Here is a 115,343-nt window from a genome sequence, read left to right on the forward strand (position 1 = left end):
CTGGTTCCCAGCACTGTGGTCACCACCTTATTGGTGTACACCCGGAACGGATGGGCTTTATCGGGCTGGATGTCGAAGAAGGCCTCCCCTTTCAAATACACCGTGCGGTGAGTAGCTGCAAATTGCCGTGGGTACTTCAGCTGGCCCTGTGGCGACACCCGGACGGTACTCCCATCGGTAAGGCGAATGGTTTGAGGCTGAGCCGTGGTGTTCACGAACAGCTGCCACTCAGCGGCTTGCCGGGTTACAGAGGCCGTGGGAGCTGGGGCTGGCTGAGTTAGCCAGTGCTGAGCCCCTATGCCTAGGCCTAGGGCCACCACGGCCGCGGCGGCCCACCGAACGCCACCGGCATACCAGGGCCGCGCGGCCGGCGGACTCAAATCCTCGGCGTCGAGAGTTTGGGATTCAATCTGCTCCCAGAGCTTGGTTCGTAGTTGTTCGCGCTCCGCTGGAGTTAGCGTGAGCGGAGGCTGCTGGTGGCCTAGCAGGCTATACCATTGTTCAACCACCCGCACTTCTTCGGGCGTACACTCGCCTTGCTGATAGCGCTGCAAGAGATAGAGTAAGTCAGTTTGCTTCATAGCTTTTCAGCAGAATACAGGCGGCGGGCTATTGATACAGACGACTAACTCGGCTGCATCCCTAGCCCACCATTAAAAATTTTATCAAAAAGATGCTGTACCGCATGGGTCTAGGGCCCATAATGCGCCGCAGGTCAGAAAAACGAACCTAGCAAACACTCACATTAAGGCAGTGGCTCAGCGGCATTAGGCGGGCAGCCCTACCACCAATACAGCAGCAGCAAGGCCAGAAAATCACGCAGGCTTACCCGCAGCACTTTCAGAGCCCGGGTAAGGTGATACTCCACGGTTTTGCGCGAGATATTGAGGCGCACGGCTATTTCAGGCACCGATTGGTGCTCTAGCCGGCTCAGGCGAAACACTTCACGCGTGTGCTCCGGCAGCTGCATTAGGCTGTCTAAAAGAGCCAAGGAAAGGTCATCGGCAGCTACGGTTTCCTCGGTGCTATGGTCTTCTGGGACTATTTGCAGGCGACTGCGCTCCAGGTAGGTTGCCTGCGTGAGCCGGGCCTTCAGCACATCAATCACGCGGTATTTCACCGCGGTTAGTAAATACGGATGCAAGGTTTGGATGCTGTGGGTGTGCCGCTTCAGCCACAACGCCGCAAACAGATCTTGCACCACTTCTTCGGCGGCTTCCCGCGAGTTCAGCTTGCGGTAGGCCACTCCCAACAGCTGCTCCCAGTACCGCTCGTAGATCTCCGCAAAAGCCAGTTTATCATCCGCTTGCAGTGCCCGCACTAGTGCCTCGTCGGTCCAGGCGGCGTACAGCTGGTGGTGCTTGGGTGAAGATGGGCGGAAGGCGGACATGGGCGTGCGGAAAGACTAACTTATCAATCTTCTCAGCAACCTCCAATTAGATCCTGCTTTAAGCCTGCTACCGCAGTCCTTTTAAATGGTGCAGATGCTACGTTGAGGTTGAGCAGGCACACGCACATAAAAGGGCTGTGCCGCCTGTTCGCGCTAACTTGCGGTCCTTTATCATTTATGCTGTACTCCTTGCCTGAATCTTCAGCCCCCGCTAAGCTATTATTCATCTGCAGCCAAAACCGCTGGCGCAGCCTTACCGCCGAGCGGCTCTTTGATAATCACCCTGCGTATGAGGCCCGCTCGGCGGGCACCGAGCCAGGTGCCCGCGTGCGAGTTACGGCCGGGCACCTGGGCTGGGCCGACGTAGTGCTGGTAATGGAGCGCAAACACACTGACCTTCTGCGCCAAAAGTTTGGTGATGCGTTGGAAGGCAAGCGCATCATTAATCTGCGCATTCCCGACAAATTTCAGTTCATGGATCACATCCTGCAGGACCTACTCCGGGAGCGAGTGCGCGAGCATTTAGGGGCCGATGTGCTGTAGCTGGCTTGGTGGCGCTACTTGCGTACAACCTCTAGGCCTGGGGCCCGTTTAGCGGCTCATGCAGTACCTATTTTTTGCTACTATCGTCGCGGTGGTAGCCTTTCTTTTCTATCGTTACGTCACCCGTGAATCGCGGGTGAAGCAGCAGGCGCTGGCCGAAGAATTTCCGGCCACTTGGCGACAAATTCTATCGGAGCGGGTAGCCTTTTATCTTTCCCTCACCGCTAACGACAAGCAACGCTTTGAGAAAAAGATCCAGGTATTCCTGGCTCAAACGCGCGTGACGGGCATCGAAACCGAAATAGATAACACTACGCGCGTGCTGGTAGCGGCTTCGGCCGTGATTCCCGTGTTTGGCTTTCCGGATTGGGAGTACAGCAACCTGAGCGAAGTGCTGGTGGTACCCGACGCCTGGACCCAGCAGCGCGACCCAAACAAGGAGTATGTAGGCCTAGAAGGCACCTTGCTCGGCAGTGTGCAGGGCTTTCAGACCTCCCACTATATGCGCCTTTCCAAAGCCTCCCTTGAGCAAGGCTTTAAGGATGCCCTTGATAAGCAGAACGTGGGCATTCATGAGTTTGCGCACCTGCTGGACGAAGCCGATGGCGTAATTGATGGGGTGCCTGGCGTGGCCCTCCCCGCCGAACTGCGGCCGGAATGGGAAGCCGTGATGCAGCGCGAAATAGCAGCAATTAGGGCCGGAAACTCCGAAATCAACGACTACGCGGGCACCAACGAGGCCGAGTTCTTTGCCGTGGTGACGGAGTACTTCTTTGAGAAACCGGAGAAGCTTCAGGAACACCACCCGGAACTGTACCAGCTGCTGAGCCGGGCCTTCCGCCAGAACCCTAAAAAACGCTTCCTACGCTTTGCCGTTGACCCACGCGAATGGATTCGGAGCCTTCGCTCCCGCCGTAAGTTCGGTCGCAACGACCCTTGCCCCTGCGGCAGCGGCAAGAAGTACAAAGACTGCCACTTGAAGCAACAGCAAGCCGCCTAGGCCACTCACTTTATCGGAGTTACACAACAGCCATGAAGCCCGCCCATATAGCAAGAGCGGGCTTCATGGCTGTTGTGTAACTACATGTTTGCGGTTTCCCGGCGGGCCCCAGCTACCTTCTCGAACCGCTCTTGATATTTTGAGTGGTTGGTGCCCATGAGCCGGTCCCACCAGTTGAAGTAGAGCCCGTAATTGCCCTTCACGAACTGGTGGTGCATGTTGTGGTGGGTGCTGGTGTTGTGCAGCCGGCCAAAGCGCGTGCGCAGAAACTTGGCTGGGTATGGCTCATAGCCAAGGTGGCCTAGCACGTTCATGCCCATCATATACGTCAGGAAGGCTACGATGGCAATGGGGTGCAATGGCACCAGAAATACCAGCAGCGGGAAAATACCTGCTTCTACCACGGCTTCCAGCGGATGAAAAGCGAAAGCCGCCCACGGCGAAGGATTGGTGGACAGGTGGTGTACCCGGTGCACGCGCTGGTACACGCCGGGCAGGTGCATGAACCGGTGGGTCCAGTAGAAATAGGTATCGTGGGCCAGAATGGCGAGTAAGGTGCTCCCAATCAGGTACACCCACCCGTACTGGCCTACGCTGGTGTAAATGCGGGTAAAGCCGGCTTGCCTGGCTGCGAAAATGCATACGCCCACTGCCGCAAAAATCAGGCAGGTAAGGATGGAATATCGTATTTCGGTGTGAATGTGCTTGGAATCGGGGAAGCGCGGCTGTATGCGGCGGTGCTGCCAGCGGGCCTTTTTCCAGCGCCAGAAAACCCAGTAGGCCACTCCCGCGAACAGTCCGTAGCGCAGGAGCATCATGAGTAAGTCGGCGGCATAGACTAGGCCAGCCTGCGTGGGAGTAATAAGTGCGGCTTGCATACCGGCGAAACTACAACGGCTGCCGGTTAGTTCGGCCCGTGAAACCCACCGGATATGTACCTTCGCAGTTGGTACTCTCCCAAGCCTTACCTAATCCGTTTCCATGAAGAAATACTTCCTTCCCACCCTCACAGCCGCCGTGCTGACGGCCTGTGCCCCCACCGCCAAAACGCCCACCACCACTCCTACAGCTACCACTACTGCACCAGCTGCCCAACCCGCTGCCCCTGACTGGCAGGAGCAAGCAGAGACTTTCCTGAAGGAGTACTCCACAGAATATCAGCGCCTCTATGCTCAGTCGAGCGAGGCAGAATGGCGCTCCAACACGCACATTGTGGCCGGTGACACGGCCAACTCGGGAGCTACAGCCCGGGCCAATGAGCGTATGGCAGCCTTCACGGGCTCTGCCGCAAATATTCAGCGCCTGCGTGAGCTGCTAGAGCACAAGCAAGACCTGACGGAGCTGCAGGTAAAACAGCTCCAAACGGCTCTTTACAACGCCGCCAACTCGCCTCAGACCATTGCGGAGGTGGTAAAGCGCCGCATCAAAGCCGAAACCCAGCAAACCGAAAAGCTCTACGGCTTCGACTACAAGTACCAAGGCAAATCCGTCACTACCAACGACCTTGATGAACTGCTGCGCAAGGAGAAGAACCCAGCCAAGCGCCAGCAGATTTGGGAGGCCAGCAAGGCCATCGGGCCCACGCTGAAGGAAGGCCTGCTGAACCTGCGCGACCTACGCAACCAGACCGTGCAGGCCCTCGGCTATCCTGATTACTTCTCCTACCAAGCCTCCGACTACGGCATGAGCCGGGAGGAGATGATGACGCTGGTGCGGAAGATCAACGAAGAGCTACGCCCGCTCTACCGCGAACTGCATACCTATGCCCGCTATGAGCTGGCCAAGAAATACAACGTGAAGCAGGTGCCTGACTACCTGCCTGCTTCCTGGCTACCCAACCGCTGGGGCCAAGACTGGAGCGCCATGGTAGATGTAAAAGGCCTTAACCTCGACCCGGTACTGGCTAAAAAAGGCGCTGAGTGGCAGGTGAAGCAGGCGGAGCGTTTCTACCAGAGCCTAGGCTTCCCGGCGCTGCCAGCCTCCTTCTATGAGAAAAGCAGCCTCTACCCCTTGCCCAAAGGCGCCACCTACAAGAAGAACAACCACGCCTCCGCTTGGCACATGGATCTGAACCAGGACGTGCGCAGCCTCATGAGCGTGGAAGGCAACACCGAGTGGTACGAAACCACCCACCACGAGCTAGGCCACATCTACTACTACCTCACCTATGCCAACTCCGAGGTGCCGGTGCTCCTGCGCCAGGGTGCCAACCGCGGCTACCATGAAGCCATGGGCTCCCTGATGGGACTAGCCGCTACGCAAAAGCCCTTCCTGGCAGGTCTAGGCCTAGTAGACCCCAAGTCGCAAACCGACCAGACGCAAACCCTGCTGAAGGAAGCGCTGAACTACGCCGTATTCATTCCGTTTGCCTCGGGCGTGATGAGCGAGTGGGAAAACAGCTTCTACGCTGATAAGCTGCCCGCCGACCAGCTCAACGCCCGCTGGTGGGCGCTGGCCAAGCAGTACCAAGGCATCGTGCCTCCTACCACACGCGGTGAGCAGTACCTCGACCCCGCTACCAAAACCCACATCAATGACGATCCGGCCCAGTATTATGACTATGCCCTCTCATACGTCATCCTGTTCCAGCTCCACGACCATATTGCCAAGAAAATCTTGAAGCAGGACCCGCACGCTACCAATTACTACGGCAGCAAAGAAGTAGGCCAGTTCCTGGCCGACATCATGCGCCCCGGTGCCAGCAAAGATTGGCGCACGGTTCTCAAGGAGAAAACCGGCGAAGATCTATCGGCTCGTGCCATGGTCGAGTACTTTGAGCCCCTGATGGCCTACCTGAAGCAGCAGAACAAAGGCCGCAAGTACACTATGTAAATCTGCTTGTTTGCTAGGCCAGAAAGTAAGTATCCAGGCTGTTTTCTTAAGTATAGAAAAAGCCCGTCCAATTTTGGACGGGCTTTTTCTATACTTGGTCTATGGCTAGAAATTGGCCTCGGAACTAGGCAGATCAATAAGAATAAATTGGGCATCCTTTGAAGCTCTAATCTCCAGCACGTTTTCGTCGGTGGAGCGTACTTGGTCATTGGGCCCAATATCTACTCCGTTGATATACAGAGTGCCTTCTTTCACATAAATAAAGGTACTCCGGATCGGGAAGGTTTTGAACGTGACGGTTTTGTCGGCGCTCAGGTTGCACCAGTAGATGGTGGAGTTGGAGTTCATGTATACCACGTCTTCCAGCACTTTCTGACCCGACACCAAAGGCACCAGCTCGTTTTTCTTATCGAGAAAGTCTACGTCCTTCTGCTCGTAGCTGGGCGACAGACCTTTCTGGTTCGGTAGAAACCAGAGCTGGTAGATGTGCGCAGCCTTGTCAGTGCCATTGGTTTCGGAGTGCGCTAGGCCAGTGCCGGCGGTCATGCGCTGCACCTCTCCTTTTTTGATAGTGGCCTTATTACCAGCAGTGTCGGTATGCACTAGCTCTCCATCCAGCACTAGGGTCACGATTTCCATCTCGGAGTGCGGGTGCTGCGGAAAGCCCGAGTTACCCTGAATGGTGTCATCGTTGAACACCCGCAGCGGGCCAAACTCCGAATTGTCAGGGTCGTAATAGTCAGCAAAACTGAACAAGAAGTAGCTGTTGAGCCATTGCACCGGAGCGGCGTGGTGGCGGTCGGTGGCGGGAATGAGCTTGAGCATCGTGAGTAGGGTTGAGTTGTTGCTGATGGCTTACGCGTAGCAGCATAGGTAAGTTAAGGCCTACTTAGACCGGACATACTCCGGCACTTCCTACTTACCTATCCCTTACTATAGAACTACCGGCTAAGTTGGGTAGTGCTGGTGATGCTTAGTAACTACATGAACTGCAAGTATCAGGACTGGCCTAGTATTGTCTTCAGTTAACCTTAGGGCTGTTGATAGAAGCGTTAAGTTGTCTTGCTGATGTTATCGAAACATCATCGCATCCGCCCTTGGCGACCTAAATGATTAGCAAAGCAATGAAACCATAGGGCTGCTTCGACTGCACGCTCATCAAGAAGGTTGATAAGTCGTTATTACTCCCGAACCGCTATCAAGCAAAAAGCCCCAGCACTATCTCTAGTACCGGGGCTTTTTGAGTTGTTATGCCTGCGCGAAGTGGCCTAGGCCACTTTTGCATTACACTTTCTTCATGGTGCTCACCTGCTGCTGCAGATCCAGCACAATGCTGGCGAGGCGGTTGAGCGAAAGGTCGGCGATGGGGAACGTGCTGCTGATGTAGGCTTTGGCTTCCCAAATCTCCACTACATCTTCCACATCAATCTGATAGGGTGAGTAGAGGGGGTTGTCGGAGTGCAGCGCCAGCATGGCATTGTCCTTCAGGCGGTTGAACACGCGCTTGAACACGATACCTTCTTTGCTGCTTACTACGATGCAGGGCGTACCGTCCTTGATGTTCATCCAATCATCCACGTAGCGGCCCACGATAACAGTGCCGCTGGCAATAGGAAGCATGGAGTCACCGGCAATCTCGAAGGCGCGGTACGTACCACCCGTGCCCAACATGGGTAGGCGGAATTTCGGCAGCTCCTCCAGGTACTCAGGGTCGGCGTAGCCATTGAGGTAACCAGCGGCAGCTTTCTGAGGCACGAGCTCAATATTTTCGTTCTGCTCTTTGTCTACCGTCAAGGCCAGAATGCGCAGGTTGCCGCCGGGGCGGTTTGCGGTGGTCTCGGTGGTAGCAGCAGTTTGAGCCTGCAGCTGAAGCGCAGCTTTGGCGTTCTTCTTTTTGCTAAAGTCGGTGGTAACCAGCGAGTCCAACGAGATATTGAACAGGCGAGCCATGTTTACCAACGTAGCTAGCTTGGGTTCAGCGCGGCCTTCTTCATACGCGCCCACCAAGGAGCGTTTGATACCGAGCTTTTCGGCCATCTGGGCCTGCGTAAGGGCCAGTTCGCGCCGCCAGAATTTGAGATTAGTATTGATCATAGCGCAGGGAGCCGGGAGAAGGGCTTCATCGGTAAAGATTTACCGGCTCACGAAGATACGAACGCTTCTACGCGAATACTAATTCAATTAGCTGAAATTTTTGCTAAAAATATTTGGGCGCGTTTGCTTAGTGCAAGTAGAGCAAAGCAACGCTTCTTTATTAGCAGTTAACAGCCTTGGAGAAGTAAGAAGCCTTTACCTCCATCATAGAAGTAAAGGCTTCTTACTAAGTCACAAATTGCAGAAGGATGAATTACGATTTCCCGCGCGTGCTCAACTCGCAATGACAGGCCTAGGCCACGTGTCCACCACTTCCCAGTTGCAGCTCTACTCCCCACGCAGCTTTTTGAAGTACATCAAGGCCAGGCGGAGCTTGAAGTAGTCGTACTTCTCGCGCAGGTGGTCGAACAGGTCGCGGAGCATAGGGCTGCTACCGAGCTGCGCTTGGGCGGTCTGAATTTCGGCTAGCTCTTCGGGCTTCAAAAATTCCTCAATCCGCAACTCTAGGCCCTTGGCGTAGCAGGTGGTCAGGTGGGTTTGCACGGTGGAAACAGCCAGGTCGCGGCGCTGGGCAATGGCTTCCATGCTCAGGCCCATGCGATGTAGCTGGTGCGTGGTTTCTGCAGTGCCATTCACTTCCGAGGTAGCGGCCTTGGGCTCTTTTGCTTCTTTTGCAGGCTTTTTACGCACCGTACGAGCGGCACTAAAATCATCCGGATCGAGGTGGTCGGGCAAGTCGTCCTCATCCAGTTCCGCCTGAGCGGCGGGATTACCGCCGTGCGCCAGCACCTCCCGAATGAAGGCCTCGCCGTACGTCTCGAATTTCTTCATACCTACGCCCGAAATGCCCAGCATAGCCACGCGGTTAACCGGCCGCTCCACTGCCATTTCCTGGAGGGTAGAGTCGGTGAAGATAACGTACGGGGGTACGCCTTGCTCATCGGCAATGCGCTTGCGCAACGTCCGCAGGGCCTCGAAGAGCTGCGCCTCGCGGGTGGCAGGCGTGGCTTTGGTTGCCGTGGCGGCTTTGCGGCCTCGCGGTGCTTTCTCCGCCTTCTCAGCTGGCTGGAATTTCTTCATGGGCACGGTGCGCTGTCCCTGCAGCACCTCCCGGCCTATATCGGTGATTTTTAGCGCGTACCCTTCTTCGTAAGCAATGTACACCAAGCCATCATTCAGCATCTGGTGAATGTAGCTGTACCAATCCAGGTAAGGCAGGTCGCGGCCGGCTCCATAGGTTTTAATCTGGTCTAGGCCACCGCTGAGTACGGCTTGGTTGCGCATGCCGCGCAGCACGTCAATGAGCAGGTTGATACTCACTCGCTCCCGGCTCCGCACTATGGCAGAGAGGGCCTTCTGGGCAATTTCAGTCCCATCGAACGTGGTAGGCGGGTTGCGGCAGATGTCGCAGTTACCACAGTCTTGGGCCAGCGTCTCGCCGAAATAGTTGAGCAGGATTTTCCGGCGGCAGCTGGCGGCTTCCGCAAACTGCTGCATGCGCTCCAGCTTGGTAAGGTTAAGCTGGGTCAGGTTGGGGTTTTCCTTGGTGAGCATGTCGCGCAGGCTCATCACATCACCAAAGGAGTAGAACAGCACGGCCGTGGCGGGGCTGCCATCGCGGCCAGCCCGGCCTATTTCCTGGTAGTAGCCCTCAATGTTCTTGGGCAGATTGTAGTGAATTACCCAGCGCACGTTGCTCTTATCGATGCCCATGCCGAAGGCGATGGTAGCCACAATCACCTGCAGATCATCCTTTAGGAAGCCTTCCTGCACGGCGGCACGCTGGTTGGGCGTCATGCCGGCATGGTAGAAACCGGCCTTGATGCCCTTGGCCTGAATCTTCTGAGCCAACGTTTCGCATTGCTTGCGCGAGAGGCAGTATACTATACCGGCCTCGCCTTGGTGGCGCTCCAGAAACTCCAGTATGCCCCCTACTCGGTCTTGGCCCGGCCGCACAATCAGGTTCAGGTTAGGCCTATCGAACGACGACAGGAACACCCGCGGCTCCGTCAGGCGCAACTGCTGCTGAATGTCGCGCTGGGTCAGGCGGTCGGCGGTGGCGGTGAGGGCAATAATGGGAATTTGCGGAAACTGCTCACGCAGCACCCGCAGCTGGGTGTACTCAGGCCGGAAATCATGCCCCCAGGAGCTGATGCAGTGCGCCTCGTCGATGGCGAACATGCTGATGCGCATGCGGCGGAGCAGATTCAGGAAGCCCTCGGAGAGCAGCTTCTCCGGCGATACATAGAGCAGTTTGAGGTAGCCGTTAAGGCAATCGGCGGCAATGTTGTTCTGCTCGCTCTGGCCTACGCTGCTGTTGATATAAGCGGCCGAGATACCGTTGGCTTTCAGGGCTTCCACCTGGTCCTTCATCAACGCAATCAGCGGCGACACCACCACGCACACGCCATCCTGCACTACGGCCGGTACCTGAAAGCAGACTGATTTACCGCCACCCGTGGGCATAAGCACCACCGTGTCCTGACCACCCAGAATATTCTGGATGATATCCTCCTGCATAGGACGGAACGAGTCATACCCGTAGTACTTTTTCAGTACTCGGCGGGCAGATTCGATGGTGGGAGCAAGTGGTTCGGCGGCAAATAACATAGCAGGTAACGAGCGCAAATGAGCGGCAATGGAACGGTGAAATTAACCATTTACAGGCGGAAATCGTGCACTTCTCTTCTAGAATACTGAACGTCTGTCAGCCTAGTAGCCCCGTATACAAGGACATATCATTTCATTTTCCTAACCCCATACCTGATGGCTACTTCATCTGCATCCACCACGCAAAATCAATCCGTTCTCGACGCCCTCAGCCGCTGCATCGCAGCCTGCGAAATGTGCGCCGATGCTTGCCTACACGAAGACGACATTAAGATGATGGTGCCCTGCATTCGCCTCGACCGCGACTGCGCCGACATCTGCCGCTTGACTGCCGCTTTTATAGCCCGTGGCTCCGACCACGCCAAGCATGTGCTCAGAGAATGCATTGAGATTTGCCAGAAGTGCGGAGATGAGTGTGGCAAACACCAGCACGACCATTGCCAACAGTGCGCTGCCGCTTGCCGCGCCTGCGTAGAAGCCTGCCAGCAGTACATTGGGCAGGCCTAACCGTAGGCAAGTTCACGCGTAACCATGGTACGTCGTAACTCGCACGCAGTACCTGCCAACACGTTAGCCTGAGCTCGCGAAAGCCCTACTTACGTCTGAATAACTGGCCTAGAATGGCTCGTACTGACGTAAGTTGATCTTTCGCAAGTTCAAGCTGACGTGTGATTTTTTATGCGGTGCTAGAAGAGGCACGCCGCTTAGGAGAAGCTCGTTCTAGGCCACTCCCCTACTTAGCTACTCCGGTTTGCTCACTTTGCGCGTGCCTTGGTAGAGCTCATATTTCAACAGACGACAGTCGATGGGACCATTGTAGAGCGGGATGCGGCGGCTGGTTTTCAGACCGATGCGCTTAGCCGCTTCTAGGTTGCCGGTAAACACGTACGCATCGTAACCCTGAAAGCCGGATTTGAGCGTGTCGCCGATGGTCTTGTAGAGGGCATCCATCTGGGCCTCTTCACCAATCCGCTCCCCGTACGGCGGGTTCATAATGACGATGCCGGGCTCTTCCTTGGCGGGGGCTTTGGCCTCTTTCACGTCGCGCACCCCCAGGCGAATAAAATCTTCCAAATCGGCTGCGGCTACGTTCTGGCGAGCCAGCTCAATGTACTCGCGCGATAAGTCAGAGCCGGCAATGTAGGCCTGGGGCTCCTCTATGCGCATTTGGCGGGCATCCAGCTGCACTGATTCCCAGAGTGCCGAATCAAAATCGGGCCAGTTCTCGAAGCCAAACTTACCCTGGTGATAGAGGCCGGGCGCAATGTGCTGGGCAATCATGGCTGCCTCCGTGAGCAGCGTACCCGAGCCGCACATAGGGTCAATAAGTGTCTTTTTGCCGTCCCAGCCGGTAAGCAGCAGCAAGCCGGCGGCTAGGGCTTCGTTGAGTGGGGCTACGTTGGTCTGCTGGCGGTAGCCGCGCTTGTGCAATGATTCGCCGGACGCATCGAGGCTAAGAATCACCTCGTTTTCAATCATGTGCAGGTGCAGCCGGATGTCGGGGTTTTTCACATCTACGCTGGGCCGCGAGCCGGTGCGGTTGCGGAACTGATCCACAATGGCATCCTTGGTAAGCTGCGCCACAAAGAGGGAGTGTTCAAACGTAGACTTGTTGACCACTGCCGTGATGGCAAAGGTCTGGTCTTGCCTGATGTACTTGCTCCAATCAATACGGCCAACCTCGCGGTACAAAGCCTTTTCATCGCGGGCATAAAAGCCAGCGAAGGGCTTGAGGATGCGCATGGCCGTGCGGCACCACAGGCAGGCTTCGTAGAGCAGTTGGGTATCGCCGCTGAATTCAATGGCCCGTTGACCCACCTTTTCGATAGTGGCCCCTAGCTGATACAGTTCCTCCGCCAGCACTTCTTCCAACCCAAATTGGGTGGTGGCAGTCATATAAAAGGGAGCGGAACGGCGGGTTGCGGCCATGAGAAGCAAAGTAAAATGAGAAAGTAAGGCCGCAAAGGTCGGGAAAGAAGCGGGTGAAACCGCAGAACAGCTGACGCTACTGTGGCTCAAGCGGCCTTCGGTATCGTCAGGCTTAACGTTATGCAGGCCTTTTGCGTCTTTAGGCCTATGCGCCCCTCCTTTCTCTTCGACCCGAGCAAAAGCTCCCTGTTCTACCTTATTTTATTTTTAACGCTGGTAGTGGTAGGAGTTACGGGCTACGATGCGCTGAACGGGCACTACTCGATGATTGGTAGTGTAGCTTCCTTTCTAGGCCTGTTTGTGGCCTTCCAGAGCTGGAAAGCGGCTGATGATGCCTCCCGCAAAACCGACGAAGCGCTGGCTCAGATGCAGGCGCTGGCCCACGAAACTCGGCAGTTGGTGGTGAGCAGCAACACGGTGGAAGAACAAATTAAGAGTGCCGTAGTAACCATTAGCGACGCCACCCGGGAGCTGTACAAAGGCTTTCAGCCGATTATGAACGAAATAGCGGCGTTCCTGACTGAGGCAGCCGAAAGCGAGTACTTGGCCATCATGACGGATTCTGCCGCCATAGGCACGTTCTACGCCCGCCACCATCACCCGGCTCTTAATCAGCGTGAGATGCGGGCCCTCACCGACCGCATCCACGACTTGCTGCTGGAGCGTGCCCGCGACGCTCGGGAGTTCTACCTAGCTACTCTTGCCGCCGATGAGGTTCCTGATTCAGTGCCGCCTACCCGTGACCAACACGGCCACCTGCACCATTTTGTGCAAGGCGTTTGGCAGCAGTTTCATCCTGAGTCGCCGGTTACGGAGGAGTACTGGAACGAGCACCGGGAGCAACACCTTTCTACCCTACGCCAAATTCAGGAAACATTCACTTCCCTCTCTGAGCACCGGGAGCAGCGGGCGGCAGGCCTAGAGCCGCATCAGCACCTGCCAGTATTGCCACTTCAGCTGTTTCTGCGCTACAACGCCGAGGCCAAGGAGCCGTTCCGGGCACTGGTGGTGTTTCTAGGCCAGTACAACCTCGATAGAGTAGCCGAAACGCGCGCCATGCAATCTGCCGACCCCGAGCTGGTGCGCACCTTCATCAGTATGTTCGAAAGCCTCACCAGCCTCGACGACCACCCTGGTTACCAGGAGCTTCGGCGGCAGCTCCCACTGTAAGCCGGAAAAGAGTTTATTTACGAAGCCTGCTGTTCAAATCCAGCCTGAGCGGAAGCACCGTACGCATTCTGCTGGGGCTCACCCCAGCCGCCACCTCCTATCGTATCCTCTAAATCCCCCTGGTATGCATAAATATATTGCCGAAGTGCTCGGTACGTTCGCAATTATCTTCTGCGGCACTGGTGCTATTATTATCAACCAGGAAAGCCATGGGGCCATAACGCACGTAGGCATTGCCATCACGTTTGGGCTAATAGTCACCTCCATGATCTATGCTCTAGGCACTATTTCGGGAGCTCATTTTAACCCGGCCGTTTCCATCGCTTTTACCGTGGCCCGAAAATTCCCCGCACGAGAGCTGCTGCCTTATATCGTTAGTCAGGCAATAGGGGCTATTTTGGCCAGCGCGGTGCTGCGGTATTTGTTTCCAGCTAATGAACTGCTGGGCGGCACTATGCCCGCCGGGACGGAGGCTCAATCCTTTATTTTGGAGTTCATTCTGACCTATTTCCTGATGCTGGTCATCATGAATGTGGCCTACGGCTCCAAGGAGCAGGGCTTATTCGCCGGCCTAGCCATTGGGGGAGTGGTGCTGCTGGAAGCCATGTTTGCGGGGCCTATTTGCGGCGCCTCCATGAACCCGGCCCGCTCCTTATCTCCAGCGCTGGTATCGGGGCACTTGGAGCATCTGTGGCTGTACTTGGTAGCGCCAACGCTTGGGGCAGTAGGTGCGGTGCTTACCTGGAAGTACCTTACTACTTCTGTGCAGACTGCTGCAGTTTCAGCAGCAGAGGTAGCTGAGCCGGTAAATATCACGGCATAATCTACCCTAGGCCACCTCTTCCCGCCCTATCACATCCGGATAGGTGCGGGCCGCGGGTTAAGGGGTAAAGTGCTATGCTCGAGCTGAACGCTGCCACTGCCTTGTATACACCTCAAGTATCTACGGCGGGAGGAATCGCAGATACAGCCTATATTTAAGGCCTTCTCATTTTTTTCACTCCGCCTGCATGGCCGCTCCCATCACCTCCTCTCCCACCACGGCATCTAGCACCACCCGCTCCTACGCCGGGCCTATGGTGCTGATGACCACCCTGTTCTTCCTATTCGGGGCCGTCACCAACTTCAACGACGTGCTGATGCCCTACCTCAAGGACGTCTGCCAGCTCACCGACTTGCAGTCGTCGGCGGTGCAATCGGCGTTTTTCGGGGCATACTTCCTCATGTCGCTGCCGGCGGGCCGGCTCCTGGAAAAGCTAGGCTTTAAGCGCGGCATTGTGCTAGGCCTGTTGGTGATGGGACTAGGCGCGCTGCTGTTTGTACCGGCTGCAAACTCCCGCACGTTTGGGCTGTTCCTGCTGGCGCTAAGCTTGCTGGGTGCTGGCATTACGTTGCTGCAGGTGGCGGCTAACCCCTACGTTTCAGTGCTGGGGCCAGCGCGCACCGCAGCTAGCCGGGTAAGTATTGTGGGCGTAGCCAATGGCTTGGGCGGCACCATCTCGCCGCTTATTGGTGGCCTGATTCTATTTGGGGGTTCAGCAGTGCTGAAAGCCCGCCTAGCGCAGCTGCCCCTAGAGGAACGCTTAACGCAGGAAGCTACCCTGGTAAAACCACTTTACCTCGGACTGGCAGTATTTCTCGCCGTGCTAGCTGCTCTGTTTTTCTTGGTACGTCTGCCTGAAATTGAAAGCATCCCAGCTGATGAAGAAGCTGCAGCCGCTCAAGCCGCCAGTGAAACTGGTCGTAGTTCAGCCCTCAGCTTCCGCCACCTCGCGTTGGGTGTAGTAGCCATTTTCATGTACGTAGGCGTAGAAGTAGGCATTGGCTCCTTCATTATCCGTTATGGCGAATCACAGAATATCAGCCAGCTGAGTGGCTTCACGCAAGAGTTGGTACGCGGCCTGAGCGTAGCTACCAACTGGGCGGCCGCTCTGTTCGGCAACAACCCTGATCCTATTGATACCACCACGGGGTTCACCAAAGCCGTAGGTGCCGTACTGGTATCCTCGTACTGGTTTGGGGTGATGGTGGGCCGCATTATCGGCATTCCGCTCCTCTCACGCTTTAATGCCCGCAAGCTACTGGTAGGTGTATGCGCCGCCGGCACACTATTCGTGCTGTTGTCTATCCTAAACCATGGCGAAACGGCTTTATGGCTGGTAGTGCTGTGTGGCCTTTGCAACTCCATTATCTGGCCGGTGGTGTTCCCTTTGGCAATTACTGGCCTAGGCAAATTCACGAAGCAAGGTTCTTCCTACTTGATTATGGCCATCGTAGGTGGCGCTATCATCCCGCCACTTATGGGCTTTATTGCCACCCATGGCGGTGGCCTACGGGTAGCATTTATGCTGCCGGCCCTCTGCTACGCTTACCTGCTGTTCTACTCCCTGCGCGGATACCAGGTACGGTAGCGCTTCTACTCTGACAGAGAAAGCCCGTCATCTCTTGCGCTGCGCAGGATGACGGGCTTTTTTAATGCCGACGTTTGTCAGTGCCAGCAATAGCGAAACGGCTACCTTTGCCGGTAAGTCACCTTTATTAATCCCCGTATGGCTTCGGCTCCCACCCTTGAACACAACGTCTCACTTCGCCCCTATAACACGTTTGGTCTAGACGTAAAGGCGCGGCTTTTCGCCCGCTTTGCCTCCCCGGACGAGCTACGGGCCTTGCTGGCTATGCCGGAGGTACAGCAGGCGGAGAAGCTGATTCTGGGAGGTGGCAGCAACCTGCTGTTCACTCAGGATTTCGATGGCGTAGTGCTCAAGAATGAGATTCGGGGACTTGAGATTATCAGTCAGGACGAGGACAGCGCCCTGGTACGCGCCGGGGCTGGCGAGTCGTGGCACGGCATGGTACAGTACACCCTTGATCAGGAGCTCAGCGGCATTGAAAATCTGTCTCTGATTCCCGGCACGGTGGGCGCTGCCCCTCTCCAGAACATCGGGGCCTATGGCGCAGAATTGCAGGACACGTTTGAGCAGCTCGAAGCGCTGGAAGTGCGCACCGGTCAGCTTCGCACTTTCTCCCGCGAAGAGTGCGGCTTCGGCTATCGTGAAAGTGTGTTTAAGGGCCCCCTGAAAAACCAGTACATCGTCACCAGCGTGGTATTGCGCCTGCATCGCCAGGCCCGAATCAACGTGAGCTACGGCGCCATTCAAACTACCTTAGAAGACTTAGGCATTGGGGGTGAGCCCACACCCCGCGACGTGAGCGAGGCCGTGATGCACATCCGCCGCAGCAAGCTCCCCGACCCCGCCCAGATTGGCAACGCCGGTTCCTTCTTCAAGAACCCCGAAATCTCTCAGCAGAAGTACGACGAGCTAAAAGCCCGCTACGCCGACCTGCCTGGTTACCCCGTGCCCGGCGGCGTGAAAGTGCCCGCGGGTTGGCTAATTGAGCAGTGCGGCTGGAAGGGCCAGCGCCGCGGCGCCCACGGCGTACATGATCGGCAGGCGCTGGTGCTGGTAAACCACGGCGGCGCCCAAGGCTCTGATATCCGCGACCTAGCCCAAGAAATCATTGCCTCAGTGCGCGAAAAGTTTGGCATCGAGCTGCACCCCGAAGTAAACATCCTGTAAGCAGCGGACCTAGAAGCACTTATTATGCACAGAGCCAGGAGGCGAGGAAGTGGCCTAGAGCCTGCCCCGCCTCCTGGCTCTGTGCATTATAAGCGTTATTCATGGGTGGGGTAAGCCACTGAAATTGAGTATCTAGTTGCGGGTGAATGGCGGACTACCAGAAGGTTCGCGAAATAAATTGGTTGGCTTGCGCAAGTTTTTCAACCAAATGGTACCTAAGTACTCGCAACCCTGGTGACGACCACGGATGCGTGTTGCTGCTCGGTCACTTCTCCGAACCTTACCCCGTACGTTCTTGTGGCTCATTCGCTTCCTCTGGTTCACTGCCCTCCCGCTGCCCGTGCCCGATTACCCACTGTCTCAGCCGATGCCGAGTTGGTGGCGCACCTCCAGCAGGGCAGTGAGGCGGCTTTTCGCACCTTGGTGGAGCGCTACCAAGACCGCATCTATCGAACGGTGCTGTCCCTGCTGAGGTCGCCGGAAGAAGCCGAAGACGTGGCGCAAGAGGTCTTTGTAGAGGTGTATCAAACGATTGGTCAATTTCGGGGCGAAGCCGCCCTCAGCACTTGGCTTTATCAAGTGGCCACATCGCGCGCCTTGCAACACTGCCGGAAGGCCCGCGCCAAAAAGCGCTTCGCTTACTTCAGTAGCCTGCTGGGTTTCGATAATGGCGTTCTGCACGAAGTGCGAGACCATGCACATCCCTTGGCGTTGCTAGAAGGGCAAGAGCAGCTGCAGGTTTTACAAGCGCACATTGCCCGGTTGCCCAGCCGCCAGCAAGTGGCCTTCACCCTGCGCCACGAGCAGGAGTTAACCTACGAGGAAATTGCTGCCGTGCTCCGCACCACGTTGCCCACCGTCGAATCCCTGCTTTTCCGGGCCCGGCAAACCCTCCGCAAACACCTTCAACCCCGCCCTGGCCATGTCTAATTCCCCTTTACTCCCCGATTCTGACCAGGACTGGAGCGACTTAATGCGCCAATTACAAGCCGGGCCGCCAGCTCGCCCTCGGTCCGGCTTTTATACCCGGGTACAGGCCCGCCTCGTCGCCGATACTGCTGTAGCGCCCTCCTGGTGGCCCATGTGGTTTCACCGACCGGCCTATGCCCTGCTGCTCGGGGCGTTGCTGATTACGCTCAGCGGGGATGGCTCTGCCCTGCGCCCAGCTCAGAAAGTTGGTTCCTGCGAGAGTTGCCCTGATGAACAGCCCCAGCGGGAGCTAAAGCGCTGATATATCATCCTTCAGGAAAAACAGTTCACCATAAGCCTTCCGGTTGGTGGCGCCAATGCCCTAACACCTCAACATTCTGCCCATTCAAGGTCTAAGGGCTTAGACCTTCGACTCCCTCTTTTATTTGTATCGTCTATGCTGCCTTTTCTTGCCGCCGTTCTTTGGGACGTTGACCCCGTCATTCACTCTTTCGGACCTTGGGCGGTAGCCGGCCACGAGGTAGGGCCCATTACGCTGCGCTGGTACGGGCTGCTGTTCATGCTGCCTTTTGTGCTGGGCACCTTCATCACCACGCACATATACCGTTCCGAGCGGGTATCGCCGCAGTGGATCGATGTGCTTACAGTGTACATGCTTATTGGCACCGTTGTGGGCGCACGGCTGGGCCACATGCTGTTCTATGACTTTGCGGCGCTGAAAGCCGACCCTATAGTGGTGTTCAAATTCTGGCAGGGTGGCCTAGCCAGCCACGGTGCCACCATCGTCATTCCGTTTGCTTGCTGGCTATTTGCCCGCAACAACAAGTTTGACTATCTGTGGGTGCTTGACCGGATTGTGATTGTAGTGGCACTGGCTGGCGCTTGCATTCGCACTGGCAACCTGATGAACTCAGAAATCGGGGGAAAGCCCACCAACCTGCCGTGGGCCTTCCTTTTCCCTCGCGACACTGACCATTTGATTCAGGGCGTGGCCGTACCACGCCATCCTACCCAAATTTACGAGGCCCTGTTTTGCGTGTTTCTGCTAGTGCTACTCTACTCGATGTGGAACCGAACCAGGGAGCGTACCCCGCGCGGGCAGCTGTTAGGCCTGTTTATGCTGCTATTATTTACCCAGCGTTTTCTAGGTGAATACCTGAAAGAAAACCAAGTGGCCTTTGAGAACGGCCACTTGCTCAACCAAGGCCAGCTGCTGAGCATTCCGTTTATCTTTATCGGTATCTGGGTGCTGTGGAGGGCAGGCAAAGACCCCGAAAACCCTTACGGCTACGCTCCGCGCGACTTAGGCAAGGAAGGCGACCCGAAGCCGTTACCCAAAGTCGTGAGCAAACAATTTGGTTTCAACCAACCTGCACACGAAGTCCCGCACGCGAGCTAGGGATGTGTACATGTAAGCGGGATGCCTCACTCGGTGCCAATAAACCACAATTTATCAGCACCGAGTGAACTGGTGGCACATTGATCCGCAAGGGCATTTAAGTTTTCCGTCTAGGCCACTGGCTTCCAGCGGCGCTGAGCCCAAGCCTGGCGCTGCTCATCATCTTGGAACGTCCAGGCTACTACGCGGCTGGTTTTCTGACCCTGCTTCATTTCGATGGTGCGGATAGAGCCCTCCTCAACCCCGGCTTTCTGCAGGAAGTAATAGGCGCTACGCAATGTTTCCTTCTTGGAAATGAGGATGGAAAACCACAGCACCCGCGCGGCCAGCGGCACGCTCTGCTCCACAAACCGGCGCAAGAAACCTTCTTCGCCCCCTTCGCACCACAGCTCCGTATTCTGTCCCCCGAAGTTCAGCACTGGCTCCGGCGACTTCGCATAGCCCAGGTTACGCCCTTTGCGGCGACTACCGGCGGCGGCATCAGCGGCCGAAGCGTGAAACGGCGGATTGCACATCACTAGGTCAAACTCCTCGCGCGGCTTCACAATCCCTTCAAACACAAAGGCGGCGTGACTTTGCTGGCGTATCTCCACCCGTGCGGCCAACTTGGGATTGACGGCCACCATTGTTCTAGCCGATTTCAAGGCCACCGGATCAATTTCTGAACCCACGAACCGCCAGCCGTAGGCCTGGGACCCAATGATGGGGTACACACAATTGGCTCCCACGCCTACATCCAGCACGTGCACGGCCTTGTCGCGCGGTACTAGGCCACTATGGTCAGCGGCCAGCAGGTCAGCAGCGTAGTGAATGTAGTCGGCACGGCCGGGAATGGGAGGGCACAGGTAGCCCGCGGGCACGTCCCAGGAAGCCACGCCGTAGAACTGCTTCAGCAACGCCCGGTTCAGCGCCTTCACGGCCGCCGGGTTGGCAAAGTCGATGCTGCTGTCGCCGGTTGGGTTGGGCACTACGAAGGCGGCCAACTCCGGGCTAGTGCTCAGGAGCTGCGGGAAGTCGTAGCGGGCATTGTGGGGGTTGCGGGGGTGCATATGGGCAGGGAGAACTAAAAGAGTTTAGATACGAACGTCATGCTGAGTTGGTCGAAGCATCTCTACCGCTTGATAGGCTGGTTAGCCAGAGGTAGAGATGCTTCGACCAGCTCAGCATGACGTCCCGATTTTCTTACAAACTAGTCTAGGTGATGCTAGGCCAGTCAAGGGCAAATTTACTTCAGCACGGCAATGGTTGCGCCATCGCCGCCGCGGTCGGCGTGCTCATCGGCTACGCTGGCCACGGCGCGGGTGCGGTGGAGGTAGTCGCGTACTACCTGGCGCAGTACGCCGTTGCCACGGCCGTGCAGGATTTTGATTTCCGGCACGCCCAGCATCACGGCATCATCCACGTAGGCCATGATCTTATTCAGGGCATCCTCGGCACGCTCGCCGCGCAGATCCAGCGTGGGGCTGAAGCTTGACATCTTGCCGGTGGTATCGAAGCCGGAATAGTGCGCCGGAGCCCGGCGAGCTGCCTCTTTCTCCCGCTCCCGGATTTCCGAGCGCGTGAGCTTCTCCAACTGGCCTACTTTCACCAGGGTCTTCATTCCGCCGAAGGAAACCTCTGCCGTCTTGCCCTTCACACTCATGATTTCGCCATGCCCTTCCTGCCCAATCAAGGCCACTTTGTCGCCGGGCTTGAGTGAAGTAGCATCGGCTAGCTCACGGGTAGCACGGGCCCTGGGCGGCTCAATCTGAAGCTTTTCACGCACAAACGTATCGAGCTTGCCGCGGGCTTCCTTGGTGCGCTCCTTCTCAGCCTGGCCTAGCCGAATTTCCTGAATGGTAGCTTCAATCTGCTGGTTGGTATCCTTAAGCAGCATCTTGGCCTTGGCCTTGGCATCGCGGAGCACCTCCAGCGTGGTATCGTCGAGGTACTTTTTAAGGTCTTGGTATTCCTGAGCAGCTTTTTTCATGCGCCGCATCTGCTTGGCGGCCTCGGCGGTGCGCTGTTCCAGCTCGGTTTTTTCCTTCTCCAAGCCTTCCAGCAGTCGGTCGTAGCGGATCTTGTCCTTGCCCACAAGTTGCGTCGCGCGCTCCACTAGTTGCTTAGGCAGGCCAATTTTGCGGGCAATTTCAATGGCGAACGAAGAACCAGGCTTCCCTATTTCCAGGCGGTAGAGCGGCTGTAGCTGATCAGGGTCGTAGCGCATGGCTCCGTTCACAATACCCTCGGTGCGCTCAGCGTAGTTCTTAAGGTTGGTGTAGTGGGTGGTAATAACCCCAAAAGCGCGGGCGCGGTTGAGCTGTTCCAGTACGGCTTCGGCAATGGCTCCGCCCAGGCTGGGCTCGGTACCCGTACCAAACTCGTCAATTAGAATCAGGCTGCGCTTATTGGCCAGAGTCACGAACTGCTTCATGTTCAGCAGGTGCGAGGAGTACGTACTCAGGTCGTTCTCTAGGCTCTGCTCATCACCAATGTCTAAGAACACATCCTCAAATACCCCTGCCTCCGAGCCGTCACCAGCCGGAATCAACAGGCCGCACTGCAGCATGTACTGCACTAAGCCTACGGTCTTCATGCTCACCGATTTACCCCCGGCGTTAGGCCCTGAAATCAGTAGAATACGCTGCTCCGGCGTCAGCTCAATATCCAAGGGTACCACTTCGCGGGGGTCGTCCTTGGCATGCTCCTGAAACGTGAGGTAGAGCAACGGGTGGCGCACCTGCTTCCAGCGAATCATGGGGCGCGGGTGCAGTTCCGGCAACGAGGCCTCCAGACGCTGCGCCAAGCGGCCTTTTGCCCGAATAAAGTCGAGCAGGCCTAGGTACTGGTAGGCCTTGCGCAGGTCCGGAATGTGAGGCCGCAGTTGGGCCGTGAGTTGGGTCAGAATGCGAATCAGCTCACGCTGGAAGGCATTTTCCAGATCCTTGATGTCGTTGTTAAGCTCGAAGACAGCCTCCGGCTCAATGAACACCGTCTGCCCCGTGGCTGATTCGTCGTGGATCAAACCCTTCACGCGGCGCTTGTGCTCGGCAATTACCGGCAGCACCAAACGGCCACCCCGGATGGTAGGTTCGGCACCTTCCGGCACCCAGCCTTCTTGGCGGGCATGGCGCAAAATGCCCGCAATCTGCTTGCGCAGCTGGCCCTGGCGGTTAATCAGCTCCTGCCGGATCTGGCTGAGCAGCGGCGAAGCATTTTCGCGCACCTGGCCTTCATCATCCACTACCTTATCAAGGGCGGCCAGCAGGTTACGGTCTACCTGCACGCCAATGCCCAGCAGGCGCAACGTAGGGTACAAATTCTCTTCGGCGTGGGTAAAGAAAGTCAGCGCTTCCCGAATGGTACGCAGACTCATTTTCACGGCGAAGAAGGCGGCTACATCGAGGTAGCTGCCGGGTATATTGGCCCGCACCAAGTGCGGATGAACGTCGTGGTAATGTTGGCTGGGAAAATCAGCTCCACTGCTGAGCAGCTGACGGAACTCATCCGTCTGGAGCAGGAGCTTCTGGAGCTGATCGGCTTTCGACTGAAAGCTCATCTTGGCGACAAACTGGCGGCCTAGGGCGCTCAGGCACAGGCTCTCCAGCATCTCACGCAGCTGCGTGAAGCCAATTTTCTGCTCGAAATTATTAGGAAGAATCAAATCAGGTATTCCTTGTTTAGGACAATGTATTCAAAAGGGAATGCGAAGATAAACACTCCTAGGGGCAGGAAAGATTCAATAAATAGAATGTAACAGTATCTTTCTATTAGAGTGCCTACCCATCACTTACATGGACTTCAAAACCCCGGTTTAGGTTTTGTTACTTTATCTGGAGAACCAAGTGCAGCAGAGTCCTCAGTTGAGAACCAAAACCAGGGCTACATCTCGCCTTCCACGCCCAGCCCAAATAAGGCAAAGTCGTACTTCACGGGGTCTTGTGGGTCGAAGCTGCGGAGGTGGGCCGTAAGGTCTTCGGCAGCCAGCCAGTCAACTTGCTTGCGGTCTAGCAGGCCTAGGCGGCGGGCCACGCGCTCCACGTGCACGTCGCAGGGGCAAATGAGGTCAGCGGGGGAAAGGCGGGTCCAGAGGCCAAAGTCTACGCCGCAGGCATCGGGACGGACCATCCAGCGCAGGTACATATTCACGCGCTTACACGCCGAGCCACGGGCCGGGGTTGCTACGTGTTTACGGGTGCGCTGGGGCGCATCGTCGAGGCTGAAGAACAGATTATGGAAGTTTTCGAGGCGTTCTTTCTGGGTGTTACCGAGCAGAAAAGCATCTTCCAGAGTATCATGCCGGCTGTAAAACCAACGCAGCCAGTGCACAAAATAGAGCAGGTCGGTATCGCAGAAAGTGCGATGGCAGAAGCCTAACAGACCTTTTAGATCCTCATCCTGGTGCTGGGTGATGAACTGGTAGGGCGCGTCGTCCATGCGGCGCATCAGCTCCAAGCACTTGCTGATAATGGTAGGCCTCCGCCCCCAGGCCAGCAGAGCCGCAAACAGCCCGCTTATTTCGACGTCCTGACGCTGAGAGAACCGGTGAGGAATGCTGATTGGGTCAGCTAGAATAAACGCTGGCTGATCATAGTGCTGGTAGCGGTCGTCGAGCAGGGCCCGGACTTGCGCGTGATTCATACTGTGAGTTGGTGATTTAGTGAAATGGTGAGTTGAACATGCTAGTGGCCTAGACGGCGCAAGTAGTGCAGGTAGAACATCAACTCACTATTTCACCATTTCACTAAATCACCACTTCACGCTATGGCACGTAGCTGGTTTCTACCCGAAAGCGCTGATCGGGCGTGGCCAGGCGCTGCACGGCGCGCTTAGAGAGGCGCACGAGCACGTTGGAGTTTTCGCCCGTGTCGGGCAGCTTGCCAATCACGCGTACGTACACCGACATGCCGTTCATGATGTTGCGCACTTCCATGATGGTGCCCACCGGCGCCGTTTTATGCAAGGCCAGATACTTGTCAGAAGCATCCGTAGGAATTATCATGGCTAGGCCACTCTCCGACACGCGCCGCACGACTTCGCTGGCACGCTCCGGGGCACGCTCTTTCTCTTCGGGCACTTCCCGGGCAGGCACTTCCTTTACCGGAGCCTCTTTCGGAACTACCGCCTGGCGGGCAGCCACGGCAGAATCTTTCTCTCGGGCACGGTTCTCGCGCTCTTGAGCAGCTCGCGTGTCTTCGGTGCGCTCGGGGCGGGTAGCAGGCGCTGGAACCGGACGAGCTGCAACGGGCGCGGCCGGACGCGTAACCGGAGCGGGGGCAGAACGGCCAGTACCTGGGGCAATGATCAGCGTTTGGCCGCTGCGCACATTGAAGTTGGTAGCAAACCCATTAAGACGAGCCAACTCAGTGGGAGAAGTGTCAAACTTACGGGCTACGGCATAAAGCGTTTGTCCTGCCTCTACCTTGTAGATGTGGTTGCCATGGGCGTCGGTGGGCAGTGCCCGAGCGGCCGCCGAAATAGAGGTAGCCGCTGCCGGCGCGGCAGGTTGCGTTAGCACCACCCGGTTGCGGGGCACCAGCACCACTTGGCCAGTTACGAGGGCCCCTTTTACCGTGGGGTTGAACTCGACGATTTCGTCAACGGGTACTTTATAGCGCCGCGACAACCCGTAGAGCGTTTCGCCCGGCGACACGCGGTGCTTGATCAGGATCTTGTTGTTACGGTACTCAACTCCGATGGAATCTGGGGGCGCCACCAAACGGGGGCCAGCCAGCGCGGAGAAACCTGAAAAAACAAAGGCTACAGACAGCAACGAAATTCGAGACATAGGTACAGGGCGCGGAAGGCGGCAGAACAGCACAGTAGAGTAAGGGAAGCTGCCAACTGCATAAATACTGCCGAAAGTTAACGAATCCTGACAAGTCCCCGATGCCATTTAGGATAGCAACGGTTTTTTATTGATCGTTTTTAAGAGGTGTACGATCTAGCTTCTTCTCCTCACTCACCCCTTAGGAAAGAGGCTACCTGTCGGTAATTTTCGCCTTTTTTGCGCCGTTGATTTCCGTTTTCATTTTACCCGTTGACCCTCATGCACGCTATTGGCATCATTCCGGCCCGCTTTGCTTCAACCCGCCTACCGGGCAAGCCCTTAGTTGACCTGGGAGGTCAATCCATGATTCAGCGTGTGATAGGCCAGGCCCGGCAGTCCGGCCTCAGCCGGGTGGTGGTAGCAACTGACGATAAGCGGATTCTGGAGCATGTACTCAGCTTCGGTGGCGAGGCTGTGCTTACCTCCCCCAACCACCCCAGCGGCACCGACCGTGTGTGGGATGCCTATCAGCAGTTGAATGTGTCGGCCGATTGCATCATTAACATTCAGGGGGATGAGCCTTTTGTTCACCCGGCGCAAATTGATGCGCTGATAGAGCTGTTTGCGCAGGCTCAGCCCCCGCAACTAGCCACGCTGGTAAAGCCGGTGCTTACGGATGAGGAGCTGTTTAGCCCCCACCTGCCCAAAGTGGTGCTCGATACCACGGGCCACGCACTGTATTTCAGCCGTCATCCGCTGCCTTTTCAGCGCCAGCAGCTGCAGCCGGAGTGGCGGCAGCACCATCGCTACCTGCGCCATATTGGCCTCTACGCCTATCGCCCTGATGTGCTAGCGGAAATCACGCAGCTCTCCCCTTCTCCGCTGGAACTAGCCGAAAGCTTGGAACAACTCCGCTGGCTGGAACACGGGTACCGCATCCTGACGGCTGAAACGGAGCTGGAAACCATTGGAATAGATACCCCCGAGGATGTAGAGCGCGCCCTGCACTATCTGGCTCAGCAATCATAAGCCAATCAATTTAAGCTGTGCTGACGGTACGCCACGTCCTGTTGAGCGTAGTTAAAGCATCCCTACTGATAGATGGCTCCCTACTGGCCTAGGAGCTACTGCGGCTAGCTCAGTAGGGCGGGCCAATAGGCAGGAATTGCATCTGTACATAGCCGCTTTCCCTGCAAAGTAATGCTACTGGCTCTAAAGGGTAGATGAGAGCTATTTCTCTGATGCGCCCTGTTCAGCCCGCCGATCTATGTGCTTTTCAGATGTAACGGCGCGCTCATCCTTCATTTCCTTCGACAGGAAGAAGTTTAGCGCCGTTCGGATTACGGCAATGGCCCCGAGCTTGCCGATCTGCTCCCAGCTAGGTGCAATGGCCGTTGAGAGAATATCCGCGCCTAATTGAAACTCCAATGCCAGGGCTAGGTAGCGGGCCAGGGTAAGCCGAATAGCGGTAAAATCCGTTGTTCGGCGGGCCAGCAAGGCTTTCAGGAATAGCCAACCAGATACTAGAATTCCTAGGCCTATAATGAATGCGCCAATGGTTTCAACGCCCAGTTTGAGCCACTGCACCGCCTCAATGACCCCGTACTCAGCTAGGGAGTGAATAGTCTGTTTCTCCATGATGGCAGATTAACCGGGGCTGACTGGCCTAGAGGACAGCCATTTTAATACGTATACTGTTCCTCGCTGCACGATAACCAGTACTACTACCAGCCCAACGGCCAAACCGAACAACAATAAATTACCCTCTCCAGTCCCGGCCCGAAAGGCAAAGTTCAGTGCCGTTCCCACCGCGGGCGGGTGCATGGCATCAAGCCCAATCATGAGTCCGATGGTCAGGACCATGGCGGCGGCAGCCCCCAGGTAGCCCGGCCCCACCCAGGCATGAAGCGCAAACCCTATTGCCGCGGCGCCCATCTGGCTTATTACCAGGGTGCGCGTGCTATTCGTGCGGTGGCCCGGATCGAGGTAGATGAGAAAGGCACTGGACGCGAGGGAGGCAAAGAGCAGGCGTTGGTTGCTGAGCAGTTCCAGCAGCCACAGCATCAGCAAGACGGTGGCCGTGGGCAATAGTGCCAGCAGTAACTCGCCCTTTCGGCCTAACCGCGGGCGACCGGGCCCCGGCGCAGCGGCGGAACTAGCTAGAGGTGAGGAGTCAGGCATACCCTCTCCTACGCGCCACATAGGCGTTGGGGTGCAAGCAGTTTACACCTTAAGTGGTGGGTTCAAGTGGCCTAGCCACCTGCTTTTTTGGCTTTATACTTCTGCTCCAGCAACACGGCCAGCACTTTGTCGCGGAAGTCGCCTTGGATCAGGATTTCGCCATCCTTGGCGTTACCGCCTACTCCGCACTTGGTTTTCAGCAGCTTACCGAGGGTCTGCAGATCAGCATCCTGGCCTACGAAGCCGGTGATGAGCGTTACCTGCTTACCCCCGCGCGACTTTTTATCAAGCTGCACGCGCAGGTTTTGCTGTTGCGGGGGCAGGGTTACGACTTCTTCATCGCCGTTCTGCTGGTACTCAAAGTCAGGGTCGGTAGAATATACTACGCCTTCGCGGCGGTTCTTATTAGCTTTCATAGATGCAAGTTGCGAATTTGTGAGGGGCGAACTTGTGAAATCGTGGTAAAATGCGGGGTCCTTCTGCCTCTACGTCACCTTTCACAATTGGCTACACTGCTACTTCCAGGGCTAGTGGGTCTAGGCTGACTACAAAATCAGTTTCGTCGGCCACATAGTCGCCGTCTACGTGAAAGCCGAGTGGCCTAGCAGCTTTCACCTGGATGTGGCAGCTGGTATGATATACGGCTCCGCCTGAGGTGGGCAACGTACCCAAGGCTAGTCCTAGGCCTACGCGTACAGCTCTCGGGAATGACAACCCATCAATTAGACACAGGTCCAGGAGGCCATCCTGAATATCGGCGCGGGGCGCGATATAGGCATTGTTGCCGTATTGGGCGGCGTTAGCGAAGGCCAGTACGTAGCAGTTGGTGGCTAGGTGCTGGTTGTTTAGCTCTACTTCAATGGGCATAGCTTGGTAGCGGCGGTACTCACGCAGGGCAACTTTCACATAGGTGCTCAAGCCGCGCGTACCAGCGCGGGCAAACATCTTGCTTACATGAGCATCAAACCCCAGGCCCGCAGTACAAAAAAACGGGCGGCCATTGATGTGGCCTACGTCCATCCGCTGAAAAGTGGGCGCACAAATTCGGCGTACAGCTCCGGGCAAATCGAGCGGGATGTGCAGGTGCCGGGCCAGGCCGTTGCCGGAGCCCCGCGGCACAATACCCAGGGCGGCGCTGGTTCCTAGCAACCCACGAGCTACCTCATTCACGGTGCCATCGCCCCCCACGGCCACCACTACCCGGTAGCCCTCCTGCGCTGCAGCCCGCGCTAGCTCCTCTGCGTGCCCAGCATATTGCGTTGGGCGAATCTCAAACTCGGCCCCAGCGGTTGTGGCATAGCGCGTGAGCAGCGCCGGCACGTCCTGGGTGCGGTTAGTACCAGAAGTCGGATTCAGGATGAAGCAAATGCGCACGAGCGTGAAATGGCGAGGTGGTGAAATGGCGAGTAAATATAGGCGCATCCTAGGCCACTCAGCGTATTCCTGCAGGACGGTGCTACTGGCCTATGATTCATCTAGCCAGCGTGCTGCCCTTATATCTGATGAGAATAGTAGCTGCCGTTATCGGCACTGACCAATAAGCAGGACATAAAAACAGCCTGCCCGATTGCTCAGGCAGGCTGTTTTTAACAGATAAGCTTTAAAGCTTAACCGTTCATTTTCTCGCCCAGTTTCTGGATGAGGTCAGCGGTGCGGGTAGAGTAGCCAGTTTCGTTGTCGTACCAGCCTACTACTTTCACCAGCGAACCGTTAGCTGAAGTCAGCTCCGAGTCGAAGATGCACGAGTGGGGGTTGCCCACGATGTCGATGCTTACCAGCGGATCGGTGCTGTACTCCAGGATGCCTTTCAGCGGGCCTTCAGCGGCAGCCTTCAAGGCGTCGTTGATTTCCTGCTTGGTCACCTCGCGCTTCAGGATTACGGTCAGGTCGGTAGTAGAACCGTCTGGAATTGGAACGCGCATGGCAATACCATCCAGCTTGCCCTTCAACTGGGGCAGCACCAGGCCTACAGCCTTAGCAGCGCCGGTGCTGGTGGGGATAATGCTATAGGCAGCAGCACGGGCCCGACGCAGGTCTTTGTGGGGGGCGTCCTGCAGGTTCTGGTCAGAGGTGTAGGCGTGCACCGTGGTGATGTAGCCCTTCTCAATGCCGAATGCATCATCCAATACCTTAGCCATAGGAGCCAAGCAGTTGGTGGTGCACGAAGCGTTGGAGAGGATAGTCTCCTCGCCGGTCAGGATGTCTTCGTTAACGCCCAGTACTACCGTTGGGATGTTGCCGGTAGCCGGAGCCGAGATTACTACTTTTTTAGCGCCTGCGGTGAGGTGCTGACCAGCGCCAGCCTCGTCAACGAAGCGGCCCGTAGATTCCAGCACTACGTCGATGCCCATGTCGCCCCAGGGCAACAGCTTGGGGTCGCGCTCAGCCAGGGCGGCAATGCGCTGGCCATTTACGGTCAGGCTCTGCTCGTCGTAGGCCACGGTGCCATTGAAGCGGCCGTGTACCGAGTCAAACTTGAGCAGGTGCGCAAGCGTTTTGTTATCCGTCAGGTCGTTGATTGCTACTACCTCTACGTTCTCGCGCTGCAGCAGCGCCTTGAACGTCAGGCGGCCAATCCGGCCGAAGCCATTGATGGCAACTTTGATTTTAGCCATAGTTGTTGGGGAAATGGGAAGGTTGTCGGTCCCGAGGGGCCGGGTGAAAACGCGTGGCGAAGGTAACGGGCTCAAGGTACTTCGCCAAATCAGATACAAACCAAGCCCGCTGTTAAACAGTTTGAAAAATTTTGAGGCTGAAAATCAGCCTGTTTTTCTTCCCAACCCATTTTTCTTTCTGCAAGCGCTTGCGCTGAATCGAGCGGGCTGTATCTTTGCACCATCAAAACGAAACAAGGCCGCGTAACATGGTCCGTTCGTCTAGGGGTTAGGACAGTAGATTTTCATTCTACCAACAGGGGTTCGATTCCCCTACGGACTACAAAAGCCACTCGTTTTGGTATTTTCTTGAAACCCGCTCGTTGCCCCCGACGAGCGGGTTTTTCTTTTTAGTCTGGTGACGCATTTCTCCGGGGCCACTTATCTTGGGCTATGCATCCGCTTCGCGCCTACATCCACCGCTTCGTACCGCTCACCGACGCGGAATGGGAGCCATTGGCCGCCGTACTGGTCACAAAGCACATTCCGCGTAAGGGCTACTTCGTAACCCAGGGCTCCCACGCTTCAGAACTGGCCTTGGTGGTTTCGGGTGCCAGCCGCTTGTTCTACACTCGCCCCGATGGAGAAGAGAAAACGACTTACTTCTTCTTCGAGAATCATTTGATGGGTGCTTACCAGAGCTGCCTCACGGGCCAACCCAGCGCCTTTAGTATCCAGGCCCTCTCTCCCCTGGAGCTTATTACTTTTCCTTACGCGGTGCTGCTACACTTATATGAGGAGTGGCCCGTGTATGAACGCTTCGGTCGGAAAATAGCCGAATACCTCTTGTTGGGTACCGACGCACGCTTAGCCGAGCTCTTGCTGCTGAGCCCTGAGCAGCGCTATCAGGCCTTGCTCCGCAGCCACAAGACCAAAATTCTGGAGCGCATTCCGCAGCACTACATTGCCTCCTATCTAGGTGTGACGCCGGTATCCTTGAGCCGCATCCGGGCGCGGGTGCAGGCGGAAGAAACCAGCCACATTTCTTAGCTTTTGTTAACGACCTTCAGATAGCAGGTACCGGACCTTTGAGAGGTACAATTAACCGCTCTTAAGTCATGAAAAACCTCCTGAAACTAGAAGAACTGGCGCAGATGCTAGCCGCCGCCCTGGTGTTTTCCTACCTCCCCTACGCTTGGTGGTGGCTACCTGCCCTGTTTCTGCTCCCCGACTTGAGTATGCTGGGGTATCTGGCAGGACCTCGGACCGGGGCTGTATGCTACAACTTGGCTCATCACAAGGCGCTAGCATTAACCGTGGGGTTAGCGGGCTGGCTTTTGGCGCAGCCACTGTTGCTGCTCGCTGGCACAGTACTGCTCTTTCACAGTGCCTTTGATCGGCTCCTGGGCTACGGCTTGAAATACAGCACTACGTTTCATGACACCCACCTGGGGCGTGTTGGCAAAACTGCCGCCATCAGCTAGTTACAGGAACGAAACGCTTGCCAGCTGACTTCGCCAAAGAGCCTATTTGCGCACACTGTAGCAAAAGGCAGGTAAAAAAATAATGGCTAAACCCTGCTTTCTCCCGTAAGCTTGAGAGTTTACCATTTACAAAAGGCATGTCTCGAACGATTATTGTTTCCAACCGTCTCCCTACCAAAGTCCAGCGCACTGAAGAAAGCCTCACCTTTCAGCCCAGCGAAGGTGGGTTGGCTACCGGCCTAGGCTCTATTTACCGGGAAGACGGCAATGTGTGGGTAGGCTGGCCGGGGCTATTCGTGGAGACCACCGAAGAGGAAGAGTACATTGCGGAGCAGCTGCGGGCCGATAGCATGGCTCCGGTATTCCTGACCGAAAGCGAAATTCGGGATTTTTACGAGGGGTTTAGTAACTCCACGCTCTGGCCTACTTTCCATTATTTTCCGCAGTACGCCACCTACGAACAGGAGCACTGGGAGGCCTACGTGGCCGTGAACGAGAAGTTCTGCCAGGCAGTATTGGAAATGGCTGGCCCCGAGGACACCATCTGGGTGCATGACTACCAGTTGCTGCTGCTGCCCGAAATGCTTCGCAAACAGCGGCCCGACTGTACTATTGGTTTCTTCCTGCATATCCCCTTCCCTTCGCATGAGCTGATTCGGGTGTTGCCTTGGCGGGCCGAACTCTTGAGTGGGATGCTGGGTGCCGACCTCATTGGCTTCCACACCTTCGGCTACATGCGCCACTTTCTCAGCGCGGTGTCGCAGATATTGGGTATTGCCAACCAGAACGGACAAGTAGAAACCCCTACCCGTACGGTACTGGTAGATGCCTTCCCCATGGGCATTGATTATCAGCGCTATGAGCAAACGGCTTCTTCTGAAACGGCCCAGCGCCACGAGCAGGAGTACCGCGAGGCGCTACGAGATGCCCGGGTCATTCTCTCCATCGACCGTCTTGATTATACAAAAGGCATTGCCCAGCGCCTGCGGGCCTTTGAGTTGCTGCTGCAGCGCTACCCCGAGTGGCGAGAACAGGTGAGTTTAGTTATGCTGGTAGTGCCCTCCCGCGACCAGGTACCACAATACGCCGCGCTCAAAGAAGAAATTGATGAGCTGGTGGGCCGCATCAACGCCCAGTATCGCACCATCAGCTGGAACCCTATTCATTACTTCTACCGCTCTTTCCCGCTGGAAGAGTTAGTGGCTTTGTATCGCTTAGCCGAAGTAGCCTTGGTCACGCCCATGCGCGACGGCATGAACCTAGTAGCTAAGGAGTTTATTGCCAGCAAAGTAAACCAGCGCGGGGTGCTTATCCTGAGTGAGCGGGCCGGTGCCGCCCGCGAGCTGTCCGATGCCCTAATTATTAATCCTACTGATGCCGGGCAGTTGGCCGAATCAATGCACGATGCCCTAGTGATGCCGGAGGAGGAACAGATTCACCGCATGACCGCCATGCAGGCTCTAGTGCGGCAATACGATGTATTTGCCTGGACGAAGCTGTTTATGGACCGACTGGCCTACAGCAAGATCAAACAACTCACGATGGCGACGGAGAAACTGGATGCTGACGTACTGGAAGAATTACACCAACAGTACCAGGCCGCTGATACCCGCCTGTTGCTACTGGACTATGATGGTACGCTAGCCCCCTTCAACCCGCAGCCTCAACGCGCCAAGCCCGATGCTGAGATGTTGTTTCTGCTACAGGCTCTCACGGCCAACCCCAAAAACCGGGTGGTTATCATTAGCGGCCGCGACCGAACTACGCTGGAAGGTTGGCTAGGCCATTTACCGCTCGATTTTATTGCGGAACACGGCGTGTGGCTGCGTAGCGCCGGTGAAGACTGGCACATGTTCCAAGCCCTGCGTAACGACTGGAAAACAGAAATTCGTCCGATACTGGAGACCTATGTAGCTCGCACCGCCGGCTCCTTCATCGAAGATAAAGAGTACTCGCTGGTGTGGCACTACCGGCGCGCCGACAATGAGCTAGCGGCCGTCCGCACTCGTGAGCTACTGAGCCACCTTACGTTCCTGACTTCGAACACCGACCTCCAAGTACTGGAAGGCAATAAAGTGGTGGAAATAAAAACGGCGGGCATTCACAAGGGCAGCGCCGCCGCCCGCTGGCTGAGCCAGTACTCTCCGGGCTTCGTGCTGGCCATCGGCGACGACCGCACCGATGAGGATACATTTGGAGCCATGCCTCCAGAGGCCTACACCATAAAGGTCGGGACGGGTGCCCGCTCCTTGGCCCGTTACCATGTAGCCTCCACTACCGACGTACGGAAGCTATTACGCAGCTTACTCTAGCAGTGATTCTACCATAAAAAAGGCCTCCCGCATCATGCAGGAGGCCTTTTTACTTTTAGGGCAACTACCTTACGCCGTAGCTGCCATTCCTGATACAAAGTTTGGCTTGTCCAGCTTTTTGGCAATGCGATACGCGGCATTCACTAGGCCTACGTGACTGTAGGCCTGCGGGAAGTTGCCCCACTGAGAGCCGGTTTTAGCGTCTACATCCTCTGACAGTAGGCCTAGGTGGTTGGTGTAGGTTGTGAGCTTTTCGAATTCTACAATAGCCTCATCAACGCGGCCTACGCAGGCCAGGGCCTCCACGTACCAGAAGGAGCAGATTAAGAACGTGGTTTCGGGTGTGCCGAAGTCGTCGGCGTGGCGGTAGCGGTAGAACAGGCCTTCGGGAGTTTTTAACTCTTTTTCCAGCGCTTCGAGGTGAGTTTTAGCAATTTCGGAGGCCGGATCGAGGTAGCCCATCAGAATAAGCTGCATGGTACTGGCATCAAGGTGAGGCGAGCCGATGGCATTGGTGTAGGCCTGCCGTTCTTCGCTGAAACACTGCTCAATGCGGTTGCGGGCCTCGTGCATCAGCTTGGTGGCCAGAGCTTCCATTTCCGTGTTGCCGAGGCTGTGCGCCACTTGCCGGGCAGCATGGCTGCCAGCCCAGTGAAATAGGTAGGTGTAGCAGTGATACTGCGCCAAGTTCCGGAACTCCCACAAGCCAGCGTCGGGCTGATCCATAGTGGCCTGAATCAGGTGCAGCGCCTCGTAGATGAGCTTTTCGGGGTTGTTTTTATCAGGGTCGAGGAAGCGGCAGTCAACGTACAGCGGCAGCAGTGCTACCAGTACTTGCCCATACACGTCGTTCTGAATGTGGGTGTAGGCGTCGTTACCGATGCGCACAGGCTGGTTCCCCAAGTAGCCTTCCAGATCCAGCTCCTGCTCAATGAGGTCGGAAGCTCCGCTGATGCCGTAGAGCGGCTGGTACTTGCCCTTGATCTTGCTGGAGATGTTGGCGATGTAGTGGAAGTAGCGCTCCATTTCCTCAAAGTGACCAATGTTATTAAAGGCCGTGAGGATGTAATAGGTGTCGCGCATCCAGCAGTAGCGGTAGTCCCAGTTGCGGGTGCTGCCCGGCGCTTCCGGCAGCGAGGTAGTGCTGGCCGCAATAATGGCTCCCGTGTCCTCGTACTGGTGAATCTTGAGGGCCAACGCCGACCGAATCACTTGGCTCTGGTGGAAGTTGCTGATGCTGGTGCTCTTCACCCATTTCCGCCAGTAGTCAATGGTAGAGAGCAAAAACCGTTCGGCAGTGCTTTCTAGGGGAGCTTCTAACGGAGCTCCGTAGGTTAGCACAAGGTACTTCGTCTCGTTCAGCACGAAGTCTTCCTCATCTAATACATAGGTCAACGGGATATTCGTGGTGAGACGAATCTCCTCCTCCAGGCCTAGGAAAGCAATGTGGTTGGAGCTGCGGCGGCGGCTGAGTTGTAGCGCGCCGTACTGGCCTACGGGCTGGCATGCCACCCGAATGCGGGGTGTGCCGGCAATGGGCTCCACCTTCCGGATGAACATCAGTGGCTTATAGTAGCGCTCGTACTGCGGAAAGCGCGGGGCAAAGTCCGTGACGCGGTAGCTGCCGTTTTCGGTGGTTATCTCGGTGCAGAGCACATTGGTGTTCTGCAAGTAATATTGGTGCGACTCAAATTCGCCCTCGGCGGGACTGATGCGGTATTCGCCGCCTTTCTTAGAGTCGAGGAGGCTTCCAAATACGAAGCTGCTATCAAAACGGGGCCAGCAGAGCCAGCGTACGGCGGTGTCTTTCCCAATCAGGCCAAGAAAGGCACAGTTGCCAATTAGGCCCAGGTCGTAGGTATGCTTTGTCATCAGAAGGGTAAGTTGGAGGCGAGGCCGCAACAGGCGCTGCAGCAAGGTCTGAAGTAGCTAGTACCCCATTGGCGGCGTTGAGGTTGCCGCAGCCTTCCCGTCGGAAGCTACGTATGGCGAATTCAGAGCCCCTATCTGTAATTGTCTTTAGCCGCGCTTTCTGTTTTGACTTCCCCCACTGCTCCGGCGGCCACTGCCAACAAGCGCAGTAGCCGCGCCCCACTTTACGGCACCCTACTCCTGGTAGCCATCCTTGTGGCTTGTTGGTTTTTCTGGCCCGCCTTTCAAGCCGCTATCCGAGAGGCCTATGACGTGCTTAGCAGCGGCGAGCAAAAGCGCATTTCTGCCTGGATGCATCAATTTGGCTTCTGGGGACCTATTGTGCTGGTGGTGGCTATGGTGGTGCAGATGTTTTTGTTTGTGGTGAACGTAGTGCTGCTCATCCTCGTCGCCATACTAGCCTACGGACCCTGGTGGGGCTCCCTGCTGGCGCTAGCAGGCATTATAGTGGCCTCGTCGGTGGGGTATGGCCTAGGCCACATGCTGGGTGAAAGCTTTGTGACCAAGGTGCTAGGTCAGAAAGCCGAGCAAAAAATGGCCGATATTGTAGAGCGTTACGGAGTGTGGGCCGTCGTTATTGCTCGTCTCTCCCCTGCCCTATCTGATGATGCTATTAGCTTTGTGGCTGGGCTGGCTCGCATGGGCTACCTGAAGTTTATGGCGGCTACGGTGGCTGGTGTTATCCCGCTGATTGCCTTATTAGCCTACTTAGGGGAGAACAGCCAGCGCCTTAAAACGGGGCTCTTATGGGTAACTGGGATAAGCCTTTTGCTGTTCGGAGCCTACATTTGGTGGGATAAACGCCGAACCAAAGCAAATAAATCAGCCTGATTCTGCAGCACTTACCGTATTAGAGCAAAAAAATTAACAGCCGGGTATTGCGCTGAATCAAGTGAGCTGTATCTTTGCACCACCAAAACGGAAAACGCTCCGTGTTAACTGGTCCGTTCGTCTAGGGGTTAGGACAGTAGATTTTCATTCTACCAACAGGGGTTCGATTCCCCTACGGACTACAAAAGCCACTCAGCAATGAGTGGCTTTTTTGTTTTAACCTCAGTAGCCTCAACTTGTCTGGCACACTCACTACTTAAAAACTCCTGCCAGCCAGCAACTTCATCGTCGCTGCCCGACAGGAGTTAAGTAGAGTACTATGGCGTTTAGGAAAATGGCTATCTGGGTCGGCTGCGCTACTGCAGTTCAAACGTTACGGCTACATTGCCACGCCCCAAGGCGGCGGCTAGGCCTGTGGGGTTATCAATCCGGCCCAAGCGTGTGTAGCGATACGACGTGGTAAACGTTTCGTAGAACAGCACCAGTGTATTGGAGCCGTAAAGCAGCAGGTCGCCCGCTTGAATTGTGCCGGGATTAGCAGCGTTGGTGGGCAGGCTTTGAGGCAACTCGTAGTACTTCTCGTTGCCGTTCAGTTCCACCATTGTAACAGTGAGGGGTAGCCGGGCTCTGAAAGCGGTAACGGTAGGATTGTCGAGCAACGTGGCGGTGAACGTTTCTGAACCAATCCGAATACGAAGTCGAGTGCTCATGGGAGAAGTTGAATAGCCAAGTTCAGCACCTTCACTCTTGCAAGCGCAAGCCCCGAAAAAAAGCACCAGCAACCATAGCAGAAGTAGACGAGGACGTTTCATAAGGCGGTAGTAGCTGCCTAAATAGTGGCCGTATCAATCACGAAACGGTAGCGTACATCGCCTTGCACCATCCGCTTGTAGGCGTGATTAATGTCGGTGATGCGGATCAGCTCAACGTCGAAGACGATGTTGTACTCGGCGCAGAAACCCAGCATTTCCTGCGTTTCGGCAATACCGCCGGTGGTGGAATCCGATACACTTTTGCGGCCAAGGCAAAGCGCGAAAGCCGGAATTTCCATCGGCTTGGGTGGCGCTCCAACCAGGGTTGCCAGTAGTGCGGAAGTACCTGCGGCTAGTTTGTTAGTGATTGAAGAGGTATTTCAACCACACTACATCATTATCAAGTTGCTGCACCTGCGTGAGCTGTAGGCGCGTAGCAGGCCCTTTCGCTAAGTACTCGCTTACTTCGAAAGTGGTCGGTGATTTGGGCGTGCCATCGGCCAGGGGCAGCAAAAGAAGGCTCAACTCATCAATAAGCCCGGCGTTCAATAAAGAGCCATTCAAGTGACCTCCACCTTCCAGCATGAGCGTTTGGATAGGAAACAGAGTGGCCAGTTGCTCCAACACCGATGCAAAATCAACCTCTTTCTCCCCAGCAAACAGGTAAGATATTCTCTTCTGCTGCAGGTAGTAGAGGTATTCATCACTGACCTGCTCCGTTAGCACCTCAATAATATGGTCGCCGCCGGTTTCGTTGCTGTCCCAGCCCAGCTTGCCGTGAGCATCCACGGCAATAGCGAAGGAGGTAGCGTCTTTATTACCGATGAAGGCCTGGCGGGCAATGGGCTGCGGGGGTGTTTGCGGCTGCGGCTCTACGCCGCCCGAGAAGTCACGCTCCATGGTGATGCGCCCGCACATCCAGGCCTGGCTGGTGAAGGTTTCGTGGTACTTCTCGAAATACCCAGAAAACGTTTGGGTGATGTCTTCGTCTTTCCAGTTAGCAGACAGAATCTTCCCGTCTACCGTGGACATCATATGGCAGATTACGCGTGGTCTTTTCATAACCGCTCTATACGGCTATGGTGGCCGTGCGGCGAAAAGTGAGGGGTGTAATGCCAGTATGCTTCTTGAAGAAGTTGTTGAAATAGGTAGGATACTCGAAGCCTAGGCTATAGGCAATTTCGCCCACGCTCCAGTCGGTGTGGGCTAGCAGCAGCTTGGCTTCCATCACCAGTCGCTCGTTGATATGAGCGGTAGTAGACTTTCCTGTTACCTCCTTCACCATGGCATTCAGGTGATTGACGTGAATGGCCATCCGATCGGCGTAGTCGCTGGCCGATTTCAGCACTGGCTCACGCAACTGCGCAGTAACCGGGAACTGCACCTCCAGCAGGTTCAGAAACAGCGACGTGATACGCTCAGCCGCGTTGGTGGGTGCGTGCTGGGCTGTGGCAGGTTGCAAGCGGGCCGCCTCGTGAATGATGATGGAGAGCTGATTGCGCAGTAGGTCCTCTTTGTGGGCGTAATCTGACTCTAGGTCCCGGCGCATGCGGGTAAAGGCATCAGTAAAGTAGCGTACCTGCTCTGGGTCGAGGAAGTAGACCGGGTTGCCTTCAACTTTGTACAGCACTGTGTCTTTCAGGCTGACGCCACGCATAGCCGAGTGCAGAAACGACTCGGAGAAACAGCAGAGGTAGCCGTGCTGTTCGCTGGCACCTGCCACCACTTCCCACGCGTAGGGTATGAGACGATTGGTGAATACTAGCGCGGGCTGATTGACGGCGTAACTACGGGTGGTATAATGCAGCTCGTTGGCTCCCTCCACCACCAGCACCACCTTAAACAAGTCGCGACGGTCGAAGTTGCCCATTCCGCACCGCGCTTCCAGCATAGTCATCACCTCAACGTCTCCGTTGGAGAAGTCTGGCGTAGGCCGGAAAAATGGGCGGGCATTGGTCATGGGGTTGCTTAGGGCTTTGGCCAACAGGCGTTGCTGTTGTAAGCTAACAACAGACGCTGGAAGCTCAAGTTTTGTTGTAGCCATACAGACAAATAGTTACGATAGCCGACTTGACTAAGCAGTAGCCGGCTCCAGTTGCGGAACGCCTCGGGAGAGGAGCACTGGTTAGGTCCTGCACGTGCGGTAAGCTAGGCCTCTTACCCAGGTGGCGCAGGCGCGGCGGGCCTACCGTAGATGATGGAAAGGCAGCCTAGGTCTACTTGTAGCTGTTATACTCCTGGTCGGTTACGGCCCGGCCCCAGTCCACAATGCCCTTCTCAGTGTTAACATTGAGCGAGATATGCGTCATGGCCTGCTTGGGTGAGGCACCGTGCCAGTGTTCTACGCCCGGCTGAGCCTGCACCACTTCGCCTTTGTGCAGCTGCCGAATAGGTTGGCCTTTTTCCTGGTAATACCCTAGGCCATCCGTCACCAGCAGCATTTGGCCGGCCGCGTGCTTGTGCCAGTGCGAGCGGGCCCCCGGCGTGAAGGTCACGTTGCTGCTTGCGCAATTGAATGTGTCATCGTTTTTCACCAGCGTAGCCACGTACACCTCCCCCGTAAAAGTGGTGTTTGGGGCACGCTTGCCTTTCGGGAAGGGGCCGCTCAACGGGCCGGTGGCGGGTGCTATTGAAGTGGTTTGGGCGAAGCTGGTCAGGCCAATACTCAGGGCCAGGGCAGCAGTTAAAGCAATACGTTTCATAGTCGTGTGTTTTAAGAGAGTAGAATGGGTTTGAGCGGCCCCAACTATAGGTGTTTCACCACCCGCGCGGGCACACCTGCCACAATGGTATTGGCCGCTACGTCTTTGGTTACCACGGCCCCGGCCCCCACAATGGCGTTTTCGCCGATAGTAATACCAGGCATCACCGTGACGTTGGCGCCTAGCCATGCGCCCTGTTTCACAACAATAGGCCTAGAGATGGTGCTGCGGCGCTGCCCGGGGTCGGTGGGGTGGTTGGAGGTAATAAGGTTCACCTTCGGCCCAATCAGCACGTTATCTTCCAGCGTAATACCGCCGCGGTCCATGAAGGTGCAGGCGTGATTCACAAACACGTTGCGGCCAACCCGGATGTTATGGCCAAAGTCCGTGTAAAAAGGTGGTATCAGGAAGAAGGTGTCGTCTACGGGCTTGTTGATTAGCTCGCTGAACACTCGGTTGACTTGCTCGTTGTCATCTACGCGCATGGCATTTAGCTCCGAGGTAATACGGATGGCTTTGCGGATGACGGCGTAAATCTGCGGGTAGTCGGGGTCGTCGAGGGATATAACCTCGCCGGCCAACTCCCGCTCAAAAATGGTTTGGGAGGTAGTTTCCATAGGGTTTTAACTTGATGGATGGCACGAAGCAGCCGGCCTGACGGCCATATCCACGGCCCAGGCATCAATGCTTTTCTAGCTTCACTAGTGGCCTAGAACACGCAGGCCAGCTTCTGTTGGAGAAGATGAGATTGGCCCCTCTGGCCGCAATGAACGGCCTAGGCCAGGTCATTGCGGCTTACGTTTCGTGGCAAGTACCGGGGTTGCCCGTTAGCGGTTTATCATCTTTTGCTGCGCTTCAGCATAGCGTGCGCCCTGCACGGGAATGTGCGCCGCTGCTTGTTCAATTCCCCGCAGGTCGTCGGCCGACAGTTGCAGGGCTGCGGCGCCGAGGTTCTCCTCTAAGCGATGGCGTTTGGTGGTACCCGGAATGGGGGCAATCCAGGGCTTTTGGGCCAGCAGCCAGGCCAAGGCAATTTGAGCGGGTGTGGCCTGCTTTTCCTGGGCCAGGCGCCCGAGCAGGTCTACCAAGGCCTGGTTGGCCTTGCGGGCCTCGGGCGAGAAGCGCGGCACCGTATTGCGGAAATCAGCTGAGTCGAACTGAGTGTTCTCGTCAATTTTACCCGTCAGGAAGCCTTTCCCCAGCGGGCTGAACGGTACAAAGCCAATGCCTAGCTCTTCTAGCGTGGGAAGGATAACTTCTTCCGGCTCGCGCCACCACAGCGAGTACTCGCTTTGCAGTGCCGATACTGGCTGCACGGCATGCGCCTGCCGGATGCATCGGCGCCGGCCTCGCTCAAGCCAAAGTACTTCACTTTGCCCTCCGCAATAAGATCTTTCACCGCGCCGGCCACGTCCTCCATGGGCACGTTAGGGTCAACGCGGTGCTGATAAAGCAGGTCGATGCAGTCAGTGCGCAGCCGCCGCAGTGAGCCCTCCACCACCTGCCGGATGTGCGCGGGCTGGCTATTCAACCCTCCCCGATTCTGACCCGTTGCCTGATCAATGTCGAAGCCAAACTTAGTGGCAATGATTACCTGCTCCCGCATGGGCTGAAGGGCTTCACCAACCAACTCTTCGTTGACCCAGGGCCCGTACACTTCAGCCGTGTCGAAAAAGGTAACGCCTTGCTCAACGGCGGCCCGAATCAGTTGAATCATATCCTGCTGGTCGGCGGCCTGACCGTAGCCAAAGCTCATGCCCATGCAGCCAAGGCCGAGGGCCGATACTTGTAGGCCACTAGTGCCAAGTGTACGCTGTTGCATAGTATCACGGGTTAAGAGGTGAGAAGTATGGTAAAGGCGTTGCTATCCAAAGCAGCACTTTTGAGGACCGAGGTTAGAGTTTAAACCTTACCCCACTCATCCATTTCACGATGGCGGGGTCGCGGTGGTCGAAAAAGACACTGGCCTTGGTGTCGAGCGTTGCAATAGCCGCCAAGTCTTCGGCGCTCAACTCGAAGTCGAATACCTGAAAGTTCTCCGCGATACGCTCGGGCCGCACTGACTTGGGAATAGCTACTACCCCGCGCTGGATAAGCCAACGCAGTACTACCTGCGCCACACTGCGTTGGTATTTATCCGCCAAGCCTTGCAGCAGCTCGTTGGTAAAGAGATTATTGCGACCCTCCGCAAACGGCCCCCAAGACTCTAGCTGCACGCCGTTTTCCTGCAAGAATTGTTGCACTTCTACTTGCTGATAGAACGGGTGTGTTTCGATCTGGTTGACGGCTGGGGCTACGGTGTTATGTAGCAACAAGTCCATCACGCGGTCGGGCGGGAAATTGCTGACGCCGATAGCACGAATCTGGCCCGCCTGGTACAGCTCTTCCATGGCCCGCCACGCGCCGTATACATCGCCGTATGGCTGGTGAATGAGGTACAAATCCAGGTAGTCGAGCCCGAGCTTCTGCCGGGACTTCTCAAAAGCTACTTTTGCAGCTTCGTAGCTCGCGTCCTGCACCCAGAGTTTGGTGGTGATAAACAGTTCATCGCGTGGTACAGTACTCTTTTGGATGGCCTTTCCTACTGCCTCCTCGTTGCCATAAGCAGCGGCCGTATCAATCAGCCGGTACCCGACGCGCAGGGCTTCGGCCACGCTCCGTTCACATTCATCTGCATCCGGCACCTGATATACGCCAAAGCCTAAAAGCGGCATTTCAACCCCATTGTTCAAAAGACTCGTCTGCATAGCGTGTGTTGATTTCGTATAACCTGATGACAAGTAGCAGCAAATGCCAGGTATGCTATTCGTGCGCAGCCCGGTACTGCTCGTCCGTGACGGGTTCCAGCCAGTCAGACACCCCTTGCTTGACGTTGGGATTGATGGCTAGGTGCGTGAAAATACTGTCGGTGGTAGCGCCGTGCCAGTGCACCACGCCGGGCGCAATGCTCACCGTATCGCCGGCCCGAAGCAGCTGCGCCGGCTGGCCTTTTTCCTGGTAATAGCCCTGTCCTGCAGTTACCACCAGCAGTTGCCCGGCGGGGTGCGAGTGCCAATTGTTGCGGCAGCCTGGCTCAAACGTGACGTCGGCCACGGTGCAGTCGGTGGGATTATCGCCGGCTAGCATGGTTACCCAGGCAGTGCCGGTAAAGTATTCGGCTGGGCCGCGTTTGGCGGCGGCTGGGGCTTGAGGTCTATTTGCGGCGTTACTCATAGGACAAGTTTTGGTTGAGTATATGGAGGCCTAGATAGAGCGGCAGCAACTACCCCCGAACTAATACTCTTGGTGTAGGCGGCCCCTTTGTAAATGACATCACAAAGGTCTACGCTTGGGCACCGGGCCGGGTAACGACAATCAAAGTGACTTGTAAGAATTTCAAATAATCAGGGCAAGCAAACTCGCTAGTCATAGCTTTTTGTATTCCATTTTGGTCCTACGTAGGTGGCAGCAGCTAATGGTTAGCGCCTACCGCACTACGCCTGATTATTTTCCGTGTATGGCCAGATAAATCCAAATTCAGCAGGAAAAACCATAGGCAATTATTCGGAAGGCTGTGTGGGGTCTGTACCTTTGCCGCGCCTTCGGGGGGTTCGGAGGCTGTGTTTCCTTTGTTTGCTGTGCTGCATTTTACCCGGTTCCGCAGCTTGTGTGCCCTGGCCGCAAGTCTGCTGCTTCTTTGCGCTTTTAGCGCTTCTGCCCAGAGCCCTGTGCTCATTCGCGACCTTAGCCTGCGTACCGATACCACCCGCTACTCCCTAAGCCGCAACTCGGTGCTGGTGCAGAATGAGCCCAACCTCTACTTCTACTACCGCCAGGATGATGAAACTGCCGAGCTACAGGTTTATCCGCAGGACCTGCGGCGGGGAGCCACTTTGCGATTAGTACGGTCCGCCGATTTCACCCTCCTGGACTCGCTGATGCCAGCGGAGGGCGGGCAGTACTACCGGGCTAAGCTGCGTTTTAAGGATTTGGGAGCTACCCGCTTTCTACGTTTTACCTTCCGCCAGCCTGCCGATTCTGCAGGTCAGGCGCCCTTGACGCAAACCATCAACCTGCTGCCCGTCACACGCACTACTCTGGATTTTCGGCCCGCCGATACGGAACTGTTCATCGGGGAAGAGAAAGTGTTTATCCTCGCCAGCAACTACCCCAAAAACATCCGTCTTTCCCCAGAATGGACGAAAGGCCAAGATATTGACTACCGGTTAGACCAAGAGAATGGCAACTTGCGCTTGCACGTGCTTCCCAATGCCCTGGGCACGCGCCTACTTACCCTGCGCCCCCAAACGGAACGCCCTTTCCTGACTGATAACAACCGCCGGGTAAGCTACGCGCTGCCCCCCATCCGGCAAGAGTTTACGGTGAAGGCCTCCCGCCTACGCTTTCTGAGTGTTGATAAGAAGGAGCTAACCCTGGATGATGCCTCGCGCATGAAAGGGGTTGAATTGATTCTGGATAACGGCCGCACCTTCGACCTGAAGAAGACCTACCGCATTGAGGGACAGGAGGAAGCCGGTGGTGCCCTAATTGCCGAGCTGTTTACCCGTCAGTACCTCACCAACGACCGGGTGCTGTGCTGGCTGCGCGTGTATAACCTGCACCGCCAGACAGATAGCTACCTCTACATCAAGGAAAACGACCAGGCGAAGTACATCACCAACTTCAACATCTCGCCCAAGACCAACATCACTTCCGTGAGCGTGCGCCACCGCGGTGGCGACTGGAACTCCAATACCACCGTAAACCCCGGCGAAACGGTTGATGTGCGCCTCGATGGGGAATCCTTGTCGCGGGCGCGGTTTCACTTTGAGGATGTGCAGGTTATCCCCTCCGACTCCAGCATCCGCTCCGATGCCTCAGTGGTCTACCGCGTGCAGGTGCCCATCACTATTGATAAGAAGCGCATAACCATTTTTAACGCGGGCCAACCTACTGGGTTTGGGCTGCCGGTACGGGAGTTTCAACGGCCCCATCCACTCGACTTCGTGGGCGTGACGTTTGGGGAAGCGCCTAGGCCAGTCACGCGCCTGAACGGCCCCATCCTCTATGACCAGACCATTCGGGACGTAGTATTCAGCTTTAACTCGGGCGCTATTGATGCCGATCAGCAGCTCTACGGCAAGCAGTACCTGACGTTTGAGGTTCGCACCCAAAATGCCAAGGGCGACCTGATTGAGATGCGCACCGTGGACAACATAGTTGTCTGCCCCGATGGCAGTTCCGTGCGCGCCGCCTTCTACCAGGACAAGCAGTGCCAGGTGGGCAACCTCAGCCTCAACAACCTGCTCAGCGCCCGCAAAACCTACGACCTCGACGACTGGAGCAAGATAATTATTACTATTAAGCATACTCAGAATCAGTACCAAGAGCCAGGTTTCACCCAACGACTAGAATTGGTACTGCAGCGCCGCGTGAAATTTGATATCGACGTCAGTTTTCCTGGTGGCCTGCTTACTAAATATAAAAACGAATCTAGCTACACTTCTTTCGGAGGTATCTCACTGGCTATGCTAGGCCAATTTAGCTTCTATAACCCAAATAAGATCAACAAGTTACGACCTTACAAAATAGGTGCTGGCTTTGTGGCCCTCAACGCGTTCAACCTCACTAGAAGCAGTAATGAAGAGGCTAATCGGGATCTGGGCATTGTTATCCTAGGTTCTATCTATCCTACTCGGAGTGACGCCAAGCTTACGTTTCCGCTGTACCTGGGCGGGGGCTTTTTGCTAGGCAAAGGCGTGCCCTTTATTCTGCTGGGGCCAGGCATCGGCCTTCGATTGTAGTACTTCGGCTTTTTGCTGATAAGGCAGAACAGCAGCTCCCATACTAGTACTGGGGCTGCTGTTTTTTTTATGGCTAGACCATTCTGTTGCACGGGTTGTGCTTATACACTTATCCGTTTATGGGCGCTTGCGTAAGTACGGGCTGTAAAACATCGTACAAAGTGGCCTAGGCCACTTTGGTTCCCTGCTTCTTATGTCGGCTCCCGTCTCTGCTCCTACAACGCCCTCCAATACCTCCCCTTTCACACCGCTGCGCATTCCGTTTTTTCGGATGCTGTGGATTGCCTCCTTCGTTTCCAACATTGGCACCTGGATGCAGAATGTGGGGGCTGTTGGACTGATGACAGAGCTGACGCCTTCGCCGGTACTGGTGGCCCTGCTGCAGACGGCTTCGGCGCTGCCGGTGTTTCTGCTGAGCCTCCCCGCCGGCGCTCTTGCCGATTTGGTGGACCGGCGCAAAATGCTGCTGCTCACCCAAACCTGGATGGCCGCCACAGCCTTGGTGCTGGCTTCAGTAACGCTGCTGGGCTACACTACGCCCTGGCTGCTATTGACGCTTACGTTCATGCTAGGCCTGGGCGGGGCGCTCAACAACCCTGTGTGGCAAACCGTAACGCCGGAGTTGGTGCCCCGCGCCGAGCTGCCCCAGGCTATTGCCCTCAACAGCGTCAGCTTTAATTTGGCCCGTGCTTTTGGACCAGCGTTGGGTGGCCTAGTAATCGGTTACTTTTCCTCGGGAGCAGCCTTCTTGCTCAATGGAATTTCGTTTGTGGCGACCATCTACATGGTGTGGAGCTGGAAGCGGGCCCCGCAGGCTACCTCAGCACTAGCCGGGGAGCGAATTTTGGCGGCTATCCGTGGGGGCATTCGGTATGCCCGCTTTGCGCCGCCGGTGCAGAATATCTTGGTACGGGGCGTGAGCTTCACCTTTGGAGCCAGTGCGTTGTTTGCCCTGATGCCAGCGGTAGTAGCGCGCCGCTTGCAGGAGCCCACTTCCTTCTACTCCATGCTCCTTTCCTGCATGGGCCTGGGTGCCGTAATTGGGGCCGTTATTCTGCCCCGGCTCAATCAGCGCCTAACCATTAATGCGCGGGTTACGCTGGCCACCATAGCCTTTGCCAGTGGCCTAGCAGGCTTAGCCTTCGTTGATAACCACTGGGTGCTCTACGGGCTGCTCACGCTGGTAGGCCTGGCCTGGATGCTGGTACTGAACTCCTTCAGCGTGGGCGTGCAAACAGTAGTGCCGCGCTGGGTGCAGGCCCGCACCATCAGCTTGTACCTGCTCACTATTCAGGGCGGAATGGCCCTTGGCAGCGTAGTGTGGGGCGCCGTGGCCGAGCGCCTGGGCCTGGCCCCTGCTCTGGCTGGAGCTGCCGGCTGGCTCTTGCTCAGCACCTTACTGATCTTTCGGTATTCTCTGCGTTCAGGCGAAGACCTTGATTTCACCCCAGCCCGTCCGCGCCTAGAACCAGTGCTGGCCGTGGAGCCTGTACCCAATGAAGGGCCAGTTATTATCACAACCATCTACCGGGTAGCACCCACCGACCAGCGGGCTTTCCTGGGCATTATGGAGCAGCTTGCGCGCATACGCCGTCGGGAAGGCGCTATCCGGGTAGGCACCTACGCCGACATGGCCGACCCAACCCGACTGGTAGAGTACTTTATGGTGGAATCGTGGGAGGAACACGCCCAGCAGCACGAGCGAGGAGTAAGTCAGGACGAGGACATCCTGAAAAAGCAGGCGCGTCAGTTTCATCAGGGGCCGGAGCCTCCCATAGTTTCGCACTTGCTGGCTCTACACGATACCCCAGGGCCCGCCGTGCCGGTCATGGTGCCAGGTAGCACGCGCCTAGTAGCCAGCACTGCTGGCGAGGCCACGGCCTAGTAAAAAAGTAAGCCGCACTAAGTGACAGTAACGCCGGACTACGAACAGCTCTGCGTTGTACTCCTTTAAACGCGGTAGCTTAGGCTCACGGATTGGCGTTTATCTGTTGGAAAGTGCGACAGCTTGAGATGTTATGTTCCTCCTTCAAACTTTTCTGCCACTGCTGCGCTTATCATCTGAATCTCTCCCCTCTCTTTTATGAAACTACTCTACGGCTACCTGCGCAACTACTGGGGCCTGTTGGTCCTGGCTCTGCTGCTGGCTGCTATTAACCAAGTTTTCTCCCTCCTCGACCCCTACCTATTCCGGCGGCTAGTTGACCACTTTGTTCCCAAGGATGGCGGTACTAGCGCTTTGCGTCTGGTTCCGTTTTGGCCCTTTTTTCGGGAGGCGGCCCCCTACATTGGCATGATGCTGGGCGTGGCTATGGTGTCGCGTATTGCCAAGAACTTCCAGGACTACTACGTCAACGTCATCACCCAGCGGCTAGGCGCCCGCATGTACTCCGACGGCCTACGTCACTCCCTCGACCTGCCTTACCAGGTGTTCGAAGATCAACGCTCGGGCGAGACTCTGGGCCGGCTCCAGAAGGTACGCATTGATGTAGAAAAGCTCATCCAGAGCTTCGTGAACGTGGTATTTACGGCCGTGGTGGGCATCACGTTTGTGATGTGGTATGCCATAACAGTGTACTGGCCAATTGCGGTAGGTTACTTCCTCACCATCCCGCTGCTGGGCATTTTGAGCTTCTTTCTAAGCAAGCGCATCAAGGTTATTCAAAAGACTATTGTGGCCGAAACCACTGCTCTAGCGGGTTCTACCACGGAGAGCCTACGCAACATTGAGCTCATCAAGAGCTTAGGCCTGGCCCAACAGGAAACGCAGCGCCTCAATGGCATTACGGATAAGATTTTGAAGCTGGAGCTGCGCAAGGTGCGCTACCTCCGCTCCTTATCCTTTGTGCAGGGCACGTTTGTGAACTTGCTGCGCAACACCATTATTCTGCTGCTGCTGTACCTCCGGGTGCAGAACCACATCAGCCTGGGCGAATTCTTCTCGTTCTTTATTTACTCCTTCTCCATTTTTGGGCCGCTGCAGGAGTTGGGCGCCATCATTGGCATCTACCGCGAAACCGAAATTTCGCTTGGCAACTTCCAGCAGATTCTCGATACGCCCAAAGATGTGAAGCCCACCGAGCCCAAGTCAGTGGCGCATATTGAAAACCTGGCGTTTGAGCACGTCACGTTCAAGCACCTCACGGCCAATGGCGCAGCGCTATCTGATATTTCCTTCAGCACCAAGCTTGGCGAAACCATTGCTTTCGTTGGGCCTTCTGGCTCGGGTAAAACCACGCTTGTTAAGCTACTGGTAGGCCTCTATCCACCGCTTTCCGGGCAGATTCTGTATAATGGTATTCCCGGCTCGGAAATTGACCTGGATGAGCTGCGTGAGCAGATCGGCTTCGTAACCCAGGATACCCAGCTTTTCGCGGGTACTATCCGCGAAAACCTACGCTTTGTAGCGCCCCAGGCCACCGATGAAGAGTGCTTGCTGGCCCTGCGCCAAGCGGCCGCCCATACCCTCTTGGCTCGGGCCCCGCTAGGCCTCGATACGGTACTTGGGGAGGGCGGAGTGAAGGTTTCGGGAGGTGAGAAACAGCGTTTGAGTATTGCCCGAGCCCTGCTACGCAAGCCCACTCTCATGGTGTTTGATGAGGCTACCTCGGCCCTCGATTCACTGACGGAGGAGGAAATTGGCAAAACAGTGCGAGAGCTTTCGGGCTCTCGCCAGCACATGACCATCCTTATTGCCCACCGGCTCAGCACCATTCTGCACGCCGACCGCATCTTCGTGCTGGAGCGCGGCCATATTGCCGAACAGGGCCGCCACGAGGAGCTGCTTACCAAAAAGGGCCTCTACTACGCCATGTGGCGGCAGCAAATTGGAGAGCGGCCCCAAGCTGAAATTGCGCCTGCCCAAACCCTGGCCAAAGTGTAGCACTGGCCTAGCGTAACAAGAGAAAGCCCGCCTGGCAGCTACCAGGCGGGCTTTCTCTTGTTAATAAGCTACGGGAACAGGCCTAGCTATTGAAATGGTAGAGGAAAGTAATAACGCCGGTATACGCCGGCTTTTTGCTGTCCTGTATTTCCAGCGTCACCTCAATGCGGGCCTTGGCAATGCCGCGCAGATCCTTTACCGAAAGCAGCTTAGCCCGCAGCCGCACTGCGCTTTCTACCGTAACGGCTTGGTTGAACCGCAGGCTCTCTATCTCATAGTTCACCTGCATTTTCAGGTTCTCGATGGAGACAATCTGCGACCAGAGGTAGGGCAGCAGCGACACCGTGAGGTAGCCATGGGCGATAGTGGCCTGGAAGGGCGACTCCGTTTTGGCCCGCTCGGCGTCCACGTGAATCCATTGATGATCAAGGGTGGCGTCGGCGAACTGGTTGATTTGCTGCTGCGTGATGGTGTAAAACTCCGAAACGCCCAGTTCTTGCCCTTCGTACTGCTGAAGCTCGGCGAGGCTGCGGATGGTGAGGTTACTCATGCGGATGAACAGATTGAAGCTGCTGGATGGGAGCAGCGGAAAGTGAACGAAGTAGTTGGCAGAAATTGAGCAGCAGAACCTGACGAACTGAACTGGTGGAATGGGGTGCCAAGTTAGAAAAAGCCCGGAAGGGAGTTGCTTTTGACCGACAGATTGTCAGCAGAAGCACCTGTTGATTCTGGCTATACTACACACTCAGTTCAGCACGTTACTGAGGCGTATAGCGTAGTTCAGCAGACTAAAGTTTACACCCAAAGCGTGCTATACTGCCCAAGCGTACCATTTGGAACGCATAGGCTATTAATTGTGTTTAACAAATACCAGCAGCACACTATAAGGCAGCAATAACCTACCGTAAAAAGCTTTGCACTACTGATTCAGGTTGCTGTCAACCCTCCCAATACATGCTCTCAACGGCAAAAAGACAGGCTTTGATTTCGGCAAGGTTATTGTCTTTTAGCTCTTACACTTCAACAGGACATTTTCATGAAACGACTCCGTTTATATCGCCAAGTTGCGAGCTTACTGATGGTTCTGTGGCTGGCCGTTGGGTCGGCATCAGCACAGTCGGCTACTAGCGGGCAGCGCGACGTGCTACGTGAAATTACCGACGTAGTAGGTCTCAAGCCGCGCTTTGAGCTACGCGCAACCACAGAAGTACAAAACGCCGCGGCTGTGGTATACGGCGGCAAGCGTTACCTCTTATACAACCCTCAATTTGTGGGAGCTGTGAACCGGGCTGGTCGTACTGACTGGGCAGGTATCAGCATTCTGGCCCACGAAATGGGTCACCACCTCAACGGCCATACGCTGAAGCCCGGTGGCTCTAACCCCACCGATGAGCTGGAAGCCGACGAGTTTTCGGGTTTTGTGCTGCGGAAGATGGGGGCTAGCCTGGCACAGGCGCAGGCAGCTATGGCTATCGTATCCGATGATGAGGCTTCTCCTACTCACCCGGGCCGGAGCACCCGTCTGACTTCTATTGGGGAAGGCTGGCAGCGCGCTAACCAGCAAATTGTGGCCAGCACCCGCGTACCAGCCCCTTCGGCTACCCCAGCGGTGCTAGCAAACCGCGCAACTGCTCCCGTGCGGACCGTGGCTACCTCCTCGTCGCCAGTGAGCATCCTGGGTAAGATTACCTTCCGCGACAACCCTAACATTCCGTACTACCTCACGAACCGCTTGAACGTGGTGAAGATTGATCCGGAGGAGCGCACGGCGCAAGTAGTTGGTCGTATTGCCCTTTCCGAGAGCATCAACTACCCGTATGTGCTAGTGGATGGCCAACAGCGCCGCCTCTACATCAGCAAAACCGGGGGCATATTTGATAATTCAGGCCGTCAGGTGGCTATGCTTTCTGACCCTTCCTAAGCTGTAATTAGTTGCTTGACTTACCTGCCTGCTTTCCTCGGAAGGCAGGCAGTTTTGTTTTAGGCGGTGGCCTAGAGTGGAAGATTTCTTAAGGCCCAGCCATGAGCAAGATAGTTGGGCATAGATAACTGATTCAGCCCAGCAAATTGTGGGTGCATAGTAAGCTGAACTGGCCTAGCTAGCGTTGCTTTTTGTCAAATGACAAGTACTGTCCCACGTTGTTCCGGTAACTTGCCGGCATGGATGATTTTTTAGCTTACCTGCTGCAGTTTGGTTCGCTCAACCACCAGCAGCTCGACCTGATTGCCAGCAAAGCCACCCCGCTGTTTCTGCTTAAGGAGGCGTATTTTCTGGAAGCGGGGCAAGTAACCCGGCGCGTGGGATTTGTGCTGGAAGGGGTGCTGCGCATTTGCTATTACAACAACCAAGGGCAGGAAATCACCCGCAATTTTATCGATGAACTGCACCTGGCTACCGACCTCCGGGGTCTTGAATACGGCCTGACTTCCGCGGAGTACGTGCAGGCCGTGACTGATTGCCGATTACTGGTATTTACCAAGCGCGATTGGGATGAGCTGGGCAACACCATTGTGGGGTGGCGCGATATTCTCCACCAAGTAACCACCAAGCACCTGCGGGAAAAGCTGGCCCGCATCAGCCCCCTAGTGTCGCAGGATGCTACTACCCGCTACCTAGAGTTTCTGGAAAACTACCCACAGCTAGCCAACCGCATTCCGCTGGCGCATCTGGCTTCCTTCCTGGGTATTACTCCATCGTCACTGAGCCGGATCCGCAAAAATATCCGCTGAAGCGCTTTTTGCCAAATGGCAAGTGCTGGCCATAGCAAGCGAGGGACCTTTGCAGAGCAAACTAACTCGCTTTCGATCATGAAAACCGTTCTTATTACGGGCGCCAATAAGGGCATCGGCCTTGAAACCGCCCGCCAGCTCGCCCAGCAAGGGTACCACGTATTTATCGGCAGCCGCGACCAGGCCAGTGGCCAGCAGGCCGCCGAGCAACTCCGGGCCGAAGGCCTTGCCGCAGTAGAAGCCGTTCAGCTCGACGTGCGTAGCGACGACTCGGTGCAGGCCGCCCGGGCCGCAATTGGTCAGAAAACGGTAGTGCTCGATGCCCTCGTTAACAACGCTGCTATTACCGGCGGGCTACCGCAAACGGCTCTGGGTACTAGTGTGGCCGCGTTTCAAGATGTATTCGATACGAACCTGTTCGGGGTGGCGCGGGTCACGCAGGCCTTTATTGACCTGCTGCGGCACTCGCCCGAGCCAAGAATCGTGAATGTGGGTTCGAGCGGAGCTTCGCTGACCTTACACAGCGACCCGAGCTGGAAATACTACAACCACAAGGGGGCTGTGTACCCCGCCTCGAAGGCGGCGCTGCACATGTACACCATCGTACTGGCCTACGAGCTGCGCGATACTGCCTTCCAGGTTAACGCCGTAGACCCCGGCTTCACCGCCACCGACCTGAACAACCACCGCGGCACCGGCACCGTGGAAGACGCCGCCGCCCGCATTGCTAAGTACGTGCTGACAGGGCCGGAGGGCCCCACGGGCAAGTTCATTAGCGAAGAGCACAACCCAATCACGGGTGAAATTCCCTGGTAAGCTAGCCCCTCCCAACCTAAAACACCACGAGGCGGCATGAGTCCGGCTAGCTAGTATCCGCTGGGCACAGCCTATGCTACCAAGAAGTATTAGCTGGCCATTTGCCGATTTACGGACACTAGTTGCACGTACGCGCAACCACCTGATGCCAATAGGCACGAGATACAATGAAAGCAGTACAGTTTATAGAGCACGGCGAGGCCGACGTATTACAGTTAGTTGACTTGCCCATGCCCCGACCTGAGGCTGGAGAAGTACTGATCAAAGTGGCCGCTGCCGGCGTAAACTACGCCGACATCTGGCAGCGTAAAGGCACCTCGCCTAGGCCACTTCCCCTCCCCTACGTGCCGGGCTATGAGGTAGCAGGCACCATCGAAAGCACTGGCGACGGAGTCACGAGTGTATCCGTTGGGCAGCGGGTAATGGCTTGGCTGCCTAGTGGTGGCTACGCCGAATATGCCGTGGCCCCAGCCGCCCAAACAATTCCCTTACCAGCTGAGCTTAGTGAGGCTGAGGCCACAGCCTTGTTGTCGCAGGGGCCTACAGCCGTAGGCCTGCTCAACACCGGAAACTACGCGTCAGTGCTGGTGCTGGCGGCCACCGGGGGCGTGGGCTCCCTGCTGGTGCAGGTAGCCAAAAACCGAGGCATGCGCGTAATTGCCGCAGTTGGCAGCGCCACGAAAAAGACCGCCGCCCTCGCCAACGGTGCCGACGCAGCAGTAACCTACGCCGATACCGACTGGGTGCAGCAGGTACGCACGGCCACGGATGGCTGGGGCGTGGCGGCCTCCTTTGATGCTGTGGGCGGCGAGGTGGGAGCCCAAGCGCTGCAGGCGCTCAGCCCCGGCGGCACCGCGGTGATTTATGGCGCCGCCAGTGGCGAACCAACCCGGCTAGAGGCCCAGCAACTGATGCAGCAAGCGCAGGCTGTGCGCGGCTACTCGGTATTTGCCGAGATGAGCAAAATCAGGCAGTACACTGATGAGCTGCTTGATTACTACAAGGCGGGCAAACTGAAGTTGGTAGTTCAGATGTACCCCATCAGCGCCGTACAAACCGCGCAGCACGACCTAGAATTTCGCCGGACACAAGGCAAAGTGGTATTACTATTTTAAATAAGTGCTTCCCGCAATTTCATGCTCTTGGCAGGGCTTTTACGGCCGCACCAACACTTCATCTACCAGCGCCACATAAAGCTCTAGCACCGACAAGTACATAAAACTGTAGTGCAGTTGTAGCCAGTTGTACACTAGCCTCTTGCGCCAAACCGGCAACATCCCCGCTAGCAACGTTGCCGCACTAAGGATAGCCGCCACGTGAAAAATGCCAAAGCCATTATACTGCCGGTAAATAGCAAAGGAGGTAGTCAGCATTACCGCTAGGCCACCTACGTAGGCGTATCCAAGTTGCCGGTGGCGCTGCCCCCTTTTTGGCAGTGCCAGTACCGCAGTGCCCAATAATAAAGGAACCACGGCAGCCAGCAGGTGTATCCCTCCCCAGGTACATAACCAAGGTGCGGCATGTAGGGTACTATTCTGGCGTCGAGGGCTACGTGGCGCGAATTAGCCTTACGTAACCACAACCAGGTACGTAGTGCAAAGGCTGAGTTAGCTCGTCTCTAGCGAGGTACATTAGTCGGCTATGTACCTTCGGGCTTCACTTGGCATTCCCTTATGGCTTCTTATCCTTTCTTATTGGTTGATGCTTTCACAGATGTGGCGCTGGGCGGCAACCCGTGCGCTGTGGTGCTAGACGCAGATGGGCTTACCGACGAGCAAATGCAGCGCCTGGCCCGGGAGTTTAATCAGTCGGAAACCGCGTTTGTGCGCCGCTCCGAAGTGGCGGAGTTTGCGGTGCGCTACTTCACACCCGCCGAAGAAATTCCGTTGGCCGGTCATCCTACCATTGCCACCATCACGGCCCTACTTCACGCGGGCCGGCTGGCTCGGCCGACCAATCAGCTGCTCACGCTGCAGCTGGAGTTGCTGCACGGCCCCATTCGGATTGATGTGCTGCCCCCGGCTACTCCGAGTGGCCTAGCGCAAGTAATCATGACGCAGCGCAAGCCGGTGTTCGGGCAGCTCCACGATCCGGCCGTGGTGTTGCCCCTCTTCGGTCTCACGCCTGAGGATGTGCTGCCCGGCGCTCCGGTGCAAACGGTAAGCACGGGCACGCCCCAGCTCATGATTCTGCTGCGCGATGCTGCTACGCTTCGCCGCGCCTATCTCCCCGATCCAGCTGCGTTAGATGCTTACCGCGCCAGCTCCGACTTCTTCAGCCCCCACCTCTTCTGCCTGGAAGGAGTCACCGCGGCCGGCCAAACCTTCGCTCGCCACTTCTGCACGCCGCCTGATATTGCCGAGGACCCCGTGACGGGCTCGGCCACTGGCGGTATGGCGGCGTATCTGTGGCATTACGGGCACTTATCGGGGCCAAACTTTGTAGCTGAACAGGGCCACTGGCTGGGCCGCCCCGGCACCGTGCAGGTTTCGGTAATGGGCCCACCCGAGGCCATGGAGGCCGTGCAGATTGGCGGTACCGGCGTGGTGGTGGTAGAGGGCAAGTTGTCGCTCTAGGCCACCTCGGTTGGCACTTCGCCGTATTGTCAGGGCCCCGCTTCTCACGCAGATTTTGTTATGCCCGAATTACCCGAAGTAGAAACCTACCGCCGCTTTATTGATGAACTGGTGGTGGGCCAGACCATTGTTGCCTTTGAAGTAAAAGATGCGCACGTGCTGGCCACCAGCGAAGACCTGCTCCGCCACGCAGTAGTGGGGAGCCGGGTAACCGGCACGCGCCGTCTCGGCAAAAATTGCTTCCTGGAGCTGAGTACCGGCCAGGTGCTGGTACTACACTTTGGAATGACCGGCGACGTGGGCGCCTACCGCGACGAGCACGATGCCCCCCGCTTCACCCGCGTGGCCCTGCACCTCGACACAGGCCTGCGAGTGGCTTTTGTAGATCCGCGCAAGTTCGGTCGCATCCGGCTGGCGGAAAGCGTAGAGGCCTACCAGAAAGCCAAGAAGATCGGCCCCGATGCCCTGAACATCACTACTGAGCAGCTCAAGGCCAAGCTAAGCCACCGCAAAACCCTCATCAAGCCCCTGCTGCTCGACCAAAGCATCACGGCGGGCCTCGGTAACTGGATTGTGGATGAGGTCTTGTTTCAGGCGAAGATTCACCCGGAGCGCATCGCCAACACACTCACCGACGCTGAGTTCGAGGCTCTTCACGAGGCAATTCAGCTGGTCCTGACTACAGCCATCAAGCACGAGGCCACCTACCGGCACTTCCCCGCCAGCTTCCTCATTCACGCCCGCGAGTGGGATGACTCCGCCACGCCCGGCTCCGACAAGCACCAGTTCTGCCCCCGCCACCCCGACACGGGCATCGACAAGAACTACGTGGGCGGCCGCGCTACCTACACCTGCCCCGTATGCCAACCCGCGGCGCAGTAAGGCTCAGTTATGGCTGTTCGTTAGGGAGTGAACGAGAAGCCAACGGGAGACCCCACCCCCGTCCCGTCCCCTCCAGGAGAGGGGTGCGTTTTAACATAACTGTCGTCTGGCCCCCTCTCCCGGAGGGGAGGGGACGGGGGTGGGGTCTCCCTGCACGGATGCAAGAAAACCACCAAAACACGTCATCCTGAGCGGAGCGAAGGATCTTACCACGCATGAACGACTGGCCTAGCGCCTTTTTCTGACGTGAGAAGATTCTTCGCTCCGCTCAGGATGACGTGTTTTCAGTGTGCACTTGTGCTTACAGCGCTTTCGTGAAGCCTACTTTTATCTTGAGCTGAAAGTCGGAAATGACTTTGAAGATTTCTTTGAGCGTTACTTGCTCTACCTGGGTGAGCTGTTTGGGGTCGAGGTAGTTGGTGGGGGCGGTGTGGTCGTCGCTGATCTGGCGGGCCTGCTTTTTCAGGCGCATGCCCATCAGGTAGTAGTAGGCCTGGAGTAGCTCTTCATGCTCCTTGGCGGTGAACACGCCCCGGTCGCGCAGCAGGGCTAGTCGTTCGCCGGTGTTCGTAGCGAAAATCTGGTTTTTGAGAGCGTACACCCGCACCAGATCCACAATCGGCGACATGGTTTTCTTAAGGTCGAACACCTGCTGGGTGCCTTGCGTGAATGTGCGGAAACCGCGGAAGAACGTCAGCGGCGGCTCGTACTGCAGGGCGTTTTTGGCCATCAGGAACAGAAACCGATCCAGGGGGCCTTGCAGCTCCTCGTGCAGGAACTCGCGCAGCTCATCCATGATGCTGGCCTCCCCGTAGAGGTAGCGGCAGTCGAAGAAGGTGGAGAACTTCATTACCGTTTCGGCGTTCGACTCGCTCATCCACTGGTGGTAGTTGCGCTTCCAGTGCGAGAGGGAGTGCGTCCACTTGGGGTTTTTAGCCATGAAGCCGCCCGAACAGAAGTGCAGGCCAATGTCATTGAGCTGATCGGAAACTGACGTGGCGAAGCGCAGGAAGTACTCCCGCACCAGTTCGCGCTGCTCGTTGGCCTTGTCCTCGTAAATGATGGCGTTGTCCTGGTCGGTAACAAGGGTCTGTTCCTTGCGGCCCTCGCTGCCCAGCACCATGAACACGAACTTGGCCGGCGCCGGACCTTGCTCGGCCAGCACGCCCTCAATTACTTTCAGGGCGATGGTATCGGCCACGGTGGTAATCACCTGATTCACGATTTCGGGCTTCACACCGCGGCTCAGGAGCTGGTTTACCATGTCGGGCACCATGCCCCAGCGGCGCTTCAGCTCGCGGGTGCTCTGGGCCAGCTTCACAGCCTGAATAAACATAAACGGCGACTGCGCCAGATCACTCAGCAGCTTGTTACGGCTCAGGAAACCCACGTACTCCCCCCGCTGCTCCACCAGCAGGTAGCGCGTTTTGGTCTGGAACATGAGCAGGATGGCCTCATACACGTAGGCATCCCGGCGGATAGACACGATGGGCGTATCCGTAACCTCCGAGACTGGCCTAGCGGCATCCAGCTGGCGCGCCACCACGTTGTCGCGCAGGGTGATGTCGGTTACATAGCCCACAATTTTGCCCGTTTCGTCGGTCACGAACAGGCAGCTGACCTTGCCGGCGGCCATGAGCTTGGCGGCCACATAAATAGGTGTGGTACCAGGGCACGACACAATATCGCGGGCCTCCAGGGTTTCCAACCGCCGCGAGTAGAGTTGGTCAGCGGCAATGAAGTTCTGCTCTGGAGCGGGCGTGGGCTTCACGAAGTGGGCATACTCCTCGTTGAGCATACGCTGCCCGTAGCGAGCCGTGAAATAGTGAAAGAAGGGCTCGTAGGCCAGGCACAGCCCCCGGAAGTCGCGGCGCGGCAGCGAGAGCACCTTGGTGCCGCGCCGCGCGCACACAGTCCGCAAAGAGCGTTTCTTATTCAGCAGAATAGACATGCCGCCGTAGCAGGTGCCGGGGCCATACACCTCGGGCAGGCGCTTTTGCTGCTCACTATCGTAGAAAAACGTTTCGTACTCCCCTTCCACAATGATATCCAGCCCCCGCAGCTTCGACACGTCCTGCTGATAAATGAGCGCGTCTTTGGGGTACTGCACTTCCTGCAGCAAGTCTACCACGCCCTCCAGTACCTCCACGGGCAGCAGGCTGAAGGGCTCAACGGTTTTGAGAAAGGCTAATCGGTTATCCATAGATCAGGTAAAGTGCCACCAATATAGCAGCCGTGAACAAGGCGGCTAACAACGGCCAGCGCTTTTGGGGCGATACCGGCGGTGGCACCTGCAAGGGCCGTTGCTGCTGCAGTAGCTCCTCCGTGAGCAGGTGCTGGCGCTGCATCTCAAAATAGCAGTGGGCCGTAGCCTGCGCGTCGGCCCAGGCATCGTGCTGCAGCACCATAGGCGTGTGAAACAGCTGCTCGTGCAGTTCTCCTAGTCGCAAATACCGCCGCCCCTGCTGCGGCGGACTGATATGTGTCAGCTGCATGGTGCACAGGGTGGGCAGCGCCGCCAACGGGTTCTCCAGACCAGCGCGGTAAAACCCCGCCCCTATTACATGGAAATCAAGCTGCAGGTAGTGGCCTACAACCAGCGGTTGATACGTGAGTAGGTCTTGACGCAGCATTTCCAGCACGGCGCGTGGGTCCTGGCCTTGCTCCTGTAAAAACTCCGGCGTGAGCCCATGAATAGCCACGGCGGAAGCCTGCATACGGCCAGCCGGTACGCGCAAGTAGTGGTTCTCCGCCTTCACCAGCTCACCATCTGGTGTGTACACGCCCCAGGCCAGCTGCGCAATGTAGGGCCAGTTGCGCTCCGCCGAGTAGGGCTTGTTCCAGCGCTGGGGCAACCCCGTGGTTTCCGTATCAACAAACAGCAGGTACTCTTTCACCGGATACGCACTGGAAAATATAGACGCGCGGTCTTCATTAAGACAAGGTTTCTGCTGATGGAGTGGCCTAGAGCGCAAAAGTTGCTTTCCCACTGACAGCACAGAGTAACAGCTCACCCGAGTATCTGTTCATTTACTGAATACCCTGCGACCAAAATCAAAAATAGGGGTTGAAACCGTAGCAACTGCCCATTTTCAGTCGAGTTGGCACTAGAGACTAACTCGAGCCAACCGGCAGCCTCGTAGAATCGCTTAATATTACACAATCGATTGTGAATATTCGGTCATTATTTTGCGTACTTGCCTCCGCGCTACACGTACCTTAGTCGCCTAGGCCAACTGAATTGCAGAGGTCTTGGCAGGATGGACTGCCCATTTGAATAATCGGTTCCTTGGCTGCGCACAGCCATCCCTAACAGGAGCCGGAATAGTCATTGAGAGAATATAGGGGCGCATTTAGCTTCCCGCAGTGCCTCGAACTTTTGTAGCTTTCCGCCGAAAATCGGGTTTTCGCCATATTGATCAGGGCGGCGGGTCCTGCCTGAACCTGCGCCTCTGCCCTATGGAGCGCACACGTAATTTAATCTTGCCCTACATACCTCATTCCTAATGAACGCACTAGTAGAAATTCGCCAATTCAACCAAAGCATTTGGCTCGACTTCATCCGTCGTAAGATTCTGGTAAACGGCGAGCTGCAAAAGCTCATCTCCGAAGACTCCCTGCGCGGCGTGACTTCGAACCCCGCCATTTTTGAGAAAGCCATTGGCGGCTCCGACGACTACGATGCAGCCATCCGTTCTTTGGCCCTGCAGAATAAATCGGTTGACGAAATCTACACCGAGCTGGCCATTGCCGACGTGCGGCTGGCCTGCGACCTGTTCCGCCCGCTTTACGACAGCAACGATAACTCCGGCGACGGCTACGTGAGCCTGGAAGTATCGCCGGAGCTGGTGAACGACACCGAGGGCACCATTGAGGAAGGCATGCGCTTCTGGAAAGCCGTAGACCGTCCCAACGTCATGATTAAGGTGCCCGCCACGCTGGAAGGCCTCCCCGCCATCCGCCGCCTCATCTCGGAGGGCATCAACGTAAACGTAACCCTGATCTTCGGGCTGGAGCGCTACCGCGCCGTGGCCGAAGCCTACATTGCGGGCCTCGAAGACCGCGCCGCGGCTGGCTTGCCCATTGACAACATTGCCTCCGTGGCCAGCTTCTTCCTCTCGCGCATTGACGTGCTGATTGACCCCATGCTGGAAAAGCTGGCGGCTGAAGGCGGTGAGAAAGGCGAACTGGCGCAAAGCCTCGTAGGCGAAGTAGCCCTCTCGAGCGCCAAGCAGGCCTACCAGATCTACAAAGAGATATTCGCAGGCGAGCGTTGGGCCCCACTTCAGCAGAAAGACGCTAACACCCAGCGCCTGTTGTGGGCCAGCACCGGCAACAAAAACCCCAAGTACGACGACCTGAAGTACGTGGAGTCGCTGATTGGGCCGCACACCGTAAACACAATTCCGCTGGAAACGCTGGACATCTTCCGCGAGAAGGGCAAGCCCGCTGTTCGTCTGGAAGAAGGAATTGAGAAGGCGGCCGATGTGCTGCGCCGTCTCCCGGAGCTGGGCATCAACCTGGAAGAACTGACCAACCAGCTGGAAACCGAAGGTGCTCAGAAATTCAAGGAGCCTTTTGGCAAATTGATGGCTGCGCTGGAAAAGCAGCGCCAGGACGCGCTAGCTGAAACCGTAGCCCCCGCCACCTACGAGCTAGGCCAGTACCAAGCTGATGTAGATGCTCAAATCAAGAAGTTCAACGAGCAGAACTTCACCGAGGGCTTCTGGCAGAAAGAGGCTTCGCTCTGGACCCAAGACGCCGAGGCGCAGGAGAGCATCCGCAGCTTCATGGGCTGGCTGCGCGTAGCCGAAACTATGGTAAGCGCCGTGCCCGAAATTGAGCAGTTTGTACAGGAAGTACGTGCCGCCGGTTTCAAGCACGTGGTAGTAATGGGCATGGGCGGCAGCTCCATGGCGCCCATCGTGTTCCAGAAGTCGTTTGAGCGCAGCGCCGATGGCCTGGAGGTATCAATTCTGGATACCACCGACCCCGGCACCGTTCGTCAGATTGAGGAAAGTGTGCCCCTGACCGAGACGCTGTTCATTGTAGCCAGCAAATCGGGCACCACGGCTGAGCCCCTGGCTTTCGGCGACTACTTCTACAACCGCCTCAAAGAACTCAAGGGCGACAAAGCCGGCGAGAACTTCGTGGCCATTACCGACCCCGGCTCTAAATTCATTGAGGCCGCCACGAAAGAGGGCTACCGCAAAATCTTCCTGAACTTCACGGAAGTAGGCGGCCGTTTCTCGGCTCTCACCTACTTCGGGCTGGTGCCTGCCGCCTTCTACGGCATTCCCGTGGGCGAGGTGCTGGAGCGCGCCATCCGAATGATGCGCGCCTGCGGCGCTTACGGCCCAGTAACCGAAAACCCCGGCCTGGAGCTGGGTGCCGCCCTGGGCGTACTGGCCGAGCAAGGCCGCGACAAGCTCACACTGGTAGTGCCACAGTCGTTGCACGACCTAGGCCTATGGCTGGAGCAGCTCATTGCCGAAAGCACCGGTAAGCTGGGCAAGGGCATTCTACCCGTAGCCGGCGAGCCGCTAACCGAGCCAAGCCTCTACGGTCAGGACCGCGTATTTGTGTACGTGGGCTACCAAAACGAAGCCGACGAGGCCAACCAGCAGAAGCTGCAGGCCCTGCAGCAAGCCGGCCACCCAGTTATCAGCATCCGGATGCAGGAGCCGCTGGACCTAGGCCAGGAGTTCTACCGCTGGGAAGTGGCTACGGCCGTGGCCAGCGCTGTATTCGGCATCAACCCCTTCGACCAGCCCAACGTGCAGGCCGCCAAAACCGCCACCGACCGCCTGATGAAGGAGGTGACGGAGAAAGGCCAGCTGCCCGAGGAAGAGAAAGCGCTGTCAGCCGATGGCCTGAGCTACTACGGCGTACCCGCCGCGGGCAAGGCGAGCGAGTTGCTCACCCAGTTCTTCCAGACCAATCCCGGCGACTACGTGTCTATTCAGGCGTACCTGACGGAGTCGCCAGCCCTAAACGAAGCCATGGACCAGCTGCGTGCCCTGCTGCAGAAGCGCCTGCACGTGGCTACCACGTTCGGCTACGGCCCCCGCTTCCTGCACTCAACCGGTCAGTACCACAAAGGCGGCCCCAACACCGGCCTGTTCCTGCAACTGACGGCAGAAAACCCCAACGACCTGCCCCTACCCGGCCGCTCATACACCTTCGGCACGCTGAAGAATGCCCAGGCCCAAGGTGACCTGCAGGCCCTGCGCGACTACGACCGCCGTACCCTACGCGTAGACCTCGGTGCCAACCCCGAGCAAGGTGTGCAGAAGCTCATCCAAGAGCTGTCGGCACAGGCCTAGGCCACTGCCTGACAGCGACTTTTCTTACGCAAAAAAGGCGACCAGCTAGCTGGTCGCCTTTTTTGCGTGCCTTGTCTGCACGTCAACCTGAGTGCAACGAAGGATCTTGTCACGGCAGCATGTGACGCTAGGCCAATCGTTCACTCGTGAGAAGATCCTTCGCGCTGCTCAGGATGACGTGCAAGTGGAGTCAAAGCATGTTTACCATATGCTATTTATAGGCCTAGAACCACAACGAAGCGGTAGAGATGCTTGCCTACGGCGACCTTCGGTTCGGCAAGCTCAGCATGATGTTCTGAAGACTATAAAATCTTACTGCTGCACGCTAAATCTGTATTCCGTGGTGGATTGATAGGTCTGGCCGGGCTGAAGGATGGTGTTGGGGAAGCTAGGCTGGTTTGGCGAGTCGGGGAAGTGTTGGGTTTCGAGGCAGAAGCCCGCGTTTTTGCCATACACTACGCCCTCTTTGCCGGTGAGGCTGCCGTCGAGAAAGTTGCCGGTGTAAAACTGCACGCCCGGCTCGTCGGTCAGTACCTCCATCACGCGGCACGTGGTGGGCTCTACCACTTTGGCGATGGGCTGCTGACCTTGGTTGAGCACCCAGTTATGGTCGTAGCCGCCGGGTACCTGGGCAATTCGCTCGCCGATGGCGTGGGGAGCAGTGAAATCGAACGGGGTGCCTTGCACGGGGCGCAGCTCGCCGGTCGGGATGGCTGTGTCATCTACCACCGTATAGCGGTCGGCGTGTAGGGTTACCTGGTGGCCTAGCACGTCGGGCAACTGGCCTAAGCCTAGGTTGAAGTAGGCGTGGTTAGTTAGGTTAATGGGCGTAGCCTGGTCAGTAGTGGCGGTGTACTCGATGCGTAGGGCATCGTCGTTGGTGAGGGTGTACACCACCTTCACCTCCAAGTTACCGGGGTAGCCTTCTTCTCCATCCTGGCTATGGTAAGTCAGCGTGAGGGTTTGGCCGTCGGCGGAAGTGCCAGGCTCGGCTTGCCACACTACTTTATCGAAGCCTTTGGAGCCCCCGTGCAAGCTGTTGGGCCCGTTGTTGGTAACCAGCGAGTACTCCTGCCCATCCAGCGTAAACTTGCCCTTGGCAATGCGGTTGCCGAAACGCCCTATCAGCGCCCCAAAGTACGGTCCCGATTTCAGATACTCGGGGCTTTGATAGCCGCTTACATTGTCGAAACCCAGCACCACATCCCCGAGCTGCCCGTTTTTGTCGGGTACTAGCAGGCTGGTTAGGGTGCCACCATAGTTGGTGATGGTTGCCCGCAGGCCGTTTTTATTGGTAAGCGTGAAAAGCTGGACTTCATGGCCATCAGTAGTGCGGCCAAATGGCACAACAGTAGAGTGCATAGCGGAAAGGTTAATAGAAAGATGGCACGCGTTGCTGCGGCCGGTTTATCGGCTTATAAACGGCTATGCCGGCAAACAAGTGGTGCTAAAGCAAGAAAACAGAACTTCTTCGCCGGCGAATACCTACGTGACCCAAGGCAAGTGTGTTCTTGACTGGCCTAGAGCGGACCCCATAAAATAGGCTACCGTTTCACGGGGCACACCCGAAGAAGCAGGGCTTTATTTCAGCAGGCGCACGTCAAATACGCCGCCAGCCGTCGAGCCAGCGGCTGCCTCAAACTTTACTACGAGCGTAGTAGGCGCGTTGGCTTGCTGCAGAGATTTGGGCAGTTCATAATCCACATCATAAAAGTCGCCCTGGGGGTTGCCCTGCAAGGTTACTTTCGTTAGTGGCGTACCATTCACCAGTATAGTGAACTGACGGTCTTTGTCGCCGCTGGAGTAGGTCACACGCAACGCACGGGCGGCGCGGTTGGGGTTGCCCAGGTTGTAGCTGAACCAGCCTTTGGCGTGCCGCCAGTGCCGGTTGCGGTGGCTACCCGATTCAGTTTGCTCGCCCTGAAACCCATGGTCTGACTCCGGCTGCTGCTCACCGGGCGTCACTTGGTCAACGGTACGAGCTTCCAGGGCCCGCTTTTCCTGATCCTTGCGCCGGATTTCTTCTTTGCGCGCTGCCAGACCTTCGGGGGTAGTCACGGGCCAGTACACCATGTAGCGGGCATCGTGAATCTGGGAGAACGGCACCAGGCGCACGTTGCGGTACTTGTCGGAGTCAATCAGTTTCGCTGCCGAAAATGTAAGGGGCTCACCTGGCACCGGCGTGATACCGGCAGCTACATCTTGGCCCGCCGAAACGAGTACTGGAGCATCCTCCAGTGGGTACAGCGGCCCGCTAGCTACGTGGGCCATGCGCTGGCCGTTCGCGTGCAGCCCCACCAAATCGGTGGTATCGGTAACGGCGGCCAGCACCACTGGCCCGTGCACAAACGACACCCAGGGCGAATGGTCTGGCATATACTCCGCCTTCGTCTGCATGGGCAGTGCCATTGTTACTACGTCGCCGGTGCGCCATTTGCGCTGCACCGTAACGTAGCCCGGCGAGAGCTTACTAGTAGTTGCTGGCTTGCCATTCACGAGCACTTGCATCTGCCCCGCTGGCAGCCAGTTGGGTTGCCGGATGCTGAGCGCAAACTGACGGGGCTTCTTCAGCTGCAGCTTTAACTGCGAGCGTTCTTCGCGGGGAAAAGTTGTTTCCTGGGTTAGCGTCAGGACTTGCTCGGGCCAGGTGAGGCGCGAGGGCAGAAACAGGTTTATCAGCACCTCTTGCTGCCCGCGGTGGGCGTAGGCCAGCTCGCCGTACTTGCCGTGGTTCTCCAGCCCCGACCCTACGCAGCACCAAAACCCTTCTTGCGGCTGCGAATACACGCGGTAGTGGCGGGGGCGCATGGGCGTGAAATACACGAACCCGCCCTGCCCCGGATGCTGTGTGGAGAGGATGTGGTTGTAGGTAGCCCGCTCGTAGTAGTCGAGGTAGCTGGTGGAGCCACTTGTCAAATACAACTGCTTGCTGAGCTTGAGCATGTTGTAGGTGTTGCACGTTTCCGGCCCCTCGGTGCTTTCCAGCATGGAGGTAAAATTGTTGTCCGGATTGAAGTGCTCACTCACGCTGTTGCCCCCAATAGATACGGTACGGTTTTCTGCCACCGTCTTCCAGAAGAAGGCCGCCGCACCAGCCCAAGCCGGGTCGCCGCCTACTTCTGCAATTCGCTCAAAGCCGATAATCTTTGGAATCTGCGTGTTGGCGTGCATACCGTTGAGTACGTCCTTGCCCGCCAGCAACGGGTCTAACACCGCGCGGTGCGAGAAGCGTTGGGCCAAGCGCAGGTATTTCGCATCACCCGTTAGCTGGGCCACATCGGCAAATATCTCGTTTAGGCCACCGTGCTCACTGCGTAGCATCTGCTGAATTTGCTCATCGGAAAGATTGGCCGTCAGATCAAGGCACCAATCCGTGAGTTTGATCAGCATTCCCTTCGCTTTCTCGTTGCCGCCTACCACGTACGCATCACGGAGGCCAGCGTAGGTTTTGTGCAGATTGTAGAGGGGCACCCACTTCTGGTTGAGCCCGAAGCTATTGGCATCGATGCGCCCTTCTTTTACCTGCTGCCACATGGCCCGGCCACCGGGCACGCCGCCCAAATAGCCATTTCCATTCTGCTGCTGGCACCGCTCCAGCTGGTCAATCATGTACGTGAGCCGCTGCTGCACTTGCGCGTCGGCAGTGGCGGCGTACATGTAGGCCAGTGCCGAGAGGTAATGCCCGCCCATGTGCCCGTCTAGGCCAGTATTTTCCCAGTTGCCATAGCGCTCGGCCTTGGTGGGTAAGCCGGCTTCGGCCAAGTAGGGCGCCAGCAACCGATCGGGGCTCAGCGCCAGCATGTAGGCTTTATCGGTTTGCTGAGCCACCTGAAAAGGGCTGGCCAGCAACTGCACTGCCGATACCGGAAAGGTTTCCAACAACTTTGTCTGGCCAGCAGCAAGCCCGGGGGCTAGCCAAGCACACAAAAGCAACCACCTATTCTGCATAACAATCAACTTGTTTCTGGCCAGCGTACTGCCGGGCCTTGTCTGTAATCAAATGGCAAAAGCAGCTTCCACCCAAGCCCGAAGGAAACTGGATGGAAGCTGCTTTCAAATATACGTTATGCTATCGGCGACCTACGCTGCCTTTGCCAGCGGCAGATCCTGAGGGGCTTTCTGGTGGGCCGAGGTAGCTGGCGGGCAGTTCGCCGCGGCTAACCACGAGCTTCTCCAGCACTACGCCGGGGTCTACGCGCCAGAACTTGAGGGTATGCGTGCCAGCGGCCGCTACGTTGTGTTGTGAGGTCTTGATGATGATGCTTTCAGCCACAGCCCGTTCCCAGGGTCTGTTGCCATTATCGGCCGTTAGGCCAGTGTGCAGATTCACAATCTGGGGCGCTTCATCGTCAATAGACACAGCGTAACGCAAACCTTGTCCGTTGGTAAAATTCAGTGTGGGTGCCAAGTAAGTGTGCACCGTAACGGGGCCGGCCTGCTGCAGCGTGATGGTGTACTGCAGGTGGGGCGACTGGCCACCGGGAGCAGCTTCCGGCGCAGCCTTTACGGGGAATGCCGTTACAGCGCCCAGGGTACGGCCTAAATCGGGCAGGTTTTGCCAGGTAACGGCGCCAGCATTTACCGCTTTGGTATAATGCTCGGCCTCAATGCTCACGTAGCCGTTGCCTTCCAGGAAACCTGCGCCGGTACCCGGTGCACCCACTGGCCTAGCAGCCGCAGCCGGCGCAACATTAGCCGTGGATGCGCTAGCGTTGGTCAGCGTTTTTACCTCGGGCATTTTTTGCTCGTTGGGCTGCTGCCAATACGTGTAGCCAATGTGGGTCTGGTCCATCATGTGGTTCCACTTGCCACCGGCCACGGCGTGGTAGCGTTTCGTGATTTCCGCATCCTTGGCATACAAGGCCTTGGCTTTTTCGGCCAGCTCATTCGTGTTAGCCTGTCCTTTCTTGGCGGCCTCGTGGTTAAGGGCCACGGTGTAGTAAAGCTCGTTCAGGTTAGCGCAGGCCTGCACTGGGTGGAGCACTAGCTGGTAATAGGCGTCGCGGGAGGCAGCGGGAATTTTCTGATTGATGGCTTCCGCACGAGCCAGCAACTTGTTGTAGTCGGCTACTACCGTGGCCCACTCGCCGGTAGCCAGGCTGTAGGTATTCTGATCCAGCAGCTCGGGCTTGCGGCGGGCGTTGTACTTGGCATACTTGGCCAGGATGTCGGCAATGTCGGTGGCGTTGCTGGCACCAAACTGCTGAGCCGCCCAGCGCTGGGTGTAGGCCGCTACATCGGTAGCCTTAATGCGGTTGGGGTTCCAGGCGTAGTCTAGGAAGAAGCTAATTGGCAGCTCCATGGGCTTCAGGTCGCCCACGTTCACAATCCAGATCTGGTTGGCGCCGTACTCGTGGGCCAAGTGCATTTGCTCCCAGATACGGGGCAGCGGGTTTGTATTGAGCCATTTGTAGTTACGAGGCCCACCCACGTAGTCGAAGTGGTAGTAGATGCCGTAGCCGCCGCTGCGGGCCTTTTCAGTTTGCTTAGGCAGCTTCCGGATATTGCCCCAGTTGTCGTCGCAGAGTAGCAGCGTTACATCGTCGGGCACGCGCATGCCACGGTCGTAGTAGTCCTGCACTTCCTTGTAGAGGGCCCAGAGCTGAGGCGTTTGCTCGGCAGGCTTGCCAGTAGCTTCAGCCAAAATTTTGCGCTGATCGGCCACAATCCGCTCAAGCAAGGAGATGTTGCTTTCCTCGCTCATGGGCTCGTCGCCGTCGCCGCGCATGCCAATGGTTACAATGCTCTCGTGAGTGCCCATGTTCACGATGCCCTGGCGCCAGAAATCCTGCAGCGTCTTCTGGTTGGTCTGGTAGTTCCAGGGCCCAGAGCCGTAGCGCTTCCATTCCTGCTGGGCGCGCAGCATGGGCTCGTGGTGAGAGGTACCCATTACTACGCCGTACTCATCGGCCAGCACGGGGCTTTGTTTATCGTCGTCGTTGAAGGCATTGCCCCACATAGCGGGCCACAGGTAGTTGCCCTTCAGGCGCAGAATCAACTCAAACACATGCACGTACATTTTGGAGTTGATGCCCCCGAATTTCTCCTTGGCCCAGCCACTCAGTGCGGGCGCTTCGTCGTTCAGGAAGATGCCGCGGTACTTCACCGCCGGCTCGCCCTGTGAATGACGACCCGCCGCTACGTACAGCGACTTCTGCTCCTTTACCGGCACATCGGCCCACCAGTACCACGGCGATACGCCCATCTGCTGCGACACGTCATAGATGCCATAGATGGTGCCGCGCTTGTCGCTGCCGGCAATTACCAGCGCACGATCCACGCCCGGCATCGGCTTCTCCACTACTTGCACCAACGATACCTCCCACTTCCCGGCAATACCCGACACATCGAGCTTCTTATCCTTTACCAGCTGATCGATGAGTGGGCTTTTGCCCAGCGTACCAATGAGTACTACCTCTTTGCCCTTCGGCGACTGATCGGTAGTCAGTGTCGGTTGCAGCTTAGTTACGCGGTTGATATCAGCCTGCAGGTCTTTGGCGGCGCGCAGCACACCAGGCCAGTCGGAGGAGCTGGCAAACAGCGGCGCGGTTTTGCCGGAAGCCGCCAAGGTAAAGCTGCCTTTGCTCTTCTTCGCAGAAACATACGCATCGCCTAGGCCAGGCGGCGTGTCTGCCCAGCTTGGGGTGTAGGCCAGTAAGAGGAGCAGAAACGCCCCGAACAGCCAGCGCGCAAACTTTGCGGGCCTTGCAGTGTGGGAATGTGGAGTGAACATGAGAGCGGGAAAGGAATGAGCTGATTAGCTACGACTATATTATTAGGGAACCAGCCTCCCTCCTTTCCGAAGAAGGCAGGGAAGCTGGTTCTATGGTGTTAAAACTTCACTACTTCCTGATAGGCTTTCTTAGGCTTCAGGTTTTGATCGAAGAGCAAAGGATAGTTTTTGCGGCCAGCCACGGGGTAAGTATCCAGCCAGCTGTACTGATCCGACACGTTCCAGAAGGTAACACCCGTCATCACGTTCTTATAGTCCCGGAACACGCGGAAGAACATCTTGTACTGCTCAGCCTGCTTCTGCTCCAGCTCCGGCGTGTAGGCATCCGACTCGCCCGGGCGCCGCTCGCGCCGCTCCTTCTCCCACGGGTAGATGGACACGTCAAGCTCGGTAATCTGCACTTTCAACCCCAGGGATGAATACTGCTCAATGGCCTTGCGCAGCTCCGCCTCGGTGGGTTCCTGCAACGACCAGTGCCCTTGCAGGCCTACAGCATCAATCGGCACTTTGGCATCCTTGAGCTTCTTGAGCAGCTTGTACACCCGCTCCCGCTTTTCGGGGCGCTCGGTGTTGTAGTCGTTGTAAAACAGTATAGCCTTGGGGTCAGCCTCGTGGGCGTATTCAAAGGCTTTGGCAATGAAATCCTCGCCGCAGATCTTGTACCACTCTGAGTCGCGCAAGAACTCGTTGGGGTTGTCGGAAATGGCTTCATTCACCACGTCCCAGGCGTAGATTTTGCCCTTGTAGCGCTTTACTACCGTGAAAATGTGGTCGTGCAGGCGCTTCAGCAGCACTTCCTTGCTCACCTGCTTGCCTTCGGCGTCCTTGAACAACCACTTGGGCGTCTGCTCATGCCAGAGCAAGTTGTGGCCGCGTACGCGCAGCTTGTTCTGCTGGGCAAAGTCTACAATGGCGTCGGCGTCGGTCCAGAAGTAGCGGTTTTCCTCCGGATGGATCGGGCCCATTTTCATGGCGTTTTCCGGCGTCACGCTGTTAAACTGCTGCTTGATCAGCTCCGCCTCAGCGCCTTTCAGCTGCTGCGCGCCCACGGCTACTCCAATTGGGAAATAGTTTTTGTAGGCCTCTTTCAGAGTTTTCTCGGGAGCGGGGCGCTGACTGCTGAGCAGGCCTAGGCCACCCATCAACAGGGCCGCCAAGGAGAGTTTGCGTACAGGGAACAGGGTGGTTTTCATATGGATCGGAAGGGTATTATCTGAACGTCAAGGTGAGCTTGCTGACGATACCAGTTTGTAGAGACGCGACACTTCGCGTCTCAATCGCTGCTGATGTTGTTTACCTGCCTTTGTTCTAGGCCAGTCGTTCAACGCCGAGACGCCATGTGTGGCGTCTCTACAGCGTTCTTAGCTCAGCACGATACACTGCAGCGGCACTAAGCAGGACATTCTTTTTTATTCATTTTACTACTTCAGCTCTAGCACCACCACCGACTGTGGCGGCACTTCCACAGCCAGCTTGTCGCCGCGCTTTTTGGCGCCGTTGAAGCTGGCTAGCTTCACATTGTTGGGCTTCTCGAAGGTGTTGTAGTCGTTGACTTTGGGCGAGGTCAGAATGCGGCCGGAAACGGATTTCCAGTTCACGCCTGCCAAGGCTGTTTCCAGCTTCTGGCTCTTCTTGGTATCGAGGTTGACCAGGGAAATATGGACCATTCCGTTCTTATCCTTCGAGGCCGAGGCGTTGAGCGCCGGGATTTTCTCGCTGCCCATCACATACTCTGGGCTGATGAACTGCAAGGGCAGCAGCTGCGCATCCTGGTGCACTTGGTACAGGTCGAAGACGTGGTAGGTGGGCGTAAGCAGCATGCGCTCCTTGTCCGTCAGCACCAGGGCTTGCAACACGTTTACAGCCTGGGCCAGGTTGGCCCCGCGTACCCGCTCGGCGTGGTTGTTGAAGATATTGAGCGTGGTACCGGCCACTAGTGCGTCGCGCAGGGAGTTTTGCTGGTATAGGAAACCGGGGTTGGTGCCGGGCTCCACATCGGTCCACACACCCCACTCGTCTACCAGCAGCGCCACCTTTTTCTGGGGGTCGTACTTGTCCATAATGGCGGAGTGGCGCGTCACGATGTCCTCCATTTTGAGGCAGTTGCGCATGGTATTGAAGTACTCCTGCTCGTTGAAGCCGGTGGCCTTGCCCTTGCTGCCCGTCCAGCTGCCGGTGGGCAGCGTGTACTGGTGCAGCGTCAGGCCCCACATCATGTTCAGCGGAATCTTCTTCATGCAGGTTTCCGTCCAGTTGGCATCGTCGCCGTTGGCCCCGCTCACGATTTTCTTGAGCGGCGGACTGTCGGGGTAGTTATGCGCGAAGGTGGCGTAGCGCTTATACACATCGGTGTAATAGTCGGCCGTCATGTTGCCGCCGCAGCCCCAGCTTTCGTTGCCAATGCCCCACCACGACACGCCGTACGGCTCCGGGTGGCCGTTCTTGCGGCGCTCCATTACCAGGGGCGTATCACTGTTAGAGTTGAGATACTCCATCCAGCCGGCCATTTCCTGCACGGTGCCGCTGCCTACATTGGCCGCCAGATAAGGCTCGGTGCCAAGCAGCTTACACAGCTCTAGGAACTCGTGCGTGCCGAAGGAGTTGTCCTCCAGATTATTGCCCCACCACATGTTGAGCATTTTGGGGCGCTGAGCCGTGGGCCCCACCCCATCATGCCAGTGGTACGTATCGGCAAAGCAGCCGCCTGGCCAGCGCAGGTTTGGCACTTTAATCTTGCGCAGAGCCTCCACAATATCCATCCGGATGCGGCCTTGTTTAGGCACGTTCAGCTTTTCATCCACCCAAAACCCATCGTACACACAGCGGCCCAGGTGTTCCGCAAAATGCCCGTAAATGTGCTTGCTAACCTGCACCTTCGGGTCGCCGGGCTGCACGGTCATTTGCACGGTTTGGGCCGCGGCCCCGTAGGCCAGCCCTAGGCCTATCCCCAGAGTCAGGGTAACTTGATGAAAGACTGATTTTGCGATACTACTGGGCGGGGTGCAGAAAAAGTGCATGGAGGGAGAAGACGGGTGGAAGTAGATGGGCACAAAAAAACGTCATGCTGAGCGAAGTCGAATCATCTGGTGTGCTGAGGTTGAGGTACTATCCCAACGCCACCACGCGAGATGCTTCGACTTCGCTCAGCATGACGTTCTAAACGGGGTACTGCTACCCCTTATTTCTACAGATAAAACGGCCCCGGCCGGCCCCCCAATTCCCTTTCCCCTGAGTTGCCAGCCGGTTTCGTTTTATTCTGTTAGATGTATTGGTTGATGATGGCCTCCAGCCACTCCTGCTTGCCGCTGCGGGGTACTGGCTCACCGGTTTTGTGGGCAATTGCGCGCAGGTCTTCCAGCGTGAGCTGACCGTTCTCGAAGGCCTGACCTTCACCCGAATCAAACGAAGCGTAGCGCTCCGTGCGGAACTTGCGGTAGGGCGACTTCTCCAGGATGTCGTTAGCTACTACCAGGGCGCGGGCGAAGGTGTCCATGCCGCTGATGTGGGCGATGAAGATATCCTCCAGGTCGGTGGAGTTGCGACGGGTTTTGGCGTCGAAGTTGATGCCGCCAGGCGTGATGCCACCCGCTTCCAGAATGATGAGCATTGACTCAGTCAGCTCGTTCAGGTTGTTGGGGAACTGGTCGGTGTCCCAGCCGTTCTGGTAGTCACCGCGGTTGGCATCCATTGAGCCCAGCATGCCAGCATCAGCAGCTACCTGCAGCTCGTGCTGGAAGGTGTGGCCAGCCAGCGTGGCGTGGTTTACTTCCAGGTTCAGCATGAAGTCGTTCTCCAGGCCGTGCTCCTTCAGGAAGCCGATTACGGTAGCAGCGTCGAAGTCGTACTGGTGCTTGGTGGGCTCAGCGGGCTTAGGCTCGATGAAGAACTTACCGGTGAAGCCTTGCTTGCGAGCGTAGTCGCGGGCCATGGTCAGGAAGCGCGCCATGTGGGCCTGCTCCCGCTTCATGTCGGTGTTGAGCAGGGTCATGTAGCCCTCGCGGCCACCCCAGAACACGTAGTTCTCGCCACCCAGCGCGATGGTTGCATCCAGCGCGTTCAGCACCTGCGTACCAGCGTGCGCCACCACCTGGAAATCGGGGTTGGTGCTTGCGCCGTTCATGTAGCGCGGGTTCGAGAACACGTTGGCCGTGCCCCACAGCAGCTTCACGCCGCTAGCGGCCTGGTGCTCCTTGGCGTAGTCAACGATGGTCTGGAGGTTGCGCTCATACTCCTGCAGGGAGGAGCCCTCGTCTACTAGGTCAATATCGTGGAAGCAGTAGTAGGGTGTGCCGAGTTTGGTGAAGAACTCGAAGGCAGCATCCATTTTGTCTTTGGCGCGGCCAATGATTTCACCCTGGGCATCCCAGGCAAACTGCTTGGTGCCGGGGCCGAATGGGTCGCCGCCGGTGCCGGTGAACGTGTGCCAGTAGGACACTGCAAAGCGCAGGTGCTCCTTCATGGTCTTGCCCGCTACAATGCGGTTCTCATCGTACCACTTAAAGGCAAGCGGGTTATCAGACTCGCGGCCTTCAAAGCGGATGGTATCGATGCCGGTGAAAAACTCCGTCTTAGAAAGCGTGTTGGTGGACATGCCGTTGGGTGGTTTGTTGTGGTAGAATAGAATTCAAGTTTTCTTGCCAGCGGGCGTAGGCCACCTGGTATTGCTCTTGCAGCTCGGGCGTAGGCGTCTGCGTCAGGATGCGCTCTAGGCCAACAAAAGCGTCGTCGGTGCTGGCGTACACGCCCGCTCCCACGCCGGCGCCACGGGCCGCGCCCTGGGCTGCATCGGTGTTGTAGAGTTCCAGCTCTACTCCGGCGCAGTTCACGAAAGCTTCCCGGAACACCGGGCTCAGGAACATATTGGCGTTGCCGGCGCGCACCTTGCGCACCTGCACGCCCGACTGGCGCATGATGTCAATGCCATAGTTGAGGGCGAAGACGATGCCCTCCTGGGCGGCACGCAGCACGTGGTTGCGGCTGTGCACGTTGAAGTTTAGACCACGCAGCTCAGCGTTGGTAGGCCGGTTTTCGAGGATGCGCTCGGCGCCGTTGCCGAAGGGCAGGAACACGAGGCCCTCCGCTCCTACCGGTGCTTGCGCGGCCAGTTGGTTCATTTCGTCGTAGGGCAGTTCCCCTACCACTTTGCGCAGCCAGCTATTCAGAATGCCGGTGCCGTTCATGCACATCAGCACGCCATTCTTGGGCTGCTCGGGAGTGCTGTTTACGTGCACGAAGGCATTTACCCGGGAGCGGGGGTCGGCAGTGGGCGTTTCGCTGATACCGTATACCACGCCGCTCGTTCCGGCCGTAGCGGCTATTTCGCCGGCGTGCAGCACGTTGAGGGAGAAGGCATTGTTGGGCTGGTCGCCGGCCCGGTAGCTGATGGGCGTACCGGCGTGCAGGCCTAGCTCCTGCGCAGCCTCCGGCGTGAGCCGGCCCTGCTCCGAGAAGGTTTCTACCACCTCGGGCAGCAGGTCGTGGCTAATGCCGTAGTAGTCCAGCAAGTCCTGCGCAATGGCCTGCTCCCGGAAGTTCCAGAACACCCCTTCCGACAAGCCCGATACCGTAGTCTGCATCAGGCCGGTCATCTGGTAGGCGATATAGTCGCCGGGCAGCTGAATCTTATAAATCTGCGCGTACAGGTCGGGCTCGTTTTCCTTTACCCACTTCAGCTTAGAAGCGGTAAAGTTGCCCGGTGAGTTCAGGTAGTTGCTGAGGCAGTGCTCCTCGCCCAGCTCAGCAAACGCTTGGTTACCCAGGTCCACGGCGCGGCTGTCGCACCAGATGATGGCGGGGCGCAGCACTTTGCCCTGCTTATCAAGCAGAACAAGGCCGTGCATTTGATACGTGATGCCGATGCCGGCTACCAGGGAAGCATCGAAGCCGTAGTTATGCTTAAGCTCCTGGGTAGCATTGATGGCTTCCTGCCACCACCGCTCGGGGCGCTGCTCTGCCCAGTCGGCCGCCTCCACGGTAATCTCCATCTCCTTCTTGGGCGACGTGACGCTAGCCAGGCATTTGCCCGTTTCAGCGTTAAGCAGAGCTACCTTAATAGAGGAGCTTCCGATATCAAACCCGAGTAGGTATTTCATGGGTGGAACTGCAGTGAAGCGTCGTTGGTGAGAGCGGCACAACCCACTCACACGATAAAATTATATTTTCGATACAAGATCCAGCGCTAGAGCTAACATGGTGTGTAACCACTCACCCCCCGCTTTGCCCTCATTTCGTTATCGAATATACAGCAACAAATAGTATCGCACGACAAATGAAAAAGGCCTCAATTGGCTAAAATTCAAATAAAAATATCGAAACCGTTTCCGGAAACGGTTTCGATAGCAAGTTGCCCGCAATTTTATTTTCGTAGAATATCTTCAAATAATGAAACGCATAAAGCGCGAGCCATTTTCGAATGACTCGCGCTTTATAGCAAATAGTACCATTTATTTAAACAAGCCCATTCTGCTAGGCCAGTGCTTTACTTTATATACAACCAAGTGGCCACCCTGGCACCCTGAGTATAACGCTTCAGTGGCCTAGCAACTATGAGTACGCTGCCCTAAGGCCTGCTTTTTATTGAGCTGTGAATCTGGCAGACATGCCCTATACTATAGTATATTACTTGCTTTTCTGGGCCGCTTGCACTACTGCCTGAAAGGCTGGCTTAGACTCATAATTACGATCAAACAATAGTGGGTAGCTGGTGCGGCCTTTAATGGGCCAATCATTCAACCAGGAATCTGCATCTGTAACGCCCCATAAGGTGATGCGGTCAATGACGTCGCGGTGCTTGTGGAACAGCGCAAACAGGTCAGCATACCGCTTGGTTAGCTGTTGCTGCACAGAGTCGGGCAGACTTGCCTGGTAAGGATTGTATTGCGTGGCTGCGGCGTAGTTTTCGGAAATATCGGCACCTCCCTGACGGCGGCTAGGCTTAGGCAGCACATCAACGTCCAGCTCAGTAAAGTTGACATGCACCCCCAATTTCGAGAAGGCCACTATACTGGCCTCAATCTGCTCAATACTGGGCTGTTTCAGGCCGTAATGCCCCTGCATCCCAATAGCCGTTACCTTGATGCCTTTTGCCTGCAAGCCTTTCACCAACTTAATCACTCCATCCCGCTTTTCCGGGCGGTAGAGGCTGTAGTCATTATAGTAGAGCTCCGCTTTCGGGTCGGCTTTGTGGGCATACTCAAAGGCTTTGGCGGCGAAGTCTTCGCCAAGGATTTCCAGCCACTTGGTTTTGCGCAGATCGCCTTGCTGGTCATCAATAGCTTCATTTACCACATCCCAACCGCCAATCTTTCCCTTGTAGCGCCCAACTACGGTGTTAATGTGCTCTTCCAGACGCTTTAATAGCACCTCCCGGCTTACCGGCTTGCCGGCCTCATCCTCAAACACCCACTTCGGCGTTTGCTGATGCCACATGAGCGTATGCCCAATGATGAACATCTTATTCTGCTGCCCAAATGCCACGTACTCATCGGCGGGCTTGAAGTTATACGTAGTGGGCTGCGGATGCACCGGCCCCCACTTAAGCAGATTCTCGGGGCTGATGGTGTTGAACTGCTGCTTAATCAGGGCCGAGGCTTTGGCATCCTGGCCACTAATCTGCCGGTAGTTAAGCGCTGTCCCCACGTAAAAATCCTTTTTGAACGTGTCTTTCAGCGTGGGCTGCGCCTTTTGCACAAACCCCAGGGCCACACCAGCTAAGGCAGTGGAAAGCAGAATGTTTCTTGTTTTCATAGATAAGGTATTACAGAGGGCCGGGGTTAGCTGATGTACTTCTGTATGAGCACAGCCCGTACGGGTATAATGGCGTTACGCCATTCCTGTTGTGCTTCAGAGGGCCTAGATCTACCTATGTGCTAATGCGGGATAAGCGCGCATTAGCACATAGGCAGTACTTTCACCTACCGGCCTGGGAAGAAGATGAGACTGGCCTAGTTACTTGGTTTGAAAAGTAGAGGCCGGTAAGCCTTCCTTGTTGTAGAGCTTCGTACCCTCGGGGTTATCGGCCCACGCATAGCGTACCGATACTGGCTGGGGCACCTGGTCGCTCCAAACTACTACCTTGTTGCCTTCGATTTTGGCGTTGGCCCACACGTACTTGTTATCGGCCCCGGCAATAGCGAAGTACTGCAAGTTGTCGCCACCCTTCGCTACCAGCCCGCTACCCGTGTTGGTGAAGGAGAGGGTGACTTTGTTGCCGTTCACCTGCATCGACTGGTAGAGGGGCCCCATGCCCACCATCTTCTTCTCGCCGTAGGCCACTGATTGCGCAGCCAGCGCCAAGCGGTGGCCTACCGTCTGCTTATCAAGGGGGTGAATGTCGTTCCACTCGCCCACGTCGAGCAGCACTGCCATGCCCGTGTTGGGTACGGTCAGTGTGCGACGCTGCGCATCACGCAGGGCGGCCCACCCACTCTCGCTGGGCTCCTTTTTTACGGCCATGAAGTTGGGCAGCTGCGCGTAAATGAAGGGCATTGTGGGCTGCTGCTTGCGCGCCCGCCAATCGGCAATCAGGCTGGTGAGCAGGGCTTGGTAGTCCTCCGGGTGGCCCGCGTTCGATTCGCCCTGGTACCAGAGCACTCCTTTAACGGCGTAGGGCAGCACGGGCGCAATCATGCCATTATACAGCCCTCCGGGTTGATATTGGAAGGTGGTAGTGCCCGGTGTGGGCGGCATAGTGGCCCCCAGCTTGTACTGCCACGGCCCGCGCAAGTCAATGGTCTGCCCCTCACTCGTGAGCTGGTAATTTTTACCCATCGTAAACCCACCACGGCCGCCATTGCTGATAAGCCGCACAACTATCACGTTTTTGCCGGCCTTCAGCACGCCGGGCTTGAAGTCGTACTTGCGGGGCGGGTATTGGTAGCCCGTTGTACCCACCAGTTGGCCGTTGATATAGGTAGAGTCGGCGTCAACCAGCGTACCTAGCTCTAAACGGGCCGGTTTGCCTACCATACTGGCGGGCACCTCTACCTCTTTCCGAAACCACATTACGCCATTCACCGGGCCCAGCGGGGTTTGATCGGCCCAGTAACCCGGCACATTCATGGAAGCCCAACCGCTGGCGTCGTAGCCTACTGCCGACCACTTGGTCTGGCCTGGCGCTTCCCCTTGATCTGTCTGGTGCAAACGCTTATACCAGTCGGCTACGGCCGCGCCCTCGCGCTGCTTAATGCCGGCTACCAAGGCACTGTCTCGGTACTTAGCACCTTGCTGCTCATACGTGGGGAACTGCTTCAGCGCCTCGGCACTCAGCCAAGCTTCGGCCGGCGAGCCGCCCACTGCATCTTTAATAATGCCTACCGGCACCTGATATTTCGCGCTTATTTCCTTAGCAAAGAAGTAGGCCACCGCTGAAAACTGCAGGATGCTTTGGGGGTCAACGGATACCCACGAGCCTCCCGTCAGGTCAGCTTGCAGTCCTTTGAAGGCGTAAGTCAGGGGCACGTTAAACTGCCGGATGCGTGGGTTGTTGGCCTGGGCTACCTCCTGCGGGTACTTGTCGCGCACCCGGCTCATGGGCGTTTCCATGTTCGACTGCCCCGAGCAGAGCCACACATCACCCACCAGCACATCCTTCAGCGTGATGTGGTTGCTGGCCGTAATGTCCATCTGATACGGCCCGCCGGCTTTCAGAGCGGGCAAGCTAATCTGCCATTTGCCGTCGGCGCCGGTGGTAGCCTGGTAGGTTTTTCCATTGAACTTCAGGGCTACTTTCTCGCTGGGTTTGGCCCAGCCCCAAATGTTCACCTTCGTGTCGCGCTGCAGCACCATGCCGTCGCTAACCAGCTTCGGCAGGCGCACTTGCGCAGTAGTTTCGGTGGGTGTCAGCAAATAGCTACCTAGGGCGGCCAGCACCAAGCTGCGACGGCCCAGCGCCGAGGTCCAGAATGAGATAGATCCAGTGAGAGGAGAATGAGTCATGTGACTACAGTTTGTACTACTAAAGTTTCGTATTGTGAGTGGGTACTCGTTTGGGAAGGCGCACCTGGCCTAGCAGTACTTCTTTCAAGCATCATGCCCTACAATCTGCTACCGGCCTAGTGGCTTTGCGCCGTGGCGCAGGGTAGAGTCCAGTTCTGGGCGGCACTCGCTAGGCCTAGGCCAGGGCGCGCTCGAGACAGGGTATCTTTTGTGTTGCAGCTAAACTGAACCATGCGAGTCTGCTGCGTGTCTATGGACGCCAAATTATCGACGAGGCCGCATGTCGTCGGCAATAACCGCCTCCAGCGTGTGCATGGGAGGCTCGACGGTGGCAGGAATGGGCAGGTGACTGAACTGCTGAAAATACAGCAGACAGGCATCTTTCCACTGCACCGCGTTGCCACTCTGGCTCCGGAGCTTGTTCTGCACGGCTGCAAACCGCTCGGCATCAACGTAGGGTTGAACCTGGTCCCAGGTGCGCTGAAACTGCCGCGCTTGCTGCACCCCTTTATCGTAGTGCGCGCACAGCTCATTCCACAAGGTATTGCCCGATTTCATCTTGAAATCCCAGGGCAGGTGATGGAACCACAGCAGGTACTCGTCGGGGCAGGTGTTCGGGTTATTTAGCTGCGAGGCCAGCGGCTCGTGGTATTGGCTTACTGCATCACTCCCCGCTTTTGTACGGTCGAAGCCTACCCCATTCTCATTTGCCTGGTGGTAGTAGCCGGGGGTCCAGTCGGCGCGCATTTTGGGTGGGGCCCACCACGGGCCGGGGCCATAGTGGCCGCGGGTGGCCGACATAATATGGTGCAGGCCTAGGGGCATGGAATAGTTCACGACGGCTTCCCGGCTGTCTAGCATCAGTTGCTTTACCGGCGCCAGAAAGTTGGTATTCCAGTCGGGGGATGTAGTAGCACTGGCCGCCGAGCCGGTAGCTCCGGCGAAGGTTAGTTTAAGCCACTCATCGGCAATCTGGGCGCTCTTCAGCTGGTTGTTCCAGGCCAGCCGACCAAAAGCGTACCAATTGGCCTGGGCGAAGTCGTGGCCCGTACAGTTCCGGTCTAGGCCAGTGTTGGCAACGCCGGCCATGGCCGTGTGGGTTTGCGGGTACACGCTGCCATCGGTGCAGCGGGCCACCGTGCTGCCGGGGCCAGCCTGGTTGGTGTCGCTTTGCAGGCACTCCTCCCACATGGTTGACAGGAATGCCAGGTCGATGGAGTGCCCCAAATACTCCTGAGTTATCTGAAACTCCGGCATCACGGAGGTCTTCTTCATGGCCCCAAACAGCGGGCTAAACGGCTCACGAGGCTGAAAATCGACGGGCCCGTTTTTCACCTGCACAATCACGTTATCACGAAATTTGCCGTCGAGGGGCACAAACTCGTTGTAGGCCTGCTTGGCGCGGTCCTTATCGGTGGGGCTGTATACGAAGGCCCGCCACATCACCAAACCGTGGTAGGGCTTGAGGGCATCGGCCAGCATGTTGGCGCCGTCGGCGTGGGTGCGGCCATAGTCCTGGGGGCCGGGCTGGCCTTCGCTGCTGGCTTTCACTAAAAAGCCACCAAAATCCGGAATCTGCTGGTAAATCTCCTTGGCCTTGCTTTGCCACCATTTCACCACGGCGGGGTCCAAGGGGTCCGAAGTCTTCAGTCCACCTAGCAGAGCTGGCGACGAGAACTTCACCGCCAAGTACGTCTTCACGCCGTACGGCCGTAGCTCATCGGCCACCGCTTTTACGCGGGCCAGATACTCCGCCGACAAAATCAACGGTGATGCATTTACATTATTAATAACGGCACCGTTAATACCCACCGAAGCGTTGGCACGAGCGTACTCTCGCCACCGGGTTTTGTCGCGGTTTGTCGTTACGAACGAGCTGTCTTTGCGCCAGAAGATGGACTGCCCCGCGTACCCGCGCTCCACCGAGCCATCGGGGTTGTCCCAATGGTTGAGCAGGCGGTACTCATACGACGGATTGGAGACGCCAGCCTGCGCGGTCTGGCCCGTTTGCTGGCGCCGCAACAGCTCAAACACGCCGTACAGGAGCCCCGCCTCCGTACTGGCCTGCACGCCGTTGGGGCTGATACGATACCCGTCGTACTTGATAGCCTTGTCCTTTTTGAGTGTTAGCGTAAAAGTGGCACCCGAGTTTCCTTGCCAGCCTTGCTGTAATTCCTGCCGTGCACTGGCCAGCACCGCCGAGTTTTTGGCAGCGGCTACAACCGTAACGGGCACTGCTTTCTGCTGACGGAGCCACAGCTGATGGCCATCTTCGGCATGCAACCCAACAGGGGCGCTCAGAAGAAACAGGATAGGAGTAAGTTTTCTCATGGATGGGAAGGAATAGGTCGGTGGTTGAAGCGCCAAGCAGGCCGCTAGGCCATTACTTCACAGGCGCTACTCCTGTGGTCGTCTGCACTATTTTCTGGATGGAGCCATCCTTGTTGTAGTGCAGCTCATCCACGCAGATGGAGCGGCGGTAGCTGCCGCCGGTGGGCAAGGAGCCGTTGTGGTAGAAGAAGTAGCTCTTGCCCTTGTAGTCGATGATGCCGGGGTGGGTAGTAAAGCTGTTGGGCACGTTTTCCTGGATGATGCCGCGGTACGTCCAGGGGCCAGTGGCGCTGGGGGCTGTGCAGTACTCTATCATTTCGGGCTTGGTGCCGGCGCTGGCGTACACGAGGTAGTACAGCTTTTTGCGCTTGTACACCCAGGGGCCTTCGATATAGTTCTTGATATTCAGCACCGTGATAGGGCCAGCCAGCTCCGTCAGGTTGTCCTTTAGCTTCACCCAGCGGCAGCTTAAGTTGCCCCAGTACAGGTAGGCCTGCTTGTCATCGTCGATGAACACAGTGGGGTCAATGTCGTCCCAGGCGTGAGGCTTGTCCTTGGTCATCTCATTGACAATAAGCGCCTTGCCTATAGCATCTTTGAACGGCCCCGTGGGGCGGTCCGACACGGCCACGCCAATGGCCGCGCCACCCTGGCTGTTATCGTCTTTCTTATGAAACGTGGATACAAACCAGTAGAACTTGCCGTTGTGGTACACGCACTGCGCCGCGTAGGCATCGCCGGTAGCCCAGGCGAAGGTGCGGGGCGAGAGGCGCGTGCCGTACGATTTCCAGTGCACCATGTCGGTGGTGGAGTAGATGCGCCAGTCGGGCATTTTGTAGTTGGTTTCCTGCACCGAAGCCGTGTCGTGGCCGGTGTACAGAAACAGCGTATCGCGGTACACCAGCGGCGCCGGGTCGGCCGTGAATACGTCTTTGATAATTGGGTTTTGCGCCTGCAAAGGGAGGTAGGCCACTAGGGCAAGCAGGGCAATGAGCCAGGTCTTTTGCATTGTATAGTTAATGGGTGGGAAGACTACAAAGGCTAGCGAGGGCCGCGAGGCTTGCGGGCTACCTAAAACAGACCCTGGGCAAAGAGGTACAAGTCGTGGCGCCACACGGGCCAGGTGTGGCCGCCGGGATACTCACTATACACATACTTGATGCCTAGCTCATCCATCTTGGCCCGCATCACCTTGTTGTTGGCGTAAGCAATGTCTTCCGGCCCGCCCATTGAGAGCCACAGCTGCTTCAGGTTGGTATTGATGGTGCCGGCATTAGCTTTCATAAAAGCATATTGCGGGTCCGATAAGGCCGCATTATTGGCAAAGAAGCCCGAGCTGAATACTCCCAAGTGCGCAAACATGTCCGTGTTCTTGATGCCGGCATAGAGCGTTTGCAGGCCGCCCATCGACAAGCCCGCCAGCGCCCGGTTACCGGGCCCCGCCGCCACCCGGTAGTTGCTTTCTACTACTGGCAGCACGGTTTGCTTCAGGTCGTCTTCAAAGCGCTTTAGCGTACCCTCGTTAAAGCCTGCTAGGCCACCGGGGCCGCCCATGTTGCCGTCTAGCATCACCACGAGCATGGGTTTGGCCTTTTTCTCGGCAATCAGGTTGTCCAGAATCAAATCGGCTTTGCCTTGGCGGGCCCAGCCGGTTTCATCTTCGCCCCCGCCATGCAGCAGGTAGAGCACGGGGTACTTGGTGGCAGTAGTGGCGTCGTAGCCCGCGGGCGTGTACACGTACATCTGCCGCCAAGAATTAGTCACCTTCGAGTAATATCGCTTCATCCGTACCTCGCCGTGGGGCACGTCTTTCAGAGCGTAAAAGCTGGTGCCACGGCCCGGAATCTCAATGCCGCTGGCCATGCGCCCCATGCCATAGAAGGTGTCGCTGGCGGGGTCGGCCACGGGCAGGCCGTCGAGCAGCAGGGAGTAATAGTGCAGGCCCCGGCTCAGCGTATCGGTCGTGACGGTCCAGGTGCCGCTGCTGTCCTTCACCATGTTGTACTTCCGGCCGAGGTCGAGCTGCGCTTGCTGCACGCCGGGCGCTTTCAGGCGAAACACGGCGCGGTTATCGGGCAGAATCTGGGGGTACTTGGCGTTGCGCACGTTGGTGGCGGCCGGCGCGCCCAGCACGGTGTAGGTGGGCAGGGCCGCCACATCAACGGGTTTAAATAGCTGCTGCGAGAACATATACAGCCCGTTTTTCCAGACCTTAAAGTCGTGCCCACCTGCCTCCAGGTAGTACACGTGGGGCACATTGCGCTCGTAGAGATAGTCGTGGGTGCGCTGGCTGATAGGGAGCAGACCATCGGCGTCGCCGCAGGAAATCCAGAGCAGCTTGAGTTGCTTGGTGGCTTTGGCGGGGTCGGGCACCAGTTGCTCGGGCATCTTGGTGTTGGGGGCCGACGAAAAGCCACCTACCCAAGCAAACTTATCCAGGTTGCCCAGCCCAAAAGTCAGTGACTGCCCCCCTCCCATCGACAGCCCAGCCACAGCCCGGCTCTCACGGTTTTTCAGGACCGGATACGACTTTTCGATGTAGGGAATAAGGTCGGTCAGTAGGTCTTGTTCGAAGTTGGCAAATGCGGCTACCTTCTCCGGACCGTAAATATTGCCAATGGGCCGGTCGTCTTTCATGGCCCGGCCGTTGGGCATCACCACTAGCATCGGCTTGAGCTTGCCCGCCGCGTACAAATTATCCAGAATCACCTGCGGGCGCCCTCCCTTCAGCCACTCCTTTTCGTCGCCCCCGATGCCATGCAGCAGGTACAGCACCGGATACTTCTTCCTTTTGGAATACCCAGGCGGCGTGTACACCAACGCCTTGCGCACCGTGCCCACAGTTTTTGAGGCGTAGCTGATGCTGTCTATTCTGCCAGCAGAAATGCCCGCCGTGGGCTGGTCGAAGCCCTTAGGAGCTTCCATTGCCATTTTTTGGGCAAAAGCGCTACTCACGCTCAGCACCATCACGCTCAGGATGGCGGGAACTACGTTTCTCATACCTCGGGAAGTGGCCTAGCAGGCTAGGTAGTGGGTGGGAAATTCACACGGTTGACAATCGAGCGGCTTCTTCAGCTCTTATTCAAACTTGACCCAGTCTATGGCAATGGGGGTGTTTGTTTTGGCGGAAACGACTAGCGTGTGCGTACCGGGCTTGAAGGTTGACAAGGGCGTTTTTACCTCCTGCCACTGGCTGCCCTTTGGCACCATTACCTGAGCTAGCAGTGGGCCCGTTGCCCCATCGGTGCGCAGCTGCACCGTGGCCCCCGCGGCGGCCTGCACGCGCAGCGTCACCGTTTTAAGGGCCTGTTTGCCGAAGGCTACGCCGTTGTACTGCACCCAGCCCTGGTTATCGGCAAACACCGTTTTCCAGCCTTGGAACGTGTTGGCCGTGTCTAGAAAGGCAATAGAAGCGCCACGGCTGCTCAGGCGGCTGTAGCGGTCCAGTTGAATTTTCTGGCGGGCGTCGGTGAGGCCTACGCCGCGCAGGCTGGGCACCACTTTACGAATGGCCCCGTTGGGCTCGAAAAACAGGCTATCCAGCCGAACAGACCGGCTCTTGTCGAAGGCGGGCGACAAGTCGTTGTGGTGGTAGAACAGGTACCACTGGTTGTTGAAGGGCAGAATGGAATGGTGATTGGTCCAGCAGCCAGTCGGCGACTCGTCCATGATGACACCCTTCACCGTGAATGGGCCTAGCGGGCTGGTGCTAGTGGCATATTCGAGGCGCTCCGTCTTATTCTCCACGTGCGGATACGTGAGGTAATAGATACCCTTGCGCTCAAACACAAACGGTCCTTCTTTCAGGCCTTTGGTGGGCAACTCACCCAGCGTAACGGGTTCCGAGGCCAGCTCCAGCATGTTTGGCTTGAGCTTGGCGGCGTAAATGTTACCCTGCGACCAGTAGAGGTAGGCCTGCCCATCCTTATCAATCAACACGTTGGGGTCGATGCCCCGCACCCCCTTGATGGGCTGCGGCTCGGGCACAAAGGGTCCGGTAGGCTTATCGGCCACGGCCACCCCTACCGTGAAGCCCTTGTTGATGGTAGTATCCTTGGGGGTAGTTGGGAAGTAGAAATAGTACTTGCCGTTGCGGGCAATGCAGTCGGGGGCCCACATGCTGTAGCTGTCGGGCTTCACCCAAGGCACCTTGTTTTGGGTCACGATGACGCCGTGGTCGGTCCAGTCGGTGAGATTGGCGGAGGAAAACACGTGGTAGTCCTCCATGCAAAACCATCCCACGCGCCCACGCTCAGGGGTAGCCAGAATGTCGTGCGAAGGATACACGTACACACGCCCATTGAACACCCGCGCCGTGGGGTCGGCCGTGAACTGATTGGCAATAAACGGGTTTTGCGCTGTGGCCGTGCCTCCCAGCAGGAGCGCTACTGCGCCCAACATATAAGGCAGCTTACGATATAGCATGGAGCTAGGGGGTTACTTGGTTCCGGTGGTAGTGTCCGCAATGCGGAAATAGTCGAAGTCGGCGTAGCCGCCGGCAGCCTTGGTGGCGTAGTTGAACAGCCCAAACCGGTAGCCCATAAAATGCGGCAGCGTGTAGGCCATCTTGAGCGGCGCCCCAATGGCTTGCCAGGCTTTCCCGTCGAGGCTATAGTAAAAAGTGGCCACGTCCTTGCGCTCCGTGAAGTCACATTCGGCTTTGAAATAGACGGTAGACTGCGTCAGCGGCAGGCGTTGCAGCTCCACGGGCTTCTCCGACTCTGCGCTAACCATGACAATGGATTTGGCGCCGTTGCGGTAGTCCACTCCTATTAAGCCGTACCGTTTTTGCAGTAGGGCTAGGCCAGCAAAGTCACCGTCCTTGAGGTGCGATATATCCAAGGCAGTAGTGCCGGCGCAAGTGGGCCCGACGGTTCGCTGGGTTAGCGTGTTGCGGGCCAGCAGAAATGTGGTATCTACCCGCCCCGTTTTCAGGCGCAGGTAGCCGGGGCGGTCGGTGAGCGACCAGAGGGAGTTTTCGGGATTGTGGTTCCACTGCCACACCAGCGGCAGAGCGGGCTCGCCCTTGCGCCGGCTAAACTCATCCGACGCCACCAGGCCTGGTATCAGGCCTTTACTGGCAGGAAGGTAGAGGGTTTGGGGCACCTTGCCATTCACGCCCAGCACCGGCCAGCCATCAGTCCATGTCACGGGCACCAAATACGGAATGCGGCCCACAGCTCCGTAGTCGCGGAACAGGTAGGAAAACCACCGCCCATCGGGTGTGTCGATGAGGCCGCTCTGCGCCACGCCCAGGTCTTGCAGTGCCACCCGGCCTTCGTAGGGACCCGTAAGCTTATCGGCCCGGTGCACCACCACCGTACGCATGCCGCCCTTAGGCCAGGTGATGTTGAAGAGGTAGTACTTACCCTTGATTTTGAACAGCTGCGAGCCTTCGGCGGGCAAGCCGAGGTTGGGGCCGGCCGGAGCGCTGGCGTTTTCAATCAGCACCTGCTCCGTGGCACCGGGTTTCACACCGGAGGCGTCGGCCGTGAGCTCAATCAGCCGCAACTTGCCGGCTCCATACACCAAGTACACGCGGCCATCGTCGTCAAAAAACAAGGAATGGTCGTGGTAGCTCGGCTTGAACGACACCGCTTTCCAGGGGCCCTTTTCGATATTCTTGGTGGAATACACGTAGGTTTTGCCGGTCGTTTGGGCGAAAGTCGAGACGTAGTACATGCCCTGATGGAACCGTAAGCTACTCGCCCACGAGCCCCGCCCGTAGGTGCTCTTGCCGTTGCGAAGCGTCAGCTCATCGAGGCCACCCAGCGTGTCGGAGGCGTAGCTGACCAGATGCCAGTTTACCAGGTCCGTTGACTTCATAATGGGCACGCCCGGACTCATGTGCATGGTGGTGCTGCTCATGTAGTAGGTATTGCCCACCCGAATTATGGCCATATCTGGCACGTCGGCGAAGATGACCGGGTTTTGCGCCTGCTTCACTTGCGCAACCAGCGGCGAAACAGAAGTTGAGGCAAGGGCTATTCCGAAGACGATAGCACTTCGCTTTATGGAGTAAGGCATGGCAAACACTACCGTTGCAAGTGGTTTAGTGGTGAGGTGCAGGCTTGATAGCTTGGTAGTTGCCGCTTAGGTGCATCAGGCTGAATAAGTACAGCAGGCCATCGTAATAGGGGTCGAAATAGCCGTCTTCGTACGGTGCCAGTTTGGCGTTCCACACTGCGTGCACAAAGTCCAGCTTCTGCTTATCCTGACTTGCCAGCGAAGCCGCGGCCGAGGTAGCTACCAGGCCTAGCGAATGCCGGAGCTTCTTGACGTCGCCGGCTTGCAGAATGAAATCCGGCCGCGAGCCATCCACGTTGAACTGGTCTTCGAAGGTGTTGATGCCCTTGCTGCGCAGAAACCCCTGGAAACGCTGGGCGTATTGCTCCTGCCAGGCCTTATCCTTGCCAAACCACACGTAGTCCATGGCAATGTTCATGGGTACCCGCCAGGAGTCGTAGCGGAAGGCGGGCGGCGCCCACTTGGTAGCGTGGGGCTTCCCACTGAACTCGGTGTAGTCGTAGTTGAGGCCGGTTACGGGGTTACAGGCGCGGTGCAGAAACGCCCGCGAGGTATCGGCGCAGGCGCGGTAAAACTGCTCGTGCCCGTCGTTGGCATACTCGGCCCACACCTCCAGAAAAGCCGGCAGATGGTACGAGGGGTCGGTCCAGTTATACATGTCTCCCACCGGCACAAAAGATATTTGCTTGTGCTGGGTGTTGATCAGGTTATAGACGTCGCCGGTGCCATCCTTCTTCCACATGGCATCCAGAATGTTGCGCGCTTCCTTATAGTAGTTGATGCCGGTAGTATTGCCCCAGCGGTTGGAGGCAAACAGCAGGCTGGTTACGAAGTACAGCTCCCCATCGGAGGCCGGCCCTTCGGAGTTGCGCTTCATGGTGGCCGGGTTGATGCTCCAGGCAAAATAGCCCTTCAAAGGCCCCTCTTGGTGCTGCAGGTATTTCTTCGACCAGCGCCAAATGCGGTCAAACACCTCCTTCTTGTTGAGCTGCACCGCCACCATCAGGCCATACGAAACCCCTTCGGTCCGGACGTCGTGGTTCTTCAAGTCCGACACGTAGGCCATGGAGTCGCCCACCTCGAAGTACACCCGGTTAGGCCCTTCAAACACGTCGTGGTAAGCCTGCGTCACCTTCTTGTCGATGTCGGCTTGGCTATAGCCCGCTTCCCGCAGCAGGTTGGGGTACTGCCCGGTGTAAAACGCCCCTTTGCGGGGCGGCTTAGCCGGTTTGGGGAGGCGCTGAGCCGTGCTGCTGCCTAGGCCTATGCATAGCACACACACCAGCAGACAGATGCTCTTGCTACGTTGAAAAAATTTAAGATACAGGTTCATCGACTAATCCTCGGGATGTGACTGCGTGTATGCTAATCATTAGAGTGGCCTACTTGCGGCATGTTGACCAGGGAGCCCGCTGGTATAGGCCTAGGGCTGCACCACAAAGCCACCCTTTGCGGGCAGCGTTACGCTAACGGTGCTCCCCCCCACGAGCCGAGTGCTGAAGCTGCGGTTGGTGTCCCCGTCAGTAATGAGTGTGCCGCTCTTTAGGCCTAGCTTGCTGAGGTCAACTTGAATGGTTTTGGGCGCGTCGGTGGCGTTGATGCCGGCCACATACCAGGCGCCGCCGGGCGCCTGCCGGGCCAGCACTGCGTACTGACCGGGGTAACCGTCGAGCAGTTTCACATCGGCCCAGCGCGGCGGCAGCTTCTTCACGAAGTCCTGCACATAGGCGGGCTGCGCGGCCATGCCCTCGGGCACTTCGGCGTAGTGTTGAATACCCGACTGGAACAGTACCGACAACGCCAACTCAAACGCATTGGAGGTGCGGCGCTCCTTACCCCGAATCTCCGAGAAGGCCATGGGCGTGAAGTCCATCGGGCCCACGGCGTTACGGGTGAAGGGCAGCGTAGCGCAGTGAGTAGCCTCCTGGTCGGTGTTGTGCTGGTCGAAGGTCAGAAACTCGAAGCCCTTCACGGCTTCCATGGTCATCAGGTTGGGATAGGTCCGGTTCCAGCCCCGCGGGATGGTGGTGCCGTGGAAGTTCACCAACAGCCCGGCCTGGGCGGCATCGACGAGCAAGTCCTGGTAGTAGTTCATAAACGACTGCCCATCGCCTCCGAAGAAGTCGATTTTGACCCCGGCCACGCCCATCTGCTTGATGCGGGCAAACTCCTTGCGCCGACTTTCGGGCTCAAACAGCACGTTGGTGGGCGTTTGTGGGGCCTCGTTCCAGTGCCCGTTTGAGTTGTACCACACCAACAGGCCTACGTTTTTGGAACGCGCATATTGGGCTAGCTCCTGGGTTTTATCGTAGCCAATTTGCTTGTCCCAAAGCGCATCGACGAGGCAGTAGCGCCAGCCCATGTTGGCCGCGTAGTCGATGAAGCGGCGCTGCACGTCGTAGGTGGTGTTCTGGTCACCCATCAGCACCCACGACCACGACGATTTGCCCGGCGCATCGGTGAGCACGGGCGTTTTAGCAGGCGCACTCAGGTCCGTTGTCAGCGTCGACTCTACGATAGGGGCCAGCGAGTTGCCTACCACCACCACGCGCCAAGGCGTGCGCCACGGCAGGCGGCTTTCGGGTAGCAGGGCCGCGTCGGGTGTGGTTTTTTCGGGCGGCTGCGGGAAGGCCACAGCGTACTCAGCATCTGGCGACTCGTGGGCCAGGTGGGTGCCGGCGTAGTTGCGGCCCATACCGGCCTCGGTCAGCAGCACCCAGTGCCCGTTGGTTTCAAACAAGGCCGGAAACGACCACCCCTGCCCGATGGTCGACGGTGTGCCGGCCGCTATGCCACGCTGGTAATTCTCCTCGTACGAGGGCTGGGTATTGGCAAAGCCAGTCTGGGCCTTGGCATGTGGGTGCAACCAGCCTTTAGCGCTAGCGGGCAGGTGAAAAGAGGTGGCTTCGGTTGTAATGCGCTGCACTTCCTGGCTGTTGCCTTCCACTAAGTATTGAAACGCTACCCCATCGTTGGATACCTGAAAGACCACGCTCAACTGCGGCCCACTGGCCTGGCTCTTGAAGTGCACTACCCGCCGGTTGGCTCGGTAGCTGCAGTTAGCCCGCTTATCCGTGGTGAGCTGGTAGTCATCGGTTACGGCTTCTACCTTATCGGCCTTCGTCAGCTTTAGCCCCCGTGTGAGGTCGGCACCGGCGAGTTGCAGGCCTAGGCGTGAGGGGCGCAGCAGCTCCGCCTGCCCGTAGCGCACGGCATAGGTTGGCTGGCCCTGGGGGGTTACATCTACGGTCACCTGCACAGCCCCATCGGGACTAGCAATACGGATAGGCTTGGCAGCCTGAGCCGCGGTGAGTGGAAGCACGAGCAGGCAAATAAATGGGTAGAGGCGCATAGAAGGAGGATGAGAGCGTAGCTATTGGGCTGCGTACTATTTCTTATACATGGGGTCGTGGCCCTCGTACTTCAGCCACTTAAAGGAGGCAGTGTTGGTAGTAGGCTGCCCGGCCGATGTGCCGTACATGCCGTACAGGCAGCCAATAAAGCCTCCCGCTACCTGCGTGCTCAGGAAGCGCGCGTCTACCTTGTCTTTCAGCAGCGTGTAGTTTTTACCGTCCTCCGAAAAGCGGAAGCTGTAGGTGTCGCCATCCGCATTGATGCGCAGCTGCACCTTACCGGCCGCCGCTTTCAGGGGCGCTTTCGCCAGCAGTTCGGTGTTCTTAGCGTCGGCCGTGCTCTTCAGCAGCTGCACGACGGGCTTACCGTTCTCAACAGATTTGCAGAGGTAGTAGAAGTGCTTCTCGTCTTGAAAAGCTACCAGGCCAGCCGTTTCATTGGCCGCCTTGGCTGAAAAGGTCAGCTCCGTTTCGGCGCTGCCGTACATGTGCTGCTGCCGCTTGCCGATGAAGGCTGGGTTGCCGAGCTCTGCGCACGTTTCGGGCTTTAGCTTAAGGGTGAGGCCTTTTGCTTTGCTCAGGGAGAAATTGGTGCTATCCACCGTGCGCAGGAACAGCAGCGCTGGGTCTAGCTGCTTCTCGAAGGTGAGCGTGTAGGCAAAGTTGCCGCTCTGAGGCAGAGCGCCGGGCTGCTTCACCTCAGGAAAGTTGGCCTTGTAGGAGTATTGCACTCCATTAGGCCCGGGGTCCATAACGGGCCACTCGTCTTTCCACACTACGGGCACAATGAAGGTCTCGCGCCCGGTATTATAGAAATTGCCTTCGTAGGGCCGCACGGCCAGGAAAATAGCGTACGTCTTGCCATCCGGGCCTTCCACAAACTGGGCATGCCCCGCCGAGGTAATAGGGTCTTTACGGTCTTTGGGCAACTCCCGCTGCGAGAGAATGGGGTTTTTCTCGTAAGGCACAAACGGCCCCAGGGGCGCCTTGCTACGGAATACCACCTCCGTATGGTTGACCGACGTGCCGCCTTCGGCCGCGTAGAGGTAATACCAGTCGCCCCGCTTCATAAGGTGCGGGCCTTCAATCCAGACGGGCTTCTTGCTCAGGTCTACCCCTCCGTTCACCACAATTTTTGCCTCGCCTACGGTTTGCAGCGTTTTCGGATTCAGCTCGATAATCTTGATGGAGCGGTGTCCGTCGTACAGTGGCTTGTTGTCTGGCGGGTCGCTGTTGTAGATGACGTAGGCCTTGTCGCCCTCGAAATACAGCGAGGGGTCGATGCCTTTCACCTCAGGCAAGAAAGTCGGGTTACTCCACGGCCCAGCGGGGTTTTTAGCCGTCACTACAAAGTTGCCTTTGTGGTCGATGAGCGTGCAGGTGACATAGTAGGTGCCATTGTGGTACTCAATGGCTGGCGCGAATAACCCGCGAGTCATTCGGTCGCCCAGAAAATTCATTTGTGAAGGGCGGCTGATGACATTGCCGATTTGTTTCCAATTTTTCAGGTCTTTGCTCTGAAAAACCGGAATGCCGGGGAAGTAAGAAAAAGTGGAGTTCACCAGGTAGTAATCCTTCCCTACCCGAATAACGCTTGGGTCAGGATAAAACCCCGATAAAATTGGGTTGGTGAGGTCAAACGATTGTGCTAGTATGGTTGCGCTTTGCAACAAGCAGACGATAGACGCAAGTACAAGGCCTTTTCTCTTCATGCTATTTCTATGAGCGTGTGTAAGCGTTTGGTTAGGTAAGGTATAGGCCAGTGTCAGAAATACTTCATTGGGTGCCGGCGGTACTAGACATGATGAGGATAGGGCCTTACTATTTTGCAGCTCGTCATTTAATTGGCAGAGTCCCGGTGCAGACGCTTCCTCCTGCGCATCATTACAGGCCACTCGTGTATTACTGGCTTATGTATCGTCTTACTTTCTAGCAAAAAAGAGAAGCGTGCCTAGTAACATAGGCCCAAAGACCTAACTGCTACCAAGCACGCTTGCTCATGGGTTGCCGCTACTGAGTAGCGTCACCTGCTACAGATACCCTTGGTTCTGCACGATTTTGCCGCTTGTCCGGTCGATTTCACTCTGCGGAATCGGGAGCAATACGTGGAAATCCTTGACATTCTTGGCAGCATCAGAGCCATACGGGCCAGCCGGGAATGTTGTCCGGTTTTGCGCTGGCGGCACTAAGTTTTTCACGCGCTCAACCAGTTTCCCCGTACGAATCAGATCGAATCGGCGCATCTGCTCACCCGCCAACTCGCGGCTGCGTTCGTCCAGGATGAAGTCGATGTTGAGTTGGGCAGCCGTGATGTCCATCTGAGCCTTTTTGCCGGCAGCACCAGCCCGCTCCCGGACTACGTTGATGTAACGTACGGCTTGGGACGTGTTGCCCAAGTACATGTTAGCTTCGGCAGCAACCAGATACGTTTCAGCCAAACGGTACACAATCAGCGGACGGTCTGATGGATTGTTCAAAGCCGTACGGGTTGGGTCGTCGAACTTATTTAGGTTAGGCGAAAACAAGTTAGAGTAGCCGCTAGGCTCTATTACGGTGTACGGGCCATTCGGACGGGAAGCAATACGTGCCTTTTCAGTAGCCGAGAGCGGCCGACCTGTGTACCAAGCGGCAGTATCGCCCAACACAGCGTTAGCGCGGCCACCATTGGCGGCACCAGTGCCAGTCGAGTTTACACGGTATACGGTCGTAAACCACTTGTTGTAGCGCGTATCAGTGCTGCGCAGATCTTTGCCGCTTTCACCCGGCAAGATGTAAGAATCCAGCAGGAACGGCGTGGGGCAGAAACGACCATAAGGGCGGCCATTTGGTATATCGCGCACCATGTTGGGCAACAAGTCGTAGCGGCTCCGGAAGAAGAAGCTGGTCTGGTTAGCTCCGGTTGGCGAGAAAGGATCTTGGCCGGTGAACGTGGGATCAGTATTGAACTGCACGTTCATCAACACCTCTTTATCATTCTCCTTGCCTTCGCGGAACACATCCGCCACATCAGCCTCCAAGCCTTTGCCGTACTTGGCGCCTACACCGGTGCCAGCACCCGTGCCATTAGGGTTAGAGTCGTCAATCAGCTCCTTAGCGTACTGCGCAGCCTTAGCGTAATCGTCGGCCTGCTTAGCTTTAGAGGTAGCGCGGGTCAGGTAAACCTTTGAGAGCAAGTGGAGAGCTGTAGCACGGGATACGCGGCCGGGCTGAGCAGGACGGTCGGCGATACTGCCCAGTGCGTCATTTAGGTCAGCAATGATGGCAGTGTACACATCGGCTGCAGGAGCCCGGGCAATATCCTTCGTAGGCGCATCTACAAACTTGAGAGACAAGGGTACGTCGCCGAAGTATTGTACCAGCACGAAGTAATACTGGGCCCGCAGCACTTTGGCCTCTGCTACAATCTGCGTTAGCACGGTCGGGGCCAAGCCCTGCACCGAAGCAGCGGACTGAATAACTCCGTTGGCGCCGTTGATGTAGCGGTAGATAATGGCCCACTGGTTGGTAACGGCCGAGTTTTGCGAATTCAGTAGGGCCGGGTTGTAATCCTCGTAGCCTTGGGTAGCAGCAAAGCCACGCATCCACTCGTCGGTTCCTTGCACTGCCATGTACTCAGCTTCTTCATTGCCAAATACGTTGCGTAACCCCGAGTATACACCGGTTAGACCAGCCTGCACCCCTTCAGGCGTGCTCAAAAACGAGGGCACGAGGATGGACTGCGGGTTTTCGTCTAGAATATCTTTATCGCAGCTGCTGGCTGCTAACAACAGGGCCAAAGCCGAGCCGGTAAGAAATATCTTTCTCATATGAAAGAGCGAAGGCAAAATGCGTTGGGGAATTTAGTAAGATGATTAGAAACCCAGGTTCAGGCCTACAATAAAGGCACGGGTAGCTGGGTAGTTCACGCCGCGGCCGGCCAACGTAGAGTTCACGTTACCATTGAGGTCACCTTCAGCGAAGGCAACACCGCCGGGCTGGCCGCTACCGCCAAAGCGCGTAGAGTAAGACAGCGCATCTGGGTCAATGGCCTTGTTCTTCTTATAGAAGCCTACTGGCGACCAGATAAGCGGGTTTTGTACCTGCACGTAAACACGCGCGGTGCTAATCAGAGCCTTTTTGGCGATAGCAGCAGGCAATGAGTAACCTAAGTCAATGCTACGTACCTTGATAAAGGTTCCGCTCTGGTAGGCTAGTGTGGTGCTATAGGGCGGGAAGTCGCCGTTGCCTTGGCGTGGCTGTGGGAAGGCGTTAGTTGGGTTCTGGGGCGTCCAGTAATCAAGATTTACTTGGTTGCGGCGACCTTCAAAGGTGGTAAAATACGAAGGACCGAAGAGCAGCGGATCAATAACGGTTGCTCCTACCCGGGTTAGACCTACAGCCGTGAGGTCAAAGCCTTTGTAGCGGAAGCGCTGCGTCATACCGGCTTCAAACTTAGGCTGGCGAGTGCCTACAATCTGCCGGTCACCAGGATCGATGGTGCCGTTACCATTTGCGTCCTGAATCTTAATCTGGCCCACCTTGCTGTTGTACTTAGCCGCCTCAGCCGCTTCGTTCGTCTGCCAGATACCTACTTTCTTGTAATCGTAGAACACATACAACGGCTGACCAATAAAGCGCTGGTTGCCAAGGTCGCTACGCTCTTTACCGTTCTCGTCTTTGCCTAGTCCTAGGTTCAGCACCTTTTCGCGGTTGACAGTGAAGTTCCAGTCAGTGCTCCACTCAAAGCCGCTTTCTGAGCGCACGTTTACCGTCGTCAGACCGATTTCTAAGCCACGGTTCTGCGTCTGTCCAACGTTACGCGTGAAGGCGCTGTAACCACTGGCAGTAGGAAGGGCATCAGGCAGCAGCAGATCGCTGGTACGCTGCTGGTAGACCTCCACCGAACCTGATACACGGTTGTTGAACAAACCAAAGTCCAAGCCAAAGTTGGTAGTCGCCGTATACTCCCAGCCTAAGTTCGGGTTTGGGATAGTGGCAGGTACGACACCAATGGCTCCAGTAGAACCGAAGTTATAGTAACCATTACCTAGCGCCGATTGTAATGAACCCAGCGTTTGGTACGTGCTTACCGCGGTGCTACCCACGCGGCCGTAGCTCGCGCGCAGCTTCAGGCTGCTAACCCATGCCTGACCTTGTAGGAACTGCTCATTAGCAATATTCCAGGCTACTGCGGCTGAGGGGAAAGCTTTGTACTTGTTGCCAGGAGCCAGACGTGAGGAGCCATCGACACGCACCGTAACGGTAGCAGAATAACGGTTGTCGAAGGCGTAGTTGGCGCGACCCATGTACGAAATGATGTCGAACTGGCTCTTGAAGCTACCGGGGGCCGTGGGAGTACCAGCACCCAAGTTGAAGGACTGCTGATAGTTCGTTGGCAAGTTTTGCGAGCCAGCGTTAAAACCGTCGGTGCGGAACTCCTGAGCACTGTACAGGCCAGTGAAGTTTACATCATGACGACCAAACGTGCGGTTATACGTCAGGATGTTTTCAGCAAGCAGGTTAAAGGCTAGGTTTTGGGAACGAGAAGCCGCATTTTGTCCACCCCCACGCGCTGGTGTATTGGAGGCAAAGAAGGAGTCGCTGGTCTCGGAGCGGCCATCTAGGCCAATGTTGAGGCGATAATCCAGTCCTTTCAGAATGTTCACCTGCCCGTATATGCTATTGAAAGTGCGAATACGTCGGCGTTGGTCAAGGTGAGCATCCTCGGTGTAGAAGTTCAGCGGGTTGCCCAAGGCTGTGTCGGTGTTCGGAAACAGCACCGGAATACCGTTGGCATCGTAGGGTGAGGCCAAGGGGCTACCTGTAAGAATGCCATTAATAATGTTTAGGCCGGGGTCGTTCTGTTGCGTAAAGCTGTTCAGGGTGTTTAAACCGATCTTCACGCGCTTACCAATCTTCTGATCCAGCGTTCCGCGTAGAGAATAGCGCTTGATGCCCTGCACCGGCACAATGCCGGTTTCGTCGTAGTAGCCCAGCGAAGCCGAATACTGCGTTTCCTCGGTGCCACCTGACAGGCCTAACGAGTGATTCTGGATGCGGCCATTCTGGAATAGCAAGTCCTGATAGTCAGTAGTTCTACCAGCAGCGTAGTTGGCTTTCTCATCTTCTGTCAGGAAGCCTGGTGTGTTCAACGGATTGGCAATGCCGTTGGCTTGGTAAGCCTGGAAGCGGAAGTTGTAGTACTCCTGTCCGTTTTGCAGATCGAACAGTCCGTAAGGCTTTTTGGTACCGTAATAGGCGCTATAGGTTGCCCGTGGAGCACCAGCCTTGCCACGCTTGGTAGTAATCAGAATAACGCCGTTAGCACCGCGGGCACCATAAATAGCCGTCGAGGAGGCATCTTTAAGTACCTCTAGTGAGGTGATATCGTCGGGGTTCAGGTCATTGAGGTTGCCATCGTAGGGCACGCCATCAACTACCAGCAGTGGGTCATTGCTACCTGCAAAAGAACGGTTACCACGGATACGAATAACCGGGTTTTGACCGGGGGAGCTGCTAGCGCTGGAAATGTTTACACCAGCCGCCCGGCCTTGCAAGGCCTGACCAATGTTAGCTACCGGTACGTCACGCAGAGACTGCTCATCAACTGACGAAATAGCGCCCGTTACCTGGCTTTTCTTCTGTACGCCGTAGCCTACTACCACTACTTCACTTAAAGCTTTCGCGTCTTCGCCTAGCGTTACATTTACCGTTGACTGATTGCCAACGGCTACTTCCTTAGAAGTGAAACCCACAAAGGAGAACACCAGCGTAGAGCCAGCCGGAGCCGCCACGGTGAACCGACCTTCACCGTCGGTTACGGTACCCGTGGTGGAGCCTTTCACTACCACGTTTACGCCGGGCAAGCCGGCGCCGTCGGTGCCAACTACGCGGCCGGAAACTGATTGTGCGGTAGCCTGAGCTTGTACCGCAGTAGGAGCCAGTAGGCCGCCAGCTAATGAGAGCCCAGTGGCAGCTAGTAGTGGCCAGCTCAGGCCCAACGCCGTCTTGCGTAAAGGGAATTGCATGGAATGTGGGATTTATAAAAGTGGGATGAAACAGCTAAACGCCCTTGGCAACGCAGGGGCGGAATTTGAGAGGTTAGAAGCCGATGGAGTTGCCGCCGTCCACGGGCAGCGAAGCGCCGGTGATGTAGCGAGCGGCATCGGAGGAGAGGAACACGGCGGCGTGACCAATATCTTCGGGCTGGCCAAACTTACCCATGGGCGTGCGGCGCATGGCCCGGTCGCGGCGGTCGGGGTCGGAGTTCATGGCGGTGCGGCTCATCTCGGTTTCGATGAAGCCGGGGGCTATGGCATTCACGCGCACATTGTCCTTGGAGAACTCAGAGGCTAGCACTTTCACCATACCTTCTACTGCCGACTTAGAAGCAGCGTAGGCCACTACCCTATCGATACCGTAGTAGGCGGCCATGGAAGAAATCATCAGTATTACGCCACGCTTGCGAGCCACCATGCGCTTGGCACAAGCCCGGGTAAGGGCAAATACTGAATTTAGATTGGTGTGAATAATGCGGTTAAACTCTTCATCGGTTACTTCCAGAGCCGGCTTTTTCATGTTGATGCCGGCGTTGTTTACTACAATATCCAACTCGCCATAGGTAGCCTCAATGTGGTCTACCAAGCCATCCAACGAAGCCAAGTCGCAGACGTCGTTGGTGAGGTAGTGCGCGGAAGCACCTAGGTCAGCTACTGCTTCCTGCAGCACGGCTTCGCGGCGGCCCGTAATAATCACGGTAGCGCCGGCCGTTACCATGCAGCGGGCTATTTCCAGCCCTATGCCCGTGCCACCACCCGTGATGAGGGCGAGACGGCCGTCCAGCGCAAATGGATTAGGCTGGCTGTTAGGGTGCGCAAGTTGAGCGAGAACGGGAGTGAAGTTTTCCATTCGAAAATAATGTTGGTGCCAAACAGAAGTTGGCAGGATTAGCGGAGCTGGTAGATGTCGACCAGCTCTTTGATTTCGGCGAGGGGGCGCGTGGGCGGCGTGAGTGTGGGCGGCAGCGGCTGCTTCGAGTATGTCTGGAAGTAGAGCACGCAGGCATCGCGCCACCAAATGGCTTCACGCTGCTGAATGCGCAAACGGGAGGCTACATCGGCGTGTAACTCGGCATCTACGGCGGGCTGCACCTGAGCCCACTGCTGCTGCATCCACTGCACAGAATCAGCACCGGTGTAGTAGCGGGTGGTTAGCTCATTCCAGAGCGTTTTGCCCGTGTTTAGGGTCTGAGTCCAGGGCACGTGGTGGAACCACAGCAGGTAATCAGGCGGACAGGTAGCTGGGTCGCCCCACTGCTTTTGTACTTGCGGCGCATACAGGCCTAGCGCGTTGCTGCCAGTAGCGGTGCGGTTGAAGCCCAAGCCCACGGCATCGGCTTTGTGATAATAAATGGAGGTCCAGTCGGGGCGGGCGCTTTTTTCCAACCAGGGCTCGGGACCGTAGTGAATGCTCTGGCCCATGATGTGGTGCAGGCCTAGCGGCGTGGTGTAGCGCACATAAATGTCGCGCGACTTCGTGAGCAGGTCCGTAATGGTGCTGACGGCTTTGGGCTCCTGCGTCAGGGTCATCTTGGTCCACTCCTCGGCCAAGGCCTGCGAGGTCAGGGTATGGTCCCAGGCCAAGCGGCCGTAAGAGTACCAGTTGGCCTGGCCTACGGGGTGGCCAGTCCAGTTACGGTCGGAGCCAATGTTGGCTACGCCGGCAATGCCACTGATAGCATGCTGGTCAACGGTACCATCTACCACTTTAGCCACCGTAGAGCCGGGGCCTTTCGCGTAGGTGTCGGCATCGAGACACTCTTTGATGAGCGGAGCCAGATACACGAGATGAGTAGCGAAGCCCAGGTACTCCTGCGTGAGCTGCACCTCTAACACCAGCGGTGTTTTGGGCATGGCGCCGAACAGCGGGTGAAATGGCTCGCGGGCCTGAAAGTCGATGGGGCCGTTTTTTACCTGCACCAGTACCTTCTTGGCAAACTTGCCATCGAGGGGTTGAAACTCCTGAAAAGCTTCCTTAAACCGGTCGCCGTTGGAGTTGGCTTTGTACACAAAGGCGCGCCACATCACAATGCCATCGTGCTGGCCTAGAGCTTCGGCCAGCATGTTGGCGCCGTCGGCGTGGTTGCGGCCGTAGTCCTGAGGGCCAGGTTCGCCTTCGGAGTTAGCCTTCACCAGGAAGCCGCCGAAGTCGGGAATTACCTTATATATCTCGTCGGTTTTAGCGGCCCACCAGCGGCGCACTTGGGGGTCCAAGGGATCAGAGGTTTGCAGCCCTCCAATCACCTTGGGTGCCGCCCACAGCACCGACATGTACACCCTAATCCCATAAGGTCGCATTACATTGGCCAGGGCTGCTACCTTCTGCAGGTATTCTGCCGTCAGGAAGCGGGCGCTGGCATTCACATTATTAAATACTACCCCATTGATGCCGATAGAAGCATTAGCGCGGGCGTAGTCGCGGTAGCGCGGGTCAATGACATCAGGCAGCTCCTGCCATTTCCAGATGGAGGAACCCGCATAGCCGCGCTCCACGGTGCCGTTGGGGTTGTCCCAGTGATTCAGCAAGCGGTACTCAATGCGGGGTTTGCTGGTCAGGTTGACGTTGGCTAATGACTGGCCGGTTTGCAAGTGGCGCAACAGGGCAAACGCACCGTAGAGCGCGCCCTTATCCGTAGCGCCAGTTACCAGGAGGTTGCCTCCCTGCGTGCTTACCCGGTAGCCTTCCTCGCCTAACTCTGGGTTAGCAGCTACCGACAGCACAATACCGCCTTTGCCCTTGCTATCCCCTACTACTGCTACCGACTGGCCTAGCAACCCTAACAAGCCCTGCTGCAGCTCGCGGCCAGCCGTTTGGAGGATGGGCGATGCCCCGTTGGGTACCGTAATAAATTTCGCCTGCTTCTGGTATGTCTTACGCTGGCTGGCGTCGCGCACCAAGTCGTACTTCAGCCACAGCCGATACCCATCGTCGGCTAGGCCACGCTGAGCAAAGGTGCAGAGTACAAGAAGGAGCAACAGGGAGCGAAAGGACATGGGAAGCGGAAAGACTATTGAGCGAAGGTGTGAGCGGAAGCGGTAGACAGGGCAGGTTGGTCTTGCTCAGCGAGGCTGCGGCGGATGCCTAGCTCCAGGCCGCGCAACTCGGCTAGGCCCCGGAGGCGCCCAATGGCGGAGTAGCCCGGATAGGTGCGCTTTTCGAGGTCGTCGAGCATCTGGTGGCCGTGGTCGGGGCGCATAGGCAGGTTTGGGTTACCCTCGCCCGTCTGAGCGCGGCGCATCTCCTCACGCACCAACTCCAGTACCACGGCGTACATGTCTACATCGCCGGTGAGGTGGTCGGCCTCGTGGAAGTTGCGAGGGTTTTCCTCGCGCTTGGTAGCCCGCAGGTGCACAAAGTGAATGCGATGCCCCAGGCGGCGCACGATACCAGGCAGATCGTTATCGGGACGCACACCCAGAGAACCAGTGCAGAACGTAATGCCGTTGGCGGGCGAGTCGTAGGCCTGTACTAGGCCTAGTAGGTCGGCTTCAGTGCTTACCACGCGGGGTAGGCCTAGGAGCGGGAACGGTGGGTCGTCGGGGTGAATGCAGAGGGTTACGCCAACTTCTTCAGCCACCGGTCCTACCTCCCGCAGGAAGTAGTAAAGGTTTTCGCGGAGGGTATTGGCATCGATGCTGGCGTACTCATTCAGCAAGTTCTGGAAGCCAGCCAGTTCGAAGGCTTCTTCGGAGCCGGGCAGGCCTAGCAGCACCGTATTGGTAAGCTGGGCCACCTCTTCTGCCGACATAGCCGCAAACTGCTCACGGGCTGCAGCGGCTACTGCGGGTTCGTAATCGATTTCGGCGCCGGGGCGCTTCAAGATGCAAAGGTCAAACAGCGCGAAATCCTGCCACACAAAGCGCAGGGCGCGGGAGCCATCCGGCATCACATAATTTAGGTTGGTGCGCGACCAATCCAGCACCGGCATGAAGTTGTAGCATACCGTTTGAATACCGCAGGCGGCTAGGTTGCGGATTGACTGCTTGTAGGCCTCTATATAGTGCGCGCGCGAAGGGCGGCCCTTTTTAATGTCTTCGTGTACCGGTAGGCTTTCAACCACAACCCAATGCAGAGGCGAAAACTGGGCATTGTCGGCTTCCACTATCTGCTGACGAGCCTGAATTTCTTCCACGGGCCACACGTGGCCTACAGGAATCTGATGCAGGGCGGTTACTACACCGGTACAGCCGGCTTGACGCAGAGAGAACAAAGAAACCGGGTCATTAGGCCCGAACCAGCGCATGGTATGCAGCATACCGTTAATTTTGTAAAAAAAGTGCAATATTTTGCTACCCTCTCTCCCCTAGCCATCCGTAAACCGTTATAACTATCTACGGAGGAGTGAGTGAGAACTCGCTTTCGAATATAGAGCAACAAAAGGAACGATACCTCATTTAAAAACAGGCTCAACTTGCTGAATTCTAAATAAAAATACCGAAAACGTTACCGAAAACGGTTCCGATAGGTAATTTCTATTCCGCCTGATGAAATATTTTTTTTGTAGATTACCTTCAAATAATAAAACGAAGCCGATGTACAGACTTCGTAGTTCTCTTCTTTCGCCTCTGGAATAATTCTATTTCGCTATGATGAAATGCACAAAGTGCTATTCGGCTGATGCCGTGATGCGGGCGGGGTTTATCAGGGGACGGCAACGCTACTTGTGTAAAGCCTGTAACTATCACTTCACAGATGATAAAACGCCACAGGTATCAGAGACAAAGCGGCGGCAAACCACTATCAGCGACGTAGCCAAAGTACTGGGGGTGGCTCCCTCTACGGTATCAAGAGCCCTTAATGGCCACTCCGATATTAATGCCAACACCCGCCAAGCCATTCTGGATGTAGCGCGGCAGCTAGACTACCAGCCTAACCTACTGGCCCAGAGCCTTAAAAGCAGCGAGACCAATACCATTGGCGTAGTCATTCCTGACATTGAGCGGCCATTCTTTGCTACGGCGGTCAGTGGCATTCAGCAGGTGGTAGGCGAGGCTGGCTACCGGGTTATGATTTGCCAGTCGAAGGAAAGCTACGACATGGAGGTCAGCAACGTACAAGCGCTGATTGCCAGCCGGGTAGATGGTCTCTTGATTTGCCACTCGCGGGAAACGGAGAACTTCGACCATGTAAAACCCGAAGCCTGCCGGGGAATTCCGGTTATCCACTTCGACCGAGTGAGCAATGAGGTAGATAGTGCTAAGGTAATCTTGGATGACTGGAACGGCGCCTTTAATGTAACGGAGCACCTGATTGAGCAGGGGGCCCGCCGGATTGCTATTTTGGCTGGTCCGGAATCGTTATTGATTAGCCGCAATCGATTGGCGGGCTACCAGAACGCGTTGAAACGTCACCACTTACCTCTGCGCCCCGAGTACGAAACGCACATCAACTTTCGCCCCGAGTTGGCAGTAGCGGCCCTGGATAATTGGTTGGCGCTGCCAGAACCACCCGATGCTATTTTTGCTATCAATTACACCAACGCCTTTGACTTGCTGGTAGCCCTTAAGCAGCGCGGCGTGCGAGTACCCGACGATATGGCGGTGGTAGGGTTTGGCGATGAGTTTATGGCCTCCATGATTGAGCCGGGCCTCACTACCGTCAACCTCCACCCCTACCGAATTGGGCAGCAAGCGGCTCGGCTTTTCTTGGAGCAAGTGCGTCAGAAAGAGAGCTTTCAGCCCCGCACCTTTGTTATCACCGGCGACCTTGTAATCAGGCAATCCTCCCTGCTGGGAAAAGGAAGCTTCTTTAAGTTGGAGATTTAGAGGATAAGCTTCGCCCGATACTACCTGCTCAGTTAACTGTAAGAGCTTTCAGAAATTAGTAGTTAGCCCAAAGCCAGAAGGAAGAAAGTGAGTTGTCACTTTCTTCCTTCTGGCTTTGGGCTTTCAAGGTTAAGCAGCACTGGGTTTTGCATAAAACGAACAGGGCATAGAGAAGTCAGGTTTCATTTGGGCCGATTACTGGGCAAACGTCGATAGAACTAGGCCACTGGTCTAGTGCAGTTTACTCAAGCGGCACCTCAAGAATAGTTTGGCGCCAGCATTGGCTCTTTGTTCTACTTTCCCTTTATCTTGTATACCACCTCTTGCTCTACACGGTGCCGGTTGGAGTTGATGAAAGACGGCTTTACACCACTTGGAAGTAAGCTTCTAATGATTGCCCCACTGTTTAGCGCTTTCAGATGGTAAACGCCTCGCTTATTTCTGACTCTTCTCTGTCCATTATTAGCCCTTGCTACCCTCTGGTGCGGCAGTGGCCTAGCCTGATGGAACTCACCTGACGCTTGCAACATACTATATGAGTTTACCTGTACGTACTTTTTCCATGTGTTCCTGGAGCCGTTTGCTGTTGCTAGGCCTCCTGCTGATTCTGGGAATACCGGTGGCTCACGCCACACATATTGTGGGCGGCGAGATGGAACTGCAATACCGTCGCGGCAACACTTACACCCTCACCCTTAACCTGTACTTCGACGCGATAAATGGCAACCCCGGCGCGCTTGATCAGCAGATGACAGCTAGCATTTTTGATAAGGCCAACAACCGGCGGATGCAAAACGTGGTGCTGCCTCTTACCAGCAACACCTTTGTGCAGTATACCAACCCGGCCTGCACCACCTCTTCGCTCAGCACGCGCAAGCTGGTGTACACCAGAGACATTACGCTTGAAGAGAACATTTACATCAGTACTGCCGGCTACTATACGGCTGTAGAGCGCTGCTGCCGCAACAACGGCATCAAGAACATTATCAACCCCCAAAATGCTGCTCAAACATTTTATTTGGAGTTTCCGGCGGTTGTGCGTAATGGCCAGCGGTTCATTGACTCTACGCCACGCATCTTCCCGCCCCTGGGTGATTATGCCTGCCGAGGCGAAATGTTTTACTACGACTTCAGCGGGCAAGATGCAGACGGAGATTCCCTGGTGTACGATATGGTAACGCCGCTCAACGGCTACTCCAACCCAGTGTCGCCCTCTCCTACGCAGGCCCAAGCGGCGCCATACCCAGGCATTACCTGGGCTGCGGACCGCAGCACTCTTAACCAGATACCCGGCACCCCTACGCTCGGCATTGACTCGCGGACTGGGCGTTTAACGGTGCGCCCTTCGCAGGTCGGTCTGTTTGTGTTTGGGGTGCGCTGCACTGAATATCGCCGGAAGGTGAAAATTGGCGAGACTCGCCGCGACTTTCAGCTATATGTGCTGGATTGCCCCAGAAACACGGCGCCTAGCGTGCAGGTGTACAACGGCACTGGCAAGCGACCTGCTTACGTGCCCGGTCGCGATACGCTGCACCTGGTGCCAGGAGGCAACCGCTGCCTGAGCATCCGCTTCACGGATCCTGACCCAAGCTCTCGGCTGACACTCACCACCCGGCCTGTGAACTTTAGTGGCCTAGCCCCCTCATTCACAACCGTCTCCACGGGTATGGTACGCGCCGCTGGTGTGCCGGATACCCTTACGGCCACGCTCTGTTTCCCGGAGTGCCAAGACACTAAGGGCCAAGTGTACTTGCTGGATGTAATAGTAGCCGACAATGGCTGTAGCCTACCCAAACTTGATACAGTGCGGGTAGCGTTTACGGCGATACCGCCGGCTAATACCCCGCCCGTACTTACTACCTCGTTTCCGGCTGAGGCAGCAGGCACCTCTCCCGTCATCGTGCGCATACCCGTTGGTGGCGTGTACACGGCTACACTGACTGGTACCGATGCCGACCGTGATCCGCTGGTATTGTCGGCGGTAGGCCAGGGGTTTGATTTAGCCGCGGCCGGGATGCAGTTTACCGCCCAGAATGGCACCGGCCGCGCTGACGCTACTTTCAGCTGGCAATCCTCGTGTGAGGCGGCCAGCGTACAGGAAAACCTGATAGTACGGTTTCAGCTGCAGGAAACTACAAAGTGTACCCCCGTCCCTCTGGTTCGGCTGGTGCAGTTTGTGGTGCTGCCCCCCGTAGACACGGTCAGCTTCCTGCCGCCAAATATTATTACTCCCAATGGCGACGGCAAGAATGACGCCTTCGAGTTACCTACGCTCCCTCCCGACTATTGCGACGGACGCTTTGGAGGCATCAAGATATACTCACGCTGGGGCAATGAAGTCTTCCACTCCCCGGAACGATCATTCAAGTGGAACGGGGCTGGCAGTACCGGCATGTATTATTACCTCATCACCTTCACTAACGGCCGGCGCTACAAAGGCTGGCTGCAAGTGTTGCCATAAGACTACGTATTGCTTGCTGATCGATGCTTGCTGATCGTCTTACGACCTACCTTATTTCATTGATCAGCAAGCAATATGTAGCACCTCACTTCTCGTTGTTTTTCTTTTCGGCTTTGCGGGTGAGTGCCGTGAGCCAGGAGCGCGATACTGGCGACTCACTCTCGTAACCAAAACGACGCTGGTCGCCTGACTCGTCGGTGGGGCCGGGCAGGGTGCGATTCACCCACCCCAGCACGTCGGCAGTGGTACCGGGGAAGAGGCCGTGAAAGGCTGATAGCACCTTGGCTGGTAGGCTCAAAATAACTTCAGCGTCGCCACGGCGGCAGGCATTCCAGATCTGGCGCCCCGCCGATTCCGCATCCATCGACAACCCCGGCAGTGAGTCGGCAATGATAAAGGAGGCGTATTCTTTCTTATGCTGCCCTTTCACAATGGCGTTGCGGGCACTACCCGTCCGCATCAGGCCCGGGCACACGGTAGTCACCACGAGGCCGTGCTGCTGAAGCTCGGCCCGGAAACCTTCGGAGAGGCCTACCAGTGCAAACTTGCTAGCGCAGTAAGGCGCCAGGTGCGGTACCGCCACCTTCCCGCCCACCGAAGAGATATTAACGATGCGTCCTTCGCCGCGCCGACGCATATCGGGCAATACGGCCTGCATAGCATGGAGCGGCGCCCAGAAGTGGGTGTCCATGGAGTCTTCGTAGTCACGCAGCTCAATGTGGTCGAGGGGCCCGGCGGTAATGATACCCGCGTTATTAACGAGCACATCAATTGACCCGAGCTGCTGCTGCACCTCGGCCACCAGCGTGCGCACTTCATTGGCATCGGTGAGGTTGCGCACTAGGGCCAGCACCTGCGCCCCATCCTCTGACAGCTCCTGCCGGGCTCGCTCTAGCTCTTCGGCGTCGCGGGCACAGATGGCTACTTTTGCACCTTCCGCCACGGCCTGCCGAGCCATGATAAGCCCTAATCCCCGAGAGCCACCGGTTATAAGCACCACCCGGCCAGCCAGATTGTAGTTGCCGCGGCGGTTGGAGTAAAGAGTAGCAGCTAGCAGAGCGCTAACACCAGCCGCAGTGGCTAGCAGAGTGTTTCGGGTTTGGGGCTTCATAGGATGACGGATAAGCTCAGGAGCAGAAGGTAGTTCTTCGTGTAAGGGAAGTACGCCCGAAAGGTTACACCCCCTAACTTCTGCTTGTGGCCTAGCTGATAATAAACTCGGGTTTGGGGCACGTTCTACCCATAACATTACGTTTCTGGCATCATCTTTACAGGCGTATTACCTCTGCCTCGCCCACCTCGTTAGCGTAGGCCACTTCGCGCCCCTAGCCTGCTTTTGCTTCCTTCACATGAAAAGTTCTGTTTTAGCTACTCTCCTATTCTTGGCAGCTCCTGCTGCGCTGCTGGCCCAAACGGGCAAGACGCCAGCTCGCCCAGCTCCCGGACGCCCAACTCAAAAAACAGTGGCCGCGCCGGCTGCCCCTAACCCTGAGCAAGTAACCGCTCGTGCCGAAGCCCTCACGGCCAACATGCAGAAAGCTTTGGCTCTCAACCCAGAGCAGTTGGAGAAGGTGCGCAACATCAACCTCATCAGTGTGCGGGGCGTGGAAACGGCTCGCCTCAATTACCGCCAGAATGTGCGCAAGATGTCCTCCGTGATTGACGACATTGGCCAGTCGCGGCTGGCGATGCTCAAGGATGTGCTCACGCCCGCCCAATTCGATAAGTACCAGCGCAAGCGCGAAGAGAAAATGGGCGTTCAAAGCTCCCAAGCAGCCCAAGGCAACGCCGTCCCTGGCCTACCAGCTGGGCAAGAATAAGTAAAAGGCTGGCTTGTATTCGCCACACCTTTCTCATTGAGTTTACTGCCCTACATGAAAAGCCCCTGATGCCGAGATGGCCGTCAGGGGCTTTTCATTTCATTAGGCTTTAGCACTTCGTAAGGCGGCAGTTCTTTCCCCGCCAATATCGGCGGAGCGGGGTGCAACCTTTTGCCTGCTAACGATTATCATATGCAAGCCAGCTTGTGGTATGCCTTATTGCCAACTTACATCTATAGATAGTTATGAAACGTGTTCTACTCTACGGGGCAACTCTTGCCTTACTGGGCTCTAACACTGGCTGTGAAAAGTCAGACGCTCCGTCCAGCCCGCTCACGTGCTCTTTCCAACTGCTTAACGAGCAGGGGCAGGAAGCCACCGTCTTCTCACAAGGGCAAAACATTGTGTTCCGTTTTCAGATAACCAACTCTACTGACCAAGATATCGCCTTGGCTAATCCGCCCATTAATACCCAAGAATTTCTGGAAGTGAAGCAGCTGACAGCTAGCGGGGGTAAGCAAAGTGTGGGCAAACCATACGCATGGGTCTTCTGCACCTTTCAAGGTGCCGTTTTAATACCTGCGCATCAGACGCTTACGCTGTCAATTCCGTGGGTGGAGGCACCTGCCTTTCCCATGAGTGCCTACTTCTGTGGTCATGCTGCTACCACTTATTTGGCCAAAGGCCAGTATCGAACTTCGTTCACAACGCCTCTGACCATTTTGCACGCTGACCAGCCAGAAGAGGTTACCAAGCCGCAAACCTTCACCAAGGAGTTTACTGTAAGATAGCCTCCTCCTCATACGAAGACGATTTTACGGTGTGCTTCTGGCTGCTGCTCCTGAAGCCAGCCCCTCGCCCTACCCAAATACCTGCAGACTCAGCTTTACAATAAAAGCACTGACCACTACCAGGAACAGGATCCGCACAAAGCCCGTGCCGTGGCGTACGGCCAGGTACGCCCCCAGGGTGGAGCCAGCTATATTACTGATAGCCATTGGAATGGCAACGTGCCACAGAATTTGACCAGTGTAGGCGAAGTAGGCCAGGGCGGCGAGGTTGGTAGCAATGTTTACCAGCTTAGCGGCCGCCGAGGAAGAGATGAAATCGTAGCCAAACAGGCCTACGAAAGCAAACAGCAGGAAACTACCGGTGCCAGGCCCGAAAAACCCATCGTAGAAGCCAATAACCAGGCCCACCAGTGCGCCATACAATGGCTCACGTTGCGCCGAAAGCCGCGGGGCGTGGATAGAGCCAAAATCTTTGCGCCAAAATGTGTAGATGGCAATGCACACCAACAGGCCTAGAACCAGCGGCGGCAGCAGCTCCTTGGGCAAATGGCTGACTACGCGCGCGCCCAAAAACGAGAACACCCCGGCCACGCCAGCCGCCACGCCCACAGCCCGCCACCGAATAGGCACCCGCCCTGCGTAATGCCGGAATGCTGCCGCTGTGCCCGCTAATGAGGAAACTTTGCCCGTACCAAATACGGTAGGCACCGGTACTCCCTTCAATAAAATAAGCATGGCCGGCAGCTGAATGAGGCCGCCGCCGCCCACAATGGCATCAATAAAACCAGCCAGGAAGGCGAATAAACAGAGGAGAGCGAGCGTCAGGGTAATCACGCGGCGAAGGTAGCGCGCTGCTAGCGGGAAGCAGTACGCGGCCGCTGAAAAATGTGGCCGTGCCTTGCACTGCTATAGGGGCCGTGACTAGCCTAGCCGCACACTCAAAGCATCTTCGGGTGGCCTAGTGCCGTACTCACTGGCACACCTGCGCTGCAATGACTGAAAATCTCACCCACCGCCAGAAGATGCTCACATTTGCGGGCATTCTGCTGGCCATGTTTTTGGGCTCCCTCGACCAAACCATCGTCTCCACTGCCTTGCCCCGCATTGTGGCCGACTTGCACGGCCTCGACCGCTTTACCTGGGTGGCTACGGCTTACCTAGTAGCTAGCACAACTCTGGTGCCTATTTACGGCAAGCTGGCCGATACCTACTCGCGCCGGAAGATTGAAGTAGCAGCTGTGAGCATTTTTCTTGTGGGCTCTATGCTCTGCGGCTTAGCCGGAGAGTTCGGCGACCTTCCCCTTCTAGGCGACGGGATGAACCAATTGGTGGTGTTTCGGGCAATACAAGGCTTCGGAGGTGCGGGACTATTTGCTATGGCCTTCATTATCATCGCCGACTTGTTTCCGCCGGCGGAGCGAGGCCGATACCAGGGCTTTACGGGGGCAGTGTTCGGCACCTCCTCGGTGCTAGGCCCGTTGCTGGGCGGCTTTCTGACTGACCAGGGTAGCAACTGGATTCCGGGCGTGGCCGGCTGGCGGCTGGTGTTCTACGTAAACCTCCCGCTAGGCCTGGTAGCCCTCTGGTTTATCCTGACGCAGATGCCGGCCTTAAGGCCGCAAACTGAAGCCAAGCCCCTCGACTACTTTTCCGCGTTCCTATTAATGACAGGCCTAGGCCCCTTGGTGGTTGCTCTGCAGATCAACAAAACCGCCTACCCCTGGACTTCCCCTTTCACCCTCACCTTACTAGGTGTAGCGGCGGCATCCCTGGTCCTGTTTGTGGTCCGGAGCATGCGCCACGACAATCCTATTCTGGACTTCAACTTATTCCGGAACCACGTTTTCCGGACTGCCAACGGGGCGCTGTTTCTGTTGGGGGGTGCCTTCTTAGGTATCATTATTTTCGAGCCGCTTTTCATGGTGAACGTACTGGGCGTAACGGCCACCAAAGCCGGCGTGAGCCTAATTCCGCTGTCGATGGGCGTGGTTCTGGGCTCCTTGCTGGCGGGGCAAATGGTGTCGCGGTTTGGCCATTATAAACGGTGGATGATGGGTGGCCTAGTGGTGCTACTGGGTGGACTTTCTCTGCTGGCCACCATGCCCGTAACGGTGGGCTACTGGCAGGTGCTGGCGTACCTGCTCTTGTGCGGCGTGGGCCTAGGCCCCACCATGCCTTTGTACACGTTGGCCATCCAAAACGCCATTGAGCCCCACCTGATGGGCCAGGCCACCTCGGCTAGTCAGTTTTTTCGTCAGATTGGGGGTGCCATCACGGCTTCTGTTCTAGGGGCCATCCTCACCTTCACGCTTGCTCACAGTATGCCGGCCAGCGCTACCCCCGTTTCCCCCACTGCGCAGCAAACGACCGTGTCAGAGGGGCCTGCTCTGCCAGCCTCCGTTGCGGGTGCCCCAGCTTCGCCGGCCATGCGCTCAGCATTCAGCAGCGCCATTTCGCGAGTATACATGTTTAATATTTTCCTGGTGCTGGGCGGTTTGTTTATGACGCTGTTTGTGCCAGAGCTGCCCTTGCGCAAAAGCAACTCCCCCGATACGCTAGTCCCAAGCGCGGAGTAGGCCCTGCTAGGATGGCCTAGTGCCCGCCAAACTTCGTAGGCCAGGTTGCGGTTACTACTCTCTACTCTCCCTTCGCTATGGAAAATTTGCCACCTATTCGCCTCAGCGTGCTCGATCAGTCGCCGGTACCGCTGGGCCGCACACCTCATGAGGCCCTGCAGCACACCCTAGAGCTGGCCCGCCTGACCGACCGATTGGGTTACTTACGGTTCTGGGTTTCTGAACACCATAATGCTCGCTCACTAGCTGGCTCGGCCCCCGAAGTGCTGTTGGCCCGGCTTGGCGCCGAAACGAGCCGTATCCGTATAGGCTCGGGGGGCGTGATGCTGCCCCACTACTCAGCTCTGAAGGTGGCCGAAAACTTTCGTCTGTTGGAAGCGCTCTACCCTGGGCGCGTAGATTTGGGCATCGGCCGGGCACCCGGCACCGACCGTATCACGGCCCACGCCCTCAACCCCCACAATACCTTCAGCGACGAAGATTTTGGCGAGCAGCTAATGAGCCTGCGCGCCTATTTGCGCGATGAGGAAGTGCCTGACACCATTCATGAGAAGGTAAAGGCAGCGCCTTTTATTTCAACAGTTCCGGAGCTGTGGCTCCTGAGTTCCAGTGGGCAGAGCGGGTTGTTTGCGGCACACGTAGGGGCGGCGTTTTCCTTTGCTCACTTCATTAATCCGGTGGGTGGGCCTAAAATGGTACAACTATACCGAGAGCGTTTTCAACCCTCACCAGAATTAGCGCAGCCCTTAGCCAACGTCGCGGTTTTTGTGCTATGCGCCGACACGGAGGCCAAAGCGCAAGAACTGGCTGACACCTTGGCGCTGCAGATGCTCAAGCTGGAACTCGGCGACCGGACGCCAGTAGGCCCCTATTCTTCGGTGCAGGAATATCCGCTGGCCCCAGAGCAACGCCACCGCTTAGCCCATCACCATCGGCGCATTGTGAGTGGTACGCCGGAGCAGGTGAAGCAAGAGCTGCTGGAGCTGGCCGCCCATTACCAGGTAGATGAAGTGGTGGCTGTAACTATTGCCTACGATTACCAAGACCGATTGCGCTCTTACGAGCTACTGGCTGAAGCCTTCGCACTGGAGGCTACCCCAGCGACAAATTCGGTACTCACTGCCTAACGATACCTTGCCTGACACATCCCCGCTAGCCCTTTGCAAGATCGGCTAGCGGGGCTTTTTGCGTTCATACAGTTCAGCAAATGACTCTTATACACTTCACTACTAAAGAGTTTGAGCTTTATATGGAATTTTTCTAAACTTCTATTTTGAATCTATCTAAATAGATACGTGCTTTGCATTGTTTTAAATCGTTCTAAACAAGCAAAGCCGCTCAGATGCCCCGACCTTTCCCCCTCCTGCTCCTTCTTTCCATGCCGCTGGCTACTTTCGCCACAGCTGCAGTAACCGCTCCCGATGGTTCGTCAACGCTCCATCTCAAGCACGGCGATGGAGATGATACAGCACAGCGGGGCCGGGTAGTTGGTCGGGTAACGAATGCGGCAGGAGAGCCAGTAGAAGGCGTTACGGTGGCCCTGAAAGGCACTACTTACGGTGCCACCACTGGTACCGATGGCAGCTTCCGCCTCTCAGTTCCGGCGGGTAGCTATCAGCTGGTAGTGAGCAGCATGGGTTACACATCTCAGGAGTTTGCCGTAACGGTGACGGCCGGCGAGACCCTGACTTTGGCTCCTTTTGCCTTGGCGCAAAGCTCTCAGCAGCTCAATGAAGTAACCGTAACGGGCAACAAGAGCCTGAACGAGCGGATAACTGGCGTTAGCAAGATGGCTATTGCCCCACTTGATTTGCCCCAGAGCGTGGTAACCATCAAGCAGGAGACGCTGGAGCAGCAGCAGGTGCTGCGCCTGAGCGACGCCATTGTGAACGTGAGCGGCATTTACGTTACCAGCACCACTGGCGGCACGCAGGAAGAGCTAGGCAGCCGTGGTTTCGCTTATGGCAGCAACAATACCTTCAAAAACGGGGTGCGCTTCAACAACGGCATTATGCCCGAAGCTAGCTCCCTGGAAAGCCTGGAGGTGCTGAAAGGCAGCGCTGCCATTCTCTATGGTAACGTAGCAGCTGGCGGCGTGCTCAACTTGGTAACCAAGAAGCCGCGCTTTGAGCAGGGCGGTTCACTGGGTCTGCGCGTGGGCAGCTTCGGTTTCTGGAAGCCAATGGTAGACGTGTACGGCGCCGTAGGCCAGAGTGAGAAGGTGGCCTACCGCATCAACGGCACTTACGAACAGGGCAATAGCTACCGCGACCAGGTGAAGTCGGACCGGTTTTACGTGAACCCGTCGCTGCTCTTTAAGCTTACTCCCAAAACCACCCTGGTGCTGGAAGGCGACTACCTGCGCGACAACCGCACTCCCGATTTCGGTATCGGGGCTATCAACTATGAAATCCAGGACTCCCGCAGCCGCTTCCTGAACGTGGCCGGCGCCAACAACGCCACCACCCAAACCAGCACCACGGCTACCATCACCAGCCAATTGAACAACACCTGGCAGGTGCGCGGCGTGGCGGGCTTCCAGCGCTACGATAATGAACTGCGCAGCGCCTCGCGTCCTACCACCGTTGTTGGCACGGCTGGCCCTACTTATGGTAATCTGACGCGTGGTTTGCAGCGCACCCAAACCTCTGAGAATTATTACCTGGCTCAACTAGACCTGACGGGTAACTTCCGCACGGGCTTCCTAGGCCATACCTTGCTGGTAGGTGCCGACGCTGACCAGTACGAAACTAATACCCTGGCCTACACAAATCCTGCTTCTACTACGCGGGCTAACACGGCGGTATCAACTTATGATATCATCAACCTGCTAGACCCCAGCAAGACTATTGGGCAGCCTGCCGAACGGCTTTCGGGCTTCAATGATCTGGTGCGCAATACCCTCACCCTGGGCAACACCCGCCGCGCTGGTTTCTACGTGCAGGACCTGCTCAGCATCAGTGAGAAAGTAAAGGTATTGGCTGGTCTGCGCTGGACTTACCAGGAGACACCCAGCGACGTGTATTACTACAACAGCGTAACCAACATTGCCAATAAGACGGCCGGCACCTTGGTGAACAACCGTCGTTTCGACAATGCCTTCTCGCCACGCCTAGGCCTGGTATATCAGCCCGTTAAAACCACCTCGCTGTTTGCCTCCTATTCCAACTCCTTCCAGCCCAACACGGGCCAGGATGCGAGCGGCAAATCACTGGCTCCTTCTACCTTCGACCAGTATGAGGCCGGTATCAAAAACGACCTGTTCAACGGGGCGCTGTCGGCTAACGTAACAGCCTACCGCATTGTAAACAGCAACCTGGCGCAAACCTATCTGGGCCCGGTGCTCGGTGCCGATGGCCAACCCGTAGTAGGCTCAAACGGCCAGACCGTTACCAACCTAAATACCAACGTGAAGGAGTTGGCGGGTGAGGTAACCAGCAAAGGTGTGGAAGTAGACATCCAGACCAAGCCGATGATGGGTGTTTCCCTGATTGCTGGCTATAG

86 protein-coding genes, 2 tRNA genes and 1 pseudogene (2 of these 89 running past the window's edge) are annotated in these 115,343 nt (G+C 56.8%); 35 read left to right on the top strand and 54 right to left on the bottom strand.

Features of this window, described 5'->3' with window-relative positions; all coding sequences use genetic code 11:
- Both EU557_RS14440 and EU557_RS14445 read right to left on the bottom strand, forming a co-directional pair.
- Nucleotides 1–581: the 5' portion of a FecR family protein gene (locus tag EU557_RS14440; RefSeq protein WP_135531174.1), read on the bottom strand. Its footprint begins 448 nt before the window's first position; 581 of the gene's 1,029 nt are visible here — the first part of the coding sequence; the start codon lies at nt 579–581; the stop codon falls past the left edge of the window.
- A 200-nt stretch (nt 582–781) separates the two neighbouring features.
- The gene (locus tag EU557_RS14445; protein WP_135531175.1) at nt 782–1,390 is read right to left on the bottom strand and encodes an RNA polymerase sigma factor; all 609 of its coding nucleotides are present in this window, start codon (nt 1,388–1,390) and stop codon (nt 782–784) included.
- 189 nt (nt 1,391–1,579) lie between these two features.
- On the opposite strand from EU557_RS14445, the gene EU557_RS14450 reads away from it, so the two are divergent.
- Together EU557_RS14450 and EU557_RS14455 are read left to right on the top strand one after the other, a co-directional pair.
- Nucleotides 1,580–1,933 (top strand): low molecular weight protein tyrosine phosphatase family protein, encoded by a 354-nt coding sequence (locus tag EU557_RS14450; RefSeq protein WP_245326279.1) that lies wholly within the window; start codon nt 1,580–1,582, stop codon nt 1,931–1,933.
- A 58-nt stretch (nt 1,934–1,991) separates the two neighbouring features.
- Entirely contained in the window at nt 1,992–2,933 is a 942-nt protein-coding gene (locus EU557_RS14455; protein WP_135531177.1) for a M90 family metallopeptidase, read from the top strand.
- A gap of 80 nt (nt 2,934–3,013) precedes the next feature.
- On the opposite strand, the gene EU557_RS14460 is transcribed toward EU557_RS14455, so the two are convergent.
- Entirely contained in the window at nt 3,014–3,811 is a 798-nt protein-coding gene (locus EU557_RS14460) for a sterol desaturase family protein (protein WP_135531178.1), read from the bottom strand.
- Between the two features lie 103 nt (nt 3,812–3,914).
- Here EU557_RS14460 and EU557_RS14465 point away from each other — a divergent pair, with 103 nt between their 5' ends.
- Nucleotides 3,915–5,765: a M2 family metallopeptidase gene (locus EU557_RS14465; protein WP_135531179.1), complete on the top strand. Its 1,851-nt coding sequence runs from the start codon at nt 3,915–3,917 to the stop codon at nt 5,763–5,765.
- A gap of 105 nt (nt 5,766–5,870) precedes the next feature.
- Here EU557_RS14465 and EU557_RS14470 read toward each other — a convergent pair whose 3' ends face one another.
- From EU557_RS14470 to recQ, 3 genes are all read right to left on the bottom strand, one after another.
- On the bottom strand, nt 5,871–6,590 hold the full coding sequence (locus EU557_RS14470; protein WP_135531180.1) for a pirin family protein: 720 nt from the start codon (nt 6,588–6,590) through the stop codon (nt 5,871–5,873).
- 459 nt (nt 6,591–7,049) lie between these two features.
- Nucleotides 7,050–7,859: an XRE family transcriptional regulator gene (locus tag EU557_RS14475; protein ID WP_135531181.1), complete on the bottom strand. Its 810-nt coding sequence runs from the start codon at nt 7,857–7,859 to the stop codon at nt 7,050–7,052.
- Nucleotides 7,860–8,186: 327 nt separating this feature from the next.
- Nucleotides 8,187–10,469: a DNA helicase RecQ gene (recQ, locus tag EU557_RS14480; protein ID WP_135531182.1), complete on the bottom strand. Its 2,283-nt coding sequence runs from the start codon at nt 10,467–10,469 to the stop codon at nt 8,187–8,189.
- Between the two features lie 156 nt (nt 10,470–10,625).
- Between recQ and EU557_RS14485 the strand changes: the two genes are divergently transcribed.
- On the top strand, nt 10,626–10,976 hold the full coding sequence (locus tag EU557_RS14485; RefSeq protein WP_135531183.1) for a four-helix bundle copper-binding protein: 351 nt from the start codon (nt 10,626–10,628) through the stop codon (nt 10,974–10,976).
- 234 nt (nt 10,977–11,210) lie between these two features.
- Here the strand turns inward: EU557_RS14485 and EU557_RS14490 are convergent, their stop codons facing one another.
- A complete protein-coding gene (locus tag EU557_RS14490; RefSeq protein WP_135531184.1) occupies nt 11,211–12,398 on the bottom strand; it encodes a THUMP domain-containing class I SAM-dependent RNA methyltransferase in 1,188 nt (395 codons plus the stop codon).
- A gap of 147 nt (nt 12,399–12,545) precedes the next feature.
- Here EU557_RS14490 and EU557_RS14495 point away from each other — a divergent pair, with 147 nt between their 5' ends.
- From EU557_RS14495 to lgt, 7 genes are all read left to right on the top strand, one after another.
- The gene (locus tag EU557_RS14495; protein ID WP_135531185.1) at nt 12,546–13,568 is read left to right on the top strand and encodes a hypothetical protein; all 1,023 of its coding nucleotides are present in this window, start codon (nt 12,546–12,548) and stop codon (nt 13,566–13,568) included.
- A gap of 124 nt (nt 13,569–13,692) precedes the next feature.
- On the top strand, nt 13,693–14,391 hold the full coding sequence (locus EU557_RS14500) for an aquaporin (RefSeq protein WP_135531186.1): 699 nt from the start codon (nt 13,693–13,695) through the stop codon (nt 14,389–14,391).
- Nucleotides 14,392–14,578: 187 nt separating this feature from the next.
- A complete protein-coding gene (locus tag EU557_RS14505; protein WP_210116056.1) occupies nt 14,579–15,979 on the top strand; it encodes a sugar MFS transporter in 1,401 nt (466 codons plus the stop codon).
- A 138-nt stretch (nt 15,980–16,117) separates the two neighbouring features.
- A complete protein-coding gene (gene murB, locus EU557_RS14510; RefSeq protein WP_135531187.1) occupies nt 16,118–17,146 on the top strand; it encodes a UDP-N-acetylmuramate dehydrogenase in 1,029 nt (342 codons plus the stop codon).
- Nucleotides 17,147–17,443: 297 nt separating this feature from the next.
- A complete protein-coding gene (locus EU557_RS14515; RefSeq protein ID WP_245326280.1) occupies nt 17,444–18,076 on the top strand; it encodes an RNA polymerase sigma factor in 633 nt (210 codons plus the stop codon).
- Nucleotides 18,069–18,377 (top strand): hypothetical protein, encoded by a 309-nt coding sequence (locus EU557_RS14520; RefSeq protein WP_135531188.1) that lies wholly within the window; start codon nt 18,069–18,071, stop codon nt 18,375–18,377. The genes EU557_RS14515 and EU557_RS14520 overlap by 8 nt, the downstream gene beginning before the upstream one ends.
- A gap of 135 nt (nt 18,378–18,512) precedes the next feature.
- Nucleotides 18,513–19,475 carry a prolipoprotein diacylglyceryl transferase gene (gene lgt, locus EU557_RS14525; RefSeq protein ID WP_135531189.1) on the top strand — a complete coding sequence of 321 codons (963 nt, stop codon included), beginning with the start codon at nt 18,513–18,515 and terminating at the stop codon, nt 19,473–19,475.
- Between the two features lie 110 nt (nt 19,476–19,585).
- Here lgt and rlmF read toward each other — a convergent pair whose 3' ends face one another.
- The 4 genes from rlmF to EU557_RS14545 form a co-directional block, all read right to left on the bottom strand.
- Nucleotides 19,586–20,524 (bottom strand): 23S rRNA (adenine(1618)-N(6))-methyltransferase RlmF, encoded by a 939-nt coding sequence (rlmF, locus tag EU557_RS14530; RefSeq protein WP_135531190.1) that lies wholly within the window; start codon nt 20,522–20,524, stop codon nt 19,586–19,588.
- A gap of 176 nt (nt 20,525–20,700) precedes the next feature.
- Nucleotides 20,701–23,118 (bottom strand): endonuclease MutS2, encoded by a 2,418-nt coding sequence (locus EU557_RS14535; RefSeq protein ID WP_135531191.1) that lies wholly within the window; start codon nt 23,116–23,118, stop codon nt 20,701–20,703.
- A 218-nt stretch (nt 23,119–23,336) separates the two neighbouring features.
- Nucleotides 23,337–24,095, bottom strand: a complete 759-nt coding sequence (locus EU557_RS14540) for a TIGR02757 family protein (protein WP_135531192.1) — start codon at nt 24,093–24,095, stop codon at nt 23,337–23,339.
- A gap of 121 nt (nt 24,096–24,216) precedes the next feature.
- Nucleotides 24,217–25,242 carry a LysM peptidoglycan-binding domain-containing protein gene (locus tag EU557_RS14545; RefSeq protein WP_167855219.1) on the bottom strand — a complete coding sequence of 342 codons (1,026 nt, stop codon included), beginning with the start codon at nt 25,240–25,242 and terminating at the stop codon, nt 24,217–24,219.
- A 261-nt stretch (nt 25,243–25,503) separates the two neighbouring features.
- On the opposite strand from EU557_RS14545, the gene kdsB reads away from it, so the two are divergent.
- Entirely contained in the window at nt 25,504–26,253 is a 750-nt protein-coding gene (gene kdsB / locus EU557_RS14550) for a 3-deoxy-manno-octulosonate cytidylyltransferase (protein WP_135531194.1), read from the top strand.
- Nucleotides 26,254–26,454: 201 nt separating this feature from the next.
- Here the strand turns inward: kdsB and EU557_RS14555 are convergent, their stop codons facing one another.
- The 5 genes from EU557_RS14555 to gap all read right to left on the bottom strand — a co-directional run bounded on the left by EU557_RS14555 (nt 26,455) and on the right by gap (nt 30,020).
- Nucleotides 26,455–26,862, bottom strand: a complete 408-nt coding sequence (locus EU557_RS14555) for a DUF1622 domain-containing protein (protein WP_135531195.1) — start codon at nt 26,860–26,862, stop codon at nt 26,455–26,457.
- Between the two features lie 9 nt (nt 26,863–26,871).
- A complete protein-coding gene (locus tag EU557_RS14560; protein ID WP_245326281.1) occupies nt 26,872–27,426 on the bottom strand; it encodes an HPP family protein in 555 nt (184 codons plus the stop codon).
- A gap of 50 nt (nt 27,427–27,476) precedes the next feature.
- A complete protein-coding gene (locus EU557_RS14565) occupies nt 27,477–27,821 on the bottom strand; it encodes a translation initiation factor (RefSeq protein ID WP_135531197.1) in 345 nt (114 codons plus the stop codon).
- Nucleotides 27,822–27,912: 91 nt separating this feature from the next.
- The gene (locus tag EU557_RS14570; protein ID WP_167855220.1) at nt 27,913–28,779 is read right to left on the bottom strand and encodes a diacylglycerol/lipid kinase family protein; all 867 of its coding nucleotides are present in this window, start codon (nt 28,777–28,779) and stop codon (nt 27,913–27,915) included.
- A 233-nt stretch (nt 28,780–29,012) separates the two neighbouring features.
- Entirely contained in the window at nt 29,013–30,020 is a 1,008-nt protein-coding gene (gap, locus tag EU557_RS14575) for a type I glyceraldehyde-3-phosphate dehydrogenase (protein ID WP_135531199.1), read from the bottom strand.
- A 250-nt stretch (nt 30,021–30,270) separates the two neighbouring features.
- Here gap and EU557_RS14580 point away from each other — a divergent pair.
- The 4 genes from EU557_RS14580 (at nt 30,271) to EU557_RS14595 (ending at nt 33,795) form a co-directional block, all read left to right on the top strand.
- Nucleotides 30,271–30,342, top strand: a tRNA-Glu gene (locus EU557_RS14580).
- Nucleotides 30,343–30,452: 110 nt separating this feature from the next.
- Nucleotides 30,453–31,049, top strand: a complete 597-nt coding sequence (locus EU557_RS14585) for a Crp/Fnr family transcriptional regulator (RefSeq protein WP_135531200.1) — start codon at nt 30,453–30,455, stop codon at nt 31,047–31,049.
- A gap of 68 nt (nt 31,050–31,117) precedes the next feature.
- The gene (locus EU557_RS14590) at nt 31,118–31,483 is read left to right on the top strand and encodes a DUF4260 domain-containing protein (protein ID WP_135531201.1); all 366 of its coding nucleotides are present in this window, start codon (nt 31,118–31,120) and stop codon (nt 31,481–31,483) included.
- A 137-nt stretch (nt 31,484–31,620) separates the two neighbouring features.
- On the top strand, nt 31,621–33,795 hold the full coding sequence (locus EU557_RS14595) for a bifunctional alpha,alpha-trehalose-phosphate synthase (UDP-forming)/trehalose-phosphatase (RefSeq protein ID WP_135531202.1): 2,175 nt from the start codon (nt 31,621–31,623) through the stop codon (nt 33,793–33,795).
- Nucleotides 33,796–33,864: 69 nt separating this feature from the next.
- On the opposite strand, the gene EU557_RS14600 is transcribed toward EU557_RS14595, so the two are convergent.
- A complete protein-coding gene (locus EU557_RS14600) occupies nt 33,865–35,667 on the bottom strand; it encodes a glycoside hydrolase family 15 protein (RefSeq protein ID WP_135531203.1) in 1,803 nt (600 codons plus the stop codon).
- Between the two features lie 165 nt (nt 35,668–35,832).
- Here EU557_RS14600 and EU557_RS14605 point away from each other — a divergent pair, with 165 nt between their 5' ends.
- Entirely contained in the window at nt 35,833–36,558 is a 726-nt protein-coding gene (locus EU557_RS14605) for a TVP38/TMEM64 family protein (protein WP_135531204.1), read from the top strand.
- 110 nt (nt 36,559–36,668) lie between these two features.
- Nucleotides 36,669–36,740 (top strand) — tRNA-Glu (locus tag EU557_RS14610).
- A 174-nt stretch (nt 36,741–36,914) separates the two neighbouring features.
- Here the strand turns inward: EU557_RS14610 and EU557_RS14615 are convergent.
- From EU557_RS14615 to EU557_RS14655, 9 genes and pseudogenes are all read right to left on the bottom strand, one after another.
- The gene (locus EU557_RS14615) at nt 36,915–37,268 is read right to left on the bottom strand and encodes a cyclophilin-like fold protein (protein ID WP_245326282.1); all 354 of its coding nucleotides are present in this window, start codon (nt 37,266–37,268) and stop codon (nt 36,915–36,917) included.
- A gap of 119 nt (nt 37,269–37,387) precedes the next feature.
- On the bottom strand, nt 37,388–37,609 hold the full coding sequence (locus tag EU557_RS14620) for an MDR/zinc-dependent alcohol dehydrogenase-like family protein (protein WP_135531206.1): 222 nt from the start codon (nt 37,607–37,609) through the stop codon (nt 37,388–37,390).
- Nucleotides 37,610–37,670: 61 nt separating this feature from the next.
- On the bottom strand, nt 37,671–38,372 hold the full coding sequence (locus EU557_RS14625; RefSeq protein ID WP_135531207.1) for a dihydrofolate reductase family protein: 702 nt from the start codon (nt 38,370–38,372) through the stop codon (nt 37,671–37,673).
- A 7-nt stretch (nt 38,373–38,379) separates the two neighbouring features.
- On the bottom strand, nt 38,380–39,354 hold the full coding sequence (locus tag EU557_RS14630; RefSeq protein WP_135531208.1) for a helix-turn-helix domain-containing protein: 975 nt from the start codon (nt 39,352–39,354) through the stop codon (nt 38,380–38,382).
- A gap of 172 nt (nt 39,355–39,526) precedes the next feature.
- Nucleotides 39,527–40,012 carry a (R)-mandelonitrile lyase gene (locus EU557_RS14635; protein WP_135531209.1) on the bottom strand — a complete coding sequence of 162 codons (486 nt, stop codon included), beginning with the start codon at nt 40,010–40,012 and terminating at the stop codon, nt 39,527–39,529.
- A gap of 44 nt (nt 40,013–40,056) precedes the next feature.
- Complete coding sequence (locus EU557_RS14640) at nt 40,057–40,629, bottom strand: sugar O-acetyltransferase (protein WP_135531210.1); 573 nt, start codon at nt 40,627–40,629, stop codon at nt 40,057–40,059.
- A 210-nt stretch (nt 40,630–40,839) separates the two neighbouring features.
- Nucleotides 40,840–41,834 (bottom strand): annotated as a pseudogene (locus EU557_RS14645) (aldo/keto reductase).
- Nucleotides 41,835–41,907: 73 nt separating this feature from the next.
- Entirely contained in the window at nt 41,908–42,759 is an 852-nt protein-coding gene (locus tag EU557_RS14650; protein ID WP_135531211.1) for an aldo/keto reductase, read from the bottom strand.
- 55 nt (nt 42,760–42,814) lie between these two features.
- Nucleotides 42,815–43,225, bottom strand: coding sequence for a (R)-mandelonitrile lyase (locus tag EU557_RS14655; RefSeq protein ID WP_135531212.1), 411 nt, complete (start codon nt 43,223–43,225; stop codon nt 42,815–42,817).
- 494 nt (nt 43,226–43,719) lie between these two features.
- Here EU557_RS14655 and EU557_RS14660 point away from each other — a divergent pair, with 494 nt between their 5' ends.
- The 3 genes from EU557_RS14660 (at nt 43,720) to EU557_RS14670 (ending at nt 49,678) form a co-directional block, all read left to right on the top strand.
- The gene (locus tag EU557_RS14660; protein WP_135531213.1) at nt 43,720–45,795 is read left to right on the top strand and encodes a hypothetical protein; all 2,076 of its coding nucleotides are present in this window, start codon (nt 43,720–43,722) and stop codon (nt 45,793–45,795) included.
- Between the two features lie 193 nt (nt 45,796–45,988).
- Entirely contained in the window at nt 45,989–47,680 is a 1,692-nt protein-coding gene (locus tag EU557_RS14665; protein ID WP_135531214.1) for an MFS transporter, read from the top strand.
- A gap of 198 nt (nt 47,681–47,878) precedes the next feature.
- Entirely contained in the window at nt 47,879–49,678 is a 1,800-nt protein-coding gene (locus EU557_RS14670) for an ABC transporter ATP-binding protein (protein ID WP_135531215.1), read from the top strand.
- Nucleotides 49,679–49,760: 82 nt separating this feature from the next.
- Here EU557_RS14670 and EU557_RS14675 read toward each other — a convergent pair whose 3' ends face one another.
- The gene (locus EU557_RS14675) at nt 49,761–50,228 is read right to left on the bottom strand and encodes a MaoC family dehydratase (RefSeq protein WP_135531216.1); all 468 of its coding nucleotides are present in this window, start codon (nt 50,226–50,228) and stop codon (nt 49,761–49,763) included.
- 486 nt (nt 50,229–50,714) lie between these two features.
- Here EU557_RS14675 and EU557_RS14680 point away from each other — a divergent pair, with 486 nt between their 5' ends.
- The 4 genes from EU557_RS14680 (at nt 50,715) to EU557_RS14695 (ending at nt 54,339) form a co-directional block, all read left to right on the top strand.
- Entirely contained in the window at nt 50,715–51,599 is an 885-nt protein-coding gene (locus tag EU557_RS14680; protein WP_135531217.1) for a M48 family metalloprotease, read from the top strand.
- Between the two features lie 239 nt (nt 51,600–51,838).
- Nucleotides 51,839–52,408 carry a Crp/Fnr family transcriptional regulator gene (locus EU557_RS14685; protein ID WP_135531218.1) on the top strand — a complete coding sequence of 190 codons (570 nt, stop codon included), beginning with the start codon at nt 51,839–51,841 and terminating at the stop codon, nt 52,406–52,408.
- A gap of 78 nt (nt 52,409–52,486) precedes the next feature.
- On the top strand, nt 52,487–53,224 hold the full coding sequence (locus EU557_RS14690) for an SDR family NAD(P)-dependent oxidoreductase (RefSeq protein WP_135531219.1): 738 nt from the start codon (nt 52,487–52,489) through the stop codon (nt 53,222–53,224).
- Nucleotides 53,225–53,391: 167 nt separating this feature from the next.
- Nucleotides 53,392–54,339, top strand: coding sequence for a quinone oxidoreductase family protein (locus EU557_RS14695; RefSeq protein WP_135531220.1), 948 nt, complete (start codon nt 53,392–53,394; stop codon nt 54,337–54,339).
- A gap of 39 nt (nt 54,340–54,378) precedes the next feature.
- Here EU557_RS14695 and EU557_RS14700 read toward each other — a convergent pair whose 3' ends face one another.
- On the bottom strand, nt 54,379–54,597 hold the full coding sequence (locus EU557_RS14700) for a hypothetical protein (RefSeq protein WP_210116058.1): 219 nt from the start codon (nt 54,595–54,597) through the stop codon (nt 54,379–54,381).
- 300 nt (nt 54,598–54,897) lie between these two features.
- On the opposite strand from EU557_RS14700, the gene EU557_RS14705 reads away from it, so the two are divergent.
- A complete protein-coding gene (locus EU557_RS14705) occupies nt 54,898–55,800 on the top strand; it encodes a PhzF family phenazine biosynthesis protein (protein ID WP_135531222.1) in 903 nt (300 codons plus the stop codon).
- Nucleotides 55,801–55,860: 60 nt separating this feature from the next.
- Nucleotides 55,861–56,682, top strand: a complete 822-nt coding sequence (mutM, locus tag EU557_RS14710) for a DNA-formamidopyrimidine glycosylase (protein ID WP_135531223.1) — start codon at nt 55,861–55,863, stop codon at nt 56,680–56,682.
- Nucleotides 56,683–56,983: 301 nt separating this feature from the next.
- Here the strand turns inward: mutM and EU557_RS14715 are convergent, their stop codons facing one another.
- Nucleotides 56,984–58,885 (bottom strand): DUF294 nucleotidyltransferase-like domain-containing protein, encoded by a 1,902-nt coding sequence (locus tag EU557_RS14715; protein WP_135531224.1) that lies wholly within the window; start codon nt 58,883–58,885, stop codon nt 56,984–56,986.
- On the bottom strand, nt 58,878–59,579 hold the full coding sequence (locus EU557_RS14720) for a 3'-5' exonuclease (RefSeq protein ID WP_167855221.1): 702 nt from the start codon (nt 59,577–59,579) through the stop codon (nt 58,878–58,880). The genes EU557_RS14715 and EU557_RS14720 overlap by 8 nt, the downstream gene beginning before the upstream one ends.
- A gap of 609 nt (nt 59,580–60,188) precedes the next feature.
- Here EU557_RS14720 and EU557_RS14725 point away from each other — a divergent pair.
- Nucleotides 60,189–63,008 (top strand): bifunctional transaldolase/phosoglucose isomerase, encoded by a 2,820-nt coding sequence (locus EU557_RS14725; RefSeq protein ID WP_135531226.1) that lies wholly within the window; start codon nt 60,189–60,191, stop codon nt 63,006–63,008.
- Nucleotides 63,009–63,320: 312 nt separating this feature from the next.
- On the opposite strand, the gene EU557_RS14730 is transcribed toward EU557_RS14725, so the two are convergent.
- From EU557_RS14730 to uxuA, 22 genes are all read right to left on the bottom strand, one after another.
- The gene (locus tag EU557_RS14730) at nt 63,321–64,370 is read right to left on the bottom strand and encodes an aldose epimerase family protein (RefSeq protein WP_135531227.1); all 1,050 of its coding nucleotides are present in this window, start codon (nt 64,368–64,370) and stop codon (nt 63,321–63,323) included.
- A gap of 219 nt (nt 64,371–64,589) precedes the next feature.
- Complete coding sequence (locus tag EU557_RS14735; RefSeq protein ID WP_210116059.1) at nt 64,590–66,887, bottom strand: glycoside hydrolase family 127 protein; 2,298 nt, start codon at nt 66,885–66,887, stop codon at nt 64,590–64,592.
- 190 nt (nt 66,888–67,077) lie between these two features.
- Nucleotides 67,078–69,741, bottom strand: coding sequence for a glycosyl hydrolase 115 family protein (locus EU557_RS14740; protein ID WP_135531229.1), 2,664 nt, complete (start codon nt 69,739–69,741; stop codon nt 67,078–67,080).
- A 98-nt stretch (nt 69,742–69,839) separates the two neighbouring features.
- Nucleotides 69,840–70,934, bottom strand: coding sequence for an endo-1,4-beta-xylanase (locus EU557_RS14745; protein ID WP_135531230.1), 1,095 nt, complete (start codon nt 70,932–70,934; stop codon nt 69,840–69,842).
- 228 nt (nt 70,935–71,162) lie between these two features.
- The gene (locus EU557_RS14750) at nt 71,163–72,758 is read right to left on the bottom strand and encodes an alpha-N-arabinofuranosidase (RefSeq protein ID WP_135531231.1); all 1,596 of its coding nucleotides are present in this window, start codon (nt 72,756–72,758) and stop codon (nt 71,163–71,165) included.
- A gap of 242 nt (nt 72,759–73,000) precedes the next feature.
- Nucleotides 73,001–74,332, bottom strand: coding sequence for a xylose isomerase (xylA, locus tag EU557_RS14755; protein WP_135531232.1), 1,332 nt, complete (start codon nt 74,330–74,332; stop codon nt 73,001–73,003).
- Nucleotides 74,310–75,833 carry a xylulokinase gene (locus EU557_RS14760; RefSeq protein ID WP_135531233.1) on the bottom strand — a complete coding sequence of 508 codons (1,524 nt, stop codon included), beginning with the start codon at nt 75,831–75,833 and terminating at the stop codon, nt 74,310–74,312. The genes xylA and EU557_RS14760 overlap by 23 nt, the downstream gene beginning before the upstream one ends.
- Before the next feature lie 526 nt (nt 75,834–76,359).
- On the bottom strand, nt 76,360–77,487 hold the full coding sequence (locus EU557_RS14765) for an endo-1,4-beta-xylanase (RefSeq protein WP_135531234.1): 1,128 nt from the start codon (nt 77,485–77,487) through the stop codon (nt 76,360–76,362).
- Nucleotides 77,488–77,688: 201 nt separating this feature from the next.
- Nucleotides 77,689–79,677 (bottom strand): sialate O-acetylesterase, encoded by a 1,989-nt coding sequence (locus tag EU557_RS14770; RefSeq protein ID WP_135531235.1) that lies wholly within the window; start codon nt 79,675–79,677, stop codon nt 77,689–77,691.
- Nucleotides 79,678–79,941: 264 nt separating this feature from the next.
- Nucleotides 79,942–82,008, bottom strand: a complete 2,067-nt coding sequence (locus EU557_RS14775; protein ID WP_135531236.1) for an alpha-glucuronidase — start codon at nt 82,006–82,008, stop codon at nt 79,942–79,944.
- A 52-nt stretch (nt 82,009–82,060) separates the two neighbouring features.
- A complete protein-coding gene (locus EU557_RS14780; protein WP_135531237.1) occupies nt 82,061–83,017 on the bottom strand; it encodes a glycoside hydrolase family 43 protein in 957 nt (318 codons plus the stop codon).
- 62 nt (nt 83,018–83,079) lie between these two features.
- On the bottom strand, nt 83,080–85,008 hold the full coding sequence (locus EU557_RS14785; RefSeq protein WP_135531238.1) for an alpha/beta hydrolase-fold protein: 1,929 nt from the start codon (nt 85,006–85,008) through the stop codon (nt 83,080–83,082).
- A 78-nt stretch (nt 85,009–85,086) separates the two neighbouring features.
- The gene (locus tag EU557_RS14790; protein WP_135531239.1) at nt 85,087–86,433 is read right to left on the bottom strand and encodes a family 43 glycosylhydrolase; all 1,347 of its coding nucleotides are present in this window, start codon (nt 86,431–86,433) and stop codon (nt 85,087–85,089) included.
- A gap of 12 nt (nt 86,434–86,445) precedes the next feature.
- Nucleotides 86,446–88,035, bottom strand: a complete 1,590-nt coding sequence (locus EU557_RS14795) for a glycoside hydrolase family 43 protein (RefSeq protein WP_135531240.1) — start codon at nt 88,033–88,035, stop codon at nt 86,446–86,448.
- Between the two features lie 25 nt (nt 88,036–88,060).
- Nucleotides 88,061–89,368 carry a family 8 glycosyl hydrolase gene (locus EU557_RS14800; RefSeq protein ID WP_135531241.1) on the bottom strand — a complete coding sequence of 436 codons (1,308 nt, stop codon included), beginning with the start codon at nt 89,366–89,368 and terminating at the stop codon, nt 88,061–88,063.
- 90 nt (nt 89,369–89,458) lie between these two features.
- Nucleotides 89,459–91,387: a glycoside hydrolase family 97 protein gene (locus EU557_RS14805; protein WP_135531242.1), complete on the bottom strand. Its 1,929-nt coding sequence runs from the start codon at nt 91,385–91,387 to the stop codon at nt 89,459–89,461.
- 36 nt (nt 91,388–91,423) lie between these two features.
- Entirely contained in the window at nt 91,424–93,100 is a 1,677-nt protein-coding gene (locus EU557_RS14810; protein ID WP_135531243.1) for a glycoside hydrolase family 43 protein, read from the bottom strand.
- Between the two features lie 318 nt (nt 93,101–93,418).
- A complete protein-coding gene (locus tag EU557_RS14815; protein ID WP_135531244.1) occupies nt 93,419–95,194 on the bottom strand; it encodes a RagB/SusD family nutrient uptake outer membrane protein in 1,776 nt (591 codons plus the stop codon).
- A gap of 45 nt (nt 95,195–95,239) precedes the next feature.
- Nucleotides 95,240–98,395, bottom strand: coding sequence for a SusC/RagA family TonB-linked outer membrane protein (locus EU557_RS14820; protein ID WP_135531245.1), 3,156 nt, complete (start codon nt 98,393–98,395; stop codon nt 95,240–95,242).
- 73 nt (nt 98,396–98,468) lie between these two features.
- Entirely contained in the window at nt 98,469–99,275 is an 807-nt protein-coding gene (locus EU557_RS14825) for an SDR family NAD(P)-dependent oxidoreductase (protein WP_135531246.1), read from the bottom strand.
- A gap of 38 nt (nt 99,276–99,313) precedes the next feature.
- Nucleotides 99,314–101,419 (bottom strand): alpha-glucuronidase family glycosyl hydrolase, encoded by a 2,106-nt coding sequence (locus tag EU557_RS14830; protein ID WP_135531247.1) that lies wholly within the window; start codon nt 101,417–101,419, stop codon nt 99,314–99,316.
- Between the two features lie 14 nt (nt 101,420–101,433).
- Nucleotides 101,434–102,681 carry a mannonate dehydratase gene (gene uxuA / locus EU557_RS14835; protein WP_245326283.1) on the bottom strand — a complete coding sequence of 416 codons (1,248 nt, stop codon included), beginning with the start codon at nt 102,679–102,681 and terminating at the stop codon, nt 101,434–101,436.
- Between the two features lie 331 nt (nt 102,682–103,012).
- Here uxuA and EU557_RS14840 point away from each other — a divergent pair, with 331 nt between their 5' ends.
- Both EU557_RS14840 and EU557_RS14845 read left to right on the top strand, forming a co-directional pair.
- Nucleotides 103,013–104,191 carry a LacI family DNA-binding transcriptional regulator gene (locus tag EU557_RS14840; RefSeq protein ID WP_135531248.1) on the top strand — a complete coding sequence of 393 codons (1,179 nt, stop codon included), beginning with the start codon at nt 103,013–103,015 and terminating at the stop codon, nt 104,189–104,191.
- A gap of 562 nt (nt 104,192–104,753) precedes the next feature.
- Nucleotides 104,754–106,652: a T9SS type B sorting domain-containing protein gene (locus EU557_RS14845; RefSeq protein ID WP_167855222.1), complete on the top strand. Its 1,899-nt coding sequence runs from the start codon at nt 104,754–104,756 to the stop codon at nt 106,650–106,652.
- Nucleotides 106,653–106,737: 85 nt separating this feature from the next.
- Here EU557_RS14845 and EU557_RS14850 read toward each other — a convergent pair whose 3' ends face one another.
- Entirely contained in the window at nt 106,738–107,763 is a 1,026-nt protein-coding gene (locus EU557_RS14850) for an SDR family NAD(P)-dependent oxidoreductase (protein WP_135531250.1), read from the bottom strand.
- Between the two features lie 238 nt (nt 107,764–108,001).
- Between EU557_RS14850 and EU557_RS14855 the strand changes: the two genes are divergently transcribed.
- Nucleotides 108,002–108,472 carry a hypothetical protein gene (locus EU557_RS14855; RefSeq protein WP_135531251.1) on the top strand — a complete coding sequence of 157 codons (471 nt, stop codon included), beginning with the start codon at nt 108,002–108,004 and terminating at the stop codon, nt 108,470–108,472.
- Between the two features lie 245 nt (nt 108,473–108,717).
- Nucleotides 108,718–109,263 carry a hypothetical protein gene (locus tag EU557_RS14860; RefSeq protein ID WP_135531252.1) on the top strand — a complete coding sequence of 182 codons (546 nt, stop codon included), beginning with the start codon at nt 108,718–108,720 and terminating at the stop codon, nt 109,261–109,263.
- A 69-nt stretch (nt 109,264–109,332) separates the two neighbouring features.
- Here EU557_RS14860 and EU557_RS14865 read toward each other — a convergent pair whose 3' ends face one another.
- Nucleotides 109,333–110,097, bottom strand: coding sequence for a sulfite exporter TauE/SafE family protein (locus EU557_RS14865; protein WP_210116060.1), 765 nt, complete (start codon nt 110,095–110,097; stop codon nt 109,333–109,335).
- A 158-nt stretch (nt 110,098–110,255) separates the two neighbouring features.
- Between EU557_RS14865 and EU557_RS14870 the strand changes: the two genes are divergently transcribed.
- The 3 genes from EU557_RS14870 to EU557_RS14880 all read left to right on the top strand — a co-directional run.
- The gene (locus EU557_RS14870; RefSeq protein ID WP_245326284.1) at nt 110,256–111,839 is read left to right on the top strand and encodes an MDR family MFS transporter; all 1,584 of its coding nucleotides are present in this window, start codon (nt 110,256–110,258) and stop codon (nt 111,837–111,839) included.
- A gap of 77 nt (nt 111,840–111,916) precedes the next feature.
- Nucleotides 111,917–112,966 carry an LLM class flavin-dependent oxidoreductase gene (locus EU557_RS14875; RefSeq protein ID WP_135531253.1) on the top strand — a complete coding sequence of 350 codons (1,050 nt, stop codon included), beginning with the start codon at nt 111,917–111,919 and terminating at the stop codon, nt 112,964–112,966.
- Between the two features lie 251 nt (nt 112,967–113,217).
- A protein-coding gene (locus EU557_RS14880; RefSeq protein WP_245326285.1) for a TonB-dependent receptor crosses the window boundary here: on the top strand, nt 113,218–115,343 show its 5' portion. The gene runs 433 nt beyond the window's last position; only the first 2,126 of its 2,559 coding nucleotides appear in the window; the start codon lies at nt 113,218–113,220; its stop codon lies off the right edge, out of view.

The sequence above is a fragment of the Hymenobacter wooponensis genome (genome assembly GCF_004745865.1).
Taxonomy (GTDB): domain Bacteria; phylum Bacteroidota; class Bacteroidia; order Cytophagales; family Hymenobacteraceae; genus Hymenobacter; species Hymenobacter wooponensis.

What these genes read in the sequence shown, in the direction of transcription:
- EU557_RS14560 (WP_245326281.1), bottom strand. Translation starts at nt 27,426, where the DNA reads ATGTGGCGCGTAGGAGAGGGTATGCCTGACTCCTCACCTCTAGCTAGT.
- rlmF (WP_135531190.1), bottom strand. Translation starts at nt 20,524, where the DNA reads ATGCACCCCCGCAACCCCCACAATGCCCGCTACGACTTCCCGCAGCTC.
- EU557_RS14675 (WP_135531216.1), bottom strand. Translation starts at nt 50,228, where the DNA reads ATGAGTAACCTCACCATCCGCAGCCTCGCCGAGCTTCAGCAGTACGAA.
- gap (WP_135531199.1), bottom strand. Translation starts at nt 30,020, where the DNA reads ATGGCTAAAATCAAAGTTGCCATCAATGGCTTCGGCCGGATTGGCCGC.
- EU557_RS14815 (WP_135531244.1), bottom strand. Translation starts at nt 95,194, where the DNA reads ATGAGAAAGATATTTCTTACCGGCTCGGCTTTGGCCCTGTTGTTAGCA.
- EU557_RS14665 (WP_135531214.1), top strand. Translation starts at nt 45,989, where the DNA reads ATGTCGGCTCCCGTCTCTGCTCCTACAACGCCCTCCAATACCTCCCCT.
- EU557_RS14465 (WP_135531179.1), top strand. Translation starts at nt 3,915, where the DNA reads ATGAAGAAATACTTCCTTCCCACCCTCACAGCCGCCGTGCTGACGGCC.
- EU557_RS14780 (WP_135531237.1), bottom strand. Translation starts at nt 83,017, where the DNA reads ATGCAAAAGACCTGGCTCATTGCCCTGCTTGCCCTAGTGGCCTACCTC.
- EU557_RS14850 (WP_135531250.1), bottom strand. Translation starts at nt 107,763, where the DNA reads ATGAAGCCCCAAACCCGAAACACTCTGCTAGCCACTGCGGCTGGTGTT.
- EU557_RS14445 (WP_135531175.1), bottom strand. Translation starts at nt 1,390, where the DNA reads ATGTCCGCCTTCCGCCCATCTTCACCCAAGCACCACCAGCTGTACGCC.
- EU557_RS14615 (WP_245326282.1), bottom strand. Translation starts at nt 37,268, where the DNA reads ATGAGCACTCGACTTCGTATTCGGATTGGTTCAGAAACGTTCACCGCC.
- EU557_RS14730 (WP_135531227.1), bottom strand. Translation starts at nt 64,370, where the DNA reads ATGCACTCTACTGTTGTGCCATTTGGCCGCACTACTGATGGCCATGAA.
- EU557_RS14725 (WP_135531226.1), top strand. Translation starts at nt 60,189, where the DNA reads ATGAACGCACTAGTAGAAATTCGCCAATTCAACCAAAGCATTTGGCTC.
- EU557_RS14540 (WP_135531192.1), bottom strand. Translation starts at nt 24,095, where the DNA reads ATGAATCACGCGCAAGTCCGGGCCCTGCTCGACGACCGCTACCAGCAC.
- EU557_RS14655 (WP_135531212.1), bottom strand. Translation starts at nt 43,225, where the DNA reads ATGAGTAACGCCGCAAATAGACCTCAAGCCCCAGCCGCCGCCAAACGC.
- EU557_RS14795 (WP_135531240.1), bottom strand. Translation starts at nt 88,035, where the DNA reads ATGCCTTACTCCATAAAGCGAAGTGCTATCGTCTTCGGAATAGCCCTT.
- EU557_RS14670 (WP_135531215.1), top strand. Translation starts at nt 47,879, where the DNA reads ATGAAACTACTCTACGGCTACCTGCGCAACTACTGGGGCCTGTTGGTC.
- EU557_RS14600 (WP_135531203.1), bottom strand. Translation starts at nt 35,667, where the DNA reads ATGACAAAGCATACCTACGACCTGGGCCTAATTGGCAACTGTGCCTTT.
- EU557_RS14825 (WP_135531246.1), bottom strand. Translation starts at nt 99,275, where the DNA reads ATGGAAAACTTCACTCCCGTTCTCGCTCAACTTGCGCACCCTAACAGC.
- EU557_RS14775 (WP_135531236.1), bottom strand. Translation starts at nt 82,008, where the DNA reads ATGAGAAAACTTACTCCTATCCTGTTTCTTCTGAGCGCCCCTGTTGGG.
- EU557_RS14810 (WP_135531243.1), bottom strand. Translation starts at nt 93,100, where the DNA reads ATGAAGAGAAAAGGCCTTGTACTTGCGTCTATCGTCTGCTTGTTGCAA.
- EU557_RS14875 (WP_135531253.1), top strand. Translation starts at nt 111,917, where the DNA reads ATGGAAAATTTGCCACCTATTCGCCTCAGCGTGCTCGATCAGTCGCCG.
- EU557_RS14635 (WP_135531209.1), bottom strand. Translation starts at nt 40,012, where the DNA reads ATGAAACGTATTGCTTTAACTGCTGCCCTGGCCCTGAGTATTGGCCTG.
- mutM (WP_135531223.1), top strand. Translation starts at nt 55,861, where the DNA reads ATGCCCGAATTACCCGAAGTAGAAACCTACCGCCGCTTTATTGATGAA.
- EU557_RS14695 (WP_135531220.1), top strand. Translation starts at nt 53,392, where the DNA reads ATGAAAGCAGTACAGTTTATAGAGCACGGCGAGGCCGACGTATTACAG.
- EU557_RS14830 (WP_135531247.1), bottom strand. Translation starts at nt 101,419, where the DNA reads ATGTCCTTTCGCTCCCTGTTGCTCCTTCTTGTACTCTGCACCTTTGCT.
- EU557_RS14485 (WP_135531183.1), top strand. Translation starts at nt 10,626, where the DNA reads ATGGCTACTTCATCTGCATCCACCACGCAAAATCAATCCGTTCTCGAC.
- EU557_RS14595 (WP_135531202.1), top strand. Translation starts at nt 31,621, where the DNA reads ATGTCTCGAACGATTATTGTTTCCAACCGTCTCCCTACCAAAGTCCAG.
- EU557_RS14765 (WP_135531234.1), bottom strand. Translation starts at nt 77,487, where the DNA reads ATGAAAACAAGAAACATTCTGCTTTCCACTGCCTTAGCTGGTGTGGCC.
- EU557_RS14690 (WP_135531219.1), top strand. Translation starts at nt 52,487, where the DNA reads ATGAAAACCGTTCTTATTACGGGCGCCAATAAGGGCATCGGCCTTGAA.
- EU557_RS14715 (WP_135531224.1), bottom strand. Translation starts at nt 58,885, where the DNA reads ATGGATAACCGATTAGCCTTTCTCAAAACCGTTGAGCCCTTCAGCCTG.
- EU557_RS14870 (WP_245326284.1), top strand. Translation starts at nt 110,256, where the DNA reads ATGACTGAAAATCTCACCCACCGCCAGAAGATGCTCACATTTGCGGGC.
- EU557_RS14475 (WP_135531181.1), bottom strand. Translation starts at nt 7,859, where the DNA reads ATGATCAATACTAATCTCAAATTCTGGCGGCGCGAACTGGCCCTTACG.
- EU557_RS14860 (WP_135531252.1), top strand. Translation starts at nt 108,718, where the DNA reads ATGAAACGTGTTCTACTCTACGGGGCAACTCTTGCCTTACTGGGCTCT.
- recQ (WP_135531182.1), bottom strand. Translation starts at nt 10,469, where the DNA reads ATGTTATTTGCCGCCGAACCACTTGCTCCCACCATCGAATCTGCCCGC.
- uxuA (WP_245326283.1), bottom strand. Translation starts at nt 102,681, where the DNA reads ATGCTGCATACCATGCGCTGGTTCGGGCCTAATGACCCGGTTTCTTTG.
- EU557_RS14760 (WP_135531233.1), bottom strand. Translation starts at nt 75,833, where the DNA reads ATGAAATACCTACTCGGGTTTGATATCGGAAGCTCCTCTATTAAGGTA.
- kdsB (WP_135531194.1), top strand. Translation starts at nt 25,504, where the DNA reads ATGCACGCTATTGGCATCATTCCGGCCCGCTTTGCTTCAACCCGCCTA.
- EU557_RS14620 (WP_135531206.1), bottom strand. Translation starts at nt 37,609, where the DNA reads ATGGAAATTCCGGCTTTCGCGCTTTGCCTTGGCCGCAAAAGTGTATCG.
- EU557_RS14495 (WP_135531185.1), top strand. Translation starts at nt 12,546, where the DNA reads ATGCGCCCCTCCTTTCTCTTCGACCCGAGCAAAAGCTCCCTGTTCTAC.
- murB (WP_135531187.1), top strand. Translation starts at nt 16,118, where the DNA reads ATGGCTTCGGCTCCCACCCTTGAACACAACGTCTCACTTCGCCCCTAT.
- xylA (WP_135531232.1), bottom strand. Translation starts at nt 74,332, where the DNA reads ATGTCCACCAACACGCTTTCTAAGACGGAGTTTTTCACCGGCATCGAT.
- EU557_RS14705 (WP_135531222.1), top strand. Translation starts at nt 54,898, where the DNA reads ATGGCTTCTTATCCTTTCTTATTGGTTGATGCTTTCACAGATGTGGCG.
- EU557_RS14770 (WP_135531235.1), bottom strand. Translation starts at nt 79,677, where the DNA reads ATGACTCATTCTCCTCTCACTGGATCTATCTCATTCTGGACCTCGGCG.
- EU557_RS14845 (WP_167855222.1), top strand. Translation starts at nt 104,754, where the DNA reads ATGTGTTCCTGGAGCCGTTTGCTGTTGCTAGGCCTCCTGCTGATTCTG.
- EU557_RS14455 (WP_135531177.1), top strand. Translation starts at nt 1,992, where the DNA reads ATGCAGTACCTATTTTTTGCTACTATCGTCGCGGTGGTAGCCTTTCTT.
- EU557_RS14555 (WP_135531195.1), bottom strand. Translation starts at nt 26,862, where the DNA reads ATGGAGAAACAGACTATTCACTCCCTAGCTGAGTACGGGGTCATTGAG.
- lgt (WP_135531189.1), top strand. Translation starts at nt 18,513, where the DNA reads ATGCTGCCTTTTCTTGCCGCCGTTCTTTGGGACGTTGACCCCGTCATT.
- EU557_RS14490 (WP_135531184.1), bottom strand. Translation starts at nt 12,398, where the DNA reads ATGGCCGCAACCCGCCGTTCCGCTCCCTTTTATATGACTGCCACCACC.
- EU557_RS14820 (WP_135531245.1), bottom strand. Translation starts at nt 98,395, where the DNA reads ATGCAATTCCCTTTACGCAAGACGGCGTTGGGCCTGAGCTGGCCACTA.
- EU557_RS14785 (WP_135531238.1), bottom strand. Translation starts at nt 85,008, where the DNA reads ATGAGAAACGTAGTTCCCGCCATCCTGAGCGTGATGGTGCTGAGCGTG.
- EU557_RS14790 (WP_135531239.1), bottom strand. Translation starts at nt 86,433, where the DNA reads ATGCTATATCGTAAGCTGCCTTATATGTTGGGCGCAGTAGCGCTCCTG.
- EU557_RS14470 (WP_135531180.1), bottom strand. Translation starts at nt 6,590, where the DNA reads ATGCTCAAGCTCATTCCCGCCACCGACCGCCACCACGCCGCTCCGGTG.
- EU557_RS14840 (WP_135531248.1), top strand. Translation starts at nt 103,013, where the DNA reads ATGATGAAATGCACAAAGTGCTATTCGGCTGATGCCGTGATGCGGGCG.
- EU557_RS14745 (WP_135531230.1), bottom strand. Translation starts at nt 70,934, where the DNA reads ATGAAAACCACCCTGTTCCCTGTACGCAAACTCTCCTTGGCGGCCCTG.
- EU557_RS14565 (WP_135531197.1), bottom strand. Translation starts at nt 27,821, where the DNA reads ATGAAAGCTAATAAGAACCGCCGCGAAGGCGTAGTATATTCTACCGAC.
- EU557_RS14500 (WP_135531186.1), top strand. Translation starts at nt 13,693, where the DNA reads ATGCATAAATATATTGCCGAAGTGCTCGGTACGTTCGCAATTATCTTC.
- EU557_RS14630 (WP_135531208.1), bottom strand. Translation starts at nt 39,354, where the DNA reads ATGGCTACAACAAAACTTGAGCTTCCAGCGTCTGTTGTTAGCTTACAA.
- EU557_RS14800 (WP_135531241.1), bottom strand. Translation starts at nt 89,368, where the DNA reads ATGAACCTGTATCTTAAATTTTTTCAACGTAGCAAGAGCATCTGTCTG.
- EU557_RS14585 (WP_135531200.1), top strand. Translation starts at nt 30,453, where the DNA reads ATGCATCCGCTTCGCGCCTACATCCACCGCTTCGTACCGCTCACCGAC.
- EU557_RS14640 (WP_135531210.1), bottom strand. Translation starts at nt 40,629, where the DNA reads ATGGAAACTACCTCCCAAACCATTTTTGAGCGGGAGTTGGCCGGCGAG.
- EU557_RS14650 (WP_135531211.1), bottom strand. Translation starts at nt 42,759, where the DNA reads ATGCAGACGAGTCTTTTGAACAATGGGGTTGAAATGCCGCTTTTAGGC.
- EU557_RS14855 (WP_135531251.1), top strand. Translation starts at nt 108,002, where the DNA reads ATGAAAAGTTCTGTTTTAGCTACTCTCCTATTCTTGGCAGCTCCTGCT.
- EU557_RS14505 (WP_210116056.1), top strand. Translation starts at nt 14,579, where the DNA reads ATGGCCGCTCCCATCACCTCCTCTCCCACCACGGCATCTAGCACCACC.
- EU557_RS14590 (WP_135531201.1), top strand. Translation starts at nt 31,118, where the DNA reads ATGAAAAACCTCCTGAAACTAGAAGAACTGGCGCAGATGCTAGCCGCC.
- EU557_RS14520 (WP_135531188.1), top strand. Translation starts at nt 18,069, where the DNA reads ATGTCTAATTCCCCTTTACTCCCCGATTCTGACCAGGACTGGAGCGAC.
- EU557_RS14700 (WP_210116058.1), bottom strand. Translation starts at nt 54,597, where the DNA reads ATGCTGACTACCTCCTTTGCTATTTACCGGCAGTATAATGGCTTTGGC.
- EU557_RS14460 (WP_135531178.1), bottom strand. Translation starts at nt 3,811, where the DNA reads ATGCAAGCCGCACTTATTACTCCCACGCAGGCTGGCCTAGTCTATGCC.
- EU557_RS14545 (WP_167855219.1), bottom strand. Translation starts at nt 25,242, where the DNA reads ATGTCTCGAATTTCGTTGCTGTCTGTAGCCTTTGTTTTTTCAGGTTTC.
- EU557_RS14625 (WP_135531207.1), bottom strand. Translation starts at nt 38,372, where the DNA reads ATGAAAAGACCACGCGTAATCTGCCATATGATGTCCACGGTAGACGGG.
- EU557_RS14680 (WP_135531217.1), top strand. Translation starts at nt 50,715, where the DNA reads ATGAAACGACTCCGTTTATATCGCCAAGTTGCGAGCTTACTGATGGTT.
- EU557_RS14740 (WP_135531229.1), bottom strand. Translation starts at nt 69,741, where the DNA reads ATGTTCACTCCACATTCCCACACTGCAAGGCCCGCAAAGTTTGCGCGC.
- EU557_RS14685 (WP_135531218.1), top strand. Translation starts at nt 51,839, where the DNA reads ATGGATGATTTTTTAGCTTACCTGCTGCAGTTTGGTTCGCTCAACCAC.
- EU557_RS14805 (WP_135531242.1), bottom strand. Translation starts at nt 91,387, where the DNA reads ATGCGCCTCTACCCATTTATTTGCCTGCTCGTGCTTCCACTCACCGCG.
- EU557_RS14750 (WP_135531231.1), bottom strand. Translation starts at nt 72,758, where the DNA reads ATGCACTTTTTCTGCACCCCGCCCAGTAGTATCGCAAAATCAGTCTTT.